The following is a 115,343-nucleotide window of genomic DNA, read 5'->3' on the forward strand; positions in this document are numbered from 1 at the left end:
TGCGGTCTTGGCGGGAGGAGAGTTCGTCGGGATTCTTCGCTTTGCTCAGAATGACGGTCTTTCGACCGTTGGAGCTTCGCTCGGCGGGACGGATTTTTGGCCATTGGAGCTTCGCTCGGGGTCTTTCAACCGTTGAGCTTCGCTGGGTGATGGTCTTTGACTGTTTGAGCTTCACTGGTCGCGCTTTTAGCGCGATGGAGCAGCTTTGCTGCTCGGCCCAGGTTAGCTTCGCGAACCTGGGGCACACGGTTCTGCTTCCCGCGAATACGAGCTTCGCTGATGGCACCCGATTCTGTGGTTCAGTTACCCCTTACCGAGTAGAACTTTTCACGCGCGTCCGGATCCGTGGCCGCGCCTCGACCGGAGCGTTTTCTGGCAACTCGCCATGTTCCTGCACTATGTAGCGGCGATACCGCTGCAGCAGTGACGAAGGTCCACTCGCGGTAAACGTCACCAGGTTGCCTTCGTACTTCTTCTTCTCCAGGAAACATCCAGCTTCCAGCGCGGCCAGCGTTCGACCCTCGCGCTGCGGAATGCGGAAGGTCGCCGTCGCGGTTGGATCAACGGCTTCCGTGCCGCCAATGCGTTCCTCAATCGCCGCAATCAACGCATCCAGACCGTCACCCGAATGCGCGGAGACGGCAATCGTATGGGCTGCCGGGAGCCGCTGCAGGTCAATTCGATCGTCCGCAGGCAACAGGTCGATCTTGTTCAGTACCTGGATCGTCGGCGTGCGCGACACTTCCAGTTCCGCCAGTACCTTCTCCACCTGCATCTTCTGCTCATCCAGATTGGGTGAAGCGGCATCGCGCACATGCAACAGCAACTCCGCGCGTTCCACCTCTTCCAGCGTGGCGCGGAAGCTGGTCACCAGTGCATGCGGCAGGTTGCGGATGAAGCCTACGGTATCGCTCAGCAGCACCTTGCGCCGCGATGGCAGGTTCAGGTGCCGCAGCTTGGGGTCCAGCGTGGCAAACATCCTCGACGATTCCAGCACGTCTGCCTCTGTCAGCCGGTTGAACAGTGTGCTCTTACCCGCGTTGGTGTAACCGACCAGCGCAACCGTGGGAACAGGCACAGCCTCACGCCGCTGTCGCTGTTGCCGCCGGCTGCGGCGGACGTTCTCCAGCTGCTCCTTCAGCCGATCCACACGCGCGCGGATGCGGCGGCGGTCAGTCTCCAGCTTGGTCTCGCCCGGTCCGCGTGTACCGATACCGCCGCCAAGCTGGCTCATCGCCTTGCCTCGTCCCGCCAGTCGCGGCAACTGGTACTCCAACTGTGCCAGTTCTACCTGCAGATGGCCTTCGCGTGTACGTGCATGGCGGGCAAAGATATCCAGGATGAGTTGTGTCCGGTCGATCACGCGGCACGGAAGTGCTCGATCCAGGTTGCGGAGCTGTGATGGTGTCAGGTCATGGTCGAACAGCACCAGGTTGGCGCCGGAACTGGCTATGACCGCCTCCAGCTCCTCCACCTTGCCCGGCCCAATCAGCGTAGCTGGATCGGGCCTGGAGCGCCGCTGGATCACGGTGGCGGCAATCTCCGCGCCAGCAGAGGTTGCCAGCTCCTGAAACTCCGCCAGAGCGGCGTCGAAGTCCATCTCCGCGACGGACTCCAGCGGCGAGTCTTCCTCGCCATCATGCAGAGAGGCTGCGGCACGGGCCTGCATGGCCGTCGAGGACAGCCGTCGCCGTTCGCCGGTAATCTCCACGGCCACCAGCACAGCGCGTTCCTGCTGTGTCTCGGTTGCATGGCCGGTACGGGGACGGGCGTGCGCCTCCGCGGCCTCTTCCAGCCGTGTGCGTCCGCCTGTGCCCGTCGTATGGGTATGTGCTTGGGTCAGCGAGTCCGTCCCGGCTCTCAGGAGCCTACGGTTCCGCCCATGGCGGCCGCGCCTTCCGCAGGGGCATGCTCACCCCTTGATACCGGGGTATGTGTTCCGTGAGGGCGTTCCGGATGACTACCCGTCCCCCGGGTAGACACTACGGTAGAAATCGCATGTTTGAAAATCAACTGCTCCTGCGCGTTGTTTTCGAGCAGGACCGAGTATTTATCAAACGAACGAATCTTGCCCGTCAGCTTGACGCCGCTAACCAGATAAATGGTTACTGCGCTCTTGTCTTTGCGAACCGTGTTCAGGAAGGTGTCCTGAATATTCTGTGCCGGCTTGGAATCCATGCTTTGCCGATCTCCTCTTGCGCTTCCGAACAGCGCTGTTATGGAACTGCCTCAAACAAAAACCGCCAACGCTGGAAACCAGCACTTTCGGTTGAGTACCAGGGGCCTTCGTCCCTAAGACAAAAAACAATACGGGTGAACCCATGGTCGTGGCAAGTGAAAAGCGCACGGGCACACCAGCAACTGCTTTGCGGTCATTTTAGACCGTAGGGCTTCCCGGCGAAGCCGTCGAGAACTCCCTCGCATTTAGGACGCACGAGGATACGGAATTGTTCCTAACCCTGTTCGATTTTCGGCGCGAAAGGCATAATGCTGTCGCTTCGCCTAACATGGAACTGATGTCGCACCCTCTTTTGCCGCCCGTTCCGATTCTCGACCTCAGCCGTCAATACTCTGCTGTGGGGGCGGAAATCGGCGCGGCCGTGGCGGATGTCTGTTCCGCTGGCCGCTTCGTTCTTGGGAAAGAAGTCGTCGAGCTGGAACGTCAGATCGCAGCCGCAACCACTGCGACCGAGGCGGTGGGATGCGCCAGCGGGACAGACGCACTCTGGTTAGCCATGGCCGCGTTGGGGATCGGAAAAGGCGATGCTGTGGTGACCACGCCCTTCTCCTTCTTCGCAACGGTCAGCAGCATTCTGCGTGTAGAGGCAAAGCCGATACTGGCAGACATTGACCCCGTGACGTTCAACCTGAACCCGGTGGCCGTTGCAGATGCAATTGCGCAACACGAAGATGTGCGCGCTGTGATGCCGGTACACCTCTACGGACAGTGCGCCGATTGGGAAAGCTTTGATCGCATGGCGGCAGAGAATGATCTGCTGCTGATCGAGGATGCGGCACAGGCCTTTGGAGCCGATTGGAATGGAACTCCTGCAGGCGCGCTTGGGCATGCGGCGGCGTTTTCGTTCTATCCGACAAAGAACCTCAGTGCATGGGGCGATGCGGGACTGACCACGTTCCGTTCCTCGACAATCGCGGAACGCGCGAAGGCATTGCGAGCGCATGGGATGCGGCGGCGCTACTACCACGATGAGGTGGGATGGAACTCGCGTCTGGATACGGTTCAGGCGGCTGTTCTGCTGGTGAAGATGAAGTACATTGCGCAGTGGAACGAGGATCGCAGGCAGGTAGCGGCGCGCTATCACGATCTGTTTCATGCGACGACTCTTTTAGGTGCGGTGGAAGATGGCGGCATCATATTGCCTGTGGTGGATGTGCGCGGCACGCACGTATGGCATCAGTATGTGATTCGCACGCCACGTCGTGATGAGCTGCGCGCGCATCTGTCTGCGCAGGGCATTGGCAGCGAGGTGTATTATCCCGTTCCGTTGCACATGCAGGATGCATTGAAGCATTTGGGATATCGCGAAGGCCAGTTTCCGGAAAGCGAGAAGGCCGCACGTGAAGTGCTTGCGCTGCCTATGTATCCCGAGCTTCGTGAAGATGAACAGGAACGTGTTGTAGAGGCTGTACAAAGTTTCTTTGCCTAAGTGGCCAATGCAACTCCCACGGAGTTACTGGAAGAAATTTGTGGCAACTACATGAATCAAGAGTTGTATCGCGCCAGAACGTGACAGGTAATGTCAAAATAAATAGAGCGTGCCGAGGGTATATCTTGCCACGCGTGAGTACTGTCTTCCCTTGAACGCGTACTGAAGATTTTCGACTGCCTGGAGTGTATGTGGAGGAGCGTCTCTGTTCCATCTTGAATGAAGTGGGTGGCCTGACAGTGGATGCTGGAACCCTGGGACCTACTGACAATCTTTTTGCGAAGGGCCTTACTTCCTTCTCAACCGTCACCGTCATGCTGGCGTTGGAAGAGGAGTTCGAAGTCTCCTTTCCTGACACACTGCTAACGCGTGAGACCTTCACCAGCATTACCTCTCTCTCCAATGCGATCCGAGGTTTGCAAGGATGAACCCTGCAAGCACGAGGGACACGACGTCTCTGTTTCAACATGCAGTGGAAGTCGCGGCAACGTATGCGGATGCAGTGGATCGCGAAGCACGTTTCCCGGCAGAGGCTATTGCTGCGCTACGTGATGCGGGTGCTCTGGGAGCACTGGTTCCGAAAGAACTGGGTGGCCTTGGTCTGTCGGTGAGCGAAGTGGCGTCGCAGTGCCAGCAGCTTGCCCAGGCGTGCGCGTCCACAGCGATGATTTATGCAATGCACCAGATCAAGGTGTCATGCCTGGTGAACCATGTGCTGGACCAGTCATGGCATCGCGAGTTTGTGCGGCGGATCGCGCAGGAGCGTTTTCTGCTTGCTTCCATCACCTCTGAGGTCGGTACGGGTGGCGACCAGCGCTCCAGTGTCTGTGCGGTGAAGGTGGAAGATGGTGCATTCACTCTGACGAAGAAGGCGACAACCGTTTCGTATGGTGCGTATGCAGATGTGTTCCTGGTGACATCACGCTCGCATGAGGACGCGCCGCCCTCAGACCAGGTAATGGTGACATGTCTGCGAAGCGACAGCGCACTGGAGATGACCAGCGGATGGGATGCTTTGGGAATGCGTGGCACCTGCAGCGCAGGATATGTGTTCCAAAGCAGCGGTATCGCAGACCAGGTGGCGCCTGTGCCGTTTGCCGATATTTCGGCGGATACCATGGTCCCGGTATCGCACCTGTTATGGAGTGCAGTGTGGACGGGGATTGCCGCAAACGCATTGACACGTGCGCGTGCCTTTCTGCGGGCGCAGGCAAGAAGACAGCCCGGTGGAACAACACCGGGAGCAGCCCGGTTGGTACATGCCACGGGCATGCTGGAGATGATGCAGGCGCGCATCCGCACGATGTTGACCAGCTTCGATGCCTGTAACGCGATGGGCAGCAACCGAGACGTGGTGAGTGCCGAAGAGGCAGGCTGGCCTGTGGGCATGGCGAGGGCAACGGCGCTGAATACGCTGAAGTTTGATGTCTCTACGATGTGTCATGAGGTGGTGCTTGAGGCGCTGCTGATCTGTGGCATGGCTGGTTATAAGAACGACACGGAATTCAGCGTGGGGCGGCACTTGCGCGATGTACTCTCCGCGCAACTGATGATCAGCAATGACCGCATTGCCGCTGGTGCGGGTGCGCTTCTGCTGGCACAACGAAATCAACTGGCAACGCTGTAAGGACGGAGCATCATGAGCGGCAAGGATTTTCGCACTCGCCTGGTGGAAGAAGGGATTCTGATTCCCGGTGGCGTGGACGGACTATGGGGACGGAGCGGTGTTTTCGAGCGCATATTTGACGGGCTGGATCGTGCCATTACGGACGCAGGTGCATTTGCACGTCCAGAGGTGATGCGCTTTCCTCCGGCCATGTCGCAGGCTGTGTTTGAAAAAAGCGGGTACATGAAAAACTTCCCGCACTTCGCCGGCACCATTCATTGTTTCTGCGGGGGCGATGCAGCGCATCATCAACTGTTGGGCAAGATGCAGCGCGGAGAAGAATGGAGAGAGCAGCAGCAGCCGTCAGACCTGGTTCTGACACCAGCCGCGTGCTATGCGGTCTATCCTGTCCTGGCACGGCGTGGTCCCATTGCCACCGGCGGCCATCTGGTGGATGTGCAGTCCTTCTGCTTCCGGCATGAACCCTCGCCAGAACCCACGCGGTTCCAGTTTTTCCGGATGCGTGAGTTTGTCAGCATCGGAACGCACGATGAGGTCATGGCATTTCGCCAGGACTGGATTGAGCGAGGCTCGGCATTTGCAACGTCACTTGGTTTACCGTTTGAAGTGGATGTCGCGAACGATCCGTTTTTTGGACGGGCCGGGAAACTTATGGCTGATAGCCAGCGTTCACAGAACCTGAAGTTTGAGCTGCTGGTGCCGGTGAACGATGATGCTGGACCCACCGCCTGCATCAGCTTTAACTACCACACAACATACTTCGGCGATATATGGGAGATGCGCACACCGGACGGTGCTCCCGCGCATACTGCCTGCTGCGCCTTTGGTATGGAACGTCTTGTATTGGCACTGCTGAAACATCACGGATTCGATATCGATTCGTGGCCATCCGCTGTACGCAATATCCTGCACCTCTGATTCACTTTTGTTGACTGCCATCTTCTCTTGATTGGAAACCCCCTGCTGTGAACCCGAACAGCCTGACAATAGCAACAACCCCTCTCTATTTTGGTGGTCGCTTCGGCTGGCTGCATAGGCCAAAGTCGCAGGACCAGCCCCCCGCATTTTGTGCCGTGGTTTGCTCTGCCTATGGGCAGGAAGAAATGTGCACCCACTATGGCGTAATGGGCCTTGCAGATGAGTTGGCGTTGGCTGGCGTGCCCACGCTTCGTTTTGACTATCTGGGCGCATGCAATAGCGACGACGGCGACGTCTGCCTGAGGGGATTTGTAGAGGACACGGTGCGAGCGGTCGAGTGTCTGCGACAGCATTGTGGGCCGCTTCCCGTTGTACTGGCAGGTGTGCGCCTTGGAGCGATGGTGGCGTTGTCTTCGTCTGGACGCGTAGCTGGTGTGGCAGGCGTTGTGCTGATGGCGCCGGTTCTCAGCGGTAGGACGTATATGCGAGAGGTTCGTGCCGCCGCCGCTGTATCACGGTTGGCAAGCCTCGATCCGCCGCCGCAGGCCGGTAGCGGAGAGGTTCTGAACACGAACGGATTTCACTGGTCCGCCATGTTGCAGGATGAGGTGAGCACCGCAGACCTGACGCATCTAACGGCTCTCCATGCTCCTTTGCTGGTACTACCTTCGCCACAGGATAGGCAATCTCCAAAAGTCGCGGAAAAGTGGGCTGCCACTGGAGCTCCCGTATCTGTTGTGCCGTTTGCGGAGTATGGCACATGGATGCAGGACCCTACGTTGCACAGCAATCCTGTGCAGGCATTTGCCGCCATTCGCAACTGGCTAAAGGAACTTCCCGCAGTGGAAGAAAAGGAACTGCATGGGACTCTGCCCGGCTCTACGCGGACGCTGCGTGGCGAAGGATTTATGGAGGAGCCCGTACGGTTTGGCCCTGACCAAAGCCTGTTTGGCATTCTGTGCCTTCCTGCCGATGGTAAGGCCGCCGAGGTTGCAGCGCTTCTGCTGCATGAGGGGAGCAGCTACACCATTGGCAATGGACGCGCCTATGTGAAGCTGGCCAGGACATTGGCACGACAGGGCATTGCGTCGTTGCGCATCGATCTGTCTGCCACCGGAGACAGCCCGGCCAGGAATACACGACATCCACATTACGATCTGGAACGCATTCCAGAGAGCGTCGCCGCGCTGGATCTGCTACAGCAGCGTGGCTTTCCCGTGGCGGTCGCCTTCGGCCAGTGTGCCGGAGCCTATACGGCCTACCAGGTTGTCCTGGCGGATGAACGGATCGTGGGTGGTGTGATCACAAACATCCAGAAGTTCACATGGCACTATGGGGATGACATTGCCGTTTCATTTCGTGACAACAAGCGTTCTCTGAAGGGCTATTGGCGTGCAATGCGTAGCAAAGGGGAATGGAAACGCGTACTGCGTGGCGACGCGGACATGAGCGGTATTGTCCGTGTGTTGCTGAAACGTGGATTCATGCAGGTCACACATCAGGTGAAGAGCCTTTTGCCACCTGCACCGGACTCTGAGATGGCAATCGTGCATGCGCAGATGCGTCGTCTGGCGCAGCGTGGAGTGCAACTCCATCTCCTCTTCAGTGACGATGACCCCGGCCTATCAGAGATGTGGATGCAGTTTGGCCGCAAGGCTCGACGGCTGAAGAACTTTGCTCCCATTCGCATGACGCTAGTAAAGCATGCGGATCATCATTTCAACGGAAGCGATGCCCGCGAACGGTTTTACGAACTGGCGTCGGTATGGATGAAAGAGGCCGTTGCGTCGCGGGCGGCGTCTATCGTGGTGCGGTAGCTGTTTCTGGTTGGGATGCGAGTCTCCCCGCACTGCTCTATTCTCATAGAGGAATGTTGAATAGGGTTGCAGTCAGAGACGTTACATTTTCCAACGCTTTGCCGCTCGCGTTGATCGCCGGGCCGTGCCAGATGGAAAGCCGCGCGCATGCTCTGGAAGTTGCCTCTGCGCTGAAAGAGATGGCAACACGTCTGGGCATTGGGCTGGTATACAAGTCCAGCTTTGATAAGGCGAACCGCACCAGCGCGAACGCGGCTCGTGGCATTGGGTTGGAAGCATCGCTGCCGATTTTTGCAGAGATCCGCGAAAGCCTCGGATTACCAACGCTGACGGATGTCCATGAATCATGGCAGTGCGCGGAAGTGGCGCAGGCCGTGGATGTATTGCAGATTCCAGCGTTCCTTTGTAGACAGACGGATCTGTTGCTGGCTGCCGCTGCTACCGGTAGAACGGTCAATGTGAAGAAGGGACAGTTTCTTTCCCCACAAGAGATGACACATGTGGTGGAGAAGTTGGCCGATGCAAAGGGCGGTGTACTGGTGACGGAGCGTGGCACCACATTTGGCTACAACACGTTGGTGACGGATATGCGTTCGTTGCCGGTGTTGGCACAGACGAATGCTCCGGTGATCTTTGATGCCACGCATTCCGTGCAGCAGCCGGGTGGATTGAACGGAGCAAGTGGTGGACAACGTGAGTTTGTTCCGGTACTGGCGCGAGCTGCTGTCGCTGTGGGTGTTGCCGGCGTGTTTATTGAAACGCATCCTGATCCTGACCATGCGCCCAGCGATGGGCCAAACATGATTGCTCTGAAAAATCTGCCGCAGTTGGTGGAAGACCTGATGGCGTTTGATCAGCTTGCAAAACAGCGTGTGCTGCGCGGATGAAGACTTCGCAACAAATTGCGATGGAGACAATAGCCTGCGAACTTCGCGGTCTTGAGTCGTTGCGTGAAGCGTTTGCCGGTCCGCTGGGTGATGCATTTGCGCATGCAGTGAATGTGATTGCCGATGCGCCCGGACGCGTGATTGTTACCGGCGTGGGGAAGAGTGGGCACATTGCGCGGAAGCTTGCGGCGACGCTTGCTTCCACAGGAAAGCCTGCGCACTTCGTTCATCCTTCGGATGCAAGTCACGGTGACCTGGGCATGATTCGCGAGAACGACGTGGTGTTTGCATTGTCATGGTCGGGTGAGTCGTCAGAATTATCGGATATCGTTTCGCATTCGCGAAGATTCAACGTGCCGTTGATCGTGAGCACGGGCAATGCTGAGAGCACGCTGGCGAAAGCGGCGGATGTGGTGTTGGCCTTGCCGCAATGCGAAGAAGCCTGTGTGGATTTGATGGCTCCCACGACGAGCACCACGATGCAACTGGCGTTGGGCGATGCGCTGGCCGCATCGTTAGTGAACAAAACGAACTTTTCCAGGGAAGACTTCCACGCATTGCATCCTGGTGGTCGTCTGGGGACACGGTTACTGCGTGTTCGTACGCTGATGCATGCCGGGGAGGAAGTCCCGTTGCTGCGGGAAGATGCTTCACTCTCCGATGCGATTGTGCGCATGACCAGCGGGCGCTTTGGCATTACCGGCGTGTTGAATGCGGAAGAAAAGCTGGTGGGTTCGATCACGGACGGCGATCTGCGCCGTGCGTTTTCGCACGGGTTTCATGATCGCCCCGCAAAGGATGTGATGGGTCGAACGCCCCGCGTCATTGCGCCAGACGAGTTTGCACATCGTGCGTTGGCGCGTATGAATGCCGAGTCGATTACAAGTCTGTTTGTCGTGGAAGAGGGAAGGGTCGTGGGCATTCTACATATCCACGATCTGCTGCGTGCCGGGCTCGTTTAGCGATAGCGTTCCACTTCGGCCAGTAGAGCGATCTTGCGTGCGGGCGGAAGGAAGCTGGCTTCCACAGAGTTTGCTGCCAGTTCGCGCATCTGCTCGTTGGTGAATTCGAACTCACGTTGCACGGTTTCGTACTCATCGAGCAGATTTGCGCCGAACATCGGTGGATCGTCGGAGTTGAGCGTAATCATCAGGCCACGCTCAAAATAGTGGCGCACCGGATGCGTGTCGATCGATTTACAACAGCCTGTGCGCAGATTGCTGGTGACGTTCAGTTCAAGCGGAATCTGTTTCTCTGCAAGAACGTCGAGTAATTCAGGATCATCCACTGCCGTCAACGCGTGGCCAATGCGTTCTGCGCCAATGTTGATCGCGCTCCAGATGCTTGTTGCAGGAACACTCTCACCCGCATGTACGGTCAGGTGTAGCCCGGTAGCCTTGGCTTCTGCGTAGAGATCTTTGAACTCTGCGGCAGGGCCACGTGCTTCGTCGCCGCCAATACCAATACCAATGATGCTGGGATATTTCTGTTTCAACTCTGCGGCTTTTGCAAATACCACGGCAGCTTCCTGAACGCCGAAGTGGCGGACGGCATCGAAGATCCAAAAGACAGTGGTGCCGAAGTCCTGTTCGGCAAGTTCGCGTCCACGTTCCACGGCGGCCATCATGTCTTCCACGGTGATCTGCTGCTTGAATCGCAGAAGTATGCCAACGGAGATGTAGACCTCGGCATGACGAACGCCCTGCTGGCTGAGGCGATGCACCATCTCGTAGGTGATCAGCTCGTAATCAGCCGGTGTTTGAATGCGTTCGCTTACGGCCTTGAAGGCCATCAGGAAGCCAACGAAATCTTCGTAGACATAGAGCTTTTCTGCGGCGCGAAGCGTTAGCGGTTCAGCATCATTGCGTTGCGACAAACGCACCAGGGTATCGGGCACGATGGTGCCTTCCAGATGTAGATGCAACTCGCATTTGGGGAGACCGCTTAGCCATTCGCGTTGAGAAAGAATTGCCATCACATCAGTATTTCATTCTGGCGAGGGCGTGGCGATGGCCAAGGGTGGCTCTTTGACAGCAGGCACCCCAGCAGCGGAATCCACCAGGCGAGGGAAGAACTTGTCTCGGAGTGCCAATGTCGGGAATTCAATCAGCCGGGTCATAAGTATCCCGACCAATATGCCCGCAATGGGAGCAAGGATGCGGTTCGCTGCGGCTTCGTGCGCTGGCCAAAAACGATGTGTCAGCGAATAGATGGACGTTGAGGTGGAGACGTGCCAGAGATAAATACCGTACGAATAGACGCCGATCCAGGCGACCGCGCGATAAAGCCAGGAGTGGCGATGGCCGGGGCGGTAGAGCAATAGAAAAAGCGCAACACCACTCAAATCAGCAAGAAGAGTCCATAGGGGTGGTGCCCATGCCTGATGTATTGAAAGGCGGAAAAAGAGAAGCGTGAGACTGATGACCGCGATCCAGAGTGGACGCATATTCTGCACACGGGAGAAGGTTTTCGGTGCGAAGTGAAAAAGCATCGCAAGGAGAACACCGAAAAGAATGCCGTGAAGCCGGGTGAATGTGAATGTGTAGCTATCCACATGGTAGACGCAGGAAATCCAAAAACTACGACCAATTGTGAATGCCGCCAATGCCGCCACGATGCAGAAGACAGTGCGCCACTGCAACTTGAATGATGCGGCAAGGAAGAGCAGAGTCATCAGCAGAAGATAGGCGTGTTCCTCAACAGCGAGTGTCCATGTATGGGCGATGCCACCCATGTAGTTCTGAATGTTAAGGAAGTTACCCAAGAGAAACCGGAACGTATGACGACCGGTTAGAAGACTTGCAATCAGAAAGATGTAGTACTGCGGCCAGATCTTCAGGCCACGGCGCACGAGGAAACGCTTGATATTGATGTTTCCGCGAACCTTCCATTCTTTGAGCAGCAAACCGCCCACAAGAAATCCGCTGAGTACAAAAAATATATCGACGCCCGCTGTACCGAAGGCAGGCCACCCCAAGCGCAGAAAAGGCCAGAAGAGTATGTAGGACGAGTGGAAGTCAACCACCATGAGGATCGCGATTCCTCGAATGAAGTCCAATTCGATTTCACGCCGCTGTGGCTTTGTTTCTGGACGCAAAGAAACTGATTCTTCTGGAATCACTGGGCTGTGCTTCATGCTTATCCCTGCAAGCGCGCAAATTCGCTGCGCTTACGGCTGTAGAAGAAGTAGACAAACAGGCCGATGACGAGCCAGATGAAGAAGCGTTCCCAGGTGCGAATGGGAAGTCCGCTCATCAGTAGGATGCAGAAGAGCACGCTGAGTGTTGGAATCACGGGGCCGCCCGGGACGCGAAATCCGCGATAACGCTCCGGCTGACGACGACGCAGAACGATTACGCCAATACTGACCAGAACAAAGGCGAAGAGCGTGCCGATATTCGAGAGTTCAGCGAGTGTACCTACGTCAAACAATCCCGCAGGAATTGCGACGAGGATGCCTGCCACCCATGTTGCAAAGGCGGGTGTGCGGTAGCGAGGGTGCACCCTGGAGAAGATGTCCGGCAGCAGACGATCGCGGCTCATGGCGAACCATACGCGTGCCTGTCCTAACTGGAAGACCAGTATGGACGAGATCATACCGACCAGTGCGCCGAGGAGAACGATCAGTCGCACGATGTGCAGTTTGGTGGAGTGCGTATCTGTGCTCAGACGCTTCAGCGCATTCACTACCGGTGCAGCATCGCCCGCGACAGAGAACCACGGCACCATGCCGGTAAGAACAAGCGCGACGCCGATGTACAGAATTGTGCAGACGATAAGCGTGGCGATGATGCCGATGGGTACGTCGCGCTGTGGCTGTTTGCATTCTTCGCTGGCCGTGGAGACCGAATCAAAACCAATGTAGGTGAAGAAGATGATCGATCCACCGGCAAGCACACCGGGCCAGCCGTTCGGCGAGAACGGATGATAGTTACCGGGATGGATGAAGCTGATACCCGCAAAGATGAAGATGAGGATGGCTGCAATCTTCACCAGCACCATGATGTTGTTGGTTTTGGCCGATTCACGGATGCCGCGTACCAGGATCATCGTGAGGATGATGACGATGAGGAACGCAGGGATGTTGAAACCGAAGTGCCAGCCGGACTTGTAGATGTCGTGGCCCTGCAGGTCCTGCAGGCCGAGCGGAAGATAGGCGGGGGAAAGCCACTTCGGATGGAAGTGAAAGCCCATCCAGTCCATAAGATCAACCACGTGCGCTGCGAAGCCCACACTGACGCTCATGTTGGAGAAGGCGTATTCCAGGATGAGGTCCCAGCCGATGATCCACGCAATCAATTCGCCCAGCGTGGCATAGGTATAGGTGTAGGCCGATCCGGCGATGGGGATCATGCTCGAAAGCTCGGCATAACAAAGGCCTGTGAAGGCGCAGACGATGGCCACCAGGATCATCGAAATGGCCAACGCCGGACCGGCACCGGGGCGCCCGGAAACTGCGCCGTGATGCAGTACGAAATCGATGACAGGAGAATCCCAGAAGGTGGCCGTGGTGGCGGGATTCCCCGCGATAGCGGTGCCGATGACGGTGAAGATGCCGCTGCCGATGACGGCGCCAATGCCCAGCGCAGTGAGCGAAACGGGCCCCAGCGTTTTTTTCAGCGCTGTTTCCGGGCGCTCCGATTCGTCGATGAGTTTATCGATGGACTTCGTGGCAAAGATTTGTCGGGGCAGGGTGGTGTCTCTCGGCTGAATTTACGGTGGTTGCAGGTGTAGTTTAGCGTGTTGCTGGCGGAGATTCGCAATGGGAATCCGCTGCGGAGGCAGTGTGCGTTTGGGGTTGGCGGCAGGTGTCGCGGTATTTTTCGGTTTGGGAGCGGCTGCGGTAGCACAGTCTCCGTTTGGAACATGGACGCGACCGGTGGATCAGCCAGTGATTCGTCCGGTCAAGGACTCTACGTTTGCCGACCCAATTACCGGGAAAATGGTGCATTGGCAGGCCCTGCACACCTTCAACCCCGCGGCCATTGTGCGCAATGGCAAGGTATATGTCCTTTATCGTGCGGAAGATGACTCTGGATCGAGGATGATCGGCGGCCACGTTTCGCGGCTTGGTCTGGCGGTGAGCAATGACGGTATCCATTTTCAGCAGATGCCGGAGCCGGTGCTGTTTCCCGCGAAAGACACACAGGAAGATCGAGAGTCGCCCGGTGGCGTGGAGGACCCGCGCATCGTGGAATCACCCGACGGAACCTACGTGTTGACGTACACACAGTGGTCGCGGAAGCTCGACCGATATTCGGTCGGTATCGCCACGTCACGCGATCTGACGCACTGGCAGAAGCAGGGGCCGGCGTTTCTGGGGGCGTATAGCGGGCGGTATGACACGTACAAATACAAGTCAGCCGCGATCCTGACCGAGCGCAAAGGCGACAAGCTGGTTGCCACCAAAGTAAAGGGCACGTACTGGATGTTCTGGGGTGATCTGGGCATACGGATGGCGACTTCCGATGATTTGATTCACTGGACGCCGGTGGAATCGTCTCCGGGCGAGGTAAAGGTCGTCCTGAAGCCGAGGCCGGGACTGCCGGACAGCGATTTTCCTGAAGCCGGACCGCCGCCGGTGCTGACGAAGCAAGGCATTGTGATGCTCTACAACGGCAAGAACAAGGATGGTGAAGGCCGCGATCCGAAACTGAAGGCCGGAACCTATGCCGTGCTGCAGGCGGTGCTGTCCGCGGACAATCCAGAGAAGATTCTGGAGCGGGGCGATGCACCGGTGTTTCAACCGCAATTACCGTTTGAACAGAGCGGCCAGTATGCCGCGGGAACCACGTTCTCTGAAGGGTTGGTGTTTTTCAAGGGCAAGTGGTGGATGTACTACGGCTGCGCGGACTCGTTTGTTGGCGTGGCGACGGCAGTCGTCAGGTAAGAGCTATAGCAGCAATTGCCAATAACCTACGTCGATCCATCTATTTTGCTTCCACCCAACCTGATGAAAATGCGCGACCTTTTGAAAGCCGAACTTTTCACTGAGGGCAATGCTTGCCGGGTTCGGAAGAGCGATGCCGCCCATGACGCAATGAACGCCTCTTGCGCGTAGTTCATCGAGTAATGCGGCATACAGCCTGCTGCCAACCCCGGCTCCAATTCGTTGCGGATGAAGATAGATGCTGCTCTCCACGGAGAACCTGTACGCGGAGCGTTCCCGCCAGGGAGAGGCGTAAGCGTAACCAAGAACCTGATCGTTTACCTCGGCAACCAGCCAGGGGAGCCCTGCTTGCTGAATCTTTGCGATCCTTTGCCGGATGGTGGCAAAGTCCACGGGACTTTCCTCGAAAGTGGTCATGGTCTCAAGGATGAAGTGGTTATAGACATCACAGATTGCCGAAATGTCACTCTCCTGAACGCTCCGGATCATCGAAGCTGCCTCCTGTGAATTTCAGATCGCCCGGGCGGGCAATGCGATCCATATGAGGGGTGCTGCAGCAACTGTCTTCATGGAACGCTCCTGACAAAAGAAAGCCCTGCAGCTATCGCAGGGCTTTCTCGCAGGTTATGTGCTTCGAACTAGCGCTTGGACTGGCCCTTGCTCAGCGACTTCATCTTTTTCTTGTTGCTGCCGCGGGGTTCGGTGCGAGCGACCTTGGGGGCTGCGTTCTTGCGTGCGGTGCGCTTTGCGGTCTTACGCTCGTCGTGGGACAGTGCCTTGGTATTTGCCATTGCTTTTGATTTCTTCCTGACTATTTAAAAATTTCGCCGGCGATGCGCCTGCGTGGCGCTTAGAGCTTTTCAAGCTGGGCGAACTTCTCCACCAGCTTCTTCACGCCGTGCTGTCGAAATTCTACCGTAATCTTGGCGTCGGAACCCGAACCTTCTCGCGATACCACCCTGCCTTCGCCATATTTTGGGTGCCGGACGCCTGTGCCGCGGCTTAATTCGGTGGATCCGGTGGATTCCGGGATATCCATCTTCGGGCGCGATCCACCGCCAAACTTCCCAGATCCGCCGAAGAAACTGGCAATGTTGTCGATGCTGTTGGGGTTTGCGGGCTTCTTGTGAGCACCAAATTGCAGGCCGTAGTTGCTTTTTGGCTTCTGAGGGGGCGTGGCGCCGGTCTGGTCCTCGTCCTCGTAACTGTAGTGGCGTTCGCCAGAGTCGTCGTCGCCACGTTTCTTGCCCCAGCGATTGCCACCGTAACGGTTGCCGCCGTATTCGCTGCGGAAGGCCGGGCGGTCCTCAGGCGAGCCGAGGTCTTCTACCAGGCGTGAAGGAATCTCTTCCAGGAACCGCGAGCCCACGCTGGCATCCGGCATATCCGAGCCGTAGCGCCGACGATACCGTGCACGGGTAAGAACCAGCGTGTCCATCGCTCGTGTCATGCCCACGTAGCAGAGACGGCGTTCTTCTTCCAGGCCATTCGGATCCTGCAGCGTGCGCGAAGAAGGGAACAGACCTTCTTCCATGCCGCAGAGGAAGACCAGTGGGAATTCCAGGCCCTTGGATGCATGCAGCGTCATCAGCGTGACACGCGCGTCCATGTTGATGCTGTCGGCGTCGCTGACAAGCGCAGCGTGGTCCAGGAAGTCAGCAAGCGTTTCGCCACGTTCCTGCGCATCCTGCGCAGCGTTGGCAAGTTCCTTCAGGTTTTCAATGCGGCTGAAGGATTCTGGTGTGCCTTCGTTTTCAAGCTGTTTGATGTAGCCGCTGCGATCGTTCAGGAATTTAATCAACTCTGGCAGCGTGGCCGGATCGCCGGGCGCACGGAAACCATCGATGCGAGTGCTGGTTTCAATCGGTGCAACAGGCGACGATTCAACGACCGGAGCAGCCTTCTCGCGAAGCTCCGCAAACATATCCTGGGTGGTCCGCTTGTTCTTCTTGGCGGCCTGTTGCTTGTTTGCCTCAAACGGATTGAATGAAACCGACTGTTTCGGAGTATCGAAGAGTGACGGCGTGGCGTCGCTGCCATCGAACGAGAAGTTGAAACCGGTATCGCCACTTTCGCTGTCGGCACTCGCAGCCAGAGCGAGAGGCTCTTCTTCCGTGTAGCCGAAGTCGAAGCTGGCATCTTCGATGTGCGCATTCTCAGGCGCAATGGTACTGCGCTCTTCGCTGGGACCAAAGTCGAAGCCAAAATTGAAGCTGGTGTCGAACGATGTATCTTCGCTCGCATCACTTTCGGTGGATGCGTTTTCTTCTGCGCCGACGAACTCTGTTTCTGTTGCAAGGCCTGCATCGGCAGCGAGTACTTCTCCGAAGTTCTCACCGAGCATGGCGCGCGCATCTTTGATGAGTTGTTGAAAACCCTTCAGCGCGGTGAGTGCACGCGCGGGTAGAAGCTGCTGTTCGTGTGCGCGGTCAATCGCTTCCCACGTGCTCATACCCGTGGTCAACGCAATGCGCTCCAGCGTTTCCATCGTTGTTTTGCCGATGCCGCGTGGTGGTGAATTGACGACGCGGTTGAGTGCGATCGAATCGTTCGGGTTCTGCACCAGCTTCAGGTAGCTGAGCAGGTCCTTCACTTCCGCACGATCGTAGAAGCTGAAGCCACCGACCATGTGGTACTGGATGTTGTAACGGCGCAGCGATTCTTCTACCAGTCGCGATTGCGAATTGGTGCGATACAGCACCGCACACTTTGGTGTATCGCCTGCTTGCGTGGTTTCGCGGATGTAAGTGGCGATGCGATCCGCAATGAACAACGCTTCATTCTCGCCATCGGGTGCTTCGTAATAGCCGATAAGCGAGCCGCCTTCGCGCGTGGTGAATAGCTCTTTGCCCTTGCGCTGCGTGTTGTTGCGGACAACTGCTCCCGCGCCTTCGAGAATGATCTGCGTGGAGCGGTAGTTCTGTTCCAGGCGAATGATTTTCGTGTTTTCGAAGTCTTTCTCGAAGTCGAGAATGTTCTTGATGTCTGCGCCGCGCCAACTATAGATGGACTGATCTTCATCGCCCACCACGCAGACGTTGCCATGTTTGCCGCTGAGCAATCGCATCAACTCGTACTGAGGGCGATTGGTGTCCTGATACTCGTCAATGAGTAGATAGCGATATTTGCGCTGATAACGTTCGCGGACTTCCTGACTGGTCTTCAGCAGGCGCACAGTCTCCAGCAGGAGATCGTCGAAATCCATCGCGTTGTTCTTGTTCAACTCATCTTTGTAGATTTTGAAGATGTGTGCGATGCGCTCTTCCAGCGGGTTAGTCGATGCCAGGAAGTATTCCTGTGGATCGATCATGTGGTTCTTCGCCCACGAAATGCGTCCCAGTGCGACGCGCGGCTTCAACTGTTTGTCATCCACCCCAAGGCGCTTCAGTGCCTGCTTCACAATGGCCTGCTGATCGGATTCGTCGTAGATGGCGAAGCTCTTCGTCAGCCCCACACCATTCACACGGAGTGCTTCGATGTCGCGACGCAGCGTGCGCACGCAAAGCGAGTGGAACGTGGAGATCAATGGCTTTGCCAGCGACGAGTGGCCAATAAGGCCGTCCACGCGCTCCGCCATCTCTTTCGCCGCCTTGTTCGTAAAGGTAACGGCAAGGATGGAGTCGGCAGGCACGCCTTTGTCTTCGATCAGGTGCGCAATACGATGCGTGATGACACGCGTCTTACCAGAGCCAGCACCGGCGAGCAGAAGGACAGGGCCGTCTATCGTCAGCACGCCTTCCTGCTGCTGCGGATTCATCTTTTCCAGGAAACGCGACACGATACGAGAGGACTCCAGACCTCTTCATTTTATCGTGTCTACCTGCTGTGGATGAAGAGCGCTACTGGACGATGCCACCGTTGTTCTGTGGAATGATTTTCACGCTGTTCGCGCGGCAGGCACGCAGGCTCTGGCAGGCAATGGCGTGGATGTCTTTGTCAAAGCACGCCTCGATGGCCGTGAGTTGGTTGTTGCCGCAGGAGAGGTTAAAGCTGCCCTGTGGGAATGTCGGGTTCGCTTTGTAGAACAGTGTGAGGATCTGCGCCGGCGTCATCTGCGCCTGGTGGTCCAGAGACTGGAAGAACTCTGGAATGGTAACCGATGTATAAGCCTGGCGAGCTGTGCCGAAGAAGCCTTCCGGTGACAAAGTGGTACAGGTGCCGTGCTTATTCCATTCATGCTTCAGCAGCGAGAGGTTCGGCGTCATGTCCAGATTGCGTTCGGGGTTCCGAGGGCCGGGGCGATATGCACAGGAGGAAGGATACGTTCCGTTAAAGTTCTGCGGCCACAATCCGTGAAGCACAAATGCATGTGGCGCGGAACACTCCATATCTTTTCCCGCGCTATCCCGCTCATTAGGACTTAGCGTCTTCATGTTGTCGCAGAAGGCAGGCGCCCACGACAAATTCAATACGTAGTAATCAAACTGGCCCGGCGCTGATTTGATCTCTTGTGCTGAAGCTCGTGGTGTTATGTGTCCAAGAACGGACGCTGCAATTACAAAAGCGGACAGTAAGTAGGAACGTCGCATCGGCTTCTCCGTAAATTGAGAGTAAACGTATGCGTGTATGACGGTTCTGTAAATCTTCGAATCCTTAGGAATGGCGCGTGTTTTGTGGTGCGGTGGTTGCTGATCAAGAGACATCGAAGCATTGCTAAAACTTTTTTGAAAAAAGTATGGAACGGAAGCATTCGTGCCACGTATCAGTCAGTGCGCGAACGATGTTCAACTTGCAAGGGAACTTCGCCAGCCTTAACGCATCATTCAGGAGAAGTCACCATGATCCGTCGTACCGTTTCCGCAATCGTCCTCGCCGCCTGCACCTTTGCACCGGTTGCATCCCATGCATTTCCTCTCTTTGGCAAGAACGATAGCGCTCAGGCCAAGGTAAAGATGGTGAAACTGACGCTGAAGAATAAGAGTGCTGCGCCGATGGAAGTGCTTATCGAAGACAAGAGCGTGACACTGGCCGCGAATGGCGGCGAGTATGCACTGAACGCTCCGGAAGGAACCAAGGTCTATGGAGCGGATAAGAGTGTGAAGGTTACCGTCACGCGTGACCTTGCAGGCACGGTCTGCTCTTTCCGCTAAAGCATTCACAACACATTTTTCAAACAGGTTCGATTCGAGGGCAGCGGCTGCCCTCGAATTGCTCTCCCTTAGAAAACGCCGCGGTCGTGAGCTGGACGTGAGGAAATCCCTGCCTCACGTCCGTTTTTTGTGTCGCAGTATTTCCGGGGAAAGGTTAGTTTGGCTAACCAAAAAATAGAAATAAATCCACGGCCAAATAACACTTGTCAAGTTTTCAGGCAGTAAATGTCGGCTGCAGAATCAAAGGCACGCCGGTATTCGGAAACCATTCCAGAAAAAACCGTTAATACCTCATAAAAAACTACTTTTCCGGGTAACTTTTCTTAGTTGAAGAGCGTATAACTTCATGCGCGACGATGTTTCAATTGCAGTGGGACTTCGCTAGCAACACAAGTAGTACTTGGAGAAGTCAACATGAATAAGTTCAACACTGCTCTCGTCCTTGCCGCCTGTACTCTCGCACCACTGGCATCGCACGCCGCCGATAAGAAGACCGAAGACAACAATGCGAACATTGCACAGGCCAAGGGGCCCGTGGTGCATGTCACGCTGAAGAACCGCAGCGACGTATCCCAGGACCTAATGGTTCAGGGAAAGCCGGTGACGCTGGCAGCAAACGGCGAAGTGAAAGTCAACGTGCCTGCAGGCACCCAGATTCTGGGTACGGATGGAACCGTGAAACTGACGATCGTGAAGGAATACGATCACGCAACGGCTTCGTTCCGGTAAGAAGAAAGCAAAGAGCACGGGCCTGCTCCTGAAGGTCCATGGAATACCAACCTTCCCGCGACCAGCCATCAGAGACTGAGTTTGTGGGACTGACAATCACCAAAGGATGGACGTGGCGCACGCTGCAATCGCGCGCCACGTCCTTTTCTTTTTTGCAGAACCCGTCCTTCGTGGACGTTTATGCTCAGACAAGATGCGATTGAAAACATTGTGTGTCTTTTGCGCTTCAGCAAGCGGAGCGCGAGTGGAGTACAGGCAGGATGCTGAGGCATTGGGTATTGAACTGGCACGTCGGGGTATTGGCCTGGTTTATGGCGGCGCCAGCGTTGGCCTGATGGGCGTCGTGGCGAATGCCACGTTGCAAAACGGCGGTCGCTGCATTGGTGTGATCCCGCATGTCCTGGTGGATAAGGAAGTATCCAATCTCGGCCTGACAGAGCTGCATGTCGTGGATACGATGCATACGCGCAAAGCCCTGATGGGCGAGAAGTCGGAAGCGTTTCTTATCCTGCCCGGCGGCTATGGAACGATGGAAGAGTTGTTTGAAGTGCTGACGTGGCAAACATTGCGCCTGCATGCCAAACCCACGATTCTTCTGAACACTGCAGGGTTTTACGACCGCTTGCTGCAATTTCTGGATCATTGCGTCGAGGAAGGTGTGTTGAAATCTGCAGCAAGGGCGAATCTGATGGTTGCTACCACGGTAGAGGATGCGCTGGCGCAGATTGAGGCGGCGCTCGCGGCGGAGTGAATCCTGCAGGCGGTGAGTGCCATCGAAAGAAACGCAATCTTCCAACTGGGAAGATGGGAGCGTTTCATCGATGCCGACTCTATTTGATCCCATTCGCGTAGGCGATCTTGATCTGCCGAATCGTATTTTTATGGCGCCTTTGACGCGTCTGCGTGGGACGGTGAACCACGTTCCCCGTCCGGAACTGATGGCGGAGTATTATCGCCAGCGCGCTTCGGCCGGATTGATCATCAGCGAAGGAACGCCGGTCGATCCAAAGGGTGTGGGGTATCCACAGGTGCCCGGCATCTGGTCATCGGAGCAGGTGGAAGCGTGGAAGCCTATTGTGGAAGCGGTCCATCACGCAGGCGGTCGCATCTTTTCACAGATATGGCATGTGGGGCGTATTTCGCATTCTTCATACCTGGATGGCGAACCGCCAGTCGCGCCCAGCGCGATCGCGGCGGATGGCCATGTCAGTTTGGTGCGTCCCATCACTGCGTTTGAAACGCCTCGCGCATTAACGATTGGAGAAATCCACGACGTGGTGGAGCAGTTTGGACGCGCCGCGGAGAATGCAAAGGCCGCCGGTTTCGATGGAGTCGAGCTGCACGGCGCAAATGGTTACCTGCTGGATCAGTTCCTGCAAAGCGGCAGCAATACACGCCAGGATGAATATGGTGGCTCGATTGAGAATCGCGCGCGGTTAATGTTGCAGGCAACCGACGCTGCGATCGGTGTATTTGGTGCGGGACGTGTCGGTATGCACCTGGCTCCGCGAAGCGACTCGCATGGCATCAGCGACGCGAATGGGACCGAGACGTTTTCGTACGTGGCAACGGAGCTGGGGAAGCGGAAGATCGCGTTTCTGATGGCGCGTGAGCACGAAGCTGCGGATAGCCGTGGGCCGCTGTTGAAGAAGTTGTTTGGCGGCGTTTATGTGGCGAATGAAGGATTCACTCTTGAAAGCGCAAATGCCATCATCGCGCGTGGTGATGCGGATGCGGTGGGATTTGGCAAGGAATTTATCGCGAATCCTGATCTGCCGCGGCGTTTGAAAGAAGGTGTAGCACTCAATGCTCCCAACCCGGCGTCGTTTTATTCGCACGGACCTGAGGGATACACGGACTACCCAGCGCTTCCGTAAAGGGAGCGCAGGGTAGTCGTTGCCGGGGGCGTTAAAAGTGGCGCACGCTGCGGGGTGCGTCACTGTGCTCGTTGGCGCGGTCGATCGGAGTGGCTTTCTCCGCCGTGCGTTCCATGGAACGCGCCACAACGTCGCGAGAGCCAAGCCCGAAGGCCAGTGCCAGCGCCAGCACCATTCCGCCAAAGAGAATGCCGAAGCCGATTTCGACGATGCGGCCGCCAACATCAAGATGGTCCAGCACCATGGCTGCGGTGAAGATGAGCACCAGCCACTTCACGCCGAGAGACAGTGCGCGCGCGTAATTCAATCGCGCATTGACGGCGCTGATGAGGACGGAGCGAGAAAGATAACGGGCAAGAATGGTCCCCGCAATCAGGATGATCAGCGCTCCTACGGAGTGGGCAAGGTAAGGAAGGATGAACGGCGCAAGATCGCTCGTACCCGCGGCGTCATAGGCTGATACGCCGATGGCAAAGCCCAGCACAACGCACATCCAGAAGACAACGCGACTGATGAGCAACGAAGGGCTATGCGATGGCGCCCAGTCAGATACACCGGCGGAGTTGCGCTCTCCCACGCGGTCGTCAAAACGAAGACGCGTGAGCAGGGCACGGATGCCCCATGCCAGTGCGGCACCGATCAGCGCCAGCAGTATCACCGCCAGCAGTAGGGCCAGTACGCCAGGCAGAAAGACAGCCAGCTTGGTCAGCACGCGGCTGAAGGAATCCATGAGAGCATCTTTGACTTGCGAAAACATGATGGGAATCTCCTGTGTGTTCCTGACGTGCTATGGATTGAAACGATCTGGCCATCGCCAACGAGAAACCAGATAGGGCTTGTCTGCCTCGAAGGCGCGTACAAGAGTCTCTGGGGGATTTTCTGTGCTGGAGTTGGCTTGTATGTGTGATGCAACCCAGGCCAGATACAGCGGGGTGAGCGCACCCAAAAGGTGACCGCGGTTAATCGTACGCAGACGGTGCGCCAGCACAAAGTCATAGACGATGCGCACCCATAATGTATCTGGCATGGTGAAACTCTCCGCAGGCAGACGGGACAGATGTTTCAAGCCAAGAAGTGTTTGTGGCGGTAGCACAAGCGACCACAGCTCATGCAGGTTGCCGTAGCCGATGCGGAAACTTTCAATCAGCTCTGAAATCTCTTCTGGTGATACAGACGGAGCAGGAAGGTTGACATCGGGAACGCTGCCGATGGAATGCATGATGGTTGCTGGACGCGTACGTTGCCAATAGCTGGCCTTGGTTTCAATTTCTGTGAAAAGTGACGCGGTCAGCACACCCAGGATGGTGGCAAGATCAGCAGTGGATGGATGCGGTATTTCGCGAACACCTACGGAAACATCGGCAACAGAGTATCCTGCGGCTGCAGCTTCCACGGTTGGCCATAGCAGGGCATCCGGTTGTCCTGCCGCAGTTTGCTGTTGTGCGGCTGTGGCCATGCGTTCGGCTGCGCGCGTGGAAAGAGCAAGATCCAGCGCCATGGGGAAGGCATTTCGCACGCCGAAGAGTGCGCGTGTCAGTGGATGAAGAATGGCTGCGTTAATCAAGCCATCATGCGGTCCAATGCTGTAGCGGGGAAGAGCCACATCCGCCTTTTCGGTAAGGACGGCTTCCAGCAAACCTCGCATGGCAGAGGGTGACATTGAGTGTGCTTCAGCGCCCAGCAGCATCCCGCACGATGCGTTGTGCGCGCGCATAACTTCATGCAGGCTCAGGTATGCTGCAGCGGTTTGCACGACCAGCGTGTGCATGTTCGCGAGCGATGGATACGGTTGGAGCGACAGACCATCCTGATGCCATGAGGCAGCTTCGGGATCGGAAACGGGATAAGCAATCAGCGTGGATGCAGCGCGATCGCCAAGAGCCTCACGTAACACTGTTAGAAGCGGCTGCAGATGATCGATGGGAGCGTCGGCGTACCATGACCCAAGGCAGATGACGGTTTCTGTGCCTACGTCATGGCTCGCAACCTGTGATTCCATGCGCATCTCCATGGCTGCGGTGGTACTCATGCCCGGCCTCCTGTCATATCCAGCAGACCAAGTATGCCAGCGAGTGGAATAGCAATCCAGTCGGGCCGATTATTTACCTCATAAATGATCTCGTAAAGCGCTTTTTCCAGCAGGTAGGCGCGCAGCAGGACCGCTTCCACTTCCGTGGAGGGATGTGACAACGAGCCAGTGGCCTGGTGATAACCCTCCAGGAATGCATTGGCTGCGTTGTGTTCCCACGCATCGCGCTGCGTCGAAGGCGGCGTTCCAAAGCCTGCGGCAGCCGCGTAAGAGAATGAACGCAGCATACCCGCCACGTCGCGCAGGGGCGATTGTTTCATCCTGCGTTCTTCGAGCGAACGGGCTGGCTCCCCTTCAAAATCGAGCAGGATGAAGTCATCTTTTGTACGAAGAACCTGACCGAGATGGTAATCGCCGTGGATGCGTATCCGGATCCCCGCTTCTGCTGCCGGAAGATGGCGAAGGCTTTCCGCAAGTGCCAGCATGTCGTCTCGCCGACTGATGAGCGTTGCCACTGCTGGCAGTAACGCATCCGACAGTTTCGCGAAACTGGTTTTAAATGCGTCGATGGCAACGGTGATCTGCGATTCCAACCGTGTCGCGTCGCGGTCCAGCGTGGCAGCGTTGGTGGTTTCCACTGTGAATGCGGGATTGTCCGTGGGTGTGGCGAGTGCGCGATGCATCTCGCCGGTGCGCTGCCCCAGCAATCGGATGGCATCGGTGTATGCGGAACTATCGGATGATTGATGGATCTGCGACAACGTCCATTCCCATCCATCACCCTCGTTCGCTACCAGACCCTGCAGTAGACCGAGTGTGGTTGGCACGCCATCCTTTGGGGTGTAAAGCAGCTCTCCGGCGAACGGAGCAATGTGCTGGAAATGTGCGTTTTCTGTAAGGAAGCGGCCGATTTCCGCGTCAGGGTTTTCACCAGGCTGCAGCCTGCGAAACAACTTCAGAATGAACGTGGCACCGTAAAGCAGCGACGAGTTACTCTGCTCCGCGGAAGCTCTGCGCGATGCGATTTCCGCATCCTTTGTGCGCAGCGATGCAAACGCGGAACTGCGTTTGCCCGTGAGGGTTCCTTTGCCCTCTGCAGCCAGTGTCTGCTCTGCTTCGATAATGCGGAGTAATTCCTGCCGAACTTCTTCAATGAAAAGGCCATCGACCAGCGCTCCGCCTGCCGCTGCTCCCATTTGTGCTGCGGCAATGATGCTTTGTGGCGATTCTGCGCGAAGCACATCCACCCGCTCACCTGAGATATACGCAGCGGGAAGCGTGTAGAGATCGCTGTCACCTTCGACATAATCGATCCCAAGAATCAGGATTGCCGCGTCAAACCGCTGAAGCGGAACGCTTCCCTTAATATGAACGGCTTTGATGGTGCGTGCTTTCGCGCCGAACCATCGTTGCGTCAGCAGAAACTTAGGCAGGAACGTTTCCTGCAGCAGTTCTGCTCCCGCTCCGGTGATAGCACTCTGCAGATTACCGGCGGGCAGAACAAGCTCGGCAATCTGGGCATCGATGGAGGATGGCACTTCTGACTCGTCCAGTGGAGCGGGCTGCAGTTCCAGCCACAGGAAGGCGTAGGGGCCAAGCGTCACGGGATAGGGTTCATCGGTGATCCTGGGAAACGAGACGTATCCCAGCATCTCTACGGGAATCATCCCTTTGAAACGCGATAGATCGAGCGTCACCGGCTGCGCAAAGCGGGAGAGATTGGCTACACACACCACACGTTCTGAATCGTATTCACGCAGGTAGGCCAGCACTTTGCGATTTTCCGGACGTAGAAACTCCTGTGTGCCGCGACCGAATACCTGGAATAGTTTGCGCAATGCAATCATGTTGCGCGTCCAGTGCAACAGAGAGGAAGTATCGCTCTCCTGTGCTTCCACGTTGATCGCCTCATAGCCCCAGATGGGGTCCATGATCACAGGGGAGTAGAGTTTCGCAGGAACGGCACGGCTGAAACCCGCATTGCGATCGCTATTCCATTGCATGGGTGTGCGCACACCGTTGCGATCGCCCAGGTAAATGTTGTCGCCCATGCCGATCTCGTCGCCGTAATAAAGAATCGGAGTGCCGGGGAAAGAGAGCAAGAGCGAATTCAGTAGTTCGATGCGACGGCGATTGTTATCCAGAAGCGGAGCAAGGCGGCGGCGAATGCCCACATTGATACGCATACGTGGGTCTGCTGAATAGGCAAGGTACATGTAGTCGCGCTCGTCATCGGAGACCATCTCCAGCGTGAGCTCATCGTGATTGCGCAGGAAGATGCCCCATTGGCAATTCGATGGAATGTCCGGTGTGCGCGCCATGATTTCTGTGATGGGCAATCGGTCTTCCTGGCGCAGTGCCATATAAATGCGGGGCATCAGCGGGAAGTGGAAAGCCATGTGACATTCATCCCCATCCCCAAAGTAAGGTCGCACATCTTCCGGCCACATGTTCGCTTCCGCAAGAATCATGCGGTTTTCATATTCCGATTCCATGACTGCGCGAAGTTCCTTGATGACTAAGTGAGTCTCAGGAACGTTTTCGCAGGAGGTTCCATCACGCTCGATAAGGTAGGGGATTGCGTCCAGGCGGAGGCCATCAACGCCCATATCCAACCAGTAACGCATAATGTCGGCAACTGTTTCGCGCACCACGGGATTATCAAAATTCAGGTCGGGCTGATGCGAAAAGAAGCGATGCCAGTAGTATTGGCCGGCAACGGGATCCCATGTCCAGTTGGATTTTTCTGTGTCGGTGAAGATGATGCGGACGCCCTCGTAAAGCTTGTCCGTATCGCTCCACACGTACATCTTGCGTTCGGGCGATCCGGCTGGTGCATTGCGTGCGGCCTGGAACCACGGATGCTGATCGCTGGTGTGATTGATGACGAGCTCGATCATTACCTGCATACTGCGTGCATGTGCAGCAGCAAGAAATGCCTGAAAATCATTGACGGTACCGTAGGCAGGATTAACGCTCAGGTAGTCAGAGATGTCGTACCCATCATCCCGTTGCGGCGAGGGAAAGAAGGGCAGCAACCAGATGCATGTGACACCCAGCTCCTGCAGATAATCCAGTTTTCCCATCAGGCCGGGAAAATCGCCGATGCCGTCGTTGTTACTGTCGGCAAAAGCCTTCACATGCAGTTCGTAGATGACCGCGTCTTTGAACCAGAGCGGATCAGTGGCGCTGCCGGATTTCTTTCTTTTCGGACGTACTATGGATGCGCTCAATCTTCGGTACTCTCCGCGGCGGTATGTTCGGAAAGATGCTTGGGATGCAGTAACAGGATGTGTGCCGGCATTTTCTCCGGACTCAGGCTGACGTAGTTATAAGACCCTTGCCACAGATACGTCTCGCCCGTGAGCAGGTCGTGCGCTTCGTACTCGCCCGCCAGCGGCATACCAAGTTCCGTCAACTGCAGATCTGTCCATCCAATCTGCGTCTGGTGCGGATCAAGGTTCACAATGGTCAGCACCACGTCGTCGCCTACCCGTTTGCTGTAGGCAATGAGCGAATCATTGCTGATGCCGTGGAAGTGGAGTGAATCGTTGGTCTGTAATGCCGGATGTGCGCTGCGCAGGCGGTTCAGCAGTGTGATCAGCGGTGCAATGGAAACTGGATCGCTGCGATCCCATGCGCGGAGCTGATACTTTTCGCTGTCCATATACTCTTCGCTGCCAGGTTTCGCTGGCACGTGCTCGCACAATTCATAGGCCGGACCATAAATGCCGTAGCTGGCGCTGAGCGTGGCGGCAAGGATGACGCGCTGTTGAAACGCCGCACGACCTCCTTTTTGCAGGAACTCGACCAGAATGTCTGGTGTATTCGGCCACAGGTTAGGACGGAAGAATTCGCTGACAGGAGGCGTTGTGATCTCCTGCATGTATTGCGTCAGTTCCTGCTTCTCCGTCCGCCATGAGAAGTAGGTATAGCTCTGCGTATAGCCCGCCTTCGCCAGCCCATACATTACGTGTGGGCGTGTGAAGGCTTCGGCCAGAAAGATTACTTCGGGATGCGTCTGTCGAATTTCGGCAATGCACCACTCCCAGAAGGGAATCGCCTTGGTATGCGGATTATCCACTCGGAAGATTTGTACACCCTTCTCAATCCAGAACAGAAAGACGCTGCATAATTCCTTCCACAGAGCACGCCAGTCGTCTGACTCGAAGTTGATGGGATAGATATCCTGATATTTCTTCGGAGGATTTTCAGCATATTGAATAGTGTGGTCCGGACGGATTTTGAACCAGTTGGGATGTTCACGAACCCACGGATGATCGGGCGCGCACTGGAACGCAATGTCGAGCGCAATTTCCAGATTCAATTTCTGCGCTGCACCAATGAGTTGTTCGAAGTCGGTGAAGGTCCCCAGTTCCTGCAGGATGGCTTTATGGCCTCCATCGCGATTGCCAATGGCCCATGGACTTCCCACATCATTCGGCGCTGCAAAGATGGAGTTATTCCGGCCCTTGCGAAAGGCCGTGCCGATGGGATGTATCGGCGGAAAGTACACGACGTCGAATCCCATTGCGGCTATGTCCGGCAACAGTGCTATTGCATCGCGCAGCGTGCCATGTTCACCGTTGTGGCCACACGAGCGCGGAAAAAATTCATACCACGTGGAGTAACGTGCGCGTTCACGATCGACCCACAACGGAAGTTCCTTCGAATAAGTAGCTGCGAAGTTTAAATCCGGATATTGAAGCGCCAGCAGAATGATGTCATTGCTGAGAGGGAACTCATAGAATTCCGCATTTTTTTCGGCCAGATAACGCAGAGAGCTTGCTGCACCTTTCAACGTCTGCGCGTTAGTGGCGCGTGCACGTGCCGAGGCCTGATCGAGCAGTATGGCGCCAGTGCGAAGTGCTAGTGCGATGTCAGTTACAGGACGCGGTGTGGCCGTTCCATTTGATGATCTTGCAGGTGCTTTCAGGTCTTCCAACGCAACCGTATTTTCATCAGAGGCAGTCCCGCCTTCGTTTTGCTCAGGGCCGCCGGGCAGTTCCGTGGGATGGGGTTCTGGTGTCTGCGCGTCGATTCGCTTGTGGAGGTCATGGACCCATGTGCCGAAGTGGTCGACCCATGCCTGAACGCTGTAGACCCAAGGGCCAATGGCATCCGCGATAAATTCTGCTTCCCACACATCATTGTCACGTTCCAGAAATGGTGTGGTGCGCCAGGCATGTTCTGATGTGCGTCGGTAAAGAAGTTTTGCAGCGACGTGGTCGTGCCCGTCAGAGTAAATTGCGGCTGTGATACGAATTCGGTCGCCTACGATGCGCTTTACTGCATGGCGTCCGCAATCCACCTGCGGTTGCACATCTTCAATGATGACGCGGCTGCGGCCTTCCTTCGGCTTCAAGCAACTCCTCCTTGCGGTTGTAATGCAGACATCTCCTGTAGAGCGCCGGTGGCATTCACAGGGAAGTTCTTTCCTCTCCTAAAGATGCGGACGAGGGAGTAGATGTTTGCTTGTTTCGATCCGTATATCGCTTTCCACTGAGAGAGACTCGTAAACAAGGGAATGCACAAGATCCACTGCGCTCCATTCGCATTGAAGACTACGCCCAAACGGGTGATTGCGAAACAGAAGGGTCTTCCTGGCAACGAAGTTTTGAGTATGTGGCGTGTTGAGAGTCGGCGCAGAGTGGCGGTGACTGCCGCCGACTGACGTTGCCACAAGTACGCCAAACAACTCATGCCCTGCAGGCAGCACCTAAAGGAGAGAACCAAAGGATCAAACAAAGAAGGCTGCCGCAGTGCGCGGCACGGAGCAGCCTGCATAGGAGACGATGCGCACACCGCTATCTACATATCGCCTGCAGTTGCATGCCGGATTTACATTTTCCCAGGCCATTGCAATTGCGGAGTATCTTCGTGATCTCGGCATTTCCCACGTGTACAGTTCACCCTACCTTCAGGCGGGCAGCGGCTCCACGCATGGTTATGACGTGGTGGACCATCATCGTGTGAACGCGGAACTGGGGGGCGCAGAGGGGCATGAGGCGTTCTCGAAGAAGCTGGGAGAACTTGGCTTAGGCCAGGTGTTGGACATTGTGCCGAACCATATGTCTGTGGACCGCACGAATCGCATGTGGTGGGACGTTCTGGAGAATGGACCCTCCAGTCGCTTTGCCACTTTTTTCGATATCGACTGGAACTCCGCAGAAGAGAAGCTGCGCGATAAAGTGCTGATGCCGGTACTTGGTGATCAGTATGGTCGCGTGCTGGAAAAGGGTGAAATCCATGTAGATCGCGATGGAGTGGAATTCACAGTGCGTTATGGTGAGCAGGAGTTTCCCGTGGCGCCGCAGTCCCTGTCGAGTCTTCTTGGACGTGCCGCAGAGCTTGCACCATCTGACACGCTGAATTTTCTGGCCGTTTCTTTCGCGCGTTTGCCTGCTCCTGATTCCACGGACCGCAGTGCGCAGCTTGCACGGCATCGCGATAAACAAGTGCTGCTTGGATTGCTGCAACGACTGTGTCGTGAAGAAGAAGCCATCTGTCGTTCGATTGATGAAGCGCTCGCAGAACTGAACGGGAATGTTGATGCATTGGACGAAATCCTGAACGCGCAGAATTTTCGCCTTGCTTATTGGCGCACATCCGACCAGGAGCTTGGATATCGCCGCTTCTTCGATGTCAATTCGCTCATTGGTCTTCGCATGGAGCGTGAGTATGTCTTTGAAGAGACGCATGAATTGATCCTGTACTGGTTGGACAAGGGCGTGCTGGACGGTGTGCGCATCGACCACCCAGACGGTTTGCGTGATCCCAAACAGTACCTGGAACGTTTGCGGGCGAGTTCTCCTCATGCATGGATCGTGGTGGAGAAAATCCTGGAGCCAGGTGAATGGCTGCGGCAGGACTGGCCTGTGCAGGGGACAAGCGGCTATGACTACATGAACCTCTGCAACGGTCTGCTAGTGGTTCCTGATGGATTGCGCAGAATCGATGCCATCTATCGTGACTTCACGAACGAACATGAGAGCTACGCCGATGTCATGTTCGAGAAAAAGTCCAAGATCGCACAGGAAACATTGGCCAGCGATGTGAACCGGTTGGCGAACATTTTTGTGGCTATTTGTGAGAACAATCGCGACAGCCGCGACTATACACGCGCGCAGATTCGACGCGCGATTCGCAACGTTGCGGCATGTTTCGATATCTATCGAACCTACGTGGTGTGGACGCCAGATCGACAAGAGATTGCAGACGAAGATCGCCAGCATATTGGTAAAGCGATAGAAGAAGCAAAGCGCCGGAAGCCAGATATCGACGCTGGTTTGTTCGATTTCATGCAAGACATTCTGACGCTGAAGGTGACGGGAAAGCTGGAAGGTGAATTCGTCGCACGTTTCCAGCAGTTCACGTCGCCCATTATGGCCAAGGGCGTGGAAGATACGGCCTTCTATACGTTCAATCGACTTACCTCGTTGAATGAAGTGGGTGGTGATCCCGGAGCAGATGGCAACAGCGTGGAGAAGTTTCACGCTTACAACACGCACATGCAGGCGACCTTTCCAACGACGATGTTGACATTGTCCACGCATGACACCAAACGAGCGGATGATGTGCGTGCAAGGATTGCCGTGCTGGCGGAGATGCCTGCGCGCTGGGCTGCGAAAGTGAAACGATGGTCACGCGTCAACGCGAAGTATCGTACCGGTGCATACCCTGATGCGAACACGGAGTATTTTCTGTACCAGACGCTGATTGGTGCATGGCCTATTCCGGAAGACAGGCTGAAGCAGTATATGCAGAAGGCCATGCGGGAAGCGAAACGTGTTACGTCGTGGCTGGCGAATCATCAGGCCTATGAGGAGGCGCTGAACCGGTTCATTGAACAGATTCTGAACGACGCTTCATTTATTGCCGAAGTGGAATCGTTCGTACAGCGTATTCGCCGCGACGGATGTGTCAATTCGCTGGCCCAGACACTACTGAAATGCACGTCGCCGGGCGTTCCTGATCTGTATCAGGGGGCCGAGTTATGGGATTATTCGCTGGTTGATCCAGATAATCGCAGACCGGTCGATTACGATCTGCGCCGCAATATGCTTGCGGAACTTCGGGCGCTGTCGCGTGAAGATGCAGCCCGTTTTGCGCTGGAGCATTTTGAACAGGGATATCCCAAGTTGTGGGTCATTCTGGAGGCGCTGCAGGTTCGTTATGAGCGCCCGGCATCGTTCGATCAGTCGGCCACGTACGAACCGCTCCTGCCAGCGGGACAGAAGGCAGACCATGTGATTGCCTATATCCGCTCGGGCGATGTGATCACCGTGGTGGCGCGTTTTCCGCATCGGTTGGATAACAACTGGAGCGGGACGGTATTGCCATTGCCGCCGGGCAGGTGGACGGATCGTATGACGGGGCGTGTGCACAGCGGTGGAGCGCAGATTCGCATCAGCACACTCCTGGATGATTTTCCTGTTGCGTTGCTGGTGCGTGACAGTGAGACGACCGATGGCCGTGATGTGAGAAAGACATATGGCCGTGACCTGGCTGCCTGATAGCCGAGACATTTGGAAAACGGGAAGCGGCGCATGAAGAGCCGCGGGAAGGGATAGATGATGCATCATTTTTCGGTTTGGGCGCCGCGACGTAACAAGGTATCTGTGCGCGTGGATGGCGTGGATTATCCAATGGGGGGACCGTCGCCGCGCGGTTTTTGGAAGACCGACGTGGAGGCAGCAGGTCATGGCAGTAACTATGCCTTCTTACTCGATGATGATCCACGCCCCTATCCTGATCCGCGTTCTCTCTGGCAGCCAAAGGATGTGCATTCTGAATCGCGTGTGCTGGACCATTCCCATTTTCCATGGACAGACGATAAGTTCCGCCCCATCCCTCTACCTTCTGCGGTGATCTATGAAATGCACGTAGGCACATTTACAAAGGAAGGAACGTTCGATGCGGCGATTGGAAAGCTCGACTATCTTTTCGAACTGGGTATTACCCATATCGAACTACTTCCCATCTCATCGTTTGAGGGGAAATTTTCGTGGGGCTATGACGGTGTATCGCCTTATGCACCGGACGAAACATACGGCGGTCCTGATGGTGTGAAGCGTTTTGTAAACGCATGCCACGCGAAGGGACTTGGCGTAATTCTGGATGTGGTGATGAACCACTTCGGGCCTGCAGGCAACTACACGCAGATGTTTGGCCCGTATTACACAGATCGTCATCACACGCCGTGGGGTGCGGCGATCAATCTGGAAGCAGGCGGCAGCGACCAGGTGCGCCGTTTTTTCATCGACAACGCGATCCTGTGGCTGCGGGATTACCACTTTGACGGTCTGCGGCTGGATGCCGTGCATGAATTGATTGACCGTTCCGCGATGCATTTTCTGGAGCAGCTCTCACGTGAGGTGGAGGACCTGTCAGCATCGCTGGGGCGCTGCCTGTTCCTGATTGGCGAAACCGATCTGAATGACCCACGTTTTGTCACGCCGCGAGAGGCGAATGGGTTTGGTCTGGATGCGCAGTGGAGTGACGATTTTCATCATTCGCTGTTCACACTGCTGCGCCACGAGCCGCATGGCTACTTCGAAGATTTCGGCACCATTGAAAATCTGGCGACCACGCTTCAGCAAGTCTTTCTGTACGACGGCCGCTACTCCCGCTTTCGCCAACACAATCATGGGCGGCAGATTCACAAAATCAGCTTTCACCGCTTCCTGGGTTACATCCAGAACCATGACCAGATCGGCAATCGCGCGCACGGCGAACGGCTGGAACATCTGGTGGGTATGCGGAAGGCGAAGCTGGCTGCAGGCGTTGTCATGACAGCTCCGTTCCTCCCGATGGTGTTTATGGGGGAGGAATGGGCCGCTTCCACACCGTGGATGTATTTTGCGGATTTCCAGGATGAACAACTGCGCGAGGCAGTGCGAGATGGCCGCAAGAAAGACTTCCAGGCCTTCGGATGGTCAGAGAATGTACCCGATCCGGGCGATGTGAAGACGTTTGAGGCTTCCGTGCTGAACTGGAACGAATTGCGGGAACCGAAGCATGCCGAGATGTATCGCTGGTATCGCGATCTGATCCATCTCCGCCGCAGGATGCTGGCTTTGAATCTCGGCGATTTTGGCCGCATGGCAGTGCATTGCAATGAAGATGAGCGCTGGATTTACACGGATCGTGGCAATGTGCGGACGATGATCAACTTTGCCGAAACCGCGACCAGCTTCGCTGTGGAACCCGGATCGGAACTGCTGTTGTGCAGTGATATCGTTCCGGAGCGGAGGGAGGACTGTGTTCAGCTTCCACCGCTGAGCATGGCTGTGTACCACTGGCCGCCGCAGCCGCTGGACCAGGACCCGCCGGAATAAATAGCGGGCCGGGATGTTGAGATGACAGGTTGCGCCGATTTTTGCCAGAAATAGCTTTTTCTAACGAAACTTTCACAAGACACGTCCGTATTTCTAAGTGAGTACAGGATTTCCTCATTCTGGGAAGAGCCTTTCATCATTGGGAGCAGGACGTTGAACCATCGCTGGATGCAGTCGGGAACGATACAAACGATTTCACGGAGACTGGCTCTGGCCGCCGTCATGGGCGCTGTGATCGCGCCCTTGGCATGGACTTCTATCGCCTCTGCGCAGACTGCACCCGCTGCAGGCCGCGTGTTGGGCACGGTAAAGAACATCTCCGGCAACACTCTTACCGTGGCTCCGGATGGGGGCGCTGCTCCTATGACGGTAACGGTAGGAGACGGTGCGCGGATTCAGCAGAGCGCCGACATGAAGACCGTATCGGCTGCGACGCTGGATCAGCTTGCCATAGGTGACCGTATTCTGGCGACGGGAACGCCGGGTGACGGCGGAGCGCTCACGGCCACCCGTCTCATCATGATTAAGTCAGCGGCCATTGCGCAGCGCAATGCGGCTTCGCAGGCAGACTGGGCAAAACGGGGCTCGGGCGGCATCGTGAAGTCGGTGGATGCCGGCGCAAACACGATTGCCATCAGCTCCGGCAAAAAGGATGTCACCGTTACGACGACCGGTAACACGATCTATCGCCGTTATGCTCCGGGGTCGGTGAAGTTTGAAGAAGCACAGCCGAGTGCGCTGGCCGCTATCCAGCCAGGAGATCAGCTCCGTGTACGTGGTGACAAATCTCCAGACGGTGCGAATATCACCGCTGATGAGATCGTGTCCGGTACTTTCAAGAATCTTTCAGGCACCATCGTTTCCATTAATGCTGTTGCGAATAGTTTTGTGATCAAGGATCTGGCTACCAAGAAGAACGAAACGGTCATCATCAGCGATGCCAGCGATCTGCATGCGATGCCTCCGGAGATGGCGGCACGGTTTGGTGGCGGCGCGGCGGGTGCCCGACGCCCTGGCGCGGGCGGCGAAGCCCCTGCGGGTGGTGCGCAGGCTGGCGGTGAGCGTCCGGCGGGTGGTCCTCCCTCTGGTGGCCCCCCGGCTGGTGGTTTTGGCGGACGTCCGGGTGGCCCTGGCGGACGTGCTGCTGATTTAGCTACCATGATTCCGCGTCTTCCCAAGACAACCCTGGCTGCACTGAAGCCGGGAGAGGCCCTGATGATCGTGGCCTCGGGCAATGGCACTGCCGGTCCGTTTACGGCAATCACGCTGCTGAGTGGCGTGGAACCCCTGCTGACCGGACCTGCGGGCAGCGAGATGACAATTTCGCCCTGGAGCCTTGGCTCTGGCGGCGGCGAGGGTGGTGGTGGCGGACCGCAATAGCGTTGCGCCCCCCAACCGCGAGATAGAACAATCAACTCTTGTGCTGCGGCGGGAACTCCGAAGCATTCACACTTAACCTTCTTTGAGGGTCATGATGAACTTTTGCCTTTCAAGCTCTCGACGCCTGTCGATTGCGATTCTTTCGGTAAGCCTCGCAGGCGCCGCCACTCTACATACACCCCTGATGTATGCGCAGACCGCTGCGTCCGCCACGGTCACCGGATTTGTGCTGGATCCGGATCAGGCTGCGATCCCCGGCGCTACCGTGACGCTGACGCCCGCGAAGGGCCAGGCGCTGGTTACCACCTCCGGTGCAGATGGTGCTTACACCTTCCGCAATGTTCCGGCTGGAACGTATTCGGTAACCGTCACCATGCAGGGTTTTGCTTCGTTTGTCCGCCAGGGTGTGCGGGTGGGAACGGCAACCGTCAATCTCAACACGGCCATGACGGTTCAGGCGGAGTCCACGGAAATCAACGTGACCACGCAGAACACGCAGGTGTCCACGGATCCTGATTCCAATGGCAGCTCGGTTGTTATCAAGGACAAGGATCTGGAAGCGCTGTCGGACGATCCGGACGAGCTTTCGAGCGAGCTGTCGGCGCTGGCCGGTCCTTCTGCAGGCCCGAACGGCGGGCAGATTTACGTGGACGGCTTTACAGGCGGCACGCTTCCGCCGAAGTCCTCCATCCGCGAAATCCGTGTGAACCAGAACCCGTTCTCGGCGCAGTTTGATAAGCAGGGCTTTGGCCGCGTGGAAGTGTTCACGAAGCCGGGTACGGACAAGTATCACGGCAACTTCAGCCTGCAGGGCAACGACAAGTCGTTCAACACGTCCAGCCCGTTCCTTGGTTCCGCGAACCAGCAACCGGATTATCACCGCATCTTCTTCATTGGATCGTTGACTGGCCCGGCGACCAAGACCAGTTCATACTCCATCGCGGGCAGCTACCGCGATATTGAAGACAACAGCATCTTCGCCGGACAGGCCATTACCTCGAGTCCAACCTCCCCTGTGCTGTGCCAGCCGGGCGATCTTACCTGTGCTCTGAATCAGTACCCGGATGCGTCACGTGCCACGTTCCATCCGCAGAAGCGCTGGGACCTGACGCCGCGTTACGACGTGGCACTGGGCGAGAAGAACACGCTGACGATCCGCTATCAGTTTGAGCACAACTCCTCGAATAATGCTGGCCTTGGTTCCACATCGCTGAACACTACGGCGTATAACAGTGCAACCCACGAACATCAGCTCACTATCAGCGATACACAGATCATCAGCAGCAAACTGATTAATGAAACGCGTCTGCAGCTGGTTCGCCAGATCACTTCGCAGGCACCGCTGAACACTTCGCCTACCCTGACCCTGACCGGCTATTTCAGCGGTGGCGGTTCCAGCGCAGGCACGCAAAACAGCACGAACGATCACCTGGAGCTGCAGAACTACACTTCAATCGCCCTGCAGAAGAACTTTATCCGTGCGGGTATGCGTCTGCGTGTCTTCCGTGAAGCGCTCTTCTCCAATGCAGGCTCGAACGGTACGTTCACCTACGGACCGACCTCTTCCTGCACAACCAGTACCATCGGCACGACCACCTGCACGCCCGTGACGTCGGACTACAACTACATCCACGGTCAGCCGTTCCAGTATCGCGTTACCACGATTAACAATCCGCGTGCGGAACAGTCTCTGGCAGATGTGGGCTTCTATGCCGAAGACGACTGGAAGATCAAGCCGAACATGACGCTGAGCTACGGCGCACGTTTGGAATCGCAGAGTGCCATTAACAGCAAGGCCGATATCGCTCCGCGTGTCGCACTTTCCTATGGCATTCCTTCGAAAAAGGGGAATCCTGTAACTGTGATTCGCGCCGGGTGGGGTATCTTCTATGACCGCTTTGATCTGAGTGATGTTATCCAGACACAGCGTCAGAACGGTATCAACCAGATAACCAATATCTATGGTGCGGGTCGCAACCCGGACGGCAGTGTTGCCGCAATCACGACAGGATGCGGTCCTTCGAATACGACTGCTTGTGGCACTGGAACGGTTGGTTCGAAGACGATTTATCAGCTTGGTCCAAATCTGCGTTCTTCCTACAACATGCAGATGGCCCTGGGCGTGGACCAGCAGATGGGCAAACGATCCACGATCTCGTTCAACTACCTGAACACGATCGGCGATCACATGTACATGTCGCGGTCGATTCCGACAGCATCCGGAAACTACGTGTACCAGTACCAGTCCGGTGGCGTGTATCGCCAGAACCAGATCATCGTGAACGTGCGCACACAGCTTAGCCCGCGTTTCTCGCTCTTCGGTTTCTACACCTACAGCAACGCGAAGGCGAATACAAATGGCGCGGATTCCTTCCCGACAGATAGCCTGAATCCAAGGACGGACTATGGTCGTGCACTGTTCAATGCAACGAACCGTGTCTTCCTCTTCGGTAACTGGAATGCGCCGTACGGAATCAACCTGAGCCCGTTCTTCAGCGTGAACTCTGGCAGCCCGTACAACATCACGACCGGAACGGACGTGAACGGCGATACCGTCATCAATGACCGCGCCGGTTTCGCCAACGGAGTTTCCGCAGGCTGCAAGACGGCTACGGACTTCATCTCTACCGGTATTACTTCCGCAAACCGCGTTCCCCAGGGCTATTGCACCGGGCCGTCGAACGTGCAGGGCAACCTGCGTATCGTGAAGGTCATCGGTCTTGGAGCCAAGACGGGCGCTGCGGCGCGTCGTGGTGGTGACCAGGCGGCCAGCAGTGGTCCGCAGGGGCCGCCGCCGGGCGGTGGTGGCGGATCGCGCGGTGGTGGTGGCGGTGGTCGTGGACCTGGTGGTCCAGGCGGCTTCGGTGGCGGTATGTCCTCGGGCCACAGGTACACACTCAGCGTAGGCGCTCAGATTCAGAACCTGTTCAACTACGTTCCGTACTCCACGCCCAACGGTTCGCTGAGCTCATATAACGCGGACCCTTCGAAGAACCTCTTCGGCAAGTCCACTTCGTTGTCCAGCATGGGGCCGGGCGGAAGCTCTGCCGCAGTCCGTACCATCACCCTGCAGATGAGCTTCAACTTCTAATCTGCGAGGGAATAGAAAGAGGCGCATCCCGAGGGGTGCGCCTCTTTTGTTTGTTGAAACGGGCTATTTGCCCAGCAACACGGTCTTGGCGACCAGAAATTCCCGGATGCCCTGCGATCCCAGTTCGCGCCCATATCCGGATCGTTTCGCGCCGCCTACCGGAAGTCTTGGATCATCCGCCGGAAGCGCATTCAGCGCCACAAATCCGGCGTCCACACCGTGGATGAGCTGTTGTTGTTCCGCAGGCTCTTTCGTCCAGACAGAAGCAGCTCGCCCCAGGGGGGTGTCATTTGCGATGGCGATCGCATCCTGCAGATCGTGCGCCCGGAACAAGAGGCAGACCGGGCCAGAGAACGCATCGCGTGCCACAGCAGAGTTTCGTGGGACATCGGCGAGCAGTGTCGGTTCAAAGAAATTACCGCGACCCACCATACGTGTTCCGCCTGTCAGAACACGTCCACCAGCGGTCACCGCTGCCTTCACCTGTTCTTCCAGAAGCGTTACTGCGTCCGATGTCCCCAAAGGCCCCACACGTGTTTCTTCTCGCATAGGATCGCCTACGGACAGCGATTCCACGGCGCCGATGAGTCGCCCCATTACTGCGGTGTACATCTCAGAGTGCACGATCATGCGCCGAATGCTGTCGCCCTTACCAATGGCGTCGATGACAGCGGCAATCGCAGCGTCCTGATCTGCTGAGGGCATTACGATCATCGGATCGTTGCCGGGAAGATGGAGAACGCTTTTCTTCAGTTGCCATCCGGCCTTTGCTGCCAGGGCGCGTCCGGTGGCTTCCGTCCCACATACAGATACCGCGGCAACGTAATCGTTTGCCAGTGCAGTCTCCACCAGGCTGTCTTCGATCAGCAGGGCCGTAAGCGCGCCGCGCGGAAATCCGGCGCGGCGTACCAGGGCTTCAATCTGCAGCGAGCATTGCGGAACGCTTGCTGCGTGTTTCAGCAACACCGCATTCCCCGCAATCAGCACCGGTACACAAAAGCGGAACGCATGCCAGAACGGCGACTGCCACGGCAGCACGGCCAGCACCACACCGATGGGACTCCACTGCACATAGGCGTGCTCGCCCTCTCCGGGCAGGAGTTCAGGAGCGAGCAACCGTACGGCGTGGTCTGCATAGTAGCGGCAGGTATCCGCGCATCGGGCCACTTCCTTCGCAGATGCTGCGATGGTTTTCCCTGTCTCCTGCGTGATGGTGCGCGCCAGCTCCACGCCTTCCTCATCCAGAAGAGAAGCAAGTTTTCGCAGGCATAGCAGGCGGTGCTCTAGGGGGAGCGCGCGTTGGAGTGTGGCTGCTTCATGGGCCTGCGCAATGCGTGCCTGCAGCGCATCTTCGTCCCACGTCGCAAAGGTGCGGAGTGTATCTCCTGTTGCCGGATTAAGGGACTGCAGTGGCATCAAACTCCTCGGCCGTTAAATCTGACGGTATACCGGTAACAGCGTGGCATACCTGTTCCCATCGCATCTACGGTAGCAAAGCCAGTCCACAGGCGGCTTTCTGTGGTGGCGGCAGGCTCAAAGGTCTATAGTAACGGGCCGCATGCGACATGGCCCTGAACTCGCCATTCTCATGGCGCCCTGCGATACTTAAGTGGAGGCATTACAGATGAGCAATACCGTTTCTCCCGATCCGAAGTTCATGCGCATGGCAATTGAGCTGGCCACAGACAATGTCATCTCGGGGAACGGTGGGCCGTTCGGTGCGGTGGTCGTACGCAATGGCGAAGTGATTGCTGCTGCCGCAAACACCGTAACATTTGCCAACGATCCTACGGCGCACGCCGAGGTAAACGCGATCCGGGCAGCGTGTGCGAAGCTGGAGACCTTCCAGCTTGAGGATTGCGACGTCTACACCTCATGCGAACCCTGCCCCATGTGCATGGCGGCGCTCTACTGGTCGCGTTGCCGGGCGGTGTACTACGGAAATACCAAGGCTGACGCTGCGGCGGTGGGGTTCGACGATCAGTTTCTGTACGAAGAGGTCAATCGGCCGCTGGAACAGCGCCGCATTCCGTTTCAACGCATGTTGCCGGGTGAAGCTATCCGCTCGTTCCAGGCATGGCAAAACAGCAATGAAAGGATCGATTACTAAACACTATGGCGAAGCAGACTGCGGCAAGCGCGGCAACAAAGGTTGCAATCCTCGGCTTCGGCACGGTGGGATCGTCGGTGGCGCAGTTATTGCGTGGCCAGAAGTTCCCGGGTATCGAACTGACACACATTTACAACCGTGGCGTGGAACGCAAACGCACCGGCGCAACGGCAAAGGGACTGCACAGCGGCATTGTGTGGACTGAAAATATCCAGGACATCCTGAAGTCAGATGTCGATGTCGTTATTGAGACCATTGGTGGTATCGACCCCATTGAAGGGTGGTTGCGCAAGGCTCTCAGCAGCGGTAAGCACGTAGTGACTGCGAACAAACAACTGATTGCCTACAAGGGCGCGGGCCTTGCCAAACTGGCGCGCGAGAACAACCGCGTGCTGGTTTATAACGCTGCGGTTGCCGGTGGTGTCCCGGTCATTCCTGCCACGCTGCATGGCCTGCAGGGCGATCGCATTACGCGTCTCAGCGGCATTCTGAATGGCACCTGCAACTTCATGCTGTCGCATATGGAGCGGGGAGCTGAATATGCAGATGTGCTGAAACAGGCACAGGCCGCCGGCTATGCAGAGGCCGATCCTACGGCAGACGTGGATGGTTACGATGCGCGCGCAAAGCTGTGCATCCTGGTGCGCGCTGCCATGCAGATTGGTATCAACCCCGATGACGTTCCAGCCCAGACCATTCGCAATGTCAGCGCAGTGGACTTTGCCTATGCGAAGGAGCTTGGCTGTACCGTACGGCAGATTGCGCGTGCGGAGCTTCGCGGTGGCGTGCTGCGCGCTCGTGTTGCGCCCATGCTGGTGCCGAAGAGTTCGCCGATCGCGTGGTCGCATGGCACGCAGAACATGGTGGTAACGTCCGGTGAGTTTGGCGGGGACGTAGTCTTTAGCGGGCATGGGGCAGGTGGTAATCCGACGGCTGTGGCCATCGTCAGCGATCTGCTGGCCGTGGTGCATGGATCGAATTCGGTTGCACTCCCAGTCAAGAAAAAGTCCGTCACCGGAGAGTTTCTGGCGCCGCATTATCTTCGTTTCATCGTGCGGGACAAGCCCGGTATCGTATCGGCAATCTCCGGTGCGCTGACGAAGGTCGGAGCGAACATTGACAGCATCCTGCAGCGGCCCGGATACCCGAAGGATGCACTACCTTTTGTTGTCACCACGGAACCAACGTTGACCTCTACAGTGGAAGCCGCCGTGAAAACTATTGCCAAAATGAATACGATGCTGGAGGCGCCACTGTGCCTGCAGATGCTGGTGGAAGACGATCGGGCCGAAGACTAGCCGAGGCGTATTCTGACTCATGGAGCGGCGCGCATTGCCGTTGTGGCATCTTTACCGTAGGATGCGCTGTGCACCTTTAGGATTGTGATCGGATGGACTGGAAAAGCAGAAAAGTTGCAGCAATCGTGGAAGCCGCACTTGCGGAAGACAAAGCCACCAGCGATGTCACAACAGCGTTGGCGATTGATCCGGATCTGCGCGCTTCTGCAGCGATCCTTGTACGACAGGACTGCATCATCTGCGGTCTGGGCGTGATCGGGACAGTCTTCGATGCATTTGCTGCCATGCAGGCGCGCAGTGGACAGAAGAGCAGTGGGCGCTATGAAGTCATCAGTCACTCGGAGATGTTCGACGGCGTACGTGTGCGGAAAGGTCAGACCGTGGCCGTCATCCGGCATTCCGCGGCGGCCATCTTTTCCTGCGAACGCGTCATCCTGAACCTGATGCAGCGCATGAGCGGTATTGCCACGTTGACCAGTGAATTTGTGCAGCTTACGCAGGGAACGCGTGCGAAGATCCTGGATACGCGTAAGACGGTGCCCGGTTTACGTCTGCTGGACAAATACGCCGTGACTTGCGGTGGAGGCGCGAACCATCGTCTGGACCTGCAGGATGGCATCATGCTGAAGACCAGCCACGTGGTCATCGTGGGAAGTGTTACAAAAGCAGTTCAGAAAGTGGCGAACGCCCGCAAGCCGGGGCAGAAGATTGAAATTGAAGTCCGCAGTCTGCAGGATGCGGAAGATGCGGTTGCGGCGGGGGCCGACGCCCTCCTGCTGGTAGGTCTGTCACCAAAGCAGACGATCGAAGTGGTAGAAGTCATGCGGGCAAAAGCGCCGAAGGTGGTGCTGGAAGTGGCGGAACATATTTCGCTGGAAAACGCGCGCGAGTACGCAGAAACCGGTGTGGATTTCCTTTCGGTTGGTGCTCTCACGCGGTCGTCCGTTGGTGTGGATTTGAGCATGCGCATCACGGCGGATGTGTACTGACGCAATGGGCAGCTTCGATGTGGATGGTGTGAACGAAGCCTTGCAAGGCACCATTTTCCACGGCAGACTGCAACACTTCGTCACCATCGGAAGCACCAACATACAGGCGCTTGCCGATGCACAGGCTGGTATAGAAACCGGCCAGGTTTACATTGCCGACGAGCAGACCACAGGGCGTGGACGCGGCGGTCATACGTGGCATTCGGAGCCAGATCGTGGACTGTATCTGACCATGCTGGTGCGTCCCGCGCTGCGAAGCTCCGACGTATTGAAGCTTTCCATGGTTACAGCGCTGGTGGCGATTGAAGCCGTTGCGGAAGTCACGGCATCGCGCATCATGGACATTCGCTGGCCCAACGATCTGGTGATTGGCGCGAATCCTGCGCGCAAAGTGGGCGGCATCCTTACGGAAGCTGTTTCCAAACCATCCGGTGAACTCCGCCATGCTGCCATTGGCATTGGAATCAACCTGAATCAGACGGAATTTCCTGTGGAGCTTGCTGATGTCGCAACATCGTTGCGTCGCGAACTAGGGACAAGTGTCAGCAGGGAAGAACTTGCCGTCTCTCTGCTTCTGCAAATGGATAAAGAGCTTGGGCGACTCGATTCGAATAGCAACGAGACAGAAGATGTCTTCCATCGCGTTGAACGCGAAAGCACGTGGATACGCGGCAAGCGCGTTCGCGTTGCCGAGGAGGAAGGCTATACTGGCACAACCGCTGGACTCACGACCGAGGGCCTTCTGCGTATTCATTGCGACAATGGCACGGAGCGCGTGGTGCGTCACGGCGGGGTCCGCGAGTTGTGAATCAACCGACGACAAGCAGGGAGTGAAGAAATGCTGCTGGCGATCGACGTAGGCAATACGAATACAGTGCTGGGGCTCTACCGCCCGGCCACATCGGAAGCACCCGCAGCACAAATACACTGCTGGCGCATCGCAACCCCTGTACAGCGCACTTTGGATGAACTGCGGATGGTACTTCGCGGTCTGTTCATCATGGATGGCGTAGATATTGCGACGGTCACTGGCGTTGCGATCTCGTCCGTCGTTCCGCCGATCGATTCTCTCTTCCGCGAGGTGATTGAAAAGCTCTTCGGCATGAAGCCGCTGTTTGTGGAGCCTGGTGTGAAGACAGGGCTTCCGGTGCTCGTGGATAATCCGGCTGAGGTTGGCGCAGACCGCATCGTGAATTGCGTTGCAGCCTTTGAACGCTACGGCGGGCCGACTATCGTTGTGGATCTTGGCACCGCGACAACTTTTGATGTGATCTCGCAACGCGGCGAATATCTGGGCGGAGCAATTGCCCCGGGAATTGGCATTAGTGCAGATGCGTTGTTTGAGCGTGCGGCAAAACTCGGTCGTGTGAACATTCGCAAGCCAGGTAAGGTGATCGGTACCAACACGGTCGACCACATTCAGATCGGGTTGTATTACGGTTATATCGGCTTAGTCGATGGAATCTGCGAACGCATGATTGCAGAGTTGGCAACGGAGACGAAGGTCATTGCCACAGGCGGCTTTGCCAAGATGCTGGCGGAAACTTCAAGGACGATTCGCCACGTGGACGAGAACCTGACGCTGGATGGTGTTCGTCTGATTTACGAGCGCAATCAGGACCGTGTGCGCCGCCGTGCTATAGCTACACAGCGCCCGGAGTAGATGCGCGTTGCTGAATTACTTCAATTACTTCACAGAGATTGAAACCCGTTTCCAACAGCGCAGAGGAACCCTTCTGTTGCTCAGTACGCTGGATTGGGCATTGATTGAAATGTGGAGAGAGGCGGGTGTGCCTCTGGAAGCCGTGTTGCAGGGCATCGACGATGCGTTTGATAAATACGACCAACGCACACAGAAAACTGCTGGACGGCTTCGTAAGGTCAACGGTCTTGCGTGGTGTGCGCAGGCCGTTATGTCAGCGACCGAAGCCATGCGAGATGCTGCTGTGGGCGCGGCAAAGCCTGCTGTAACCGCGGCAGAAAGCGGCTTTCAGCCACAGCGCATTGCAGCCTACCTTCGACAGAATGCGGCAATGTTGGAATCTCAACCAGATGCTGCATTCCTCTCGCTTGTGCAGCGACTGCGTACTCTGGCGGATGAGGTGGAGACAGAATCGCCGCCCTCCACTGAAGATTTGGAGATAACGCTCACAGCCCTGGAAGAGCGTATGTTTGCTGCGTTGATGCTTTCTGCTACGGAGGATGAGGTAGTGGCTCTGCGTGCGCAGGCAGCGCGGGAACTGGCTCCGTATCGCGGCAAAATGTCGGCAGTCCAGTTGAAGCAGGTGACTGAGCAATTCGTCCACAAGCGCCTGATGGAAGCGCGCGGCGTATCGCGCCTGAGCCTCTTTTACATGAGCGTTGAATAAGCGATGAGACACGCCACACAAGTCGCGCCAGAGCAGACGCTCCTCGCCATCACAGAGGCCATGCCGCAGCGAATCGCCGCGCGTTGTCAGCATTTTGGTCAATGCGGCGGATGTCAGTTGCAGGATATTCCTTACGAAGATCAACTCATTGCAAAGCAGACCATGTTATTGGACGTGCTACATGCGGCGGGCATCGCTTCTGTTCCTGCAATCGAAGTCCACAGTGCCGAACCGTGGTCTTACCGCAATCGGATTCGCTTGCGCATTCATGATGAGAACATCGGTTACAGCCGTCGCGGTAGCAATGTTTTTCTTCCGATCGATGAATGTCCCATCGCTTCTCCGTTGCTGATCCGCATGGCATTACGGATGCGCGCTCTTGTCCATGAAGGAAAACTTCAATGGCCAGAAGGCGTTGTTGCAATGGAACTCTTCACTGACAGTGAAGAACGCGGCGTGCAATTATCTATGCATACCGATGCAGTGGTGACAGAGGTAAGTCGCAATGCGCCCGCGCAACTTCGGCTCCTCTGCGATACAGTGCGTCATGAATTTCCTCAACTCCTTGGAGGCGGTCTCTCCGCAGCTGCACCGGACAAGACACAATCCAAACGTGTGCAGACCACGCAGCGCATTGAAATTGCTCGCTGGGGAGAGTCGCAGCTGACCTACCACGTTGCGGGGAACGCCTATCGCATTACGCGCAATGCCTTTTTTCAGGTGAATCGTTTTCTCACTTCCGAGATGGTGAATGTAGTCGTCGATCATCGTAGCGGGCGCCTTGTTTTCGATCTATTCGCAGGCGCCGGGCTTTTCTCTGTCCCTTTGGCAATGCGTTTCGATCAGGGAACCTCGGTAGAGATTGGTGAGCCAGCGGTATCCGATCTGACGTTGCATCTCGCAGCATTTGAGCAGCAGCGTGTAGCACATGCCACGGTTCAGGATTTTCTTGCGCGTGCCTCTGTTACGCCTGACCTTGTTGTGATGGATCCTCCGCGTGCCGGTGTTTCCATGCCAGCATTGCGATCACTTCTGAAGATGCTGCCAGGCGAAATCGTGTATGTATCCTGTGATGTCGGCACCTTTGCACGTGACGCACAAACGCTACTGGAAGGTGGCTATACTTTCGCAGAGTTGCATCTTCTGGACTTGTTTCCGCAGACATTCCACACAGAAACCATAGCCGTGTTTCGGCGCGAGACCGTGTGACAGTCCAGGGCAAAAAGCCAACGCACAATACGGCGATAGAGTACGTCAAAGGTGCGCGCAATATGCTCTTTGGCGAGGTCTATGCGCACCCTGCAGACTTTAGTGGTGTGCAGCCGCTGCGCCTCCACAACAGTCCCGCATTAGTGATTGCTGGATGTTTCTCGCTTGGCATTCTCTTCCACAATTGGTGGCAACCGCCAGGACATGTCATCCTCACTTGCGTTCTCCTTCTTATCGTTGCTGCATGGGCTGTGGTGAAGGCTCCACGCATAGCATGGCTTGCGACTGCGGTTGCCTTCATCGCGCTGGGATGGGCAACTGTGTTGTTACGGCCATCTTCGCAGGACGCATCGCTGATTCCATACGCTGATGCGCTACAGCGGAAGGTGGAAGCTGTGGTGACTGACTCCCGTATGCTTTCCAGTCCTGCTACGTCGAAGTCCAATGACAGCGAATGGGAGGAAGAAGACGCAGAGGGTAATGTTCGTGAAGTTCTGCAGTTGAAGGCCTTGCGAGTAGAAGAGATCACACCTGATACGGCTGTGATGCGCCTCGTAAGTGGCGGCATTCAGGCAACGCTTGCATCGCGCAATGTTGCCCAGGATGTTCCCTATCTGCCTTGTGGCGCTCATGTGGAACTTACGCTTCGCATGCGGCCGCAGGATCGTTATCGTGATCCGGGCGTTTGGAACTACGCCGATCAGTTGCAGGATGCTGGTATCGCGGTGATGGCAACTGCGGATGTGAAACAGCTTCAGATACTGCCAGCATCTTCCATGCCGCTCTCATGCTGGTTTCAGCGTGCACAGCATTGGTCATCGAATCGCATTGCGGCACTCACGGCTTCACCATGGATGAAGTATCTTCCCCGCATCATGCAGTGGAATGCAACCGACGCCGCTATGCTGCGCGCCATGCTCTTCGGCGATCGTACAGCGCTGCGGCGTAATGTTCGCGTGGCCTTTGAGCGTACAGGGTCCTTTCATCTTTTCGTCGTTGCTGGTGTTCACATCGCGATCCTGATGGCAGTTCTATACCAGTTCTTCCTGCGACTTCGCATGGCGCCCTGGGGAGCTGCGCTCATCACGCTCTTTCTGGTGAGTGGATATGCAGTGTTGACCGGCTTTGGGCAACCAGTACGGCGTGCACTGTTCATGTCCGCGATTTATCTGCTCGCAATGGTTCTCGACCGCGACCGCCAGGCAATGAATGCCCTGGGCGTGGCCATTCTCGGGATGCTGTTTCTCAATCCGAATGCGCTGTTTGAAGCAAGCCTGCAGATGACAGCGCTTTCTGTTTTTGCTGTGGGCGGTATCGCGTTGCCACTTATATCCCGCACGATTGGTCCCAGCGCCGGCGCACTCAAACACATCGAAAGCATTCGGCTGGATATGCATTATGCGCCATATCTGGCGCAGCTTCGGATCAGTTGCCGGACCGCAGGCCGTGTATTTACGGGATGGTTGCCAAAGCGTTACGGCATGCCCATGGCGCAGCGTGTACCTGCATGGACTTTGCTCATAGGATTGACTGTTCTCGAAGCGATTCTGGGCATATTCATGGCAGAACTGGTGATGACCTTGCCAATGATGGTGTATTTCCATCGTCTGACCCCATTCGCTGCACCTGCGAATCTACTTGCACTTCCGTTGATTGGATTTGTCATGGGATGTGCGATGGCGACCTTTGTACTTTCGCTGTTGCACCCCTTGCTCGCGCTCATTCCCGCAGCTATGACGGCGCTTAGCTTGCACGGCATCGGTTATGTCGTCCGTATGCTCAACGCATTTCATGGGGCAGACATGCGGGTTCCATCGCCGCTTCCTGCATGCATAGTCGCAACATGTTTGCTATGGCTAATCGCCATACTTCTGCTGCATGAGCATCGGCATAAACCTGCATGGATGGGATGTGTTCTGGCCATCGCCGCGTTTGTCATTCTCTTGTTGCCATCACGCCCGGTGTTTGCGCACGATGCGCTGTCCTTCACATCGATTGATGTGGGGCAGGGAGACTCTGAGTTTGTAACAACGCCCGAAGGGAAAATCATGGTCATCGACGCCGGTGGTCCCATGGGGTCTCGAACACAAAATACGGCGACTAATTTTGATATCGGTGACGAGGTAGTTTCGCCCATGTTGTGGCGACAGAACATCCGCAGAATTGACGTGCTTGCTATTACTCATGCGCACAGCGATCACATTGGAGGAGCGCTGGCTGTCCTTCGCAACTTCCACCCAGGAGAGTTGTGGATCAGTGTGGATGCTGCAGCGCCTATGCTGCAAGAGCTGATCGAGGAAGCGAAGGAGGCCAACATCGTCGTTCGTCGCATGCACGCAGGAGACACGGCACAACTGGGAAACCTGAACATTATTGCGGAGAGTCCCGCCCCGGCATATCAAAACGGAAATGAACCGGCGAATGATGATTCATTGGTACTTCGCTTGCAGTATGGCAAAGCATCCGTGCTGGTGGCAGGCGATGCCGAGCGCGCTTCCGAAGAAGCGATGTTACATCGTGGCTTGCCTTCTTCCACGTTATTGAAAGTGGGCCATCACGGCAGCAACACCTCCACCAGTGAAAATTTCCTCCAACAGCTTCGGCCACAGTGCGCGGTCATCTCATGCGGAAGAGGAAATGCATTTGGCCATCCACGTATGCCAGTTCTGCAGCGGCTGCAGACAGCGCACGTGAAGACTGCACGGACGGACACCATGGGCGCAGTACGCTATCTTCTGCATGCAGATGGCAGCATCAGTATGTCGGCACTTATGTCAGAACGATAGTTAGGAAACTTATGTGCCGCAGAAGGTTTGCAGCACACGTTCCTCTGGCTTCGCCGGCGTACTGTAGTGCTGCAATTCCTCACGCTCTTCGAATGGTGCGGATGTAACTTCCAATAGTCGTTCAAAGGGAGCAAAGTCGTCGCGCAGCACCCCGGCATCAATCACTTCCTGCACAAGATGATTGCGAGGAATATAGATGGGACTTACCGCACGCATGGACGCGATGCGCTCTGCTCTTGTTCGGTTCTCCTGCGCGATACGAGATTGCCAGCGCTGCGACCATTCCGTGAACGCAGACGGATCGCGAAAGTGGGAAGCGACCGGATAGTCTTCACGCTTCTCCAGAACATCTGCAAGACGACGGAAGGTGAGCGTGAAGTCGGCCTGATTCGCGGCCATGCGCTGCAGTAGGTCGGCTGCAAGGTCGAGGTCTTCAGCATGTTCTGTTGCCAGGCCTAACTTGCTCCGCAGACCGTTGATATGTGCTTTTTCGAAGGTGGCCTGGAAAGAGTTCAGCACCTCGTAGGCGGCGTCCAGCGCGCCTTGTTCGCTGCCTTCTTCTTCCTGCATCAGGGGCAACAGGCATTCTGCAAGACGCGATAGATTCCACGTCATAATCGCAGGCTGGTTCTGGTAGGCATAACGGCCGTTGCGGTCAATCGATGAGAAGACTGTGGCGGGATGATACTGCTCCATAAACGCGCATGGGCCATAGTCAATCGTTTCGCCGCTGATGGCCGTGTTATCCGTATTCATCACGCCATGAATGAAACCCAGGTCCATCCATTTGGCTATGAGCTTGGCTTGTCGATCAACGATGCCTTGCAGCATTGCCTTGTACTTCTTCGATGTTTCTTTTGCTTCGGGATAGTGGCGGTCGATCACATAATCCGCAAGGATGCGCACGGAATCGTTATCCTGACGTGCGGCGAAATACTGAAAGGTTCCCACGCGGATGTGGCTGGATGCAACGCGAGTAAAGACAGCTCCTGGGAGTATCTCTTCACGCATAACTTTTTCACCAGTAAGTACGGCAGCAAGAGCGCGTGTCGTGGGCACACCGAGTGCGTACATCGCTTCCGAGAGAATGTATTCGCGCAGCACTGGGCCGAGTGCGGCTTTACCATCGCCGCGCCGGGAGAACGGTGTGCGTCCTGAACCTTTCAGGTGGATGTCTTTGCCGTTGACTTCACCCAGGAGGTTGGCGCGGCCATCGCCAAGTGTTGGGACAAAAGTGGCGAACTGGTGACCTGCATAGGCGATGGCAAGCGGTTCGGAACCTTCGGCAATCCGATTGCCGGAGAAAATTTCCGCTAGATCATCACCCTGGACAATGTTGAGTTCTCTGGCCAGACCTTCGTTAAAACGGATGAGGCGCGGTGATGGCGCCTGTGCCGGATTGGCTCGACCGTAGAAATTCTCCGGCAGTCGCGCGTAGGTATTTCGGAAGGGGATTTGCGAACGGCTCATCATCACATTTGATGATCGCAAAGCGCGGACGAAGCTGCGAGATATGAGGGAAAGAAAAGTTTTGTATCGAAATGAATCCGCAAGATGAGCGGCGCATCTATTTCGATATAAAAGGATATTGTGGCAGCGGTTGAAGCTGCGCCACGGACTGAAATGAAAGAGGAATTAAGCTAAATGATCCGTCGCACGACTTTTGCACTTGCCGCAGCCCTGCTGTTTGCTCCGTTTGCACCGGCTCAGATCTCGAACTGGAAGCCTGATACCGCGCACAGCGGTATTGACTTCTCCCTTCTGCACCTTGGCATCTCGAAGGTGCGTGGCCACTTTGCAGTCGCCGGTGGAGAGGTGACGTTTGATGAGAAAGACATCACCAAGTCCAAGGTGAACATCACCATCAATACCGCTTCCGTCGACACGCAGAACAGCATGCGCGATGACGATCTGAAGAGCGAAAAGTTTTTTGACACGGCGAAGTTCCCTACGGGTACGTTCACCAGCACGTCCATCAAGAAAACGAAGGATGGCCTGGCCATTAACGGTAACCTGACGGTGCACGGCATTACCAAGCCTGTGGTGCTGACGGTCGACGGCCCGAACGGCCCTGTGACGGGTCTGGATAAGAAGCAGCACATCGGTTTCTCGGCGACAACGACGGTGGACCGCATCGCCTTCGGATTGGCCCCGAGCTATCCGGCTTCAGTGATTGGCAACGATGTGAAGCTGACGATCGATCTGGATCTGGCGAAGCAGTAAGTTCGGTTTGTATTGATAACGGCGGCCCTTTGGGGCCGCCGTTTTTGGTTCTGTGTAGCTCACTGGGTGATAGAAGTATCCGGAGAGGTTTGTCGGATGCTTTTCTTGTGGGGTGTAGGCGTGGATAGGAAAGCAGGTTCTTCGGCTTCGCTCAGGATGACGAACTTCGTTCATTGGAGCTTCGCTGGTAGCTCGGTACTTCTCACGTTCCAGAAGTCTGCTCGAATATCCATGTTAGCTTTGTGAATCCAGAGCAGATCGCTGCGACTCAGTTCGCCAAAGTCTGACAAGGTAGAACACAATGCAAAGCTCACCGGCAATGACCAGGAGTACGAAGACATAGGTAGGCCATTGGTGACGATATTGCCAGTAAAGCTTCCAGTAAGATTCGCTTCCTAACTGTGCTTCATCATTGGCCTTCGTCCACGCGTCAACACATGCGGGATCCTTGGAATCGCAAACCTGATCCTTGGTATCTGGGATGGCGTTTGTGACGAAGTTGTATGTTTTCGTATTGAATACGAACGCACGCACTTTGGATGTCTTGAAGTCAAATTGAGTGCCGCGGAACTCATCGCCATTCCAATGCAGAGTGACCAATGCGCGTACATATCCGCGGCCCGCGACTGGCACATCAGTTTTAAATCCGGGAGCGACGATGTAGCCGTCATATGTATTTCCGCTACCGAGCGTGTATCCATTTGGCAACCTTACAAATGGGTCAGGACTCATGCCCAAACCACAATCCTGATGAGCTATGTGATGGGAAATAGATACATGTATTAGAAAGGCCGCAAGAATCCACAGAACAGCTACAAAGGGGGCAATTACAAACTGCCGACGTATCGAGGTTTGATGGGAATATTTCCCCGGAAATTTCCGTTTCACTGCCAGAAAGGCGAGGAGCGCCAGCACGCTGGCAGTAATAAAACCAAGAAAGCCAAATGTAATGAAGCTCATTACTACAGCAAATCCAGCCATATCAGGCAGTCTAGACGAGCCGGAGGATGGTGCCTAGCTGTCTTGGAAGTCTGCGAAGGCGGCGGGTTGCAGGTCGGCGGTGCTTTGGATGCGCTGGGATGCGTCCATGGCAAAGAAGCGATCGACTGCGTCCATCACCTGTTCTGCCTGCTTGCCTTCGAAGATGCTGCGGCGCAGCGTGGCTCCGCCGGGGACGCCGTGCGTGAACCAGCTTGCGAATTGTTTCATCTTGCCGATGACGTCGCGACGGGCGCTTTCGCGATCGCGGACTTTGTTGCTCTCGTGGTTGTAGGCCGATAGTTCCGCGGGTGTCATGCCTTCGGTGGGCAGTGGCGTGAAGTCGATCTCAGGGTGCTCCTGCTCCAGCTCGTCGAAGAGCATGGTGAAGTAGGTGCGGATCATGCGGTAGCGATCCTGCTCGGTGGCCATGGTGTAGGTGCCGGTACCGGTCGCGGCCTTCGTCGCTGTGTACTGTGCGATCTGGCGGAAGATCCACGGATTGGCAGGCGCGGCGCGACCGATCATGACAGCATCGCAGCCGGTTGCGGCGATCATGTTCGCAGCGTCTTCCGGTGTGCGCACGTCGCCGTTGCCGATGACGGGAATCTTTACGGCATCCTTTACCGCGGCGATGTATTCCCAGCGTGCGTTGCCGGTGTAGCCCTGCTCGCGTGTGCGGGCGTGGAGTGCTACGGCGTTCAGGCCGCAGTCTTCCGCCATTTTTGCCAGCGGAACGCAGACAAGCTGGTGGTCGTTCCACCCCATGCGGAACTTGACGGTGAAGGGAATCGATACGGCACTGCGGACGCGCTTGAAGATGGTTTCGATCAACGGCAGATCACGCAGGAGGCCGCTGCCACCGTTGCAGGCGACGACACGCTTTGCCGGGCAGCCGAGGTTGAGGTCAACGATGTCGAAGCCAGCATCCTGGCAGATGCGCGCGGAGTCGGCGAGCGTCTCAGGATTCGATCCGAATATCTGTGCGGAGATGGGATGTTCATCGTCGTAGTAGGTCAGGTAGCGTTTGCGCTTGACCTCGCGCATGCGCGACAGGCCGTCGGCGGAGGTGAACTCCGTCATGATGAGGCCGCAGCCCGACTGCTGGTTACTGAGTGCCTGATCGACGTTGGCGTTGCCGGTGGTTTCTTCGCTGAAGAGTGAGGCGTTCTTGATGAAGCGGCGGAAGACGGTGTCGGTAATGCCTGCCATCGGGGCGAGTACTGTCGCGGGCGCAATGCGCACGTTGCCGATGGTGAATTCGGCAGGCACGGGCAGCCCCGTTTCACGCGGTGCGTGATCGGCGACAGCGGCGGCGTAGTTGTACCAATCCTTCTTCATCATGTGTGCTCATGGAAAGAGCCTCCGGCGGACCGGAGGCTCCCCAGGTTGGTGCTTGTTCGCGGGTTACTTGGCTGCGGTAGCGGCGTCGCTCTTGGCGAACTTGCGCTTGAAGCGCTCGATACGACCGGCGGTGTCGATGACCTTGTTCTTACCCGTGTAGAAGGGGTGGCAGACGTTGCAGATTTCGAGGAAGATGTCGCCCTTGTGGGTGGACTTCGTCTCAAAGGTGCTGCCGCAAGCGCACTTAACGGTGGTTGCGACGTAGTTCGGATGAATTCCCTGCTTCGGCATTGCGAATACTCAACTCTCTGAAGATGGTCGCCCGGTCGCGGTTCGCTTGCCTGCGGTGTGTTCACGCGGCATCGAGGTTCCATGCGCTGACCTGTTAAAACGGGCGCTTCAACTATTTTATCGTGGTTCCCCTGGTTGGGCAATGGTTGGGTTCCTTGGCAAATTGTTCCTGCCGAAGCGGTAGTTTCTTCCGTAGACAACCCGGTAAAGGCTGTTCGACTCTTCCTATACGGAGTTACAATCCGCGCCGTAAGGGGGAGCCACAAATGAATGCAGTATCGTGCAGCATTGCTTTAGGGATGGCGTTATCCATGGGAGTGGTGGCAGGGGCGCAGACGAACCCTAACGGGATGGCAACCCCACCGGGGACCCAGAACAAGACGAGTGCGACCCATCCGTGCGCCAACATGGACGCCAGTGGGCAGCCGTCGACGCAGGCGCAGGTGGACGCGGGGTGTACCGGGCTGGCACCGGGGTTCGTCTCGCCCAGCACCAATATGCCGGTGCCGGAGCACCATGACGTTACAGCCGTTATCCGTGTGAGCTCTGTCGTGGCCAAGCCGGACAAGTTCCCCTATCCGATGGACTTCCAGGTGGTGGGCGATGCCACCATGTTGACGGCCAAGCTGCCGCAGGTGCGTGCCTGCCTGAGCGTGGCCAAGAGCTGGACCAAGCGCGCCAATGCCGCCACCTCCACCACGTGTGTGAACCACAAGGGTGAGGTCCTGGCCTACCAGGAGTGCAAGCCCGCCGATGGTGGCGTGCCCATGGTGTGCACTGCCGCAGAACCTGGCAACGGCGCCACTGTTGCATCGGTGAAGTAACGCCTTCCTACCGTGCGCCGCTGCTCTCACAGTAGCGGCGCACTTCTCCTCAGGCATCCACAGCTACCTCTTCGTAGCCGCATCGGTTACCGTTAGGGAAGAGCATTCCCATGGCAACGGTAGATCAGGTCGGTTTCGGTACAGAGTCAGAGCCGGTTTGCGCCTACTGCGACGGGCAGGGTATGCGCATCGTGGAGGATGCGCAGGGGCGCCGGTCGGCGGTGCCGTGTGTGTGCCGTGCGCAACGGCGTACGCGGCGGGTGCTGAACCTGGCCCGTATTCCGCGCCGGTATGAACACTGCACGCTGGATTCCTACGAGCCTAACTTCGGCGATGGTGCTCACCGCTCCTTGCAGGCGGCGTTGCGCCGTGCACGGCAGTTTGTGGATGGCTATCCGCTGGTGAACGATGGCAGTGGTCTGTTGCTGACCGGGGCAATCGGTGTGGGGAAGACGCACCTTGCTGTGGGTGTGTTGCAGGCACTGGTGGAAGAACGTGGTGCAACTGGCCTGTTCTACGACTACCGAGAGTTGCTGAAGCAGGTGCAGAACAGCTACAACCCGCGTGTGGCGTCGACGGAGCTGGAAGTGCTGGCGCCCGTGTTTGAGGCGGAGGTGCTGGTGCTGGATGAGATTGGCGCGTCCAAGCCGACCGACTGGGTCTGGGATACGGTCGCGCACATCCTGAATACTCGCTACAACGACAAGCGGACCACGATCATCACCACGAACTACCCGAACCTGCCGCCGCGTGGCGTGGCTTCGGAGGAGATTGCTCCTTCGGCGCGTTACGTAACGCGTGAGGAGACGTTGGGCGACCGCATTGGCGAACGCATGCGATCCCGGCTGATGGAGATGTGTACGACGGTCGAGATGCAGGGCGAGGACTTCCGGCAGAAGGTCAAGCGCGCTTCGTACGTGTAGGTCATTCGGCTTTCCTGACGCATCGTAGAGCCGGGAGAGGAATGCAGGTCCTTCAGCTCCGCTTCGCTTCGTTCAGGATGACGGTCTTTGACCGTACGAGCTTCGCTGGCCGACGTGCTTTGCGCGTATGAGCTTTACTGGATGATGTAGTTCGTGCTTTGCTGGCTGACGAGCTTCGGACGTTGGAGCTTTGCGTTAAGGCAGGTTAGAAGAACAGTGTCAACAGGAACAGCAGGCCGCAGCCGCAGGCTCCTATGCGGTAAGTCCAGTCGTGGGTGGCAGTCACGGTGTGCATGGCCGTTTCTCCGGGGGAGGTCGGTACTGCTTGGTAGCGGTACAGACACGGAATCAATCGGACAGTTCTGCTTGCTTATGGTTACTTTGCCATAAGTGGTGTTACGTAGTGATAAATCCCCATAGAGGAATCTGCGTAGTAGACTCCAAGCGATGGCAGATGAGCAGAAGCATACGCCTTTCCTGACGAGTGCGGAACCGGAGCGCACCGTTTCTACCAAGACCTGGTTGATTGCGGCTGGCGCTGTCGCGCTTCTGATCGTGATTGCTGTGTTGGCGACACTGCACCGGACGCCGGTGAATCCCGGTGCGGCGCTGCCCGTGGATGCCAATGCCGCTTCGCTGCCCATCAGCGATCGCTCCATGTCCGAGGCGACCAACGGTGCGGGCGGCAAGTCCACCTATCTGGATGGGACGATCACCAACAACACGGGCAAGACGCTGACCGCGGCAACGGTGCAGGTGACCTTTGCCACGACCGATGGGACACAGCCGCATCGCGAAACCACACCGCTGATGCTGGTGCGGACGCGTGTGCCTTATGTGGATCTGCAGATGGTTTCCGCCGATCCCATCAAGCCGGGCGACCATCGGGATTTCCGGCTGATCTTCGAGTCGGTTCCGGCGAACTGGGACGTTCAGCCGCCAGAGATTTCGATTACCCATGCGGAGTTGCGGTAGGGGTACCCCCTCCCCCCTGTTTTTCTAAAATCTTCTTTTAATTGTGGTTACGGTTTTGGTGGCTGTAAAATCGTCTTTCTGTTGGGGTTAGGGGCAAAATAGTCTTTCTAAATGGGTTAGGGTCGCGCTTTGCGCGGCCCTTTTCTGTCCTGTTTCTATTTTAGTGGTTTGGGGGAAATAACCTGCCAACTCTAATTTCTTTTGTTTTGTTGGAGTTGAGTGGTTTGGGGCTTGACAGGGTTGTTGATGCCTTCGGCTTGGTGCCAGCCATGGTCTTCTGTGGGCGCGCGGGATTTGCTTCATGCTCCTGTTTGTCTTTTTGGCCGCGCGGTTTTCTTGGTTTGGGTTTCTTATGGCACGGCTGAAGCCGTGCCCCTTCAAAGAAGACGCTCTTTGCGCGTTGGAGCTTCGCTTTTGCGAAGCTGGTTATGGGTTTGGTGGCTGGAAGCTTGTTGCGGTCTTGGCGGGATAAGAGTTCGTCGGGATTCTTCGCTTCGCTCAGAATGACGGTCTTCGATCGTATGAGCTTTGCTCGGGATCTTTCAACCGTTGAGCTTCGCTGGTCGCGCTTTCGCACGAATGGAGCAGCTTTGCTGCTCGGCCCAGGTTAGCTTCGCGAACCTGGGGCACCCGGTTTTGGCTGGTGGTTGGTTTGGGTTTCCTGGTGCGTTGTAGAGGGTTTGAGGGAATGCAGGTCCTTCGGCTTCACTTCGTTTCGCTCAGGATGACGGTCTACGACCGTAAGAGCTTTGCTGCTCGGCCCAGGTTAGCTTTGCGAACCTGGGGCACCTGGTTTTTTGGCTGCTGGTGCGGGGTGGGCAGAATTTGGTGACATTACTTCTTTTCGTAGGGAAGAAAATTCCTGGAATTGTGGCACCTTCGGGCTTGGTGGTAATTCAGTAAATAAAACAAAATACAGTGTTTATTTGATTATTTTGGGTTTGGCATGGTGCCTGCTCTTGTATCCGGCGTAAAGCGTTGCAGTGGTCTTTCGGTTGAAAGACTTTCTGTGGCGCTCCCCCGGAAGGAGCAACACTTTTATGACGAACCGGAATGATCTGATGAAGATTGCGACACTGTCGGTTTCAGCTTTGATGCTGACTGGTGTTCTTGCTGCGCCCGCTTATGCGCAGAGTGCAAACGACCAGACGGCTGCTCAAGCACAGCAGGCTCCTGCTCCTGCCGCGAAGCAGGATGCGGCGGATAGCTCGAGCTACTCGACGGGCCAGCCGCTCCAGATGCAGTCGAAGGAAGGTTTCTGGGGCCACATGAACCCGCTGGCTCGTAAGAAGTGGGTAAAACGCCAGATGGACCCGGTTCGTGATCGTGTCAACGAACTGGATCAGTTGCAGGCGAAGAACGCCAACGACATCCGCGATGTGGATACGCGTGCGACCGCAGGCATAAAGAAGGCAAGCGACGCGGCTGCTCTGGCCGATCAGCACGCCACGGATGCCGGCAACCGCGCCGATCAGGCGAACACGACGGCAACCACGGCTTCTACCAAGACCGATGCGCTGCACGGAACGGTACAGAACCTGGACCAGTACCAGACAGTGGAATCGACCCCGGTGGCGTTTGCCAAGGGCCGCACCACGCTGGGACCGAAGGGCAAGGCTGATCTGGATGAGATGGCCGACAAACTGGCCAGCGAGAAGGGTTACATCATCGAAGTGCAGGGCTACAGCCGCGGTGGTGTTCAGACCTCGACTGCGATGGCCGACTCGGTGGTTCGTTACCTGGTGACGGAGAAGCAGGTGCCGGTCTATCGCATCTACCGCTCGGGCATGGGCCGCGCGAAGGCGGCTTCCAGCGCTGACGGTGAGCAGACTGTATCCAACGGTGTGCGTGTCACGCTGCTGCACAACAGCCTGGCGAGCATGGACCACTCGACGGTTTCGTCCACTGCGGCTCCGAGCAATAACGTGACCGGCGCCAGCGGGAGCGGATCGCTCCAGTAACTTTCCCTCCTCCGGGGAAAACCGGGCGTCGTATTCGCAGCCACGCATACGGCGCCCCGAGTAACCCCACGGAGCAGACAACCAAGGATTCGCGAAAGAAATTTCTTTCGCCGATAAAGATCAGCAGCCGGAGCATCGCAATCCATCTCCGGTGGCTGCATGGGATTGGCCGGGTGGTTTGAAAGAACCGCCCGCCAAACAACCTCTCCAAAGCAGAGAGAACCAAGGCAGATTGGCCCTCCTCCCGGAGGGCCGTTTTTTTGCTTTGAGTGCCTGCCCTTAGTGATGTGGTATCGTCACTTCTGGTCCGGCTTTCCGGATTGATGTGACGCCCAATGAGAATCTCCACCCAAACCGTGAAGTAGTCGCACACCGCGTTTCTGACGCGTAGTTTGTGCCATGCTGCCGCTGATTGCGGCAATCACGTTGTTGCAGTGCATGTGGAGTTTCTCATTTATGGCGCGAGCCCGCCTTCTTATTTTCTTTGTCGTTCTTCTGGATGCCATGGGCATCGGGATTGTCTTTCCTACGTTGCCGGGACTGCTGCGTGTGCTGATGCACGACGGCGGTGGTGATCCTGCGCGGGCGTATGGCTACCTGTTGTCTGCTTATGCATTGAGTATGTTTTTTGCTTCGCCCGTTCTGGGTGCGTTGAGCGACCGCTTTGGACGGAGACCGGTGTTGCTGCTTTCGCTGCTGGGCACTGCGTTTGATGATCTGATGATGGGACTGGCACCGACGCTGTGGATTCTGTATGCGGCGCGCACGCTGGCGGGTTTTTCTGGCGCGAACCTGACGGTGGCGAACGCTTATCTGGCGGACATTACGCCGGAAGAAGAACGTTCCGGGGCGTTCGGGAAGATGAATGCCTGCTTTGGTGTGGGGTTCATTGCGGGGCCGGTGCTGGGCGGGATTGCGGGCATGTATTCGCTGCGTGCGCCGTTTTATCTGGCGGCTGTGTTGAACATTGTGGGTGCAGTGCTGGCGGTGTTTGTGCTGCCGGAGTCGCGGAAGGTGACGGAGACGAAGCGGATCACGCTGGCGCAGTTGAATCCGTTTGCGTCGTTGCGCAATGTGTTTCGCCTGCGCGGCATTGGGCCGATGCTGTATGTGTTCTGCACCATGGATATGGTGGGGCAGGTGCCGTCGGTGTTGTGGGTGATTTATGGCAACAGCCGCTTTGGATGGACGCCGTTCATGGTGGGTGTGTCGTTTGCCCTGTTCGGGCTGCTGCATGCGGTTTTTCAATCGATATTGCCGGAGCGGTTTCAACGCTGGGTGGGAGAACGAGGCAGTGTGCTGGCAGGCATTGCTGCGGATACGACGGGGTATGTGCTGTATTCGATCGCGTCGACGACTGTGGCGGCGTTGTCGATTCTGCCGTTGCTGTGCCTGGGCGGGATTGCGCTGCCATCGGTGCAGTCGATGCTGTCGCGCAGCGTGGATGAGTCACGCCAGGGTGAGTTGCAGGGTGTGCTGACGAGTCTGAATAGTTTGATTGCAGTGGGCGGGCCGGTGGTGGCTTCCAGCTTGTACTCCGTGGCGCGGACACGGATTCCGCAGTATCCGGGGGCTATCTGGCTGGCGCCGGTCTTGTTGTATGTGCCATGCGTGGCGATGCTGTTGTGGCGCAATAGAAAATCGGCTGCGGTTTAGGGTGTTCAGGCAGCGCAGTTTTGCGCCGCGCATCGTACATAACTATGGCGAACGAACCTGTGGTGGATGAAGAACGGTGGCGTCAGTATCAGGCGGCGCGCGAACAGCGGATTGCGTACAAGGAGAAGCCGCGGAGCCGCGTGGGTGCGGTGCTGCTGGGCTTGCTGATCTTCTTTGTGCTGGGCGGCGTGGGCGCGGTGTGGCTGCTGCGCCATGCGGGCAACCATGATGTCGAAGGGAAGCTGGCGAGCTTTCTGCTGGGTGGGCGTGACACATTCAACACCAACGCGCCGGATGTGGTGAGCCAGATTCAGCGGCTGAATCGGCTGGAGACGGTGAGCTATTCCGTGGATACGGTTGTGGAAGGCAAGCATCAGAATGCGGTGTTGCCGGATCTGTTGTTTGGCGACCGGCTGATCCTGGTGGTTCATGGGCAGGTGATTGCGGGGGTGGATCTGTCGCAGTTGAAGCCGGAACAGGTGAAGGTGGATGGGCGGTCGGTGACGGTGGACTTGCCGCCTTCACAGATATTCACCACGAAGATTGATACGGCGAAGACGAAGGTGTTTGCGCGGACGACGGGTCTGCTGGTGCAGGCGGACCCGAGCCTGGAGATGGATACGCAGAAGCTGGCAGAGACACAGATTCTGCAGGCGGCGTCGGGGGACGGCATACTGGATACGGCTCGCGCCAACGCACGGCTTGGGATGGAGAGTTTGTTGCGCGGGCTGGGGTTTCAACAAGTGACCGTGAAGTAGTTTCGGAGGCTTTGGATCTATGGGTTGGACGCGGCGTGACGTGGTGGCTGGTCTTGCGGCTTCGATGGTGTGTGTGGCCGTTGCACAAAAGAAGAAGCCCGCTCCGCCTCCTCCTGCTGAACCTCCTCTGACCGGGCCAGATGCTGCGGATACGATTCAGGGGTTGAAGCCGGGGCAGTATTTATGGGCTCCGTCGCTGGCTCCGGAAGGACCGGTGCTGGCGGTGGTGAGCCTGTCGCTGCAGCGTGTGTATGTGTATCGCAATGGTGTGTTGATTGCGGTGTCGACGCTGTCGTCGGGCAAGAAGGGACACCGGACGCCGACAGGTGTGTTCACGGTTTTGCAGAAGCAGGTGATGCATCACTCGAATCTTTATAACAACGCACCGATGCCCTACATGGAACGGCTGACATGGGGTGGTGTGGCGATGCACGCGGGGCATTTGCCGGGATATGCGGCCTCGCATGGGTGTGTTCGCCTGCCGTATGAGTTTTCCAGGAAGCTGTATACCGTGACGAAGCTGGGTATGACGGTGGTGGTGACGGATAGCGATGCGGTGCCGCGTGTGGCTCCTGCGCCGGATCTGCTGGAGGCTGCGCAGAGTGTGGAGCAGGCGCAGCAGGAACCGGTGATGTGGCAGCCGGAGAAGAGTCCGACGGGGCCGATGTCGCTGGTGCTGAGCGGGGCGGATCGCAGGCTGATGGTGCTGCGCAACGGTGTGCTGATCGGGTCGGCGACGGTGACGGTGAATGGGCCGATCACGGAGACGATGGGATTCACGCTGACGTCGATGGAGGGCGGGAATTTTCATTGGCTGCAGTTGCCGCTGTCAGGGCAATCACCGGAGCCGGGGCATGAGATGACCGCGGAGGAACGCTCGCGTGTACGGCTGCCACAGGATTTTCGTGTGGCGCTGGATAAGGAGATTGTGCCAGGTACGACGCTGCTGGTGACCGGGGATTCGATGCGGGCTTCGAGTGCTGGGGAGAAGGTTGTGGTGTTTGCGAGCGGTGGTTCTTAGGCCGCTGCTCTTCTGGGGAAATTGTAGTGGGCAGAGAAGAATGCAGGTCCTTCGACTTCGCTCAGGATGACGTTCTTTGAACGTATGAGCTTCGCTTTCGCGAAGCTGGTTTTTGGTTGTGGCTGGAAGGGATCGGCGGCCTTGGCGCGATGAAGTGTGTCGGGATTCTTCGCTTTGCTCAGAATGACGACCTTCGGTCGTTGATCGCGCTAAAACGCGCGATGCCCAGGAGAGCTTTCGCGCACCTGGGGCACCCGGTTTGTTGCTACTTCAGTCCGTAGATAACGATGGAGGATGAGCCGGAGGCCATGGGCCACGTGTTCGACTTCATGCCCGAGGTTACGGCGATGCGTTGTTTGCCTGCGATGGCGTAGCTGATGACGCCACCTCCGATTGCGCCTCCCGTGGCGGTCTTCCATGCGATGTCGCCGGTCTTTGCGTTGAAGGCGTAGAGGGTACCGCCGAGATCGCCTGCGAAGAGGAGATTGCCTGCGGTGGGTGTTACGCCTCCTACGACGGGTGCGGGTGTGTGGAAGCTCCATGCTTCTTTACCAGTGGCTGGATGGAATGCTTTGATCCAGCCGGTGGCTTGCGTGGGTGCGTCAAACGCGATTTTGGGTTTGGGTGTGGCGGTGCTGGAGAGGGTGGCGCACCAGTCGACGGCTCCGTTGTAGATGAGTTTGGTTGCGGGGGAGTAAGCGGGGTTGCTCCATTCGTTGCCGCCGAGTGTGCCGGGGCAGACGTGGATGCCTTCTTTGGTGAGTGGTGCGGTTTCGTTGCTGACCGTGGTAGCGTTTGCTGTCCATGCAGGTTTGCCGGTCTTGATGTCGCCTGCGTAGATGCGTCCGTCTTTGGTGGCGGAGGCGAGCATGGCTTTGCCGTTGATGGAATAGAGCAGCGGTGCGGCGGAGACTTCCCAGTCATGGAAGTCGTGCGCGACGGGAAGGTAGCTCTGCTTGATGGCGCCTGTCTTCGCATCGAGCGCGACCGAGAAGCTTACGTCGTCGCTGCTGGACGGGTTGCCGCCGGGTACGTAGAGCGTTCCGGTGGCTTCGTCGAGTGTGAAGGCAGTCCAGGGTGTGCCGCCTTCGTCAGCGGTGCCCTTTACTTTGGGTGCGGGGGCTGCGGGGCCGCGGGATTTGTCTTCCGCGGAGCGCGGGACCATGTACTGTTCCCAGATGATCTTGCCGGTGGCGGCTTCGATGCCATACATGCGGCCCTTGGTGGGTGCTTTGCTGCTGCCTGCGTTGCCGGTGAAGACCATACCCTTCCATGCGAGGACAGCGGCGGAGGTGGTTTCAAGATGCTTCGGGTCGCCCAGGGAGATGTCCCATAGCTTCTTGCCGGAGGCGGCGTCGTAGGCGAGCAGGCGCGCGTCCTGTGTGCCGCGGAAGACGCGGCCATCGGCGAAGGCTACGCCGCGGTTGGTGTCGTTGGGGATGGCCATCGTGTAGTCCTCGTGCGCGCGCCATTTTTCGGCGCAGGTGTTGGCGTCGATGGCGATGGTGTCATGCGCGGTGGTGAGGTACATGGTGCCTGCGACGACGACGGGGCCGGTCTGGAAGCTGCTTTGTGTCTTGAGGTCGTAACGGCAGAGCTCTTTCAGGTTTGCTGCGTTTGCCGGTGTGATTTCAGTCTGCGGGGCGAAGCGCTGGCCGTTGAGCGTGCGGTTGTAGCTGGGCCAGTCGTTGGTTTGTGCGTGGAGTGCGAGCGGCAGAAGGACGAGGCTGGCGGCGATGATGTGACGCATGATTTAGGCGAGGCTCCCGGCGCATGGCTTGTGTCACGGCTGCGTTTAAGAACGCGGTCTGTGCGTGCTATGCGGACATGGGGATTGTAGATGGTTCGGGTGTTGTGGTGGTGTTGGCTTCCTGTGGCACCGTTGTGGGCACAGAGGAATGCAGGTCCTTCGTTTCGCTCAGGATGACGAACTTCGTTCGTTTGAGCTTCGCTTTGCGAAGCTGGCCCACATCTCAGAATCGAGATGTGGGGCACCCGTCACCTCGGGCGCCCGCGCTGGTGAACGATAGAATCAGCTTCGTGGCAGCGGAACCCATCTTCGAGCATGAGATTGCGTTTGATCCGGCGCAGGCGGCGGATGCGCTGCGGCAGTTGCCTGCGGGACCAGCAGTGGTGGCGCTGTTTGGGCATGGTGCGACTGACCGTCCGCATTTGATGAAGAGTGCGAATGTGCGTCGGCGATTGCAGCGTTTGCTGGAGCCTGCGGAGGGGCAGACGAAACGGCTGAATCTGCGCGACCGGATTGCGCGGATTGCGTGGCGTGAGGCTGGCAGCGAGTTTGAATCGTTGCTGCTGCTGTATCGGGCGATGCACCTGGCGTTTGGTGCGGACGAGGCACGGAAGCGGATGCGGTTGTCGTCTCCGTTCACGATTCGATTTGCAGCAGAGAATGCGTATCCGCGAATTTATGTGACGAACCATTTGCGTCGGCGTTCGTTGCAGACGACGTTTGGGCCGTTTGCTTCGCGGCTGGCTGCGGAGCGGTATTGCGAGGCCGTGGAAGAGTTGTTTCAGATTCGCCGATGCTACTTCGAATTGCATCCTTCGCCGGATGATCCGGGATGCATTTATGGCGAGATGAAGAAGTGCATGGCCCCATGTCAGAAGCGATGCAGCGATGCAGAGTACAGCGCGGAATGTGAGCAAGTGCTCGCATTCTTGCGGACGCGTGGGGGCTCGCGCATTGCAGCCCTGGAGGCGGAGCGCGATGAGGCTTCTGCCGCGATGGAGTTTGAGCAGGCGGCGGCGGTGCATGGGCGCATTGCGAAGGTGAAGGCCGCGGCTGCGTTTGCGGATGAACTCGTGCAGCCGTTGAGTGAGTTGAAGGCGGTGCTGGTGATGCCTTGTCCTTCACGTGCGGAGGATGAGGCTCCGCATGTGGCGGTGTGGAGCTTTAGCGATGGATGTTTCTGCGGGCCGGAGCGAGTGTCGCTGCTGGGTGTGCGGCTGGCGAAGGAGCAGGCGGAGGTTGGGTCCAGCTTGTTTGCGCAGCCGATGATGTTGGCGGCTACTCCGGTGGATGGTTCGTCTTCGGGGTCTGCGGAGGAGCGGATGCTGGCTGCGGTTTCACGTTTGTTTGACGGCGGCAGTGGTGCGCGCGACATGGTGGAGCTTGGAGATCAGTTGTCGCTGTTGAAGCGTTGGTATTACCGGCCGGAGAAACAGCGGGTGGGTGCGATCTTCTTTCCGGTGCGCGGGGAGTGGCCGGTGCGGAGGATGGTGCGGGCTGCGGCGAAGCTGGTGGCGGGGCCGGTCGAGGTTGTTGCGAAGCTGGATGAAGTGCCCGAGTAGTTGCCGATGATACGCTGACTTGTCGATCCTGTAAGGGCTCAGATTTTCTGTGATTAGCTCATCGGCCACTCAATGTCCTTGGCCTTGATATGCTACGAGCCAATGATCTCCGCCCATCCACTGGTGACAGAACACCTCCGTCATAATGCTCAGCAAGCCGCGTTGGACTCTTTGGGAATAGCGTTAGCGGTCATGATGATGCTGACGTTAGCTGGAGCATCGCTTGATCCCGCCAGTCATCCGAATAAACTCATCGTTGCGGTGAGGTTCATGGTTGTCGCTGTAGCTTGGGTGGCAACGGGATCAACGTTTCTCTTCATGGTGGTCAACAGATACTCCCAAGTAAGAGAACGCACACGGCAATTCGCAATTCTCCGAGTTTTGGGTGGATCACTCTTCTTCATTCTGATCCTCCTTCTTCAGGAGACACTCCTCGTTGCTCTGCCGGGAACGATTGTTGGAATCCTCCTTGCCTACCTTCATGAATGGCTGATTTCAACTATTCTTGGTGGTTTGTTTGTGTTGCGGACTCCATACAGTTTTTGGCTGCCTGCTGGAACGATAGCTGCTTCAGTATTCTTCGTAGCTAGCTTTTGCGCTGCATGGCGAGCCACGAAACTCGAGGTGCTTGACGCGTTGGCATATGAAGACTGATTCGGGAAATCCCCGCCGTCAGTGGCCGGATAAGTAACGACAAGCCCACTTTTCGTTACGAAATCGATGTTGCCGGAAATACCGTTTTACGAGAGTTCGCCATACTCTCGTCCTGCATGTGCGCCGAACTTTCCGCTTGACAAGTCAGTAGTCAATCAACAACCATTTGGTTGTGAATAAACTGGACACAACATTTGCGGCTTTGTCTGACCCGACGCGGCGAGCCATGATTGAACGGCTTGCGCGTGGGCCAGCCTCGGTGCATGGGTTAACCGAGCCGTTTGCACTGTCGCAGCAGATGATTTCGAAGCACATTGCCTATCTGGTACGGGCACGGATTGTCGTCAAGACAAAGCGTGGACGAGAGAGCGTGTGCTCACTTCGTCCTGAGTCGATCAAGACAGTCAGTGACTGGGCCTTTAACTATCGCCGCCTTTGGGAAGAGCGCCTGGACAGGCTGGATGCGGTTGTAACTCAACTGAAGAAAGAGGAGATCAGCAATGGGAAACAGCATGGCAAATGAAACAGAGCGGATGACCATTACGCGAGTATTTGATGCGCCGCGTGAACTGGTTTGGAAGGCATGGACTGACCCGAAGTACGTGATGCAGTGGTGGGGGCCGAAGGGGTTCACAGCACCTGTTTGCAAGATGGATTTTCGCGTGGGAGGGAAATATCTCTGCTGTATGCGAATGCCGGATGGGCAGGAGTGCTGGAACGCTGGCGAATACCACGAGATCGTTTTGTACGAGAAGATCGTCTCCTCCATGTACTTCTCCGACTCGGAGGGAAACAAGATTGATCCAGAGCAATTGGGAATCGAACATGAGGTTGTAGAGGGGGCGTATGATACGACCCTGTTTGAGGATCTTGGAGATGGCAAGACAAAGCTAACTTTCATCGGAAATGAGCCCATGAAGGACGCAGCAGAGAGCGGTCAGCTGGAAGGCTGGAAAGAGATACTCGATAAGGTTGCTGACGTTGTCGCGAGGCTGGTGCAGGCAGCATAAGGTGGCGGCAGAAGCCCTGCGTTTCTGAAAGTGGTTCGTGCATCCGGTTTTGTGGCTGGAAGGCGTGTGTTTCTGTGGGGCTGGGGCGGTTCGTCGGGATTCTTCGCTCTGCTCAGAATGACGAACTTCGTTCGTTTGATCGCGCTTTGCGCGATGCCCAGGTTAGCTTCGCGAACCTGGGGCACCCGGTTTTGTGGCTGCTGGTGTGTTTTGGGTTTCCTGGTGCGTTGTAGAGGGTGTGGAGGAATGCAGGTCCTTCGGCTTCACTTCGTTTCGCTCAGGATGACGGTCTTTGACCGTAGGAGCTTTGCTGCGTTCAGCGTGATGTTCTTTGACCGTTGGAGCTTTGCTGCGTTCAGCGTGATGTTCTTTGACCGTTGGAGCTTCGCTGGACGCGCTTTAGTTCGTTGGATCGCGCTTTGCGCGATGCCCAGGTTAGCTTTCGAAGCTGGGCACCTGCTTCTGTTATCCGGCTAGGTCTTGATCTGCGGGAAGGCGGAGATGCGGAGTTTGGCTCCGGCGTAGGGGACCAGCGTGATGGTTTCTTGTGGGCGGGCGCTGGCCAGGTCTTTGCCGGTGAGCGGGCTTTCGGGGAGGGTGTTGGCTACGCCGTCGGTGCTGCGCCAGCGGTCTACCTGATGGGCTAGGACTGCAATCGTGACGGCTGGGGTTGCTGTCGCGAAGGGGCGGTCGCCTACTGGTTTTTCTTCTACCTTGAGATTTGGAACGGTGGATTCGTCTGCGGCTAACGCGTAGTTCCAGGGGCCGGTGGGGAAGACCTGCCAGTCGGCGGTGGGTTTGCGGTCTCGGAGCTTCATCCAGCTTTGGCCGGGGTCGAGGGAGAAGAGGAGCGGGCCGCGCTCGATGGCGAGGGAGTTGTGGAACCAGCGGGTTGCCCGGGGTTGCATGGGCAGCTTGATAAGGATGGTTTCGCCCGGCTGCCATGTGCGGTCGATACGGGTGAAGGCTGCGGGTTTGAGTGGTGTGGGCTGGCCTGCGATGGTGGCTGTGGCTGCGTCAGTCCATGCGGGGCCGCGCAGGTGTAGCGGGAAGCGAGTTGGCTTGTCGGCGTTGACGATGATGCGGACGGTATCGCGGAAGGGGTACTCGGTTTCTACTGTGACGTGGACGGGCGTGTTGCGGACTTTGGTCTTGATGTCACAGGGGGCGTAGAGGGTGATGGCGAGGCCGTCGTCGGGTGTGCGCATGGCGAGGCTGGCGGCGAATTTGGGCCAGCCCTGATGGAAGTTGGCGGTGCAGCAGCCGAAGTGCGGTTCGAGGCCGTAGAGGTTGGATTCGGGACCGTTGGTGCTCCAGGGTTTGCTGTTCAGGCTGCACTGGACCTGGTTGGGCTGCTGGTCGTACTGGTGCGCCCACATGTCGTCGGTGAAGGTGCCGGGCAGGGCGTTGTAGGCGATCTTCTCGATGCGGTCTGCGATGGCGGCGTCGCCGAAGGTGGCCAGGGCGACTTCGAGCGAGAACATGGTGTCGACTACGGTGCAGAGCTCGGTGCCTTGTACGGGGTTGGGGCCGGCGAGGTGCTCGTCGCAACTGAACATGCCGTTGGGCAGGCCGTGGTATTTGTCCAGCGTGGCGAGCTGGTAGGTGAAGCTGGCGTGTTCTTCCGGCTTGCCGTTGGAGCGATATTGGACGGCGGCAGTTTTCAGCGCCATGCCGTTGTTGACGCCGTGGGCCTGCATGGCGCGGTCGGGCAGCGGCGAGTCAAAGCCCTGCGGGCCGAGGATGGTCTTGTCTGTGGGTTTTTCGAAGGGGAAGTTGCGGAACTCGGCCTCCCAGTCGAAGCCCTGTTTTTGCAGGAGTGCGGCTAGTTTGGGGAGTTCGGGATCGTGCGTCTGGTCGTAGAGCCACTGGACGCCGAAGGCTGCGTCCTGCCAGCGGTAGAGGCCCCAGCTTTGCAGCGGGCGGGTGGGGAGTTCCGCGAGCTGGTGGTGGAAGTATTTCGTGAGGACGTCGGGGACGCGTTTGTCGCCGGTGGCTTCGTAGTGCTGGATGAGGACTTTGACCATGACCATGCGGGGCCACCAGTCGTTGTTGCTGGCGGGGCCGATCATGCCGTTGGGTTGCTGGTGGGTGAGTGTCCATTCGACCCAGCGGTTGGCTTTGGCTTTGAGTTTGGGGTTGTCGAGCAGGACGGCGAGGGGATAGAGGCCGTCGAGGAAGTAAGGGCCGCGCTCCCAGCTTTCGCCGGTGCCGCCGAGCCAGCCGCTGTTGTTGCTGAGGTCGGGCCAGAACTCGTCGAGGTGGCCGCCCATGCCATCGGCCTGTACCTGGAGCTGGCGACGGAGCCAGCCGGTGGGCTTGATTTCGCCCAGCGGGAGCGGCTGGAAAGCCGTTGGGGCCAGCTTTTGCTGCTGAGCCATGCCGCTGGGCAAGATGGTGGCGGCGGCGGAAAGAGTGCCGAGTTTCAGTGCGTCGCGGCGGGAAAGATGCATGGCTGGCAGGGATTCCTCAGAGGAGAAGGGTAGCGCCAGATTCCGTGAGATGTCACGCGGGTAGCCAGAAACGGGGTGGGTGATGCACAATAAAGGCAGGTTTTACTCCGTCTGCTGGCGCGTCTCGCCGCCGCCGGGGAAGTGTAGCCGCTGACGTGCGCAAAGGTCGCCGGGGCGGTTGAACAAGGTTTAGTTGTAACGAATTTGCAAGCTGCCGGTTACGGGCCATTGGGTCACGAAGGGCGGCTGGGTATCAGGTTCTGAACTACAGCAGTTGCTTTGCCGGACGGTAAACGGCCCCGCCTCCACCCCTTTGTAACGGAGGCAAGCGTGGTCACAAATCCGGAAGAGCAGTTGATACGAAGAGGCTTTGCAGGAATGCATCACTGGTCGCACTCAAAAGTTCCATCACCACCCGGAGAGCGTTTTGGCGCTCGTTCGGGGGAGCTTGTGCTGCGCCTGGAAGGCCTTGGTTCAGATCCCACCCTGCCGTTTGGGATTGTTTCGCGCTAAGACAAGCGCGGCTCCCGCACTGACCTGAAGTCTCTCGTAACCGCTGGCGGAAACGAGCAGGACACATGTCGAAGGAAATCTATATCTCTACAACGCCGCATGAGACGCGGCTGGCCATCGTCGAAGACGAACAACTGGCGGAGATCTACTACGAACGCGAGAACGAATACACACTCGCAGGATCTATTTACAACGGAAAAGTAACGCGCGTGCTGCCGGGTATGCAGTCGGCTTTTGTCGACATTGGCCTGGAGCGCGATGCATTCCTGTATGTCACCGACTTCATGGAAGAGCAGGGTGACTCCGCGGATTTCGAAACCAGCGAAAACAGTGGTGGCGGCGGTGGTCGCCGTGGCGGACGCGAGCGCGGTGGGCGTGAACGTGGCGGACGGGATCGTGAGCGCGGTGGCGAGCGCCGCCCGGCTGCGGACGCTTCCGCGGAAACCGAAAGCACCGTTTCGTTTGATGAGCCGATTGCACCCGCTCCAACCGAGGGCGTAGCGAGCATTGATGCGGATTCGACCGGCGGTAGCCGCCGTTGGCGTGGCCGCCGTGGGCGTCGTCGTGGCCGTGGCCGCGGTGAATCGCCAGCGGAGAGCGCAACGACTGCAGATGCTGAATCGGTGACGCTGGAAGGCGGCTATGACGAGGACGAAGAGACGACCTCGTTAGAAGCCGCTGCCGAGAGCAGCCCGATTGAGATTGATCTTTCCGCTGAAGTCGAGGCGCCTGCAGGAGTCGAGGGGCGTGAGCGTGGTGGCCGTCGTGACGATCGTCGCGGAGGCCGTGGTGGGCGTGATCGTGGCCGTAGCGGCGGACGTGATCGCGGTGATCGCAGCCGTCCGGCGGATGCTCCGCTGTATGACAACAGCTATGCGGGATACGACGCACCGGAGGAGTTGCTGCCGGAGTCCACGGGCGAGCCGATTGTGCTGCCGGGCGAGTCGATCCGTAAGTATCGCGATCCTGCGGAAGTAGCCGCAGAAGAGGAAGAAGCGCGGAAAAACGCGCCGCCGAAGCCTGAAGTGGTGACGGTCTCCGCACCGTCGATTGAAATTTTGGGCTGGGATGGCAGTTCGGTATTGCCGGGCGAGACGCTGTCGCGCCACAAGAACCGTGCGCCAAAGACTGCTGCTCCTGCTGTGGAACGGCCTTTGCCGCAACAGGTGGAAGAGGCGCTGAGCGTAGATGCTGGCGCGGCGCTGGATGCTGTGCCGGTGGCTCCGATTGCAGAAGATGCCGAGCCGGTGGCGCCTGAGGCTGAGTTTGAAGTAGCGTCCGTTGAGGTTGTGGAGGTCGCAGAGCCTGCTGAGTATGAGCCTGCCGAAGGTGAGAGCGCAAGTGTGAAGGATGAGACTCGTCGCGATCTTCGGCGCTTTGAGCAGGAGTCGGACAAGCCGGAGATTTCTGCTGAGGCAGAGGCGATCATCGAAGCTGAGACGGATGCGATTGGCGAGGGCACCGAAGAAGTTGAGTTTGTTGCGACCGAGCCTGCGGAAACAGTGGCTGCGGAAGAGGCCATTGAAACGGGTGCAGAGACTGACCCCACCACCTATGATCTGAACGCCGAATCGGATCCTGTTGCGGAGCCGAACTTCACCACGCTGCAGGCTTCAGGCGAGTTGCTGTCTGTAACGGCTGGTGTGGAAGAGCAGGGTGTGACGCCGATTGCGCAGCAGGATATTTATGAACCTGCAGCGCCGGTAGTTGTTGAGGGCGCTGTGCAGTCCGTGACGCTTGCTGAGGCGGAGACCACGCCGGAGCCGGTGGACCTTTCTGAAGAGGACGAGATTCAGCCGCGTATTCACGCGTATGGCGATGGCGACTTCCACGAAGAAGAGATCGACGAGGAAGATGAGTTTGAGTATGAGGCCTTGACTGGCCACGCGGACGACGAAGAAGACGAGTACGAAGAAGAGACGCTGGAGGGTTCGTCGGACCTGGGCGGCGTGCTGCACGAGATGCATCTGGATCGCGAAGTTCAGACCGAGGAGTTTGACGAGGAAGACGACGCCAGCGGCGGATTCACCGAGGCGGACTTTGCCGGTGGGGATGACGAAGAGGAAGAGGACGCTTCCGGGCCTTCGACCAGTGAACCGCGGCAGGAACGCAGCGAGCGCGGCCGCCGTGGTGGACGCGATCGTCGCGGAGGTCGTAACAGTGGTGGAGATCGCGGACGTGGGCGCAGGCAGTCAGTGCAGACGCAGGACCTGCCGGCGATCAACGAACTGCTGAAGCCGGGGCAGGAGATCCTGGTTCAGATTGCGAAGGAGCCGATTGCGAAGAAGGGTGCGCGTATCACTTCGCACATCGCTTTGCCGGGACGCTTCCTGGTGTTCATGCCGACGGTGAATCACACGGGTGTGTCGCGCAAGATTTCTTCAGATGAAGAGCGTCGCCGCCTGAAGTCGATTCTGCTTTCTGAGAAGGGCGATGCGCAGGGTGGATTCATTGTGCGTACGGCTGCGGATGGCGCCAGCGAAGAAGAGCTTCGCACCGATCTGCGCTTCCTGATCCAGATCTGGACAGACATCAAGCAGCGGTCGGAGACGTCGAAGTCGCCTGCGCTGATCTATCACGATCTGAACCTGGTGGAGCGTATTCTGCGTGACCAGGTGACGGATAACTTCTCTGCGATCTGGGTGGATACGGAGCAGGAATATGAGCGCGTGCTGCGCTTCCTGCAGCGCTTCCAGCCGTCGCTGGTGCGCCGTGTGAAGCTGTACACGAAGGAGACGCCGGTCTTTGAACACTTCGGCATCACGCAGGAGATTGATAAGGCATTGAAGTCAAAGGTGTGGCTGAAGTCGGGTGGATCGATTGTGATCAACCAGACGGAAGCGCTGGTGGCCATTGACATCAATACAGGCAAGTATGTGGGTAAGACGGCTCGTCTTGAGGACACGATTGTGAAGACGAACCTGGATGCGATCCCGGAGATTGTGCGTCAGATTCGCCTGCGCGATCTGGGCGGCATCATTGTGATCGACTTCATCGACATGGATGACCGTAAGAATCGTACGAAGGTGCTGCAGGCGCTGGAAGACGAGATGAGGACGGATCGTGCGCCATCGAAGATTCTGCCGTTCAACGATTTCGGTCTGGTGATCATGACGCGTAAGCGTGTGAAGCAGAGCCTGGAACGTACGCTGTGCATCCCGGACCCGATTACTGAAGGTACGGGCATGATCAAGTCGCCCATTACGGTTGCGAATGAAATCTATGTGGAGATGCGGAAGATGCATCGCCACCTGGAGAAGCAGGATGTTCTGCTGCGTGTGCATCCGGAAGTGGTGAAGACACTGAAGGGAAACAATGCGAAGCGTCTCGTTGAGTTGGAAGAGATGACGCGGAAGACGATTCTGCTGAAGAGCGATCCTTCCCTTAGCCCTGAGGCGTTTGATATTCACTAAGCTGTTGTTGGAGCTATGAATAAGAGAGGCGGATGCGATTGCATCCGCCTCTCTTATTTGCGTTTCAGTTGTCCAGGAAATATCGGAGTTGCAAGAGAGGAAAGCAGGTCCTTCGGCTTCACTTCGTTTCGCTCAGGATGACACATCTTTACCTAAACCAAGATTGGGATCGGCTGAGGCTAGGTGGCTTTCAATTGCAAATGCCCACGTCTCAGGATCGAGGACGTGGGCATTCTTTGTTCTCTTGCTGGTGCTTTGTTCGCAGCGGTTGGCTTACTTGGGGGTTACGCGGTAGACGCCGCCCTTTACGTCGTCTTCGAGGAACCAGAGGGCTCCGTCGGGAGCCTCTTCCACGTCGCGGATGCGCTTGCCCACGTCCCAGCGCTCTGCGGGTTTTGCAGTAGAGCCGGTGATGATGACGCGGTTGAGCGTGTGTGTGGCCATGCCGCCCATCAGCACGCTGCCGTTCCACTGCGGGAACAGCTTGCCCTTGTAGAACATGATGTTGCCGGGAGCGATGATGGGTGTCCAGTAGATGAGGGGCTTCTGGAGGTCAGGGCGCGTGTCCGGGCTGGGGATGGGCACGCCGTTGTAGTTCACGGCGTAGGAGACCAGCGGCCAGCCGTAGTTCTTGCCCTTTTCGATGAGGTTCAGTTCGTCGCCACCGCGGGGGCCGTGCTCTGCTTCCCACAGCTTGCCGTCGGGGGCGAAGGCAAGGCCGTAGGGTGTGCGGTGGCCGCTGGTCCAGGTTTCAGACGGGCTGAGGTTGGGGCCGGGGAAGGTATAGGTGCGAAGGACCGGCGCGGTCTTGGCGGCTTCCGTGTCTGATGGCGGGTCGATGACAGGGACGGTTGCAGTGCCGGTCTTGCCAGCCCACGGGTTGCCGGGTGCGGGTTTGCCGTCGAGCGTGAGGCGGAGGATTTTGCCGAGGGGCTGGTTGGGATCTTGCGCGGGTGTCATGCGCTGGCGGTCGCCTACGGTGAGGTAGAGGAACTTCTTGTCGGGCGAGAAGGCGATTGCCGCGCCGAACTGGCCGCCCCTTCCACGCTCGCCATCGCGCCAGATGACCTTCAGGTCTTCGAGGCTGGCGGCGTTAGGCTTCAGATCGAGACGGGCCTTCGCGAGCGCGAGGCTGGAACCGCCGGGTTCTCCGGGTTCGGAGTAGGTGAGGTAGACGCTGTGATCCTTCGCGTAGAACGGCGAGAGGAAGACGCCGAGTTGGCCGCCCTGACCGCCATACAGTACCGGCGGAACGTTGGTGACGGGGATGCTTTCACCCTTCTGCGTCATGAGAACGACGCCGCCGACCTTTTCCGTGATGAGCATGCGACCGTCCGGCAGGAAGGCGATGCGCCAGGGATAACGCAGCGTGGCCACCTGCGTCATGGTGAAAGGTACGCTGGCTTCGGGCTTCTGGTTTCCTGCGTTGATCTGTGCCAGGGCAGAATGTGCAGCAAGGGACAGGACGAATCCTGAGAGGACGAACCGCTTCATTGGTGTTCCTTCCTGTGGGGCGTTCAGGTTTTAAGAGATGACGGATACCAGCATACGATGCACGTTGTTTTATGTGCATGAAAGATTGCGCCGTCGTGGCATAAGAAATCGATTCACGAAGGTGTGCAGGCTTGGATAGGTTTTCCCCTATGCATGCACTGATTGGACTGGTCCTGCTTGCAGTCGTTAACGCCGTGGTGGCGCTCCATCGAATTCAGGGATGGCTTTGAACCGTAATGCTGTCCATGCCGCTGAGCCTGTGAAGCAACGCTTCAATGCGATACGCATGCTGCACTTCGCAGTCGAAGCGCACCGTGATGGTGATGGTGTTCTGGCTGCTTTCGCCTGTGAAGGAGCGGATGTTTACTCTCTGCGTCTCAAAGACCTGAAGAACTCTCTGGAAGAAGAGATGTGTCTGCGTTGCGCTTAACTGGAATGTCCATGTCATAAGTCGGTTCCTGCTGAAAATGAAAATGCCACCTACCCGCTTGGGTGGTGGCCATGAGCTTGTCGGAATGTAAAAGCGTTAAGTCGCTATCCGGCCACCCACGGCAGAAGTAATGGAAATCGGAAGAATCGCACACACGGCATATACCTGTGCGCGAAGCGAAGATCCGAGTTGGAGGGTGGTCGGGTACATATGTGTCTTGTCCTGAGTTATATCAAATCGCCCTTTTCGCCGGCAATGCCGTGTATCCGATGTGTGCTATGAATCTACCGACAGGTGCTGGATGAATCGCTTGGGGCTGCACTTTGTATTTTGGATCGTTGCAACGGGTTGTGCGCTGGCACAGGTGTCTGCCGGTGTTGAGCGGCCTGCGTTTGATGTTGCTTCGGTGCGACCGAGTAAGGCAGGTGGGACGCAGCGTTCGAATGTGCCGTTAGATTCTGCGATTCGTTTTCTGATTGTCGATCGTGTGGAACGGCCTACTGAAAATTAGTGGGTATCGGCTTCCTGGATGCATCGTAAAGCGGGAGAGGAATGCAGGTCCCCTTCGCTTCGCTCGAGGGCATGCTTCGGCTTCGCTCAGGATGACGCGCTCTGCGCGTATGAGCTTCGCTTTGCGAAGCTGGTGCTTTTGTGCAACGGAATGGAATTAACTTTGTGGCAGATGAGCGTCGCTGGGATTCTTCGCTTTGCTCAGAATGACGATTCTACGAATCGTATGAGCGTCGCTTTCGCGAAGCTGGTTTGCGTTTGTGGCTGGAAGAGTTCGGCTGTATTGGCGCGGTTGAGTGCGTTGGGATTCCCATTCGCTCCGCTCAGGGCATGCTTCGCTCTGCTCAGAGTAACGGCTAAGGGGCCACAATCGGAAGTTCCAATAGAAAACACGCGTCCGTGGGCTGTTGGGTCGCGCTCTGAGCGATAACCCAGGTTAGCTTCGCGAACCTGGGGCACCCGATCCTGCTTTCGTACTCGTTGAAGAAATTAACGGCGGGAGCGGGTGCGTTGCCATTCGCGATAGGCTTCGCTTTTGCCGATGCCGAGGTCTTTGGCGACCTGCTTGAGCGCATCTTTTTCGCTGATGCCAGTGCCGATGAGACGGCGGACCTGGTCCGAGAGGCTTGTGGTGGATTCGTTTTGTTCGCTGAGAATTTTGCCGGAGAGCAGCAGCACCATTTCACCGCGGATGTTTTCGCGTGACTGCACCGTGGTGCGGACTTCGCTGGCAGTGCCGCGTAGAAATTCTTCGTGCAGCTTGGTTAACTCGCGTGCGAGGGCGATGGTGTGTTGCGGGCCGAAGACGGCTTCCACATCGACGAGTGTTTCTGTGATGCGATGTGGTGTTTCATAGAAGATCTGTGTGCCGGATTCACTTGCGGCTTTGAGTGTGTCACGCAGTGATTCGAGGGCGGTGCGGCGTTCGCCGGCCTTGGATGGCAGGAAGCCGTGGAAGGCGAAGCGTTCCGTGGGCAGGCCGCTGGCTGTGAGCGCGCTGAGGACGGCGTTGGCTCCGGGTACGGGATAGACGGCGATGCCTGCTGCAACGGCGGCGCGCACGATCTCTTCACCGGGATCGGCGATGCCGGGCATGCCCGCGTCACTGACGACGGCGATGCGGGCGCCTTCGCGGAGTGCATTCACTAATTCTTCGGAGCGGCCACGCTCGTTGTGCAGGTGATAGCTGACAGTCGGCGTGGTGATGCCGAAGTGGTTCAGCAGCTTCTGTGTCTGGCGCGTGTCTTCGCAGGCGATGCGGTCGGCTGTGCGGAGGATGCGAAGGGCGCGGAGGGTGATGTCTTCAAGGTTGCCGATGGGCGTGGCGACGAGATAGAGGCCGGGCGCGAGTGGCGCGTCGTTACTCATCGTCGCCGGACCTTGCAGCAGCCAGTTCAGTGACGCGTCGTGCATTGCCCAGCATGGACATGGATTGCGTGAGGCTGTTGGGCGTGAGGATGCCGATGAGTTTTTCTTCGTGCATGACGGAGACAAGCTGCGCTTCGCGGTTTTTCTGCATGCGTTCCAGCGCGGGCAGAAGAAGGTCGTCGGCGGAGACGACTTCGACGGTGCGTGTCATGACACCCTGAACGTATCCGTTGCCGTCGGCGCGGAGGGCCTGCGCGAGTGTGTCGCGATGGATGGAGCCGACGAGGATGGGGCCGCGCACCACGGGGAAGACATCCTGCAGGGAGTGGACGCTGCGGCGGAGGGCGTCTTCCAGGGTGTCGGATGCGGAGAGCGTGGCGAAGTCGGTAAGCATGACTTCGGCTGCGGTGACGGTTCCGGCGGCCTGCTGGCCAAGGCGGGTGATGGCATCGCCGCGGCTGGAGAGCAGCAGCGAGCAGCCCATGACGATGAGCCACGCGTTGGTGAGCGCTGCGCCAAGGATGATGAGCAGCAGAGCCAGGGCGTGCGAAACACCCGCGGAGGCGCGCACACCGGGATCGTTGCCCCGGATGCGACGGAATTGGCGACGCAACACGATACCGGCATCCAGCGGCCATGCGGGAAGCAGGTGCAGGCCGCCAAGCAGCACCTGCGCCCAGATGGCGGAGCGCAGAAGATGTTGCGGCGTGACCCACGGCTGCGCGAAGAGGTTAATGGCAGGTGTTGCTGCGTACATCAGCAGCGCCATGGTGATGCCTGCGGCAAAGTTGGAGAGCGGACCGGAGAGAGCGATGAAACGTTCGCCGCGTGTGCTGGCGTTAAGAGAACGTTCTTCCGTGGGTGCGGAGCCGGTGGGGAGCAGCAGCAGGTGGTCCACCGCGAATCCCGCAGATGCCGTGGCCAGGCCGTGGCCCACCTCGCGCACGATGACCGCTGACAGCAGAAGCAGCCAGAGGCCGAAGCCACGCATGCCGCTGCCGTCCAGAAGCGAGGACAGCATGATGATGATGGGCAGAGAAAGAACGAAGATGGCGTGAAGACGAACCTCAACGCCAAAGTATTTGCCCAGAGTGATCGACCATCCACGCATGTTGGATTGATTGTAGTTTCTTTCAGGGAACAGGGAACAGGGAACAGGGAACAGGGAACAGGGAACAGGGAACAGGATTGGTTTCGCGGCTTTGGTGGATGCTGCCGGTTTTTCATAGAATGGGTTTATGCGTGTGATTGCAGGAACGTACCGTTCGCGGGTGCTGGCAGCGCCGAAGGGGCTGGCTACGCGGCCCACGAGTGACCGACTGCGCGAGACTCTTTTTAATGTGATTGCGGCACGGGTGCCGGGTGCTGTGTTTGCTGATCTGTATGCCGGTTCCGGTGCGGTCGGCATTGAGTCGATTTCGCGCGGCGCGGCAGAGGTTTTCTTTGCAGAAAAACATACCGCGGCGCTGTCGGCGATTCGCGGGAATCTGCGGACACTTGGGATTGCGGGCGGATTCCAGGTGGAGGCGGGTGGGACTGCGCCGTTGTTGAAGCGGCTGGCGGGAAAGCCGCTGGACTTGGTGTTTCTGGATCCGCCGTATGACGAGGTGGAGGAGTATCGCAAGACGCTGACGATGCTGGGCGATGCGGGGAATGAACTGGTGAATGCCGATTCACTGGTGATCGCAGAACATACGCGCAAGCAGGTGTTGCAGGACCGCTATGGTGTTTTGCAGCGGACGCGGACTCTGGTGCAGGGCGATGCTGCGCTGAGTTTTTATGCCGTGGAGAGCTTGGATTAGAAACTTTGGGACGCGCTTTGCGCGTTGGATCGAGCTTCGCTCGATGCCCAGGTTAGCTTCGCGAACCTGGGGCACCCGGTTTGGCTGCCGATGTGTTTCGGCTTCCTGATGCGTTGTAGAGGGCTGAGAGGAATGCAGGTCCTTCGGCTTCGCTCAGGATGACGGCCTTTAGCCGTTTGAGCTTCGCTGATGACGCACTTCGTGCGTGCGAGCTTCGTTTTCGCGAAGCTGGTTTGGGTTCTTTGGCTGGAAGGGGTTCAGCTTGTTGGCGCGAATGAAGTGTGTGGGGATTCTTCGCTTCGCTCAGAATGACACGCTTTGTTCGCATGAGCTTTGCTGATGACGCATTTTGTGTGTACGAGCTTCGTTTTCGCGAAGCTGGTTTGGGTTCGCTCAGGTATAAGCGATGACGACCTTGTTCCTGCGAACTTCGCCTGAGGACGCATCTCGACTTTCGCTGAGGACGCATCTCGACCTTGCCTGGAGCGACTTCGGATTAAGGGTTGAAGCCGCCGCCGGTCAGGGTTTGGGTGCGCAGGTCGAGTGCGAAGGGGAACTCCTGGTCGGAGGGCATGTGCCAGCCTTTGCCGTGGAGGATGGTGCCGTCCACTGTGACTTCCGTGACGCCTTCCCAGGTGAGTTTGGGGCTTTGCCACATGCCGTCTGCGGTGAGGATGATGGCGTCATGGAAGCCGATGAGGACGAGCGACTCGGCTTCGGGAGCGGCGTGGACGCTGACTACAGGCCGGATCGGCAACAGCGCGGTGGATTCGGGATGGCTGGCGGGGATGCGATAGGCATAGCCGCCGGCGACCGCTAGGAGATGGTCTGGGTTGGGCGTGGACCAGAGGCCGGCGGCCAGGTTTTTGTCCGAGAAGCCGAGTGCGCACTGGGCGACGAAGTTTGATCCCTCCGCGGGTTTTACGTTGAGCCAGAGAGCGCCGCGGGCGAGCGCGTCCTCTTCGCCAGCAATTGCGTGTGGAAAGACGAAGTGGCGCGTTGGCATGATCATGGGCGGGCCGTTGAGGATCGCCGCCTGCCAGGTGTGGGGAAAAGAATCGGTCATAGTGAGTGTTCCCATCCGGCGGGCTGCAGCCGTTCTGCTGTGCCGTTGCTGCGGAGTGTGATGGCTTTGCCGCGGACGATTGCGCCGATGCGGGTGATTGGTGTGCTGCCGATACTGCGGGGGATTTTGCTGCTGGCTGGCGCGGTAAAGAGAAGCTGGTAGTCCTCGCCACCGTGCAGGGCATGGTGCAGAGCGTCTTCCTTGTTGTTCAGGAGTGGGTGCAGCGGCAGGGCGTCTGCTTCGACGATTGCGCCGACGCGGGACTCTTCGCAGAGATGTGCGAGGTCGGTGGAGAGGCCGTCGCTGATGTCGATGGCAGCGGAGGCGAGGTTGCGGAGGCGCTGGCCTGCGCGGAGTTGCGGCTGCGGGTAAAGGTGTGGGTGGTCGGCGGCAGGGTTAGCGTTGCGGAAACTGCGGGGGGAGCTTGCCAGCGCGGCCAGTTCGGCGGACGCACCTCCGAGATAGCCGGTGACGTAGAGGCTGTCGCCGGGACGTGCCTTGCTGCGACGGAGTTCCGTGCCTGCCGGGGTGGAGCCGAGGAGAACGATGTCCGCGAGGATGGCGTCGCCGGGGGCGGTGGAGGTGTCACCGCCTGCCAGGGGTGTTTTGGTTTGTTTCGCCAGATGGAGCAAGCCACCAAGAAAGCCGTCGAGCCACTTGCGGTTGGCGGCGCGGCGGGTGAAACCGGTGGGCAGGGCCAGCGACAGGAAGGCGGCCATCGGGTGCGCGCCCATGGCGGCAAGGTCGCTCAGGCCGCGCGCCAGGCAGCGGTGTCCGGCGGAGGCGGCAGGGTGCCAATCGCGACGGAAATGGCGGCCTTCCAGTGAAAAGTCAGTGGTTACGAGGATGTCGTGGCCTTTGGGGGGGCGCAGGACAGCGCAGTCGTCGCCGATGCCGAGGCGGACCGTGCCGCCGGGGTGTCCGGCGCGATTGCGAAGGTCACGGATGAATTGGAGTTCGCCGCTGGCCACGTCTTTGAGGATACCGGTGAAAAAGTTCGTCTTTCCGCAAACGTGGCGCGTATTTAGTAGTGTCGGGAAAAGAATTCGCAGAACTCTTACCGTTGGTTAGGCAACCCGTGTTTACCAGAGAGCTTCCGGGGCGGTAGACTTGAACTACCGGCACGATCTGGTAACTCGCATTTCTGAATCGGCATCGGCGAATCGCATTTCGCTGGTCCGTTTCGCAGGATGAGCTTGGTTTGAAGAAGAGTTTTTACGTCGTACTGGTTTCGCGCGAGGAAGACGGATCGTTGCGCAGGGTTCCTGTGCCGCTGAAATTTGCCTGGGTGTTTGCAGGCGCGGCGGTGGTGGGCCTGTTCACGATTGCCGGTCTGGCTGGATCGTATTCGCGTATGTTGCTGAAAACGGAGCGGTTTAACCAGCTTCGGCAGGAACACAATACGCTTCTGGGCGATTACGCGAAGCTACAGAAACGCGAGCATGAGAAGGAAGTTCAGGCTGCGTCGCTGGGTGCGCTGGCCAGCGAGGTTTCCGCACTGTACGGCCTGACCGCGAAGGGCATTGCCAGCAGCACGCAGGGCGTGTTCGGGCGCGGCCGGAAGTCTGCAGGAACGGAGACGGCTACCGTCATTGCGACACCGGAGACCGCCTCGCCGGACAGCAGTTTCAGCAACGCGAATTATTACAAGTCGCTGCAGGCGTTTTATTCGTTGCGGAATACGGCGATGGATGGCTCCATGACGCGGGCGATTTCGAACAGCTTTGCGCCTTCCGGGCTGGGCAATTTCGGTGTTGGACCCAATCTGATGGGCAGCAACATGCCAACGCTGTGGCCGGTATTGGGTTCCATTTCGTCTCCTTTTGGGGCACGGCAGGATCCGATTCTGGGGAATGGCGAAGGTGAGTTCCACAAGGGCGTGGACATCTCTGCACCGTATGGCACGCCCATCCGCGCGACTGCCGATGGTGTGGTGCAGATGGCTGGCATGGGGAACGGCTACGGTCGCGAAGTGGTGATCAACCACGGCGGCGGCGTGGAGACGACCTATGCGCACATGTCCGGCTTCCACGTTTCGGCGGGTGAGCAGGTGGTGCGCGGACAGATCATCGGCTACGTGGGTACCAGTGGCCGGTCGACCGGAGCGCATGTTCACTACGAGGTGCGGCTGCGGAATGTACCGGTGAATCCACATAAGTATCTGCGGATCTCAGCGAATGAGATCGGCAGCGAGGTTGCCAGCCGGTAGCGTTGAATATTTAAAGGAAAGAGAAAGGCCGCTCTGCCTGAGCGGCCTTTCTTATGTGTGTTTCGTTAAAACGCCTGTTTAACGGACGCCGATGGGGCGACCGTTATTCCACTCGTCGGCGACGACGCCGATGGAGCTCAGCGTGTCCATGGCTTTTTCCATGTTGATGCGAAGCTGGTGGCGGGCTGCTTCCGGTGCGTCATGCGCTTCTTCAATGGCGACGACGCGGCCGTAGGGCCATGCTTCCTTGGGAATCGCGTTAAGTGCCTCCGCCAGATTGGTGGGATCAATGTTCAGGATCTGGCGTCGTGCGGCCTCCGGGCGCAGCATGGTGCCCTTACCCAGATCGCTGGGGTTGGCATCCGGCATGAGCACGTGGAGTGTGATCATCTTTTCCTGCACGGTGAGCGAAGGGTTCTGCCAGCCGGAGATGGAACTCACGGACATGTACAGGGTCTTGGAGGGCGGCGGAATCTGCGCCAGGTCGCGGCGCGCATCGTTCGCCTGCGAAACGGCTTCACGGCTGGCTTCTGCCGCGGAGGCGGGCTTGCTGTGGCAACCGGTCAGGGGGACGAGGGCAACGGCAGAGAGGAGAAGAAGGGCGGAGGTACGCACATCCTCAAGCATAGCAACGGAGGCCGCATAGATTGCAGCAGAAAATGGGCGAAGGAGCCGATTTTTGTTACACGGTGGTAATGTTGCCGTTCACTCCGTTGGGGAAGAACGCGCCCTTGGTGGTGCCGGTGGCGGTGTTGTTGTACAGAATGGCCAGTGTCTGCGACGTGGAACGCTGGTAGGCGAAGCCATTGAAGGTGTTGGTCTGGCCGGGAACGCCGTTGGCTGCGGTGTTAAAGAAACCGCCAGCCGCCGTTGTGGGACCTTGCTGGGCGAGCGCTACGGTGCCGGGATCGCCCGGCTTGATGTCGTAGCCGTCCGCCGGAACATAACCAGGAAGACTGCTGGGATAGCCGGAATTCTGCTGGATGGCGACGAGGCGCAGCGCGCCAGCATGGAAGCCCTCTGCAGCAAGCATCTGGGCCAGCGCAGTGGAGTTTGTGCTGCTGAGCCTTGCCATGATGCCTGCGTAGGCCGTTACACCGACGTCCTCCAGCAGGCGGGCGATGGGAATGATGTTGGAGGCATTGATGGCCGTGATGGCAGAAAGATTGAGTTGCGGTCGTGCGATGGCAAGGCCACTGCCGATGGCGGTTCGTAACGCAGAGACATGGGCAGTCTCATCAAAATAAATTTCAGCGAAGAGGTCGGCGATCTGCTGGTTGGGGAAGGTCAACTGCGCAGGAGCACCTGTAGGCGCAGGGCCACCGCCCGTCAGGGAACTGTCCAGATCCTTGCCGGTGACGACGTAGGAATACAGCGTGGCCTGCAGATACTCAATGTTCAGGGCGAAGTTCAGCGTATCGATTTCCGGTTGGGTTGCTGCATCGACGTAGGGTGTTGGGTCGCCGCATCCAACGGTGATCGCTGCTGCTCCGGCGATGCCTGCACAACTCAGAAATCGGCGCCTGCTCAGAAGATCGTCCGTCATGTTTTTCTTCGCGCCGGATATCGAAACGTCTACCATGTTGCCATTGTCTCCCGTACAACGTAGCCGTGAAAAATTGCATCACCCTGTTCTTTCCGTGAAAGGATAAGTCCGTGGCCGTTGCGCACTTAGAGGGCAAAACAGGTGGAAGTGTTGCAACCAAACGTATGCTTTCATGAGAAAAGCATCAGCGTCCGGTAAGCGCACAGAGACCGCTGCCTGAAAGCAAATTTTGCTTCCGTTGAGTGAGTTCATGCGTACAAAACACACTGGATACTTTCCGCAGGAGATGGATGAATGACCAAGAGCAATGAAACGCTGGGGAAGCTGAAGCAAGGCATTCTGCAGTTTCAAAGTGAGGTGTACCCGGCACGCCGCGAAGAGTACGAATACGCCGTGGCGCACCCGCAGAAGCCGCATACGCTGCTGATTACATGCGCGGATTCACGCATTGATCCGGAGGCATTGACCCAGAGCGGTCCGGGTGAGATTTTTGTCGCACGCAATGTGGGCAACATGGTGCCCGCGTATGGCGAGATGATGGGAGGTGTATCTGCCGTGATCGAGTATGCCGTGGATGCGCTGAAGGTGAGCCACGCGGTGGTTTGCGGTCATACGGATTGCGGCGCCATGAAGGGTATTCTTGCAGGAGAGGGTGCACTGGATACGATGCCCACGGTGAAGAGCTGGCTTCGCAATGCGGACGCCGCCAAGCGCGTGGCGCAGACCCTGGACGGAGCACAACCTTCGGTGCATACGATGACGGAGCAGAATGTTTTGCTGCAGTTGCAGCATCTGCGCACGCATCCTTCAGTGGCCGGAGCGATTGCGCGCGGTGATTTAACGTTGTCCGGATGGGTCTACGACATTGGCCACGGTGACGTGCGCATTTACGACGAGGCGGCGAACCGCTTTCTGTCTGTTCGAGAATCCGTAGCCCAGGAGGCCATTGCTTGATCGTTCCTCACGCGCCGCAGCTTCGACGACTGCTGGAATATGTGGGCATGCCGCTTTTGCTGTTGTTTCTCTGGGACGGTGTCATTGTTCTGCTTTACAAAGTAGCGCATTGGGATTGGGTGGCTTTGCCACACCTCCCGCTGGCGTTGCTGGGATCTTCCATCGGTCTGATTGTTGCGTTTCGCAATAACAGCAGCTATGGCCGATGGTGGGAAGCACGCACCATCTGGGGCGGTATCGTAAACAACTCCAGGTCGTGGGCACGTCAAGTGCTCACGGCCATTGCACCTCAGAAAGAGGCGGAGCGGGAGGCTGTCCGTACGATGCAGGTACGGATGGTGTATCTGCAGATTGCGTGGGTGCATGCTCTACGGCAGCAGTTGCGTGGTCTTCCTCCGCTGGATGAGCTGCATGGTGTACTGACAGAAGATGACCTGATGGAGCTGAAGGAGCAAAAGAATGTCGCCTTCACGCTCCAGTTGTGGCAAGGCGACCTGGCGAGGAGAGTGCTGGAGAACGATTGGGTTGACAGTCTACAGTGGTCATCTCTGGACGGAACGCTGAATGATCTGATCGATCTTCAGGGTGCTTCAGAGCGCATCAAGAACACGCCGATGCCGAAGCAGTACGATTTCTATCCCCAGTTGTTTGTGAAGATATTCTGTCTTCTGCTGCCTCTGGGGCTGGTGCAGAACATGGGCTGGTTTACACCGCTCGGCTCTACGATTGTGGGTTTCATCTTTATCGCGCTGGATAAGATCGGGCGCGACCTGGAGGATCCTTTCAACAATACGATCTACGATATTCCGCTGACATCCATGTGCAGAACGATCGAGATCAATCTGCGGCAGTCTTTGGGGGAGCGTTCCTTGCCTGCAGCAGCGGAACCGGTTCACGGCGTGCTCTGGTAATAAGAGTACGATTACTCCTAAACTTTTAGTTGACACGCGGCGGCGGACAGGCGCATTCTTACTCCTAAAGATTTAGGAGGAATGAACGCAAATGTCCGCCGCCGCTTCTGATAAGACCGCACTCACGCCGCTGGAACTGGAAATTATGCAGGTGCTGTGGAGCCAGGGCCCCAGCACGGCCGCGGAGATTGTGCCCCTGCTGAATGGAAACCTGGCTTACAACACCGTGGGCACGATGCTGCAGGTGCTGCTGCGCAAGGGGCGCGTGAAGCGCACGGCAGAGGGGCGTGCGTATCGCTATCGTGCGACGGTGAGCCGTGAGCGCGCGGCGGGTTCCGCCATTGGCGATCTGTTGAAGCGCATGTTTGCGGGCGATGCGCAGGCCATGCTGCTGGCGATGGTGGATGCAGGGCATGTGGACGCGGACGATCTGCAGCGTGCGCGTAAGGCTCTGCAGACGGCGGAACGTGAAGATGCGAAAGAGGCACGGGGATGAGCGCGCCGGGTGTCGTTGACCAGGCGATTGCTGCCTTTGTGCTGCATGTGGTGTGGCAACTGCCATTGTTGGCGTCGGCAGCGTGGATGGCAGTGCGTATCGGGCGGCCTTCGGTACGTGTTGCCCATGCGCTTTGGATCGGCACACTGCTGCTGTGCGTGAGTGTGCCGATGATGGCGACGTGGCAGGGATATCGCACGGCACGCGTACAGGCAGAGGGTGCCGCGGTCACGGTGAATTACAGCACAGCAGATACTGTGCAACCTGTTTCTGCGATGGAACGTGATTCTGCGTGGATGCGTATGTGGCATCGCCACTTTACGTGGACGGATGGTGTGAAGCCGTTTGCCTTCGCGTTGCCACCGCGTGTGGCGCGCGGCATTGCGCTTGGATATCTTGTGTTGCTGGCGATGGCATGTTTTCGATTTGCAGTTGCGCTGCGTCGCGGACGTGTACTGGTTCGCAACGCGAAAGGTGAGATTCCACAGAATTTTGTCGTAGCAATGCAGGAGCAATGTGCTGCGATGGCGTGTCCTGTTCCGCATGTTGCGTTGAGCGAGGAAATTGCCGGCCCATTACTTGCGGGTGTGATGCGGCCAACGCTTCTGTTGCCGAGGACCGCGGCAGCGATGAGTGCCGAGGAAGTGGAGGCGGTCCTGGCGCATGAGCTGTCGCATCTTCGCCGTCGCGATCCTCTTTGCCACGCTGCCTGTTCTGCGATGTTGCTGCCTTTGCGGTTTCATCCCGTTACGAAGTGGATTGCGTTGCGCATAGGGCAGACGCGCGAGATGGCATGTGATGCCGATGCGGTGAGGCATATGGGATCGGCTTCACGTTACGCAGATGCGTTGTTGTGCGTGGCGGAACGCATGACGTCTGCGCCTGTGTGGCCTGCGGGCATTGGTTTGGGGTTGTTCGATGTTGCAAGCGCGGCTTCCGTTCGCGACGGACAGTCGTTGTTATCACCACGGTCTGCGACGGCAGGCCTCGAACTTTTCGGCGCAAGAGGCGCCATGGAGGAACGTATGCAGTCCATGATGAAAGACGGAAGAGCAAGTGGGAATACTCGCTTGATGCGCGGACTTGCAGGTGCGGCTATTGCTGCAACAGGAGTGGCGGCAGCGTGCATGATCCAGGTGCAGCCTGCGCTGGCAGCACAACAGAAGGACGCAACAGTACAGGCACATGCGGTGGTGACTGTAGACGACCGTGGCCCCGCGTTGGCCAGCGGGCATCACGTGCAGAAGCAACTTCTGGATGCAAGCCATCGGTTGCATGAAGCAGAGACGAAAGCCAACAGCGATGTAGATCGCAGCAAAATTGCGACGGCGCAGCAGATACTTCGCACGGCGCAGTCTGAGTTGGCGGCTGAGAGTACGCCTTCCAAAGTGATGATCCGTATCGATGCCGATGCGCAGTTCGAAAGTGAGGATCGAGCTAAGGTCCAACTGAAAGGGCTGGATACGCAGCTAACTCGGATCAAGCTGGACGGGCAGAAGCCGCGAATGGACGTGAAGTTGCGGGCGTTGCAAGTGCAACCGCATGTAGAGCTGGAGCAAAGCCCGTTGATGATTGCGAAGCTGGAATCGCCGGTGCTTGTTGTGGCCTTGCAGGAAAGCGAAAAGCCAAGGAAGGTACCCGCAAGCGTGATGGCGGGAAATACGCTGACCAAGGTGACGCCCGTGTATCCGGCTTCCGCGAAGGAAGCGAAGATTCAGGGCGAAGTGGTATTGCACGCGATCATTGATGAGAACGGCAAGGTGGAACAGGTTGCAGTGGTTAGTTCGCCGGATAATGCGTTGTCGAAGTCTTCCATCGATGCCGTGCGGCAGTGGATGTATAAGCCATACCTGCTGAATGGCAAGCCGACAGCGGTGGATACTACCATCAACGTGAACTTCACATTGGCACCATGAACCGTTGTTCCTTCTCTGTAGCGATGGCGGCGGTCTGTATTGCTCTTATGGGATGCAGCGCCGCGCATCGCGTGGATGCGCCCTCGATTCATTTGATGGAAGCTGCTGGCTATCCTGTGTTGACTTCCACTGCGGGCACCTCGCAGCAGTTGACGGTGCGGACGATGATTGCGCTGGGTGCGGCGTCCGGTGCGGATTGTTCGGTTTCGGGTAAGGTTTTTTCGCTGCAGCCTCCTGCTGTTGCAGGTGCATCACAGTGGACCGTGACGAGCCCCAGCGTGCAGGGATGGCAGGTGGCGGATACGGCATCGCAGCTTCGCGTGGAGTGGAGCGCGTTTGTTGCGCAGCTTGCAGAACGCAGACGTGCAGGATGCTTTCATGCGGGATGGAGCACGACTTCGCTGCAACAGACGATTGCCGATGCCATCCCTGTTCCCGCGGATGAAGCGTTGGTGTTGCGTTATGGATTCAGCGGCGAAGGGATTGCCGATTTGCAACCGGGGATGGTGTTGCAGGTGGAACGCAGTGTTCTGGGTGAGCGCAAGGGACGGCGTGAATTGCAGTCGTTGCAGGCGGATTATGAAGTGGTTGCCACGGACGATGGCGCGCGGCTGAAGCAGGTGCGTGCGGAGACGCTGCATATGAAGGAGCGGCCCGATGAGATCTTCGCCCTGGATCGGCTCACGCAGAATGCGACACATCTGCGGCTGCTGTTGCAGAATCTGACAGCGGGAACGTCGGCGCAGCGCCCACCGATTTTGCTGATGGGCAGGGAAGACGCGACGTTGCAGCGTGTGTCTGTGAGCATGGAGGCGCAGGGCTGCGATGCTGCGAAGAGTGTTGCCGGTGTGCAGTGTCTTACGTTTCACGAAGCAGTAAGCTTGTTGGTTGCCGTGAAGGTGAATCGCAAACCGATGACGTTTGCATTGGGAACAACGCTGGGTGTGGCGCTGGATACGCAAAGCATTAACCCTGCTACGGCGGCACTGCATCGCTCTTTGACTGGTGGACGTATGGCCGCAGTGATCTTTCCGCAGACGCGGGATGGCGTTTCCCGCATCGTGCTGCAGGGTGGGGATGAGATTGTTGGGAACAAGTTAGTTAAATAAGCTAACTTGTTGTACGTGAAGCCTCGAAGGACTTCCGTGAGGCATTCTCATGGGGTGAGAGGAATGCAGGTCCTTCGGCTTCGCTCAGGATGACGAACTTCGTTCGTTGGAGCTTCGCTGACGCACTGCGTGCGTATGATCGCGCTTTGCGCGGTGTCCGGGTTAGCTTTGCGAACCTGGGGCATCCATGCTGAATCTCTGCGCGGGCTTATGATCTGGCTCTTAACGTTCCGGGTGCAGGTTCATCTTCAGGAAGTCCACGTAGACAGGCCAGTCGGAAGGCACCATGCCGTGGCCGCCGTTGTGCATCTCGTAACTCAGGTCATGCAGGATGGGAACGCCTGCTGCAGGTAATACATCTGTGCCGAGGTCCTGCTTGCCGTAGAGGCGATAGACGGGGCCTGCGGCGACAGCGGCGAGGAACTCGCCTTTGGGGTCACTCCAAAAGTCGATGTTGCCGGTTTGCAGCAGCAACGGACGCGGTGCAACCAATGCGACGAGCATGTTGGCGTCCATCGGTGCCGTGTCCGGGAAGCCCGCGTAGTTGGCCCAGTTCTTTGCGAATTGATACGGATAGCGGCTGGGTGCGGTCATGTGCGCGATGGTTTCACCGTAGTTGCGATGGCTCAGCGCACCTCCACCTTCGCCACCACAGCTTGCAATCACAGCGGCGAATCGTTGGTCATGCGCGCCCGCCCAGAGTGCGGTTTTACCAAGACGTGAGATGCCGTGAACGGCGACCCGCTTCGCGTCGATGTCTTTGTCCGTTTCGAAGTAATCCTGTACGCGGCTCATGCCCCATGCCCACGCGGCGATGGAGCCCCACGCGTCACCGGGTCGGTCGTCGTTGTTCTTGATGTTTGTGGCGCGAATGCCATCGGGAACGCCAGCGGGATAGTCGGGGTCGATGTCGCCGTAATAGAAGGTGGCGATGCCGATGCCTGCGTCAAGAAAGATGTCCGCGTTCAGTTTGCCGAAGGCGCGCGTGGGCATTTCGCGCTTGCCGGTCTTCGGATTCCACACCTCAACAGGACGGATGCCGGGATCGTCAAAGGCCATCTGCGGCGCGCCGAAGTTGATGCTGAGCAGCATGGGGGCACGCTTCTTTGCGGCGACTTTTGTTGCGGGAAGGTATTCGACGAGGTTGATCTGTGGGCCGGTCTTTTCCTTGTTCAGCCAGATGACGACCTGTTTGCGGATGGCCTTGCCGTTGAGGGCAGGCGTCCCTTTATCGAAGACCTCGAAATTTTCACCTGCTGGCTTGCCCGGGGCAATGCCGAACTGCTGGGTTTCAAAGATGCGGACGATTTCCGGGCGACGTTTTGTTTCCCACGTCTTGATGTCGCGAACGGGTGTGCCGTCGGCCATTTTCAGCGCGTCTGGAAGCGTGTAGGTGCCGACTTTACTCTCGTCGTAGTTGACGGGAATACCTGCCACGTCTTCCGGCCTGGCCGGCGGTGTGGTGGCGGTGGCCGATGTCATGTTGGGGCCAGCCTGCGGTGTTGCCGGGGCGCTTTGTGCGTTTGCTGAGGCTGCGGCGAGAAGGACGGCAGTGAGCGCAAGGGGCAGACGGATAGCGAACGATGCACGGCGCAACGGAATACTCCAGGTGGGAAATTATGTACCGTCACACCGTAGGTTCACGCAACAACGGGCGTCAAGTGCCAGCCTGAGACATGGTATGAATTGCGAAGAGTTTTTCGACGCTGTGGGAGCATTCCCTCAGCGGCTGAAGCCGCACTTCTTCTTGCGACTCTACGGCAGGGCTGAAGCCCTGCCCTTCCGAAAGATGACGATCTTTGATCGTATGATCGCGCTTTTGCGCGATGCCCAGGTTAGCTTCGCGAACCTGGGGCACCCGGGTTTGTGGCTGTCACTGTGTTTAGGCTTGCTGGTGCGTGGGAAGAATGTAGGTTCTTCAGCTACGCTTCGCTTCGTTCAGGATGACGGTCTTTGACCGTATGAGCTTCGCCTTCGCGAAGCTGTTTCAGGATTGGTGGCTGGAAGAGGTCGGACGTGTCGTTGCGGGATGACGCGTCGGGATTCTTCGCTGCGCTCAGAATGACGATCTTCGATCGTATGATCGCGCTTTTGCGCGATGCCCAGGTTAGCTTCGCGAACCTGGGGCACCCGGGTTTGTGGCTGTCACTGTGTTTAGGCTTGCTGGTGCGTGGGAAGAATGTAGGTCCTTCAGCTCCGCTTCGCTTCGTTCAGGATGACGGTCTTCGATCGTATGATCGCGCAAAACGCGATGCCCCAGGTAGTTTCGCAAACCCGAGGCACCTCTCTTCGATAACGATGTTTGTCGCTTAACCCGCGAGCAGGCTGCCGATGAGCGATTTGCGCGATTCGCGTGGTGGTGGCGGTGCATCGTGCATGCGGCCATCACGTACGTAGAGCGTGCGATCAGCGATAGCTGCGGCTTCCGGGTTGTGCGTGATCATCAGCACGGTCTGGCCCAGCTCCTTGGAAGCGTGGCGCAGCATTTCGAGTACGGTTTCGCTGTTTTCCGTGTCCAGGTTGCCGGTGGGTTCGTCGGCCAGGATGATGGCGGGGCGGGTGATGAGAGCGCGGGCAATGGCCACGCGCTGCTGCTCGCCGCCGGAAAGTTCGCTGGGACGGTTGTCTAAGCGTGTCTCAATGCGGAGAAGCTCCGCAAGATGCTGCAGCAGGTTCTGATCCAGCAGCTTGCCGGTATCCGCAATGGAGTGTGCCAGTTCAATGTTGCCGCGCGCGGTGAGCGTAGGCAGCAGGTTGAAACGCTGGAAGACGAAGCCGATCTTCTGGCCACGTCGGCGGGTGCGCTCCGCGTCGGAGAGGGAACTGAAGTCTACACCGTCAATGGTGACGGAGCCGCCGGTGGCGCGTGTGAGGCCGCCAAGGAGGTAGAAGAGCGTTGATTTGCCGGAACCCGAGGGCCCGACGATGGCGACAAACTCGCCACGATCAATGGTGAAGGTGGCGTCGCGCAGCGCGTGCGTTTCGATCTTTCCGCTGCGATAAGTTTTTCCGAGTTGCTGTGCGACGATGATGGGCGGCATACCTCTTTCCAGTCTATCGCGGATGGGCGGCAGGCAGGCGTTGCCGCCATCCTGCTACCATTCGCCTATCCATGAATACGGCTTCTGCGGGGAACATGCATCCTGTTGCGCTTGCGGTTTTTTGTGTTGCGTTTGCGCTGGTAACGGTGGCGGGTTTTCTTGCCGCGAAATGGCGGCGTCCGAAAGAGGGCCTGCACTCGCTGGAGGAGTGGGGGCTGGGCGGGCGCTCATTTGGCACGCTGATCACGTGGTTTCTGCTGGGTGGCGACGTTTATACGGCCTATACCGTGATTGCGGTTCCTGCGGCGCTGTACGGCGCGGGCGCGCTGGGCTTCTTCGCCGTGCCGTACACCATCCTGATCTATCCGTACATGATGCTGGTGTTGCCGAAGCTGTGGACAGTGTGCCATCGCAATGGCTATGTGACGTTTGCGGACTTTGTGAAGGGGCGGTTTGAGTTTCGTCCGCTGACCGTGGCGATTGCCCTTACGGGCATCCTGGCGCTGATGCCGTACATTGCGCTGCAGCTGGTGGGCATGAAGGTGGCGCTGGCGGCGATGGGGTTGCGCGGCGAGTGGCCGCTGATTCTTGCGTTCCTGATTCTTGCGTTCTACACGTATTCGGCTGGACTGCGCGCACCTGCGATCATCGCCGTGGTCAAGGACATCATGCTGTACGTGATGGTGATTGCCGCCGTGATCTGGCTGCCATCGAAGCTGGGCGGATTCGGACATATCTTTGCGGTAGCGGCTGCGGAGCTGCCGAAGCATACGCCTCCCGGTGGAACGCTGTTGAAGGCAGGGCAGTTGCTGCCGTATTCGACGCTGGCAATTGGGTCTGCACTGGCGCTGATCCTGTATCCACATACGTCAACGGCGACGTTGTCATCATCCGGTCCGCAGACATTGCGACGGAATGCTGCGCTGCTGCCTGCGTACACGTTGATGCTGGGATTGCTGGCGCTGCTGGGTTATGTGGCGCTGGCTGCGGGTGTGAAGGCAGCGGATAAATCGGAAGTGATTCCGCTGTTGTTTCTGAACGGCTTTCCGGAATGGTTCGCGGGATTCTGTCTTGCTGCGGTTGCCATTGGCGCGCTGGTGCCTGCGGCGATCATGAGCATTGCTGCAGCGAACCTGTTCACGCGCAACCTGTGGGGCGAGTTTGTGCGTACGCCAATGACCGCGCAGAAGGAAGCGGCGCAGGCGAAGATCGTGTCGCTGGTGGTGAAGTTTGGCGCGCTGGCGTTTGTGCTGGAGACGCCCGGTTCTTACGCGATTGAGATGCAGTTGCTGGGCGGCATCTGGATTACGCAGTTGTTTCCCGCAGTGGTGTGCGGTGCATTTATGAAGCGTCGTGTGCTGCATCCGTGGGCCGTGTTTGCGGGCTGGCTTGCGGGTATGGTGTGGGGTTCGGGGATGGCCATTGCGCTGGAGTTCAAGGGCAGTGGCGTATATCCGCTGCATGTTTTCGGACAGACGTGGAGCATGTATGCGGCGATTCCTGCGCTGGTGCTGAATCTGGTGATCAGTTTTGGTTTGTCGCCGGTGTTTGCCCGGATGCGGCCGGTTGCTGTGAGTGCGTAGGGACGAGTTACAGTGACTTCCTGTTCCCTAAGTCAAAGCTCCAGGGAGTTGTCTCGTTCATCATTTTCCGATGGCTGACAATAAGACGGTGAGTTGGATTTCCTCTCCTTCTTCGCACGATTGAGTGGCTTCTTCTTCAAGCTCCTGCAGCAATGCATTCAGGCGACGAAGCTTTTTCTTGTCCGCCCGCAAGACGAAGAAGCGCACCATTGCATTTCGTTCAGCGCCAGTAAATCGCGCCTCACCGCTCGACACGGCACTGGAAAATGCTCGCGCTCCGGCATCTGCGACTCGTGTCCCGGCGCGCCCATAGGTTTCCCTGCCTTCCGGCGTCTTCACGGCTTCTGAGGAGGAGAACTGGTTGGCAACCATAGCGTAAACCGCCTCTGGCCTCCTTGTTCCTTTTTGCTCCGCTGCAACCCGAATCAGTCCGAGATTCTCCATCTGCTTCAAGTGATGGTAAAGAGCTGTCGCCGGGCGCCCCATGCGATGAGCGAGCTCGCGCGCCGTGGCCTGCTTATCCATTTCAAGCCGCTGAATGATGGCAAGCCGGATGGGAGACGTGAGACTTTCAAGCTGTTCCAGAGTAAGGACATGTTTTTTAGGCATCGTCAGGTCATTCCAAATAATTAAAAATATAAGTATATTTTAAATTATTCAGCAGAGGCGTGTACATGAGATTTTCAGTGTTGGTCCTGTTCCTTACTTGTTTTTTCCTGCCCGGGTACAGTCAATCCCAAACTTTGCAGAGGCCAGCGGCAAGATGGATAAAGGCCGATCAAGACATCCGTACTGCGATCACCCGTTACGATGTTCCGGGTGCCTCCATCATGGTTATTGAGCATGGGCGCATCGTATGGACCCATGCCTACGGAAAACGCGATATACAACACAATCTGGCTGTCCAGATGGATACACACTTCGAGATCGGCTCGATCACGAAGCAGTTTACGGCGGTAAGCATTCTGCAACTGCGTGATGCGGGCAAGCTGAAGTTAGACGATCCACTGTCTGTCTATCTACCGGATGCTCCACATGCAAAAGAGGTGACGCTCAGAAATCTGTTGACCCATACCAGCGGGTTGCACGATTATCTTGACGGTCCTCCCGCAGAGATTGATCGCCTTGCTGCTCTTCCCATCAGCTACCATGATCTGCTCTCACGCGTGGCTGCCATGCCTTTGGACTTCCCGCCAGGCAGCCAGTGGTCCTACTCCAACACGGGGTATCTCTTGCTTGGCAAGGTGATTGAGGTGGTTTCCGGTGAGCCATATCGGGATTACATCCAGCAGCGCATCCTGAACCCTCTCGGAATGAGGAACACTTTTACAACAGCCGATGAGAGCCATCTCCCCAACATGGCGATTGGATATCGCCATGAGAACGGAGTGCAGGCAATCGCTCCGTTCATCGACCCCAGTTGGGGGTCGTCCGCTGGCTTCCTGATCAGCACCCCGGAGGATCTCAGCCGCTGGGATGCAGCACTGCACGGTGGAAAGGTTGTTTCACCGGCTAGTTATCGCGAGATGACAACCGCCTTTATGACCACGAAGAATGGAAGCGCCGATTATGGTTTTGGACTCTTTGTGGATTCGATGTATGGACAACCGAGAGTTGGTCATACGGGCGGAGCGCAGGGGTTCACCGCAGCCGATGAGTATTTTCCCGAACAAGATACGCGAATCATTGCGCTGACCAACTCAGGCGACAAGACCCCCGAAGCCGGAGAGACACTCACCAACATCGTCTTTGCGGATCTTTATCCCTCTATCGCAGCCAATGCCCTGAAACCGGCAACGGAAGAGAACAGCCTGGTGACACAGGCGGCCGGTGCCGCATTCCGTGAGCTCCAAACAGGGGCGAACTACATGCACTTTAGTTCCAGGCTGAAAGACAAATTTGCCCACGGTTCAGGTGAGAAGTTTAAGACGAGTCTCTCTCCGTATGGACCAGCTTCTGCCGCGATATTTCGACACACTCGCCTGGAGGGAGGCTACCAATGGTACGACTACCTGATCTTGTTTGGACCAGGAGTCTCCATTCCTTTCAGCGTGAGGATGGATCAGGATGGTGTAGTTGCGGGATTTTCTATCGGATGAGGTGGGCTGCTCAAATGTCAACTCCGATCTATTCAAAACAGGATGGGATTGTTATTCCTGACAGCGGAAGCGAGCAGTGAGCGTAGAGCGCCCCTGACATTCCGATCTATCGTCATTCGCTAAGCCATCGTTGCTAGTTGTCAGATGGTTTTTCAACGTGGTCTATGACAAGCAGGCGGACTGGACCTTTGGCTGGTTGCAGCTTGAGGCCAAGCTGTTCCTGGATCGCGGTAAAGATGTCCGGGGTGTTCTGCTCGGAAATGTCTGGACGAATCGCAGCGGACTCTGGTGTCCATCGCAGTTCGACGTCGTAGTGTCCCGACAGGTTTGTCATGTCCACGACGGGTTTGGACAAGAGCCAGGATAGGCTTGCTGCGAACTCGCTGGACGACAGCTTGTAACCCTTTGTGTAGCCGGTGTGGTTCTCCAGGTCACCGCAGGGCGCATCATGGGGAATGCCTTCAGGATGAGAGAAGGGGCGAGGGCAGTCTGTTTTCACGACAGACTCTCGCAGTTTGCCCGGCTTTGTAACCACAAGGTTGTAGACAGGCTGCTCCCTCATCTCCCAGTGGTATTTGAGTTGGAAACAATCTTCCAGAACGCCCTGAAGCATGAGAGGGATGTCGTCGAAGTCGTGGGCTTCAGCGGGCTTTGCGTTCAGGTCATACCCTGCGGATCTGATCCAATCGGGACCGCCGGAAATCTGGTAGGGCTGCAGCTGAAAGGCGTAATGGATGAGCATCCACAGGGAGCTATTGTCGGAGGTGAATCGTCCGTCAGGATATGCCTGAAAGTTGTTGAAGTTCCTGCGATCGCCCGGGTCGTGGGCCCGTACAGAGGCAACTTCGAAGGAAGGCCGTTTTGTATTGGCGTGGGAGGTCGCGGTCTGCCCCATTGCAACGACCGAGATGGGCGCAACCAGCATGGTCAAGGCGAGAAGCTTCCTGACCGGATGCATCCACTCGAACATGTTGCTCTCTTCTCAGAAAGAACGATTGATTAAAAGACCTTGAAGTGGATGGTCAGGTACTTCTTCGGATCGCTGCGGATGGTGTTCACCAGCATCTGCGAATCGACGGCGAGCTTATCCAGGTTGTGATACAGCGCAGGATCTTTTACGAGCAGACCGGCCGTGCCTTCACCCTTGTTGATGCCGGACAGAAGGCTGTTCAGATTGGTGACGGTGTCGTTCAGCTTGCCTGCAAAGGCCGGATCCTTTGCGAGCAGGCCGAGCGCGCCCTTTCCTTGATCGGCCTCAGCCAGCAGGCTGTTCGCGTGGGCCAGTGTGGAGTTCAGGTTGTTGTACAGGGCATCGTCATGCAGCAGCTTACCTGCGGAACCTTTGCCAGCAGCCAGGTCATCCACAATTCTGTTCAGTTTGGCTGTGGCCTGGTCCAGGTTGTTATAGACGTCATCGTCATGCAGCAGCTTGCCGACGGACCCCTTGCCGTTGTTCAGATTCACTTCCAGCGTGTGCAGTTCTTCAATGGTGGCGTTGGCGCGCTTGTAGAGCGTGTCGTCGTAGATGAGTCCGCCGACGGAACCCTGACCGGAGGCGATCTTGTCCACGATGCGATCCAGCTTGGCCAGGATAACGTTCAGGCTTTCAATGGTGCCCTGGCTGGATTTCACCACGTCCTGCAGGTTCGGGGTCTCCAGCGTTTTCAGCTCCGCATGATCCTCCACCATGGGACCATTGGCAGTCTGGCTATTCAGATCAATCACCGTGTCGCCGAGCACACCCACGGTGGAGAGCGATGCACGCGTGTCCAAATGCAGGTCTGGCTGGAACTTACCGTCGATACGCATGACCACCTGGATGGGTGTCAGCTTGCGCTTGGGGTCATGCACCACGTTGACGGATTTGACGGTGCCGATGGTGACGCCCTGCAGGTTGACGGCGGCGCCTTCCTTCACGCCCGCGGCATTTTCAAAGTAGGTGTAGAGGGTCAGCTTGCGAGAGAACAAGCCCAGTCCCTGCGCGCTGGTCATAAAGAAGAGGAGCGCGATCAACAGGGATAGCGACACCATGACCACAATGCCCACCTTCAGTTGCGACCACTTCACTTCACTCTGGCTGGGCATGCGTGCGGGGCTACTCCTAAATAGATCAATCATGTGCGGGGCATGTGCGTACCCCGGACCAGATCATTCCAAACGAAAGCTTACGGTAAATGGATGCAGTTCCTGCAACTTTCGTTTCAAAACGTCGGCAGGCTCTCCAGAACTACCTGTGCAATGGCCAGGTCGCGGCCATGGGACAGGCTGAGATGCGCTGCGGTCACTCCCATGGTAGCGGCTCTTTCGGCTGCGCGGCCATGAAAGAGCATCGTGGGACGTCCGCCGGAAAGATGTGCCACTTCGATCTCGCGCCAACTCACGCCGCGGGCAATGCCAGTGCCGAGAGCTTTTGCCCCGGCTTCCTTGGCGGCAAAGCGCGCTGCAAGGCTTTCTGCGCAGTTTCTCTTGCGCATGCAATAGGCGATTTCGCGTGGTGTGTAGATGCGATCCAGAAAGCGTTCTCCGAATCGATCCACGGAATCCTGAATACGCGAAATTTCAGTCAGGTCAACGCCCGTTCCAATGATCAAGAGAAAATTCCTTCCATACCCTTATGAGACATCAGAAGAGCACTTTCCGATAGAGGCAACTGTTCTGCAACAGGGCAGTGGAGGCCATCACGAGGGCTGATGAGCAGGCCGATATGCCTGTTGTGAGTGATCCTGCAAGACAACCCGAACTGCGACTGCGCGGTTTTACCTTCCTGGAACGAAATGCACTGATACCGGAGCTGGGGGTGTCGATTGACCACGCCGGGGGATGGGTGCTGGACCGCAGGACGCTGGATGCCAATTCGCTGGAACTGGTGATGGAGTCCCGAGCCGCATCGTTGCCGGATGTGTATGGAGCGCTGCTGAGTAGCGGTCTGGAACTGACCCGCGACAGCCATCGTGCGCTGGCACAGCGATGCCTTTGCAGCCAGTACCTGCCGCTGCGACGTGGAGCGATGGGCATTGTGCTGATGTATGTGGAGATCCAGTTTCTGGAGCAGTCGGCGCAGCCTTTGGACATGGTCCAGGTTCTACCTTTGAAGAGTGCCGTCGCCTGATTCTTTGCCATTTCCGTTGCTGTGAAGGCAAGATGGAGACCAGATGGATTCGGTTCGGTTGGATAAATGGCTGTGGGCGGCGCGCTTCTTTAAGACGCGTGCGCTGGCGGTGAAGGCGTGCGAGCTGGGCAGGATCAAGCTGCGTGACCAGCCGGTGAAACCTGCGCGCGAAATCAAACCTGGCGACGTGTTGCGCGTCACCAACGACGGCGGTACGTTCACCGTGGATGTGCTGGCGCTAAGCGATGTGCGCGGGCCTGCGGCGGTGGCACAGACGCTTTATCGCGAGACGGAAGAAAGCGTGGCCGCTCGTAAGCGCGAGGAAGAGGCGCGGAAGATGAATCCGTGGTTCGAAATGGATCGCTCCGCGAGGCCGACGAAACGGGATCGCAGGGACCTGAGCCGTTTGCGCGGGCGGTAAGGACGTCACGCTTGAGTTCGTCATCCTGAGCGAAACGAAGTGAAGTCGAAGGACCTGCTTTTCCTTTCAACCCACAAGGATATTTCCGGAAGCATTGGGGCTATACCGAAGTTATCCATGAACCGTGTAGAGGGCACAGAAGAAAGCAGGTCCTTCGGCTTCGCTCAGGATGACGGACTTCGTTCGTATGAGCTTTGCCTTGGCGGGATGACGGACGTTTTCTAACGCAATCAAACTTACAGCAGCACGCCGGGATGCGCGTGGAGCCAGTAAAGAATCACTGCGCCCACAATGATGCGGTAGATGGCGAAGATAGCGAAGCCCCGGGTGCGCACCCACGACAGGAACCACGCCACCACCACGTAGGCCACCACAAACGAAACGGCCATGCCGATGATGAGGACGATCCAGCGTTCCGGTCCCATCACCAGCGGTGTGAGAGCCTCTGCGCCCTGTGCTGCGATGTCCTTTGCGCTGGGATGGATTGCCTTCAACAGCGAATAACCGGTGGCGGCCATCATGGTCGGAATGGAGAGCAGGAACGAGAACTCCAGCGCGGCGGGGCGATCCATGCCCACGATCTGACCCGCGGCAATGGTGCTCATGGAGCGCGAGGTACCGGGTACAACGGCGGACAGCACCTGGCAGATGCCGATCCAGATGGCCTGCGGCAGGGTCATGTCCTCCACATGCGTGGTGGAGGGTTCGCGGCGCGATGCCCAGAAATCCACGGCCCACATGATGATGCCGCCGATAAGCAGCGCCAGTGCGATGACCGTCATGTTCTCAAGGTTCTCGCCGATCTTTTTCGTCAGCAGCTTTGCCGGCAACGCCGTGCAGACGAAGGCGATGAGCGTGAGCGAGATGGGGTGCGTCAACCATGTCTTGTCGCCACGTTCGCCCTGCGGGAAGGTGTGGAAATAACGCACGATGCGCAGCAGGAAGAAGAGCAGCAGCGCCAGGATGGCTCCAAGCTGGATGACGATGGTGTACATCTTCCAGAACGGGTCGGCCAGCGGGATGTGCAGCAGCGCTTCGGTGATGCGAAGGTGCGCGGTGGAACTGACCGGCAGGAACTCGGTGAGGCCTTCAACGATGCCAAGGATGATGGAAAGAATGTATGCGTTCAAAGGGCCTTCACCAGCGGTTTAGTCGCGGTCACTGCCGTAAATGGCAATGCCTTGCTCCACTCTGTATACCAGACTGATGGCCCGAATCGTGTAGTCACTGTTGGGGAAGTTCTGTACCAGACGGTCACGAAGCTGGTGCACGCGCTGCGTTGCGACGTCTGCCTTCTTCTTGTTTTCTTCCGCCGAGTACATGGTCACCAGCACGCCTTGACGATAAGCGGCGTTCCAGAGCGCCTCGGCGGTCCTGGGGCCGTCTGGGAAAGCGTCGGCGTATTTGGCGTACAACTCGGTTTCGCGTTCCGGGCATTTGGTCAGGCCCTGCCAGTCGCCGCAGATTTTGATGTCCAGCAGATCGAAGGCGGCCAGCGCAGGATATTTGCCGGTGCCGGTCTTCACGATGCGCTCCAGGTCTTTCTGATAGAGCTTTGGACGCATGTTGGGGTCGGGGTCTTTCCACGACGGCAGAGTGGAAGCGTCAAACTTCGCTTCCTGCCAGCGGACGTCGGCGGAGCGCCATTGTGCTTCGGGAGCTAGCGGCGACGAAGGGAAGTATTCGTAGACGCGGCGATAGAGCAGGTAAGCCGAACCGACGGCGGTCTTGGGTGCATGCGGTTCGCTGGCAGCGGCTTCCCAGGTGGCGGCCGCGCCGAAGATCAGCTTGTCGCCGTTGGGTGTGGCGGAGGTTACGATGCCCTTGCCCTTGATCCAGCCGGAGCGCGGGATGCTGCCTTCGTCGGTGGAGAACTCCGGTTCGTCGTCTGTTTCGGAGCGCTCCTGGATATCGGTGTTTGCGAAGATGGACACCCACGGGCCGCTCTTTTCATTCACCACGATCTCGTGTCCGGGCGTGACCGTGCTGACGCGCTGCGAGTTGGCGTCGGGCGCGACATAGACATCGGCCGTATGCAACACCACGCCGCGTCGGGCGTCAGGCGCGACCTGTTTTTGTGCCAGGGCGACGGTCGGAAGAGTGAGGCAAAGTGCAACGACAAACTTGCGCATACGTTTTCTTAGACGACGATTATGCTTCGACGGTCAGCAGTTCTTCCTTCAGAGCAGGGTCAATGTTGCCGCCACTGACCACGACGACGATCTTCTTCGCTTCCGGCAGGCGATCGCTGTGGAACAATGCTGCGGCCAGCGTAACCGCACCGCTGGGTTCGGGAACGATATCTGTGGCCAGCAGCAGGACGCGCGTGGCCTCCAGAATTTCGTCTTCCGTGACGGTGACGATGCCGTCCACGAATTTCAGGATGTGCTGGAAGTTGCGTTCGCCCAGGCTTTGTGTGCGCAGGCCGTCGGCAATGGTGCGCGTGGTCTCACTGCCGGGCCATTCGATGAGTTCCTTCTTGTAGAAACTCTCGGTGGCATCACCGGCAAGCTCCGGTTCGCATCCCCAGACTTTGGCGCTGCTGCCGGAAAGCTTGATGCCAGAGGCGACGCCGCTGAGCAGACCTCCGCCGCTGACGGGCGAGAGTATAAGGTCGGCGTCGGCGGCTTGTTCGGCAATCTCAAGTCCGCAGGTAGCCTGTCCGGCAATGATGTATGGATCGTCATACGGCGGCACCATCACGTAGCCGTACTGCGCGACGAGCTCTTCAGCTTTCTGTTTGCGTTCGCTGCTGGCAGGGCCTACAAGGACAACTTCGCCGCCCAAAGCCTTCGTGGCTTCGCGCTTGTTGATGGGTGCAGATTCCGGCATGACGATGACGGCCTTTGCACCCATTGCGCGGCCTGCATAGGCGACACCCTGCGCGTGGTTGCCGCTGCTGTAGGTAATGACGCCGCGGCTGCGCTCTTCATCCGTGAGCGAGGCGACCTTGTTGTACGCGCCGCGCAGTTTAAAGCTGCCAATGGGCTGTTCGTTCTCAGCCTTCAGCCAGATTTCGCTGTGTAGCGGAATGTCGAATCCGGCGGCGGCCATGCGCTTTGGATCGAGCCGGTAAAGGCCTGTGCGGACACAGGTTCCGGCGATGCGTTCGCGTGCAGCGTGAATGTCGGCAAGAGTGATGAGCGGCTCACTGGGCATGGGACTATTGTCGCGCATTTGCGGTGGGTGCAAGAAAACAAGCGAATTGGCGGACGATTCGGTATCCTAAAGAACAGGTTCGCGAGACGTTTCACCCATAACTTTTGAGCGAGTCTCTCATCGAAGCAGGAGCACAATGCAGCAGCGCGTCAAACTCGAACTGCCGGAGGGGAAGAGCAATCTTCTTCTGCACTCGTGTTGCGCGCCGTGTTCTGGCGAGGTGATGGAGACGATGGTCGAATCGGGCATCCGCTTCTCGCTGTTCTTCTATAACCCCAATATCCATCCGCGCCGCGAGTATGAACTGCGCAAGGAAGAGAATGTCGACTTCTGCAAGAAGATGGATATCCCGTTCATTGATGCGGACTACGACATGGACAACTGGTTCGCGCGCGTGAAGGGCATGGAGAATGAACCGGAGCGCGGTATCCGATGTACGGAATGCTTTGAGATGCGCTTCGAGCGCACGGCGCTCTACGCGGCGGAACATGGTTTCGACATCATCTCCAGTTCGTTGGGAATCTCTCGCTGGAAAGACTTCAAGCAGGTGACGGGTGCAGGCGTAAAAGCTGCCTCACGCTATGCGGAGTTACAGTACTGGGAGTACAACTGGCGCAAGGGCGGCGGGGCATCGCGCATGATCGAAATCAGCAAGCGCGAAAACTTCTACCAGCAGGAATACTGCGGCTGCGCTTACTCGCTGCGCGATACCAATCTGGTGCGCATCTCCAATGGGCGTGAGCCGATTCGTATGGGTGAGAAGTTTTACGGCATGGAGTAGTGAAAGCTTTCCGGGTTTCTGCTGCTGTGCTTTCAGCAAATTCAATTCCAGTAACCCAGTGAATCAATCGTAAAATCATCCCGAAGTCATTCCCGGTAGACGAGGTAAGTATGGCCACCGAGGTTTCCCGACGCACCTTCTTAGCTGGTATCGCTGCGACCGGTGTCGTCGCAAAGACAGCAGGCGCACAGGTAGCAAACGGGATGAGTCCCGATGCAGCGTTGTCGAGGCTGATGGAAGGCAATCGCAGATTTGCCAAGGATCAGCTCACCAGCATTGAACAGGACCTGAAGCTGCTTAAGGAACACACGGTGGACAAGCAGGAACCGTTTGCAGCTGTGCTCTCCTGCTCGGATTCACGCGTACCCGTGGAGCTTGTGTTCGACCAGACGATTGGTCACATTTTTGTGGCACGTGTTGCGGGGAACATCATCAACGCTGAGATTATTGGTAGTCTGGAGTATGGAGCGGCGGTGCTCGGCGTGAAGATGCTGCTGGTGATGGGCCATGCGAACTGTGGTGCTGTTAAGGCAGCGCTGGCAAAGAAGCCTGTACCGGGGCAGATTGCTTCACTGTATTCCCATCTGGAGGCGGCCGTGGCGTCGGCAGGTGGCGGCGTAGAAGAGACCATCAAGAAAAATGCTGTCATACAGGCCAATCTGCTGGCAAAGACTTCGACCGTGCTGGCTCCGATGGTGAAAGAAGGCAAGCTGAAAATTCAAGCTGCTTACTATGACGTGGGCACAGGTGTGGTGACGCTGCTCTGACAAGGTCGTTTAGTCATTTTCCGGTAGCAACACGATGACCAGCAGAATGCCTTCGATGGTCACCATGCGAAAGGCTGCTTCCTGTCCGTTCCATATTCTTGATTGCCACATCAGGAACCACTCCGCACCTATTTCCAGAAACGCCACCAGCCACAGCAGCATGCCTGCTGTAAGCGCTAGGACACCGACCGCTCGCGCCTGCGAGAAGACCTGCGGTGTGGCGTTGCGCGCACGGAACATGGCCACTGCAGCCCGCCAGCACAGCATCATGTTCAGTGCTTCATACGCAATGATGCCAAGATAAAAGACCAGGTGCATCCATGCGGGATGCAGTGCGCGCCACATGCCCCTGTTGCCCGGGAAAGTGGTGTCCATGTCCAGTACGTGATGCACGAACTGATAGTTCGATTGGGAGTCCGTGATGTTATTGAAGACCACCAGCGTAAAGAAGAACGCCATGGCAGCCATCAAGACGGATTTGGCAAGCCGGACAGTGGGCGTGAAGTGCAAGGAATGGCATCCTGGATCGTCGTGGTGCAATTGAGAATCAGATCATATCGCTACGGCTGATGCGCCATGCGTAAAACTTTGAATGAACTTCATTATTGGAATGAGCGGAACGTCTGCGATAAATGCGAAGGCGACCCTTGCGGGCCGCCTTTTGTGTTTGTGGATGTGTTTAGAAGTTGCGAGCGTAGGTATCTCTTGGTAAGCCGGATTGCCGTGCGCGGTTGCGGAGTGCGAATGCGCTGGAGGAATCCAGCGGGCCGCCCAGTGCGACGAAGTAGGGTGCGTGACCGGTGGGGGAGAAGACCTGCGGCTGCAGGTTCATGTACTTCTGCTGGAGTTGCAGGGCTTTGGCCTGCGCCTGTTGCTCGTGGTTATACGTGTAAGCGATCACTCGCCAGCCTGCTTGTGCTGTTGAGCTGAGCAGCGACGTCGTTGCAGAAGGTGCAGCCGCGCTGGCGGTGGATGGTTGTGGTGCGGGTTGTGTTTCAACAGGCGCTTGCGCAACCACGGCAGCGTGGGCTTCTTCCGGTGTTGACTCGCTGTTGTGGAAGGTCATCCACAGCACAAAGGCGAGCGTTGCTGCGAGCGCGCCGGAAATCGAGTAGGCTTTGCGGCTGATGGGACGCGGCATGAGCGGGCGCAACCGCTGAAACATGCCGGAAGCAGCGGATTCTGTGCCCGCCTGATACCGTGGTTCATTGCGCAGGCTGCCGAGGCCGACGTCGAACGGATCTTCTGACTTCGCTGCGGATGGTTGTGTGCGGCGTGGTTCCGGTGCAGCAGCTTTCGCTGGTTCTTTGCGGTTTGCCAACTGTCCCAGTACAGCATCGGGAGAGTTCGCAACTACCTGCGGAGGTGCCTGCGGCTTTACAGTGCTGGGTGCCTCGCTTGCGGCAGCAGCAGTGGCAACGGGCGCTGGTTTTGCGATGGGTGCAGGCTTCTGGCTGTTCAGAATGTCGATCACACCCTGTGCTGTCACTGTGCCGTCGAGCGCGTTGGGAATGATGCGGTCCATGGGACTGGGCAGCTTCCTCGCGGATGATCCTTGCCATTCCAGTGCAAGGCAACGTAGCAGCAGCAGGCCCAGGTCGCGAATGTCGCGCTTGCGCAGTTCCTCACGTGATTCGGGGGTGTCCGCTTCAAAATCGCCGATGCATTCGCGGACGCAGTCACTGCGCAGCTTCACCACTTCGCCGTGCGCGTAGACGTTGGAGGCATCCACGTGCTCATGGATCAGTTCGGCGTCGTGGAGTGCGGCAAGCGCGCCTGCCACTGCCTCTGCCACTTCCTTTGTTTCATCGAGTGTCAACGCGCGGTCACGCAGCACGTCCGCCAGGCTGGCATCGATGGGTTCCAGCAGGCAGCAGGCCAGTGGGACACCGTCAAATGTGATCTGCCCGGAGTGCTTGATGGCCTGCAGGTTGGCGTGCGTGACAGCAGAGATTTTTCGCCATCGGCCAACGAGTTCACTTTCATCAAAGTGCGACTCGGTCAGGCGCAGCAGAGCTGGCTGGCCATCGGGCGTGGTGGTGCTGAAGAAGGCGCTACGACCCTCCGAGCGGAGTAGCCGGAGAATGGGATAACCGGCAATAACATTGCCTTCGTATTCGGTCCATAGGTGCATACGTCACGATCCTGCGAGTGAAGTCTCAAGGGATCGTCTGCACGTTATTCACCAAAGCGAATCGATAGTATTCATGCGGTATTTCGTTTGGTCTGCTGTATTCGATCAGGAAATTCCTGCCGGCATTTCGTCAGGTTTGGGAAGATAATCGGCATCTTTTGAGATACTGCGTCACCTGCCGCCTTCGTATTTCGTGAACATTGCTTATGCTTCGGTGAAAGAAGAAAGTCTCTCACTCAACTTGCTACCCTGAAGATCCACACAACCGAGAACCAGGTGTAGCAGGGTAAATAGAAATGCCGCCACGAATCTTCGAGGCGGCATTTCATTTTTAGCGACGAGATTGATCAAATTTCCAGAATCACCGGCATAATCATGGGTCTGCGCTGGGTGTTTTTCTGGATGTAGCGCTTCAGGTCTGCGCGGATTTTTTCCTTGATCAGCATCCAGTCGCGCTTTTCTTCTGCGCTGCTCTCTTCCAGCGTGCGGCCGATGATGTTGCGGGCGTCGGACATGATGCCTTCTTCGTTCACGGCGAAGCCGCGCGTTACGATCTCTGGCGGTCCGGCCTGCTTGCCCGTCATCTTGTCGATGGTGATGATGGCCAGGACGAGGCCTGCTTCGCTCAGATGGCGGCGGTCGCGGATGATGATGTCTTCGACGACGTCGGCCGTGGAGCCGGAGTCGATGAGGATGCGTCCGCTGGCGACTTTGCCGGTCTTCTCGATGGTCTGGCCTGTGAGTTCCAGGACTTCGCCATCTTCAATGAGCATTGCCTTTTCCGGAATGCCGGTGCCTACGGCGATTTCAACGTGCTGCGTCAGGTGGCGATAGTCTCCATGGACGGGCACGAAGAACTTGGGCCGCAGCAGGTTGATCATCAGTCGCAGTTCTTCCTGCGATGCGTGGCCGCTGACGTGGATGAGGCCGCTCTTGCCGTCGTCGTGGATCACCTTGGCCTTGCGACGGTAAAGATGGTCGATGACGTTGTAGATGGGCTTTTCGTTGCCGGGGATAACGCGCGAGGAGAACAGCACGGTGTCGCCGGGTTCAATGCGGGCGTGCTTGTGGTTGTCCACGGCGGCGCGGCTGAGCGCGGACATGGGTTCGCCCTGCGTTCCGCTGATGAGCACGCAGACCTGTTCCGGCGGCAGATCCTTGATCTGGCCGCTGTGGATGAGGAGGCCCTGCGGCGGATCGATGTAGCCCAGATCCATGGCGATTTCCGTGGAGTTGTCCATGGAGCGGCCAATGAGCGCGACCTTGCGGTTGTGCTTGTGGGCCAGTTCCATCGCCAGCTTGATGCGATGGATGGACGACGAGAAGCAGGAGAAGAAGAGGCGCTTCTCTGTGCGCGCAAAGATTTCGTCCAGCCGCGGCTTCACGGCCAGTTCGCCGGGGGTGTAGCCGGGGCGGTCGCAGTTGGTGCTGTCCTGCAGCAGAAGGAGGACGCCTTCCTTGCCCAGTTCCGCGAAGGAGTGCAGGTCAAAGGGCTTACCGTCGGGCGAACTGAGGTCGATCTTGAAGTCGCCGGTGTGGACGACGATACCCACGGGGGTGCGGATGGCCAGCGCCACGCAGTCCACCAGCGAATGAGTGACGCGGATGGGCGAAATCTTGAACGGCCCCAGGACGAAGCTTTCGCCGGGCAGCATCTCGACCAGGTCGGCGTCGTCCAGCAGCTTGTGCTCTTCGAGCTTGCCTTCCACGTAGGTCAGCGTGAACTCTGTGCCGTAGACGGGCACGTTCAACTGCGACAGGATGCGCGGCAGGCCGCCGATGTGGTCCTCGTGGCCGTGCGTGAGGACGATGCCGCGGACCTTGTCGCGGTTTTCCAGCAGGAAGGTGATGTCTGGCACAACGATGTCGACGCCGAGGAGGTCGTCTTCAGGGAACATCAGGCCGGCGTCAATGACGACAATGTCGTCCTTCCACTGGATGGCCATGCAGTTCATACCGAACTCGCCCAGGCCGCCCAGCGGGATTACTCTCAGTGTTTCGTTACCCATGGACTTTCAGGTTAGCACCTCAGGTTGTTGCCGATGCCCCTTTTGCAGGGGATTCCGGTCTGACGAACAGTGCAAAGCCCGGCTTTGGAGCCGGGCTTTGAGGGTCTTTGGAAGGATTTAGTTGACCGATTTAGCGCAGCAGGTCTTCCAGAGCGAGCGAAAGTTCGGTCTTTTCGTCTCGGTACTTCACGATGATGGGGGTGTAGACGCTGAGGCCTTCCACACCGGGTTTGGTGATGGCGCGCGAACCGGGGACGACAACCGCGCCCGCCGGGATGATGAGTGGGGTGTCTGCCGTGGCCTTGATAACGATGTTATTCACCACGTCATAGACCGGTGTGCCGCGGGTCAGGATGGTTCCGGCGGCCAGAACGGCCTTGCTGCGTACGATGGTTCCTTCGTACACGCCGGTGTTTCCACCGACCAGAACGTCGTCTTCAATGATGACGGGCGTCGCGTTGACAGGTTCCAGAACGCCGCCGATCTGGGCTGCGGCAGAGAGATGAACGCGCTTGCCAATCTGCGCACAGGAGCCGACCAGGGCGTGCGAGTCGACCATGGTGCCTTCGTCGACGTAGGCACCCACGTTGACGTAGGCGGGCGGCATCATCACCACAGATTTCGCAAGGTATGCGCCGGCGCGAACGCTGGAACCGCCGGGAACCACGCGGATGCCCTGTTCCGCGGTAAAGGTGCGCGCGGGGTAGGTGTGCTTGTCGACGAAGGAGCCTGCCGCCATCTCAATCAGGTTGCCGAGGCGGAAACCAAGCAGGATGCCGCGCTTGACCCATGCATTGACCTTCCAGCCAATGGGACTGGTGGCGTCTGGCTCGGCGGAACGGAGCGTCCCGGCTTCCAGCGCGTCGCGGAGTTCGTTGAAGGCGATAAGAGAATTCGGGTCTGCGGCAGCGGATGCGCCAAGAGAAAACGCATGTTCGATGCGCTGTTCCAGATCATTCAAAGGCATAGGGAAAGTTTACCAAGCAGAAAGAAGCGGGCCATCGCCGTGAAGACGATGGCCCGTTGTAATTGCCCAGAGAATGAGTTTTAGTGATGGCCGTCGTGTCCACCGCCACCGCCGGGATGGCCGCCACCGCCGCCGGGACCACCGTGACCGCTGAAGCCCGGTGCGTGCTCGCCTTCTGGCCCATGCGGTGCGTTGCCGATGTGGCCACGTCCGTCGCGTGCTTCATTACCGTGGAAGTTGTTAAACGGTGCTGCGCCACGACCGGGCAGTGGTCCACGATAGCCGTAGTGTGGGTCATAGCGGTTGTCCACGTGGCCGTAGAAACCGTGTGGTCCGTGGAACCACGGGCCCGCACCGATGAAAATGCCGCTGGCGAACCAGTCCGGGCCGTAATAGCCATATGGTGCGCAATCATAGGGTGCGTAGTCAAAGTAGCCGTAAGGGCAGACGGGTGCGGGGCCGATGTTGACGCCGACAGAAACCTGCGCGTGATCCGTGCTGGGAGCAGCCAATGTCAGGGCGGCGATGGCCACCGCAGACAGGCTAAAGGTTTTCCAGGAAGCCATGATGTATAACTCCTCTCGCTATCGTTTGATAGCAGAGGAAGAACGCTTCGTTGTGGCGTCATTCTGAGCCAGCAGATGTTTTAAAGCAGGTTGAGCTCAGCGGCGATATCGCGAAGTTGTGCACGGGTCTTTTCGCCAACGGGGATCATCGGCAGACGAAGCGCGTCGCCTGCAATGCTCTTCATCTCTGCCAGCAGCGCCTTGGTGGGCGCAGGATTCGGTTCGGCGAAGAGGATCGTGTTCAGCGCGTGAACCCGCTTTGCAGCTTTGAAGGCGGCCTCGCGATTGCCGGAAAGCGCAGCAGTTATGACTGCCTTTACTTCCCTGGGAGCAACATTCGAAGCCACAGAGATCAGCCCCACGCCACCACCCGCGATGATGGGCAGTGCCAGGTAATCGTCACCCGAGAAGACGGCAAAGTTCGCAGGCTTGATGGTGAGCAGTTCGCCGATCTGTGCAAGGTTGCCGCTGGATTCCTTGATGCCGACGACGTTCTGTAACTCCGCCAGACGCACGACAGTTTCCGGAAGCAGGTTTGCGGCGGTGCGTCCGGGGATGTTGTAGAGCAGCACCGGCAGCGGCGCAACGGCGTCCGCGATAGCCTTGAAGTGCAGATACTGGCCCTGCTGCGTTGGCTTGTTGTAATACGGGTTGGCGGTCAGGATGCCGCTCAGGCCTTGGATCTTTGCAATGCGTCGTGCGCGCGCCACGGCTTCGCGTGTGCTGTTGTGCGTGCATCCGGCCACAACGGGGATGCGTCCGGCAACAGCTTCAATCGCAGTGGCGATAACTGCATCGGTCTCGTCTTCGGTGAGTGTGCTGGCTTCGCCGGTAGAACCGCAGGCCACCAGGAAATCGACGCCGCCTGCGATCTGCTTCTCCACCAATTTCTTCAGCGAGGCGTGATCGACGCTCTCGTCTGGGTGAAAAGGGGTGATGATCGCAGTGCCGAGTCCGTGAAAAATTGCAGGTTCCATGCCACTGTTGAGTGTATCGCGAACAGTGGCAAAACCACGCCGGTTAGTCACACCGATTGAGGTAACGGATGCCACCCTCGGGGTGCCGTGTGCCGAACTTCGGTGCAATCCAGATCAGCGTCACGATCAGGTTTAGCGCAAGCGACAGGATCGGCTTGTAAAACGCCATGGGGATGGCGGCAACGTAAAGCACGATGCTGGTTGCGTGTTTGATGGCCTCGCTGACGTCCGCTTTGGGAATCTGCTCGCCCAGGCGTTTTCTCAGATTGTCGACGGCTGCACGCAGCAGGAAAAATCCCATGCCCGCAAGCAGCATGATGCCCGCATAGAGCGCAGTTGAGAACGAGTCGAAGTGGTGCTCCTCCACGTAATCCGTGAAAAAGGGTACGAACGAAACGCAGAAGAGCCAGAGCAGGTTGGCCCAAAGCACGCGATAGTTCACCACCTCAATGCGTCCCACCACATCGTGATGGTTGACCCAGTAGATGGCAATCATCAGGAAGCTGAGAGCATAAATGCCAAGCCGCGGCAGGATGCTGAGGAAGCCCGGCAATCCATGCGCTTCCGGCACGTGAAGCTCCAACACCATGATGGTGATGATGACGGCAATGACGCCGTCACTGAACGCTTCCAATCGTGTGGACTTCATCTCATGCGCAGGCATGGCGGCAGCTTACACCCACTCGCCGCTACGCATCAGCGGTTCCTCGGTGCCGTCTGCGCGGACGCCGTCCACATTCATCTCGCCGGAGCCAATCATCCAGTCCACGTGGATCAGGCTGCTGTTGGCGCCCTTACTGTTCAGCGTGGTTTCGTTCAGGTTTTCGCCGTCGATGATACAGGTGGCGTACGCCTGTCCCAGTGCGATGTGGCTGGCTGCGTTCTCATCGAACAGCGTGTTCCAGAAGAGCAGACCACTTTGTGCAATGGGCGATGAGTGCGGCACGAGCGCTACTTCACCCAGGTGGCTTGCACCTTCATCTACGGCGATGAGTTTCTTCAACGCTTCTTCACCAGCGGTGGCGTGTGCTTCCACGATCTTGCCGTTTTCAAAGCGGACGCTGATGTTCTCAATCAGCGTGCCCTGATGGGAGAGCGGCTTCGATGCGGTAACGGTGCCGTTCACGCGGTCCTTATGCGGCGTGGTGAAGCATTCTTCCGTGGGGATGTTCGCGTTGCAGAAGATGCCGTTGCCGCATACACCACCACCACCGGCCCACAGATGATCGTCCGCAAGACCCACAACAAGATCGGTGCCGGGGCCGCGGAAGTGCAGTGCGTGATAGCGCTTTTCATTCAGCAACGCTACACGCTTCATGATGTTTTCGCCGTGGTCTTTCCAGTCCTGCACCGGATCGTCGCCCGTGATGCGCGATGCGGAAAAGATGGCATCCCACAGGCGCGCGACGGCTTCGTTCTCCGGCAGGTCAGGGAACACAAGCCTGGCCCATGCGGGAGTGGCCCCGGCAAGGATGCTCCAGTTAATGGTGTGGCGTGTGACCAACTCCATCGCGGGCTTACTGGCTTTGGAGGCCGCCACATTTGCGCGGTTGATCTTATCCGGGTCCTGTCCCTTCAACAGCGCCGGGTTTGCGCCGGTGATGCCGAGTCGCGCGGCACCGCTGCGATAGGCTTCGGCGATGCCGTCGGCCAGCCACTTCGGTGTGAAGTCGAATGCGGCGTCCGGCGCGTTCTGATAACGCGCGAGCGTGGCCACGTCGTCCTGATAGAGCACCGTTACGGCGTATGCTCCAGCCTTGTATGCCTCTGCCACAACCTTGCGGATGAAGGGGATGTGATCGAGCGATGCGGTGACGACAACTTCCTGACCTTCGCGAAGATTCAGGCCAACGCGGACGGCAACAAGTGCAAGGCGGTCAAGCTTTTCATCGAAGGTGAGATTGGCAAACGGCTTGGTGGACATCGGTAAATTCCCTCAGGGGCTAAAGCCCCGTTGCTCGTAAGGCTAAATGGCCCGGCTAAAGCCGGGCCCCTTCAAAACAAGTAGACGGTGCTGCTTTAAATCTGCGTGAAGTAGCTGCTCTAAATCTGCGTGAAGATGTCGCGGAAGTCGTACACACCTTTGCGTGTGCTGAGCCACTCGGCGGCACGCACAGCACCTTCGGCAAAGCCGCGGCGGCCAAAGGCTTCATGGCGCAGGCTGAGCTTGTCGCCTGCGCTGATGGCTTCGGCAATGTGAATGCCTGCCACGTCGCCTTCGCGAATGGATTCGATCGGCACTTCACCTGCCGCGTTCATGGCCTGCTGAATGCTGACGGCGGTGCCGCTGGGCGCGTCCAGTTTCTGCGTATGGTGCGTCTCTTCAATCTTGAAGTCGTAGCCGTACTTCTTCAGCGAATCGGTCATCTGCCTGGCAAGCTGCAGCATCACCTGCACTCCAATGGAGTAGTTGGTGCCGTGTAGCAGCGCGGCATCCTTGCGAATGGCAAGTCCACTCATGTCATTCAGGTGCTGATACCAACCCGTTGTACCTACAACTACCTTCGCGCCCACGGCGAGGCACGCACGCAGGTTCGTCAGCACCGCTTCCGGCGTGGTGAAGTCAATGATGACATCGAAGCCTGCAACGAAGGGCGCAGTGAGTGCCGCGCCGCGCGGGTTTTCCTTCGCATCCAGAACGTGTACGCCGTGGCCGCGCTCTGTGGCGACCTCTGCTACCAGCTTGCCTGTCTTGCCGTGTCCCAGAACCAGCATCCGCATGGTTGGTTTCCTTCAGGGGCTAAGCCCCTTGTTGATGATTCGATGGAACGGCCCGGCCGAAGCCGGGCCCATTGAAAGCGCTTACTGCACCGTGATGCGTGCGGGTTCGTTTACTGGTGGCGTGCCGGTGGTGTTGGCGCGTGCGTCCAGGTCAAAGATGTTCGGGTCAGGATCGGCGAAGAAGGTGCTGTGCAGAGAACGGATCGCCTCCGATGCATCGTCTTCCTCGACCATGAAGCTCATGTTGATTTCGCTGGCGCCCTGCGAGATCATGCGCACGTTCACATGGCCAATCGCGGTGAATACCTTACCCGCAATGCCCGCGTGTCCGCGAATGTCTTCGCCAACAAGGCATACCAGCGCCTTGTTGCTTTCGTACTTCACGTCGGCAATCTTTGAAAGGTCTTCTGCAATCTGCGGCAGCTTGTCGCTGGTGTCCACCGTGACGGAGATGGAGACTTCCGAAGTGGAGACCATGTCGATGACGACCTTGTGCTTGTCGAAAACATCGAATACGGCCTTCAGATAGCCATGCGTCATCAGCATGCGGCTGGCCACGATGTCCACGATGGTCAGCTTCTTCTTTACCGCGATGCACTTGAACGGCGAACGGCACGGCGGCGCAACAGCGCTGATGCGTGTGCCTTCGTTTGCAGCGTTGCGGCTGTTGAGCACAAACACGGGAATGTTCAGCTGCACCGCAGGCAGGATCGTTGCAGGATGCAGTACCTTCGCGCCGAAGTAAGCGAGTTCCGCTGCTTCTTCAAACGAAATGGTCTTCACGC

At 57.7% G+C, this 115,343-nt stretch carries 98 protein-coding genes (1 of these 98 running past the window's edge); 51 read left to right on the forward strand and 47 right to left on the reverse strand.

What is annotated here, in order from left to right; all coding sequences use genetic code 11:
* Positions 1-310 precede the first annotated feature (310 nt).
* Together hflX and hfq are read right to left on the reverse strand one after the other, a co-directional pair.
* The gene (gene hflX / locus AB6729_RS16930; protein ID WP_371082987.1) at positions 311-1,669 is read right to left on the reverse strand and encodes a GTPase HflX; all 1,359 of its coding nucleotides are present in this window, start codon (positions 1,667-1,669) and stop codon (positions 311-313) included.
* Between the two features lie 191 nt (positions 1,670-1,860).
* Complete coding sequence (gene hfq / locus AB6729_RS16935) at positions 1,861-2,178, reverse strand: RNA chaperone Hfq (protein WP_371082837.1); 318 nt, start codon at positions 2,176-2,178, stop codon at positions 1,861-1,863.
* 338 nt (positions 2,179-2,516) lie between these two features.
* Between hfq and AB6729_RS16940 the strand changes: the two genes are divergently transcribed.
* The 7 genes from AB6729_RS16940 to AB6729_RS16970 all read left to right on the forward strand — a co-directional run bounded on the left by AB6729_RS16940 (position 2,517) and on the right by AB6729_RS16970 (position 9,879).
* Positions 2,517-3,668, forward strand: coding sequence for a DegT/DnrJ/EryC1/StrS family aminotransferase (locus tag AB6729_RS16940; RefSeq protein WP_371082838.1), 1,152 nt, complete (start codon positions 2,517-2,519; stop codon positions 3,666-3,668).
* Positions 3,669-3,859: 191 nt separating this feature from the next.
* A complete protein-coding gene (locus AB6729_RS16945; protein ID WP_371082839.1) occupies positions 3,860-4,096 on the forward strand; it encodes an acyl carrier protein in 237 nt (78 codons plus the stop codon).
* Positions 4,093-5,295 (forward strand): acyl-CoA dehydrogenase family protein, encoded by a 1,203-nt coding sequence (locus tag AB6729_RS16950; protein WP_371082840.1) that lies wholly within the window; start codon positions 4,093-4,095, stop codon positions 5,293-5,295. The genes AB6729_RS16945 and AB6729_RS16950 overlap by 4 nt, the downstream gene beginning before the upstream one ends.
* Before the next feature lie 12 nt (positions 5,296-5,307).
* Positions 5,308-6,213 (forward strand): amino acid--[acyl-carrier-protein] ligase, encoded by a 906-nt coding sequence (locus AB6729_RS16955; protein ID WP_371082841.1) that lies wholly within the window; start codon positions 5,308-5,310, stop codon positions 6,211-6,213.
* 155 nt (positions 6,214-6,368) lie between these two features.
* Positions 6,369-8,030, forward strand: coding sequence for a serine aminopeptidase domain-containing protein (locus AB6729_RS16960; RefSeq protein ID WP_371082988.1), 1,662 nt, complete (start codon positions 6,369-6,371; stop codon positions 8,028-8,030).
* A gap of 53 nt (positions 8,031-8,083) precedes the next feature.
* The gene (gene kdsA / locus AB6729_RS16965) at positions 8,084-8,917 is read left to right on the forward strand and encodes a 3-deoxy-8-phosphooctulonate synthase (protein ID WP_371082842.1); all 834 of its coding nucleotides are present in this window, start codon (positions 8,084-8,086) and stop codon (positions 8,915-8,917) included.
* Positions 8,914-9,879, forward strand: a complete 966-nt coding sequence (locus tag AB6729_RS16970) for an SIS domain-containing protein (protein WP_371082843.1) — start codon at positions 8,914-8,916, stop codon at positions 9,877-9,879. The genes kdsA and AB6729_RS16970 overlap by 4 nt, the downstream gene beginning before the upstream one ends.
* On the opposite strand, the gene add is transcribed toward AB6729_RS16970, so the two are convergent.
* From add to AB6729_RS16985, 3 genes are read right to left on the reverse strand one after another with little or no spacing between them, the layout of a single operon-like run.
* Complete coding sequence (gene add, locus AB6729_RS16975; RefSeq protein WP_371082844.1) at positions 9,876-10,892, reverse strand: adenosine deaminase; 1,017 nt, start codon at positions 10,890-10,892, stop codon at positions 9,876-9,878. The two genes, AB6729_RS16970 and add, sit on opposite strands and share 4 nt — an antisense overlap.
* A 12-nt stretch (positions 10,893-10,904) precedes the next feature.
* Entirely contained in the window at positions 10,905-12,053 is a 1,149-nt protein-coding gene (locus AB6729_RS16980) for an acyltransferase family protein (RefSeq protein WP_371082845.1), read from the reverse strand.
* A 2-nt stretch (positions 12,054-12,055) separates the two neighbouring features.
* Complete coding sequence (locus AB6729_RS16985) at positions 12,056-13,501, reverse strand: amino acid permease (protein ID WP_371082989.1); 1,446 nt, start codon at positions 13,499-13,501, stop codon at positions 12,056-12,058.
* Between AB6729_RS16985 and AB6729_RS16990 the strand changes: the two genes are divergently transcribed.
* Both AB6729_RS16990 and AB6729_RS16995 read left to right on the forward strand, forming a co-directional pair.
* The gene (locus AB6729_RS16990) at positions 13,382-13,651 is read left to right on the forward strand and encodes a hypothetical protein (protein ID WP_371082846.1); all 270 of its coding nucleotides are present in this window, start codon (positions 13,382-13,384) and stop codon (positions 13,649-13,651) included. The two genes, AB6729_RS16985 and AB6729_RS16990, sit on opposite strands and share 120 nt — an antisense overlap.
* A 28-nt stretch (positions 13,652-13,679) precedes the next feature.
* The gene (locus AB6729_RS16995; RefSeq protein WP_371082847.1) at positions 13,680-14,807 is read left to right on the forward strand and encodes a glycoside hydrolase family 130 protein; all 1,128 of its coding nucleotides are present in this window, start codon (positions 13,680-13,682) and stop codon (positions 14,805-14,807) included.
* Between the two features lie 3 nt (positions 14,808-14,810).
* Here the strand turns inward: AB6729_RS16995 and AB6729_RS17000 are convergent, their stop codons facing one another.
* The 4 genes from AB6729_RS17000 to AB6729_RS17015 form a co-directional block, all read right to left on the reverse strand.
* Entirely contained in the window at positions 14,811-15,296 is a 486-nt protein-coding gene (locus tag AB6729_RS17000; RefSeq protein WP_371082848.1) for an N-acetyltransferase family protein, read from the reverse strand.
* Positions 15,297-15,445: 149 nt separating this feature from the next.
* Entirely contained in the window at positions 15,446-15,598 is a 153-nt protein-coding gene (locus AB6729_RS17005) for a hypothetical protein (RefSeq protein WP_371082849.1), read from the reverse strand.
* A gap of 59 nt (positions 15,599-15,657) precedes the next feature.
* Positions 15,658-18,585, reverse strand: a complete 2,928-nt coding sequence (locus AB6729_RS17010; RefSeq protein WP_371082850.1) for an ATP-dependent helicase — start codon at positions 18,583-18,585, stop codon at positions 15,658-15,660.
* A 61-nt stretch (positions 18,586-18,646) separates the two neighbouring features.
* Positions 18,647-19,450 (reverse strand): ribonuclease T, encoded by an 804-nt coding sequence (locus AB6729_RS17015; RefSeq protein ID WP_371082851.1) that lies wholly within the window; start codon positions 19,448-19,450, stop codon positions 18,647-18,649.
* A gap of 135 nt (positions 19,451-19,585) precedes the next feature.
* Between AB6729_RS17015 and AB6729_RS17020 the strand changes: the two genes are divergently transcribed.
* The 4 genes from AB6729_RS17020 to AB6729_RS17035 all read left to right on the forward strand — a co-directional run bounded on the left by AB6729_RS17020 (position 19,586) and on the right by AB6729_RS17035 (position 22,503).
* Positions 19,586-19,897 carry a hypothetical protein gene (locus tag AB6729_RS17020; protein ID WP_371082852.1) on the forward strand — a complete coding sequence of 104 codons (312 nt, stop codon included), beginning with the start codon at positions 19,586-19,588 and terminating at the stop codon, positions 19,895-19,897.
* Between the two features lie 414 nt (positions 19,898-20,311).
* Positions 20,312-20,626, forward strand: coding sequence for a hypothetical protein (locus AB6729_RS17025; RefSeq protein WP_371082853.1), 315 nt, complete (start codon positions 20,312-20,314; stop codon positions 20,624-20,626).
* Positions 20,627-20,819: 193 nt separating this feature from the next.
* Positions 20,820-21,377, forward strand: coding sequence for a TIGR00730 family Rossman fold protein (locus tag AB6729_RS17030; protein ID WP_371082854.1), 558 nt, complete (start codon positions 20,820-20,822; stop codon positions 21,375-21,377).
* A gap of 70 nt (positions 21,378-21,447) precedes the next feature.
* Complete coding sequence (locus AB6729_RS17035; protein ID WP_371082855.1) at positions 21,448-22,503, forward strand: alkene reductase; 1,056 nt, start codon at positions 21,448-21,450, stop codon at positions 22,501-22,503.
* Between the two features lie 31 nt (positions 22,504-22,534).
* Here AB6729_RS17035 and AB6729_RS17040 read toward each other — a convergent pair whose 3' ends face one another.
* Genes AB6729_RS17040 through AB6729_RS17055 form a run of 4 tightly spaced genes read right to left on the reverse strand, consistent with a single transcriptional unit; the run spans position 22,535 to position 29,897 of the window.
* A complete protein-coding gene (locus AB6729_RS17040; protein WP_371082856.1) occupies positions 22,535-23,260 on the reverse strand; it encodes a hypothetical protein in 726 nt (241 codons plus the stop codon).
* Positions 23,261-23,290: 30 nt separating this feature from the next.
* Positions 23,291-24,532, reverse strand: coding sequence for a hypothetical protein (locus AB6729_RS17045; RefSeq protein ID WP_371082857.1), 1,242 nt, complete (start codon positions 24,530-24,532; stop codon positions 23,291-23,293).
* On the reverse strand, positions 24,529-27,765 hold the full coding sequence (gene treS / locus AB6729_RS17050; RefSeq protein WP_371082858.1) for a maltose alpha-D-glucosyltransferase: 3,237 nt from the start codon (positions 27,763-27,765) through the stop codon (positions 24,529-24,531). Before treS ends, AB6729_RS17045 begins: the two co-directional genes overlap by 4 nt.
* Positions 27,762-29,897, reverse strand: a complete 2,136-nt coding sequence (locus AB6729_RS17055; protein ID WP_371082859.1) for an alpha-1,4-glucan--maltose-1-phosphate maltosyltransferase — start codon at positions 29,895-29,897, stop codon at positions 27,762-27,764. The genes treS and AB6729_RS17055 overlap by 4 nt, the downstream gene beginning before the upstream one ends.
* A gap of 430 nt (positions 29,898-30,327) precedes the next feature.
* Between AB6729_RS17055 and treY the strand changes: the two genes are divergently transcribed.
* From treY to AB6729_RS17075, 4 genes are all read left to right on the forward strand, one after another.
* The gene (gene treY / locus AB6729_RS17060) at positions 30,328-33,048 is read left to right on the forward strand and encodes a malto-oligosyltrehalose synthase (RefSeq protein ID WP_371082860.1); all 2,721 of its coding nucleotides are present in this window, start codon (positions 30,328-30,330) and stop codon (positions 33,046-33,048) included.
* Positions 33,049-33,105: 57 nt separating this feature from the next.
* Positions 33,106-34,872: a malto-oligosyltrehalose trehalohydrolase gene (gene treZ, locus AB6729_RS17065; protein ID WP_371082861.1), complete on the forward strand. Its 1,767-nt coding sequence runs from the start codon at positions 33,106-33,108 to the stop codon at positions 34,870-34,872.
* 153 nt (positions 34,873-35,025) lie between these two features.
* Positions 35,026-36,252, forward strand: a complete 1,227-nt coding sequence (locus AB6729_RS17070) for a DUF5666 domain-containing protein (RefSeq protein ID WP_371082862.1) — start codon at positions 35,026-35,028, stop codon at positions 36,250-36,252.
* Between the two features lie 91 nt (positions 36,253-36,343).
* The gene (locus AB6729_RS17075) at positions 36,344-39,343 is read left to right on the forward strand and encodes a carboxypeptidase regulatory-like domain-containing protein (protein WP_371082863.1); all 3,000 of its coding nucleotides are present in this window, start codon (positions 36,344-36,346) and stop codon (positions 39,341-39,343) included.
* Positions 39,344-39,406: 63 nt separating this feature from the next.
* Here the strand turns inward: AB6729_RS17075 and AB6729_RS17080 are convergent, their stop codons facing one another.
* A complete protein-coding gene (locus tag AB6729_RS17080) occupies positions 39,407-40,759 on the reverse strand; it encodes an aldehyde dehydrogenase family protein (RefSeq protein ID WP_371082864.1) in 1,353 nt (450 codons plus the stop codon).
* A 208-nt stretch (positions 40,760-40,967) separates the two neighbouring features.
* Between AB6729_RS17080 and AB6729_RS17085 the strand changes: the two genes are divergently transcribed.
* The 8 genes from AB6729_RS17085 to AB6729_RS17120 all read left to right on the forward strand — a co-directional run bounded on the left by AB6729_RS17085 (position 40,968) and on the right by AB6729_RS17120 (position 50,104).
* Positions 40,968-41,453 carry a nucleoside deaminase gene (locus AB6729_RS17085; protein ID WP_371082865.1) on the forward strand — a complete coding sequence of 162 codons (486 nt, stop codon included), beginning with the start codon at positions 40,968-40,970 and terminating at the stop codon, positions 41,451-41,453.
* 5 nt (positions 41,454-41,458) lie between these two features.
* On the forward strand, positions 41,459-42,751 hold the full coding sequence (locus AB6729_RS17090) for a homoserine dehydrogenase (protein WP_371082866.1): 1,293 nt from the start codon (positions 41,459-41,461) through the stop codon (positions 42,749-42,751).
* 125 nt (positions 42,752-42,876) lie between these two features.
* Complete coding sequence (gene nadC, locus AB6729_RS17095; RefSeq protein WP_371082867.1) at positions 42,877-43,740, forward strand: carboxylating nicotinate-nucleotide diphosphorylase; 864 nt, start codon at positions 42,877-42,879, stop codon at positions 43,738-43,740.
* Positions 43,741-43,744: 4 nt separating this feature from the next.
* Positions 43,745-44,548, forward strand: a complete 804-nt coding sequence (locus tag AB6729_RS17100) for a biotin--[acetyl-CoA-carboxylase] ligase (protein ID WP_371082868.1) — start codon at positions 43,745-43,747, stop codon at positions 44,546-44,548.
* A 30-nt stretch (positions 44,549-44,578) separates the two neighbouring features.
* The gene (locus AB6729_RS17105) at positions 44,579-45,403 is read left to right on the forward strand and encodes a type III pantothenate kinase (protein ID WP_371082869.1); all 825 of its coding nucleotides are present in this window, start codon (positions 44,579-44,581) and stop codon (positions 45,401-45,403) included.
* Positions 45,404-45,410: 7 nt separating this feature from the next.
* Positions 45,411-46,109 (forward strand): hypothetical protein, encoded by a 699-nt coding sequence (locus AB6729_RS17110; RefSeq protein WP_371082870.1) that lies wholly within the window; start codon positions 45,411-45,413, stop codon positions 46,107-46,109.
* 3 nt (positions 46,110-46,112) lie between these two features.
* Complete coding sequence (rlmD, locus tag AB6729_RS17115) at positions 46,113-47,318, forward strand: 23S rRNA (uracil(1939)-C(5))-methyltransferase RlmD (RefSeq protein WP_371082871.1); 1,206 nt, start codon at positions 46,113-46,115, stop codon at positions 47,316-47,318.
* Positions 47,319-47,380: 62 nt separating this feature from the next.
* Positions 47,381-50,104 carry a ComEC/Rec2 family competence protein gene (locus AB6729_RS17120; RefSeq protein WP_371082872.1) on the forward strand — a complete coding sequence of 908 codons (2,724 nt, stop codon included), beginning with the start codon at positions 47,381-47,383 and terminating at the stop codon, positions 50,102-50,104.
* A 9-nt stretch (positions 50,105-50,113) separates the two neighbouring features.
* Here AB6729_RS17120 and AB6729_RS17125 read toward each other — a convergent pair whose 3' ends face one another.
* Entirely contained in the window at positions 50,114-51,574 is a 1,461-nt protein-coding gene (locus tag AB6729_RS17125) for a YdiU family protein (protein ID WP_371082873.1), read from the reverse strand.
* Positions 51,575-51,748: 174 nt separating this feature from the next.
* Here AB6729_RS17125 and AB6729_RS17130 point away from each other — a divergent pair, with 174 nt between their 5' ends.
* A complete protein-coding gene (locus AB6729_RS17130; protein ID WP_371082874.1) occupies positions 51,749-52,327 on the forward strand; it encodes a YceI family protein in 579 nt (192 codons plus the stop codon).
* Between the two features lie 234 nt (positions 52,328-52,561).
* Here AB6729_RS17130 and AB6729_RS17135 read toward each other — a convergent pair whose 3' ends face one another.
* The 3 genes from AB6729_RS17135 to rpmE form a co-directional block, all read right to left on the reverse strand.
* Positions 52,562-53,287, reverse strand: a complete 726-nt coding sequence (locus AB6729_RS17135; protein ID WP_371082875.1) for a hypothetical protein — start codon at positions 53,285-53,287, stop codon at positions 52,562-52,564.
* Positions 53,288-53,341: 54 nt separating this feature from the next.
* Complete coding sequence (locus AB6729_RS17140; RefSeq protein ID WP_371082990.1) at positions 53,342-54,646, reverse strand: tRNA dihydrouridine synthase; 1,305 nt, start codon at positions 54,644-54,646, stop codon at positions 53,342-53,344.
* A 66-nt stretch (positions 54,647-54,712) separates the two neighbouring features.
* The gene (gene rpmE, locus AB6729_RS17145; protein WP_371082876.1) at positions 54,713-54,940 is read right to left on the reverse strand and encodes a 50S ribosomal protein L31; all 228 of its coding nucleotides are present in this window, start codon (positions 54,938-54,940) and stop codon (positions 54,713-54,715) included.
* 266 nt (positions 54,941-55,206) lie between these two features.
* On the opposite strand from rpmE, the gene AB6729_RS17150 reads away from it, so the two are divergent.
* The 7 genes from AB6729_RS17150 to AB6729_RS17180 all read left to right on the forward strand — a co-directional run bounded on the left by AB6729_RS17150 (position 55,207) and on the right by AB6729_RS17180 (position 63,058).
* On the forward strand, positions 55,207-55,764 hold the full coding sequence (locus AB6729_RS17150; RefSeq protein ID WP_371082877.1) for a hypothetical protein: 558 nt from the start codon (positions 55,207-55,209) through the stop codon (positions 55,762-55,764).
* A 110-nt stretch (positions 55,765-55,874) separates the two neighbouring features.
* Positions 55,875-56,687 (forward strand): ATP-binding protein, encoded by an 813-nt coding sequence (locus tag AB6729_RS17155; protein WP_371082878.1) that lies wholly within the window; start codon positions 55,875-55,877, stop codon positions 56,685-56,687.
* Between the two features lie 447 nt (positions 56,688-57,134).
* Positions 57,135-57,662: a DUF2393 family protein gene (locus tag AB6729_RS17160; RefSeq protein ID WP_371082879.1), complete on the forward strand. Its 528-nt coding sequence runs from the start codon at positions 57,135-57,137 to the stop codon at positions 57,660-57,662.
* A 1,040-nt stretch (positions 57,663-58,702) separates the two neighbouring features.
* Positions 58,703-59,623, forward strand: a complete 921-nt coding sequence (locus AB6729_RS17165; RefSeq protein ID WP_371082880.1) for an OmpA family protein — start codon at positions 58,703-58,705, stop codon at positions 59,621-59,623.
* Between the two features lie 456 nt (positions 59,624-60,079).
* Positions 60,080-61,279, forward strand: coding sequence for a TCR/Tet family MFS transporter (locus AB6729_RS17170; RefSeq protein WP_371082881.1), 1,200 nt, complete (start codon positions 60,080-60,082; stop codon positions 61,277-61,279).
* Positions 61,280-61,323: 44 nt separating this feature from the next.
* Positions 61,324-62,037: a DUF4230 domain-containing protein gene (locus tag AB6729_RS17175; RefSeq protein ID WP_371082882.1), complete on the forward strand. Its 714-nt coding sequence runs from the start codon at positions 61,324-61,326 to the stop codon at positions 62,035-62,037.
* Positions 62,038-62,056: 19 nt separating this feature from the next.
* Positions 62,057-63,058, forward strand: a complete 1,002-nt coding sequence (locus tag AB6729_RS17180) for a L,D-transpeptidase (protein ID WP_371082883.1) — start codon at positions 62,057-62,059, stop codon at positions 63,056-63,058.
* A gap of 265 nt (positions 63,059-63,323) precedes the next feature.
* Here the strand turns inward: AB6729_RS17180 and AB6729_RS17185 are convergent, their stop codons facing one another.
* On the reverse strand, positions 63,324-64,808 hold the full coding sequence (locus tag AB6729_RS17185) for a PQQ-binding-like beta-propeller repeat protein (RefSeq protein ID WP_371082884.1): 1,485 nt from the start codon (positions 64,806-64,808) through the stop codon (positions 63,324-63,326).
* Positions 64,809-65,098: 290 nt separating this feature from the next.
* Here AB6729_RS17185 and AB6729_RS17190 point away from each other — a divergent pair, with 290 nt between their 5' ends.
* From AB6729_RS17190 to AB6729_RS17205, 4 genes are all read left to right on the forward strand, one after another.
* Complete coding sequence (locus tag AB6729_RS17190) at positions 65,099-66,370, forward strand: UvrB/UvrC motif-containing protein (RefSeq protein WP_371082885.1); 1,272 nt, start codon at positions 65,099-65,101, stop codon at positions 66,368-66,370.
* Between the two features lie 102 nt (positions 66,371-66,472).
* A complete protein-coding gene (locus AB6729_RS17195; protein WP_371082886.1) occupies positions 66,473-67,024 on the forward strand; it encodes an FtsX-like permease family protein in 552 nt (183 codons plus the stop codon).
* A gap of 172 nt (positions 67,025-67,196) precedes the next feature.
* On the forward strand, positions 67,197-67,547 hold the full coding sequence (locus tag AB6729_RS17200; RefSeq protein ID WP_371082887.1) for an ArsR/SmtB family transcription factor: 351 nt from the start codon (positions 67,197-67,199) through the stop codon (positions 67,545-67,547).
* Entirely contained in the window at positions 67,537-68,034 is a 498-nt protein-coding gene (locus tag AB6729_RS17205) for an SRPBCC domain-containing protein (protein ID WP_371082888.1), read from the forward strand. The genes AB6729_RS17200 and AB6729_RS17205 overlap by 11 nt, the downstream gene beginning before the upstream one ends.
* A gap of 473 nt (positions 68,035-68,507) precedes the next feature.
* Here AB6729_RS17205 and AB6729_RS17210 read toward each other — a convergent pair whose 3' ends face one another.
* The gene (locus AB6729_RS17210) at positions 68,508-70,577 is read right to left on the reverse strand and encodes a beta-L-arabinofuranosidase domain-containing protein (protein ID WP_371082889.1); all 2,070 of its coding nucleotides are present in this window, start codon (positions 70,575-70,577) and stop codon (positions 68,508-68,510) included.
* Positions 70,578-71,065: 488 nt separating this feature from the next.
* Between AB6729_RS17210 and AB6729_RS17215 the strand changes: the two genes are divergently transcribed.
* Positions 71,066-74,413: an Rne/Rng family ribonuclease gene (locus tag AB6729_RS17215; RefSeq protein ID WP_371082890.1), complete on the forward strand. Its 3,348-nt coding sequence runs from the start codon at positions 71,066-71,068 to the stop codon at positions 74,411-74,413.
* 273 nt (positions 74,414-74,686) lie between these two features.
* On the opposite strand, the gene AB6729_RS17220 is transcribed toward AB6729_RS17215, so the two are convergent.
* The 4 genes from AB6729_RS17220 to AB6729_RS17235 all read right to left on the reverse strand — a co-directional run bounded on the left by AB6729_RS17220 (position 74,687) and on the right by AB6729_RS17235 (position 79,326).
* Complete coding sequence (locus AB6729_RS17220) at positions 74,687-75,907, reverse strand: PQQ-dependent sugar dehydrogenase (RefSeq protein ID WP_371082891.1); 1,221 nt, start codon at positions 75,905-75,907, stop codon at positions 74,687-74,689.
* A gap of 214 nt (positions 75,908-76,121) precedes the next feature.
* On the reverse strand, positions 76,122-76,355 hold the full coding sequence (locus AB6729_RS17225) for a hypothetical protein (RefSeq protein ID WP_371082892.1): 234 nt from the start codon (positions 76,353-76,355) through the stop codon (positions 76,122-76,124).
* A 981-nt stretch (positions 76,356-77,336) separates the two neighbouring features.
* Positions 77,337-78,215, reverse strand: coding sequence for a 16S rRNA (cytidine(1402)-2'-O)-methyltransferase (gene rsmI / locus AB6729_RS17230; RefSeq protein ID WP_371082893.1), 879 nt, complete (start codon positions 78,213-78,215; stop codon positions 77,337-77,339).
* A complete protein-coding gene (locus tag AB6729_RS17235; protein WP_371082894.1) occupies positions 78,208-79,326 on the reverse strand; it encodes a CBS domain-containing protein in 1,119 nt (372 codons plus the stop codon). Before AB6729_RS17235 ends, rsmI begins: the two co-directional genes overlap by 8 nt.
* A gap of 127 nt (positions 79,327-79,453) precedes the next feature.
* On the opposite strand from AB6729_RS17235, the gene rsmD reads away from it, so the two are divergent.
* On the forward strand, positions 79,454-80,017 hold the full coding sequence (gene rsmD, locus AB6729_RS17240) for a 16S rRNA (guanine(966)-N(2))-methyltransferase RsmD (RefSeq protein WP_371082895.1): 564 nt from the start codon (positions 79,454-79,456) through the stop codon (positions 80,015-80,017).
* Positions 80,018-80,513: 496 nt separating this feature from the next.
* Here the strand turns inward: rsmD and AB6729_RS17245 are convergent, their stop codons facing one another.
* Both AB6729_RS17245 and thiL read right to left on the reverse strand, forming a co-directional pair.
* Positions 80,514-81,083, reverse strand: coding sequence for a hypothetical protein (locus AB6729_RS17245; RefSeq protein ID WP_371082896.1), 570 nt, complete (start codon positions 81,081-81,083; stop codon positions 80,514-80,516).
* On the reverse strand, positions 81,080-82,054 hold the full coding sequence (thiL, locus tag AB6729_RS17250; protein WP_371082897.1) for a thiamine-phosphate kinase: 975 nt from the start codon (positions 82,052-82,054) through the stop codon (positions 81,080-81,082). The genes AB6729_RS17245 and thiL overlap by 4 nt, the downstream gene beginning before the upstream one ends.
* 230 nt (positions 82,055-82,284) lie before the next feature.
* Here thiL and AB6729_RS17255 point away from each other — a divergent pair, with 230 nt between their 5' ends.
* The gene (locus tag AB6729_RS17255; RefSeq protein ID WP_371082898.1) at positions 82,285-83,292 is read left to right on the forward strand and encodes a M23 family metallopeptidase; all 1,008 of its coding nucleotides are present in this window, start codon (positions 82,285-82,287) and stop codon (positions 83,290-83,292) included.
* 78 nt (positions 83,293-83,370) lie between these two features.
* Here the strand turns inward: AB6729_RS17255 and AB6729_RS17260 are convergent, their stop codons facing one another.
* Positions 83,371-83,907 carry a hypothetical protein gene (locus AB6729_RS17260; RefSeq protein WP_371082899.1) on the reverse strand — a complete coding sequence of 179 codons (537 nt, stop codon included), beginning with the start codon at positions 83,905-83,907 and terminating at the stop codon, positions 83,371-83,373.
* 67 nt (positions 83,908-83,974) lie between these two features.
* Complete coding sequence (locus AB6729_RS17265) at positions 83,975-84,874, reverse strand: ferritin-like domain-containing protein (protein ID WP_371082900.1); 900 nt, start codon at positions 84,872-84,874, stop codon at positions 83,975-83,977.
* Positions 84,875-85,132: 258 nt separating this feature from the next.
* Here AB6729_RS17265 and AB6729_RS17270 point away from each other — a divergent pair, with 258 nt between their 5' ends.
* The 5 genes from AB6729_RS17270 (at position 85,133) to AB6729_RS17290 (ending at position 90,224) form a co-directional block, all read left to right on the forward strand.
* Positions 85,133-85,792 (forward strand): carbonic anhydrase, encoded by a 660-nt coding sequence (locus AB6729_RS17270; protein ID WP_371082901.1) that lies wholly within the window; start codon positions 85,133-85,135, stop codon positions 85,790-85,792.
* Entirely contained in the window at positions 85,789-86,703 is a 915-nt protein-coding gene (locus tag AB6729_RS17275) for a bestrophin family protein (RefSeq protein ID WP_371082902.1), read from the forward strand. The genes AB6729_RS17270 and AB6729_RS17275 overlap by 4 nt, the downstream gene beginning before the upstream one ends.
* Positions 86,704-86,794: 91 nt before the next feature.
* The gene (locus AB6729_RS17280; RefSeq protein ID WP_371082903.1) at positions 86,795-87,199 is read left to right on the forward strand and encodes a BlaI/MecI/CopY family transcriptional regulator; all 405 of its coding nucleotides are present in this window, start codon (positions 86,795-86,797) and stop codon (positions 87,197-87,199) included.
* The gene (locus AB6729_RS17285; protein ID WP_371082904.1) at positions 87,196-89,115 is read left to right on the forward strand and encodes a M56 family metallopeptidase; all 1,920 of its coding nucleotides are present in this window, start codon (positions 87,196-87,198) and stop codon (positions 89,113-89,115) included. Before AB6729_RS17280 ends, AB6729_RS17285 begins: the two co-directional genes overlap by 4 nt.
* Positions 89,112-90,224 (forward strand): hypothetical protein, encoded by a 1,113-nt coding sequence (locus AB6729_RS17290; RefSeq protein WP_371082905.1) that lies wholly within the window; start codon positions 89,112-89,114, stop codon positions 90,222-90,224. The genes AB6729_RS17285 and AB6729_RS17290 overlap by 4 nt, the downstream gene beginning before the upstream one ends.
* 222 nt (positions 90,225-90,446) lie before the next feature.
* On the opposite strand, the gene AB6729_RS17295 is transcribed toward AB6729_RS17290, so the two are convergent.
* The gene (locus AB6729_RS17295; protein WP_371082906.1) at positions 90,447-91,820 is read right to left on the reverse strand and encodes an alpha/beta hydrolase family protein; all 1,374 of its coding nucleotides are present in this window, start codon (positions 91,818-91,820) and stop codon (positions 90,447-90,449) included.
* A 713-nt stretch (positions 91,821-92,533) separates the two neighbouring features.
* Complete coding sequence (locus AB6729_RS17300; protein WP_371082907.1) at positions 92,534-93,265, reverse strand: ABC transporter ATP-binding protein; 732 nt, start codon at positions 93,263-93,265, stop codon at positions 92,534-92,536.
* Between the two features lie 95 nt (positions 93,266-93,360).
* On the opposite strand from AB6729_RS17300, the gene mctP reads away from it, so the two are divergent.
* Positions 93,361-94,848, forward strand: a complete 1,488-nt coding sequence (mctP, locus tag AB6729_RS17305) for a monocarboxylate uptake permease MctP (protein WP_371082908.1) — start codon at positions 93,361-93,363, stop codon at positions 94,846-94,848.
* Between the two features lie 60 nt (positions 94,849-94,908).
* Here the strand turns inward: mctP and AB6729_RS17310 are convergent, their stop codons facing one another.
* The gene (locus tag AB6729_RS17310; RefSeq protein ID WP_371082909.1) at positions 94,909-95,457 is read right to left on the reverse strand and encodes a helix-turn-helix domain-containing protein; all 549 of its coding nucleotides are present in this window, start codon (positions 95,455-95,457) and stop codon (positions 94,909-94,911) included.
* A 65-nt stretch (positions 95,458-95,522) separates the two neighbouring features.
* Here AB6729_RS17310 and AB6729_RS17315 point away from each other — a divergent pair, with 65 nt between their 5' ends.
* The gene (locus AB6729_RS17315; RefSeq protein ID WP_371082910.1) at positions 95,523-96,947 is read left to right on the forward strand and encodes a serine hydrolase domain-containing protein; all 1,425 of its coding nucleotides are present in this window, start codon (positions 95,523-95,525) and stop codon (positions 96,945-96,947) included.
* 133 nt (positions 96,948-97,080) lie between these two features.
* Here the strand turns inward: AB6729_RS17315 and AB6729_RS17320 are convergent, their stop codons facing one another.
* The 3 genes from AB6729_RS17320 to acpS all read right to left on the reverse strand — a co-directional run bounded on the left by AB6729_RS17320 (position 97,081) and on the right by acpS (position 99,538).
* Positions 97,081-97,917 carry a TIGR03435 family protein gene (locus AB6729_RS17320; protein WP_371082911.1) on the reverse strand — a complete coding sequence of 279 codons (837 nt, stop codon included), beginning with the start codon at positions 97,915-97,917 and terminating at the stop codon, positions 97,081-97,083.
* 29 nt (positions 97,918-97,946) lie between these two features.
* Positions 97,947-99,032 (reverse strand): MlaD family protein, encoded by a 1,086-nt coding sequence (locus tag AB6729_RS17325; protein WP_371082912.1) that lies wholly within the window; start codon positions 99,030-99,032, stop codon positions 97,947-97,949.
* A gap of 116 nt (positions 99,033-99,148) precedes the next feature.
* On the reverse strand, positions 99,149-99,538 hold the full coding sequence (gene acpS, locus AB6729_RS17330; RefSeq protein WP_371082913.1) for a holo-ACP synthase: 390 nt from the start codon (positions 99,536-99,538) through the stop codon (positions 99,149-99,151).
* Positions 99,539-99,651: 113 nt separating this feature from the next.
* Here acpS and AB6729_RS17335 point away from each other — a divergent pair, with 113 nt between their 5' ends.
* Complete coding sequence (locus tag AB6729_RS17335; RefSeq protein ID WP_371082914.1) at positions 99,652-100,056, forward strand: hypothetical protein; 405 nt, start codon at positions 99,652-99,654, stop codon at positions 100,054-100,056.
* 43 nt (positions 100,057-100,099) lie between these two features.
* Complete coding sequence (locus AB6729_RS17340) at positions 100,100-100,477, forward strand: RNA-binding S4 domain-containing protein (protein WP_371082915.1); 378 nt, start codon at positions 100,100-100,102, stop codon at positions 100,475-100,477.
* A gap of 236 nt (positions 100,478-100,713) precedes the next feature.
* Here the strand turns inward: AB6729_RS17340 and AB6729_RS17345 are convergent, their stop codons facing one another.
* The 3 genes from AB6729_RS17345 to AB6729_RS17355 are packed head-to-tail and all read right to left on the reverse strand — an operon-like array spanning position 100,714 to position 103,654.
* A complete protein-coding gene (locus AB6729_RS17345; RefSeq protein WP_371082916.1) occupies positions 100,714-101,607 on the reverse strand; it encodes an undecaprenyl-diphosphate phosphatase in 894 nt (297 codons plus the stop codon).
* An 18-nt stretch (positions 101,608-101,625) separates the two neighbouring features.
* Positions 101,626-102,609 (reverse strand): tol-pal system YbgF family protein, encoded by a 984-nt coding sequence (locus tag AB6729_RS17350; protein ID WP_371082917.1) that lies wholly within the window; start codon positions 102,607-102,609, stop codon positions 101,626-101,628.
* A 19-nt stretch (positions 102,610-102,628) separates the two neighbouring features.
* On the reverse strand, positions 102,629-103,654 hold the full coding sequence (locus AB6729_RS17355) for a threonine/serine dehydratase (protein ID WP_371082918.1): 1,026 nt from the start codon (positions 103,652-103,654) through the stop codon (positions 102,629-102,631).
* A gap of 118 nt (positions 103,655-103,772) precedes the next feature.
* Here AB6729_RS17355 and AB6729_RS17360 point away from each other — a divergent pair, with 118 nt between their 5' ends.
* Both AB6729_RS17360 and AB6729_RS17365 read left to right on the forward strand, forming a co-directional pair.
* The gene (locus AB6729_RS17360) at positions 103,773-104,417 is read left to right on the forward strand and encodes an epoxyqueuosine reductase QueH (protein ID WP_371082919.1); all 645 of its coding nucleotides are present in this window, start codon (positions 103,773-103,775) and stop codon (positions 104,415-104,417) included.
* A gap of 110 nt (positions 104,418-104,527) precedes the next feature.
* A complete protein-coding gene (locus AB6729_RS17365) occupies positions 104,528-105,184 on the forward strand; it encodes a carbonic anhydrase (RefSeq protein WP_371082920.1) in 657 nt (218 codons plus the stop codon).
* Positions 105,185-105,193: 9 nt separating this feature from the next.
* Here AB6729_RS17365 and AB6729_RS17370 read toward each other — a convergent pair whose 3' ends face one another.
* The 10 genes from AB6729_RS17370 to lysC all read right to left on the reverse strand — a co-directional run.
* The gene (locus AB6729_RS17370; protein WP_371082921.1) at positions 105,194-105,694 is read right to left on the reverse strand and encodes a DUF2165 family protein; all 501 of its coding nucleotides are present in this window, start codon (positions 105,692-105,694) and stop codon (positions 105,194-105,196) included.
* Positions 105,695-105,863: 169 nt separating this feature from the next.
* Positions 105,864-107,318, reverse strand: coding sequence for a hypothetical protein (locus AB6729_RS17375; protein WP_371082922.1), 1,455 nt, complete (start codon positions 107,316-107,318; stop codon positions 105,864-105,866).
* A 347-nt stretch (positions 107,319-107,665) separates the two neighbouring features.
* On the reverse strand, positions 107,666-109,327 hold the full coding sequence (locus tag AB6729_RS17380) for a ribonuclease J (protein ID WP_371082923.1): 1,662 nt from the start codon (positions 109,325-109,327) through the stop codon (positions 107,666-107,668).
* A gap of 130 nt (positions 109,328-109,457) precedes the next feature.
* Positions 109,458-110,294 (reverse strand): 2,3,4,5-tetrahydropyridine-2,6-dicarboxylate N-succinyltransferase, encoded by an 837-nt coding sequence (locus AB6729_RS17385; protein WP_371082924.1) that lies wholly within the window; start codon positions 110,292-110,294, stop codon positions 109,458-109,460.
* A gap of 80 nt (positions 110,295-110,374) precedes the next feature.
* Positions 110,375-110,860 carry a hypothetical protein gene (locus tag AB6729_RS17390; protein ID WP_371082925.1) on the reverse strand — a complete coding sequence of 162 codons (486 nt, stop codon included), beginning with the start codon at positions 110,858-110,860 and terminating at the stop codon, positions 110,375-110,377.
* An 80-nt stretch (positions 110,861-110,940) separates the two neighbouring features.
* Positions 110,941-111,837, reverse strand: coding sequence for a 4-hydroxy-tetrahydrodipicolinate synthase (dapA, locus tag AB6729_RS17395; protein WP_371082926.1), 897 nt, complete (start codon positions 111,835-111,837; stop codon positions 110,941-110,943).
* 43 nt (positions 111,838-111,880) lie between these two features.
* Complete coding sequence (locus tag AB6729_RS17400) at positions 111,881-112,501, reverse strand: TMEM175 family protein (RefSeq protein WP_371082927.1); 621 nt, start codon at positions 112,499-112,501, stop codon at positions 111,881-111,883.
* 9 nt (positions 112,502-112,510) lie between these two features.
* Positions 112,511-113,761 (reverse strand): aminopeptidase, encoded by a 1,251-nt coding sequence (locus AB6729_RS17405; RefSeq protein ID WP_371082928.1) that lies wholly within the window; start codon positions 113,759-113,761, stop codon positions 112,511-112,513.
* Positions 113,762-113,880: 119 nt separating this feature from the next.
* Positions 113,881-114,558, reverse strand: coding sequence for a 4-hydroxy-tetrahydrodipicolinate reductase (locus tag AB6729_RS17410; RefSeq protein ID WP_371082929.1), 678 nt, complete (start codon positions 114,556-114,558; stop codon positions 113,881-113,883).
* Positions 114,559-114,639: 81 nt separating this feature from the next.
* On the reverse strand, positions 114,640-115,343 hold the final stretch of the coding sequence (gene lysC / locus AB6729_RS17415; protein WP_371082930.1) for a lysine-sensitive aspartokinase 3. The gene runs 766 nt beyond the window's last position; the window shows 704 of its 1,470 coding nt (coding positions 767-1,470); its start codon lies off the right edge, out of view — the gene reads right to left on this strand; its stop codon occupies positions 114,640-114,642.

It is taken from the genome of Terriglobus sp. RCC_193 (assembly GCF_041355105.1).
Classification (GTDB): Bacteria; Acidobacteriota; Terriglobia; order Terriglobales; family Acidobacteriaceae; genus Terriglobus.

Coding starts and splice junctions, on each gene's coding strand:
- hflX (WP_371082987.1), bottom strand. CDS start 1,669: ATGCAGGCCCGTGCCGCAGCCTCTCTGCATGATGGCGAGGAAGACTCG.
- hfq (WP_371082837.1), bottom strand. CDS start 2,178: ATGGATTCCAAGCCGGCACAGAATATTCAGGACACCTTCCTGAACACG.
- AB6729_RS16940 (WP_371082838.1), top strand. CDS start 2,517: ATGTCGCACCCTCTTTTGCCGCCCGTTCCGATTCTCGACCTCAGCCGT.
- AB6729_RS16950 (WP_371082840.1), top strand. CDS start 4,093: ATGAACCCTGCAAGCACGAGGGACACGACGTCTCTGTTTCAACATGCA.
- AB6729_RS16955 (WP_371082841.1), top strand. CDS start 5,308: ATGAGCGGCAAGGATTTTCGCACTCGCCTGGTGGAAGAAGGGATTCTG.
- kdsA (WP_371082842.1), top strand. CDS start 8,084: ATGTTGAATAGGGTTGCAGTCAGAGACGTTACATTTTCCAACGCTTTG.
- AB6729_RS16970 (WP_371082843.1), top strand. CDS start 8,914: ATGAAGACTTCGCAACAAATTGCGATGGAGACAATAGCCTGCGAACTT.
- add (WP_371082844.1), bottom strand. CDS start 10,892: ATGGCAATTCTTTCTCAACGCGAATGGCTAAGCGGTCTCCCCAAATGC.
- AB6729_RS16980 (WP_371082845.1), bottom strand. CDS start 12,053: ATGAAGCACAGCCCAGTGATTCCAGAAGAATCAGTTTCTTTGCGTCCA.
- AB6729_RS16990 (WP_371082846.1), top strand. CDS start 13,382: ATGCAGTACGAAATCGATGACAGGAGAATCCCAGAAGGTGGCCGTGGT.
- AB6729_RS16995 (WP_371082847.1), top strand. CDS start 13,680: ATGGGAATCCGCTGCGGAGGCAGTGTGCGTTTGGGGTTGGCGGCAGGT.
- AB6729_RS17000 (WP_371082848.1), bottom strand. CDS start 15,296: ATGATCCGGAGCGTTCAGGAGAGTGACATTTCGGCAATCTGTGATGTC.
- AB6729_RS17005 (WP_371082849.1), bottom strand. CDS start 15,598: ATGGCAAATACCAAGGCACTGTCCCACGACGAGCGTAAGACCGCAAAG.
- AB6729_RS17015 (WP_371082851.1), bottom strand. CDS start 19,450: ATGTCTCTTGATCAGCAACCACCGCACCACAAAACACGCGCCATTCCT.
- AB6729_RS17020 (WP_371082852.1), top strand. CDS start 19,586: ATGATCCGTCGTACCGTTTCCGCAATCGTCCTCGCCGCCTGCACCTTT.
- AB6729_RS17025 (WP_371082853.1), top strand. CDS start 20,312: ATGAATAAGTTCAACACTGCTCTCGTCCTTGCCGCCTGTACTCTCGCA.
- AB6729_RS17030 (WP_371082854.1), top strand. CDS start 20,820: ATGCGATTGAAAACATTGTGTGTCTTTTGCGCTTCAGCAAGCGGAGCG.
- AB6729_RS17035 (WP_371082855.1), top strand. CDS start 21,448: ATGCCGACTCTATTTGATCCCATTCGCGTAGGCGATCTTGATCTGCCG.
- AB6729_RS17040 (WP_371082856.1), bottom strand. CDS start 23,260: ATGTTTTCGCAAGTCAAAGATGCTCTCATGGATTCCTTCAGCCGCGTG.
- AB6729_RS17045 (WP_371082857.1), bottom strand. CDS start 24,532: ATGAGTACCACCGCAGCCATGGAGATGCGCATGGAATCACAGGTTGCG.
- treY (WP_371082860.1), top strand. CDS start 30,328: ATGCGCACACCGCTATCTACATATCGCCTGCAGTTGCATGCCGGATTT.
- treZ (WP_371082861.1), top strand. CDS start 33,106: ATGATGCATCATTTTTCGGTTTGGGCGCCGCGACGTAACAAGGTATCT.
- AB6729_RS17075 (WP_371082863.1), top strand. CDS start 36,344: ATGATGAACTTTTGCCTTTCAAGCTCTCGACGCCTGTCGATTGCGATT.
- AB6729_RS17080 (WP_371082864.1), bottom strand. CDS start 40,759: ATGCCACTGCAGTCCCTTAATCCGGCAACAGGAGATACACTCCGCACC.
- AB6729_RS17085 (WP_371082865.1), top strand. CDS start 40,968: ATGAGCAATACCGTTTCTCCCGATCCGAAGTTCATGCGCATGGCAATT.
- AB6729_RS17090 (WP_371082866.1), top strand. CDS start 41,459: ATGGCGAAGCAGACTGCGGCAAGCGCGGCAACAAAGGTTGCAATCCTC.
- AB6729_RS17100 (WP_371082868.1), top strand. CDS start 43,745: ATGGGCAGCTTCGATGTGGATGGTGTGAACGAAGCCTTGCAAGGCACC.
- AB6729_RS17105 (WP_371082869.1), top strand. CDS start 44,579: ATGCTGCTGGCGATCGACGTAGGCAATACGAATACAGTGCTGGGGCTC.
- rlmD (WP_371082871.1), top strand. CDS start 46,113: ATGAGACACGCCACACAAGTCGCGCCAGAGCAGACGCTCCTCGCCATC.
- AB6729_RS17120 (WP_371082872.1), top strand. CDS start 47,381: ATGCTCTTTGGCGAGGTCTATGCGCACCCTGCAGACTTTAGTGGTGTG.
- AB6729_RS17125 (WP_371082873.1), bottom strand. CDS start 51,574: ATGAGCCGTTCGCAAATCCCCTTCCGAAATACCTACGCGCGACTGCCG.
- AB6729_RS17130 (WP_371082874.1), top strand. CDS start 51,749: ATGATCCGTCGCACGACTTTTGCACTTGCCGCAGCCCTGCTGTTTGCT.
- AB6729_RS17135 (WP_371082875.1), bottom strand. CDS start 53,287: ATGAGCTTCATTACATTTGGCTTTCTTGGTTTTATTACTGCCAGCGTG.
- AB6729_RS17140 (WP_371082990.1), bottom strand. CDS start 54,646: ATGAAGAAGGATTGGTACAACTACGCCGCCGCTGTCGCCGATCACGCA.
- rpmE (WP_371082876.1), bottom strand. CDS start 54,940: ATGCCGAAGCAGGGAATTCATCCGAACTACGTCGCAACCACCGTTAAG.
- AB6729_RS17150 (WP_371082877.1), top strand. CDS start 55,207: ATGAATGCAGTATCGTGCAGCATTGCTTTAGGGATGGCGTTATCCATG.
- AB6729_RS17155 (WP_371082878.1), top strand. CDS start 55,875: ATGGCAACGGTAGATCAGGTCGGTTTCGGTACAGAGTCAGAGCCGGTT.
- AB6729_RS17160 (WP_371082879.1), top strand. CDS start 57,135: ATGGCAGATGAGCAGAAGCATACGCCTTTCCTGACGAGTGCGGAACCG.
- AB6729_RS17165 (WP_371082880.1), top strand. CDS start 58,703: ATGACGAACCGGAATGATCTGATGAAGATTGCGACACTGTCGGTTTCA.
- AB6729_RS17170 (WP_371082881.1), top strand. CDS start 60,080: ATGGCGCGAGCCCGCCTTCTTATTTTCTTTGTCGTTCTTCTGGATGCC.
- AB6729_RS17175 (WP_371082882.1), top strand. CDS start 61,324: ATGGCGAACGAACCTGTGGTGGATGAAGAACGGTGGCGTCAGTATCAG.
- AB6729_RS17180 (WP_371082883.1), top strand. CDS start 62,057: ATGGGTTGGACGCGGCGTGACGTGGTGGCTGGTCTTGCGGCTTCGATG.
- AB6729_RS17185 (WP_371082884.1), bottom strand. CDS start 64,808: ATGCGTCACATCATCGCCGCCAGCCTCGTCCTTCTGCCGCTCGCACTC.
- AB6729_RS17195 (WP_371082886.1), top strand. CDS start 66,473: ATGATCTCCGCCCATCCACTGGTGACAGAACACCTCCGTCATAATGCT.
- AB6729_RS17205 (WP_371082888.1), top strand. CDS start 67,537: ATGGCAAATGAAACAGAGCGGATGACCATTACGCGAGTATTTGATGCG.
- AB6729_RS17215 (WP_371082890.1), top strand. CDS start 71,066: ATGTCGAAGGAAATCTATATCTCTACAACGCCGCATGAGACGCGGCTG.
- AB6729_RS17220 (WP_371082891.1), bottom strand. CDS start 75,907: ATGAAGCGGTTCGTCCTCTCAGGATTCGTCCTGTCCCTTGCTGCACAT.
- AB6729_RS17225 (WP_371082892.1), bottom strand. CDS start 76,355: ATGACATGGACATTCCAGTTAAGCGCAACGCAGACACATCTCTTCTTC.
- rsmI (WP_371082893.1), bottom strand. CDS start 78,215: ATGAGTAACGACGCGCCACTCGCGCCCGGCCTCTATCTCGTCGCCACG.
- AB6729_RS17235 (WP_371082894.1), bottom strand. CDS start 79,326: ATGCGTGGATGGTCGATCACTCTGGGCAAATACTTTGGCGTTGAGGTT.
- rsmD (WP_371082895.1), top strand. CDS start 79,454: ATGCGTGTGATTGCAGGAACGTACCGTTCGCGGGTGCTGGCAGCGCCG.
- AB6729_RS17245 (WP_371082896.1), bottom strand. CDS start 81,083: ATGACCGATTCTTTTCCCCACACCTGGCAGGCGGCGATCCTCAACGGC.
- AB6729_RS17265 (WP_371082900.1), bottom strand. CDS start 84,874: ATGGTAGACGTTTCGATATCCGGCGCGAAGAAAAACATGACGGACGAT.
- AB6729_RS17270 (WP_371082901.1), top strand. CDS start 85,133: ATGACCAAGAGCAATGAAACGCTGGGGAAGCTGAAGCAAGGCATTCTG.
- AB6729_RS17280 (WP_371082903.1), top strand. CDS start 86,795: ATGTCCGCCGCCGCTTCTGATAAGACCGCACTCACGCCGCTGGAACTG.
- AB6729_RS17285 (WP_371082904.1), top strand. CDS start 87,196: ATGAGCGCGCCGGGTGTCGTTGACCAGGCGATTGCTGCCTTTGTGCTG.
- AB6729_RS17290 (WP_371082905.1), top strand. CDS start 89,112: ATGAACCGTTGTTCCTTCTCTGTAGCGATGGCGGCGGTCTGTATTGCT.
- AB6729_RS17300 (WP_371082907.1), bottom strand. CDS start 93,265: ATGCCGCCCATCATCGTCGCACAGCAACTCGGAAAAACTTATCGCAGC.
- mctP (WP_371082908.1), top strand. CDS start 93,361: ATGCATCCTGTTGCGCTTGCGGTTTTTTGTGTTGCGTTTGCGCTGGTA.
- AB6729_RS17310 (WP_371082909.1), bottom strand. CDS start 95,457: ATGCCTAAAAAACATGTCCTTACTCTGGAACAGCTTGAAAGTCTCACG.
- AB6729_RS17315 (WP_371082910.1), top strand. CDS start 95,523: ATGAGATTTTCAGTGTTGGTCCTGTTCCTTACTTGTTTTTTCCTGCCC.
- AB6729_RS17320 (WP_371082911.1), bottom strand. CDS start 97,917: ATGTTCGAGTGGATGCATCCGGTCAGGAAGCTTCTCGCCTTGACCATG.
- AB6729_RS17325 (WP_371082912.1), bottom strand. CDS start 99,032: ATGCCCAGCCAGAGTGAAGTGAAGTGGTCGCAACTGAAGGTGGGCATT.
- AB6729_RS17335 (WP_371082914.1), top strand. CDS start 99,652: ATGCCTGTTGTGAGTGATCCTGCAAGACAACCCGAACTGCGACTGCGC.
- AB6729_RS17340 (WP_371082915.1), top strand. CDS start 100,100: ATGGATTCGGTTCGGTTGGATAAATGGCTGTGGGCGGCGCGCTTCTTT.
- AB6729_RS17350 (WP_371082917.1), bottom strand. CDS start 102,609: ATGCGCAAGTTTGTCGTTGCACTTTGCCTCACTCTTCCGACCGTCGCC.
- AB6729_RS17355 (WP_371082918.1), bottom strand. CDS start 103,654: ATGCGCGACAATAGTCCCATGCCCAGTGAGCCGCTCATCACTCTTGCC.
- AB6729_RS17360 (WP_371082919.1), top strand. CDS start 103,773: ATGCAGCAGCGCGTCAAACTCGAACTGCCGGAGGGGAAGAGCAATCTT.
- AB6729_RS17365 (WP_371082920.1), top strand. CDS start 104,528: ATGGCCACCGAGGTTTCCCGACGCACCTTCTTAGCTGGTATCGCTGCG.
- AB6729_RS17375 (WP_371082922.1), bottom strand. CDS start 107,318: ATGCACCTATGGACCGAATACGAAGGCAATGTTATTGCCGGTTATCCC.
- AB6729_RS17380 (WP_371082923.1), bottom strand. CDS start 109,327: ATGGGTAACGAAACACTGAGAGTAATCCCGCTGGGCGGCCTGGGCGAG.
- AB6729_RS17385 (WP_371082924.1), bottom strand. CDS start 110,294: ATGCCTTTGAATGATCTGGAACAGCGCATCGAACATGCGTTTTCTCTT.
- AB6729_RS17390 (WP_371082925.1), bottom strand. CDS start 110,860: ATGGCTTCCTGGAAAACCTTTAGCCTGTCTGCGGTGGCCATCGCCGCC.
- dapA (WP_371082926.1), bottom strand. CDS start 111,837: ATGGAACCTGCAATTTTTCACGGACTCGGCACTGCGATCATCACCCCT.
- AB6729_RS17400 (WP_371082927.1), bottom strand. CDS start 112,501: ATGCCTGCGCATGAGATGAAGTCCACACGATTGGAAGCGTTCAGTGAC.
- AB6729_RS17405 (WP_371082928.1), bottom strand. CDS start 113,761: ATGTCCACCAAGCCGTTTGCCAATCTCACCTTCGATGAAAAGCTTGAC.
- AB6729_RS17410 (WP_371082929.1), bottom strand. CDS start 114,558: ATGCGGATGCTGGTTCTGGGACACGGCAAGACAGGCAAGCTGGTAGCA.